Raw genomic sequence first — 111,144 nt, forward strand, 5'->3', positions numbered from 1 at the left:
GTGCCCGGTCCTGCGACCGGGCACGGGGCACGCCCCGTCTTCTGGGTGCTTTCCCTCAGGCTCGCGGGCCGCCTGCCGATCGGTTCGCCGACACGTGTCGGCGGTCCAGGGCGGCGAAGCAGTGCCGTTGGTGGGTAGTGGCGGGGCGGAGGGTTTCGGGTCGTGCTTCCCAGGGGCGTCCGCCGGGGCGTTGGAGGAGTGCCACGGGGTGGTGGTGGCGGTGGTAGCGGTCGATGACGCGTCCGGTGGTGCCCTTGGTGGGGTCGTAGACGAGCGTGCCGATGGGGGCGGGTTCGTCGGCGTGGGTGTCGGCGTCGGGTGGGGCGGGGTTCACATGCCTTCCGTGGCGACGAGGACGGCGACCACCATCAGCGACCCCCAGGTCATCAACGCGATGATGCCGCCCCACAGGGCCCCGTCCGCCGTCACCCGGTACCGCCGCCGACCACCACGGCGCGCTCGACTCCGACCGCTCATCCCCGGTCCGCCCGGACGTTCGCCAGGTGCCGGATCGTCAACGCCTCCGCGATGATCTCCGCCGCCCGACCGTTGCACCACCCCAAGTACACCAGCGGAGGCCGTGCCCCGTCTTCCAGCACCGACAACCCCGGCAACTCGATCCGCGCCTGCTTCGCCGCAGCGGACAGCAACTCGACGGCCAGATCCGCCGCCCAGTCACCCCCGGGCGGAGGCGGGGCGCCACGGTCGCCCGACCGAATCTCGGCCAACGACGGACGCGGCGGGTTGGACGGTTCGGACGGCTCTTGCGGTTGGGGTGACTGGGGTTCTTGGGGCTGAAGGTTTGGCTGTTGCATGAGATTCCTCGTGTGGGTTACGTCTGTCAACTACGCGCCTTTTGGCGGGTGTTGTGTGGCTTCAACGTTGCCGGGGAAGCGGCGTACCGTGCAACAGTGCACCGTGGGATTGGCACCAAAAGAGGTGCGAACAGCCTTTCGTCAGCGCACGGTGCGTGACGGGTCATGTACCGTGCACGACTTTTTGGGAGGGTCGAATGGGCAGGGGAGAAACCACCGTCGCGCGGCGACAACTCGGCCGGAACCTCCGTCAGCTCCGCCAAGCAGCGGGGATGACGAAGCGGGAGGCCGCCGATCGCCTGGAATGGTCAGAGTCGAAGATCTGGCGGATCGAAGGGGGCAAAGCTCCGCTCCGGTCCATGGACGTACAGAACATGTGCAGCGTGTACGGCGCTGACGAGGCGGCGGCAGGCTTGATGGAGCTGGCGCAGGAGTCGAAGGCGCGCGCCTGGTGGCACAGTTACGGCGTCCCCGGCTTCGACGTGTACGCCAGCCTGGAGGAAGCCGCCTGGCAGATCGACACGTACGAAAGCGGTCTGGTGCCGGGGCTGCTCCAGACGCCTGATTACGTCCGTGCCATCGCGCGCTGCCACTACCCCAACCTGACTGACGAAGAGGTGGAGACCCGCGTCGACATCAGAATGGCACGGCAGAGGATCCTGACCCGGACGGATGGGGCACCCAGGGTTCGGGTCGCCCTGGACGAAGCCGCGCTGCTTCGTCCCGTCGGCAGCCCTGCGGTGATGGCGGCGCAGATCGGGCATCTGGTCTACGTGGCAGGTGTCCGACGGGCATCGATCCGGGTGGTCCCGTTGTCGGTGGGCGTTCACCCCGGAGTCCTCGCGGGACCATTCGTGATGATGGGCTTTCCTCCCGGAGTTGGAGGAGAGCCCACCACGGTCTACGGCGATACGCTGACCAGCGGGTACTACCTTGACAAGGGCGCCGAAGTTGAACAGTACGGTGCTGCCTTTGCAAGTATCTGGTCCAAGGCACTTGACGAGGACGCGAGTAGTCGCGTCCTTGCTGAGGCAGCGAGGAGCTATCAAGAGACATGAGCACCATAGGACAGGACTGGACGAAGTCGTCGTACAGCAACGGGAACACGCACAACTGCGTGGAGGTGCGCGGTCTCTGCGGCACCGTCCAGTTCCGCGACAGCAAGTGCGCCGATTCGGGGCCGGCCGTGTCCGTGTCCGTTCCGGGCTGGTCCGCATTCGTGGCCGGCCTCCAGCACGACCGCGCGTAGCCCGGAAGCACGCGGACCGCTCCCGTCCGATCGAGCGCCGGACGGGGGCGCGGTGCCCGATGGCCCCGCAGGGCACCACCTCAGGAGTCGTCGCCGACCTGGGAAGAGCTGACGTGGGCTCAGGCGCCGCCTCACGTCCGGGACCTCAACACGTCGACCTCGCAGCCCGGCGCGAAGGGGTCGAAGCCGTGGTCGACCAGCCAGCGAACGGCCAGCAGGCTCCGCAGGGACCACCACGCGTGGATCACGTCGAGGTCGACCTCGGTGCCGTAGCCGGCGATGACGTCGTCGAGGTGCTCCTCGTGTCCGAGCGTGAAGGCGGCGAGGTCGTACAGGGCGTCGCCCCGGCCCGCCTCGGACCAGTCGATGACGCCCGTGACCTCGTCGCCGTCGAGGAAGACGTGGGCGATCTGGAGGTCGCCGTGGGTGAAGGCCGGAGTCCACGGCCGGAGCGCGGCCTCGGCGACCCGGCGGTTGCGGGTGACCAGGTCGGCGGGCAGCACGCCGTTCGCCACGAGCGCCGCGCACTCGTCGTCGAGTTCCGTCGCCAGCGCCAGGACGTCGCGGCCGGCTCGGCCCGGCCACGGCGGAGGCGGCGCCTCGTGCAGCGTCCTGATGACGGCGCCCGCCGCGGCCCACGCCGTCGACGCTCCGGTCGACGGCCCGCCGAGGCGCCCGAGCGTCGTTCCCGGGAGCGCGGCGATCGCGAGCACGGGCGGTTCGCGCCACAGGACCTCCGGGGTCGGCACCGGCGCGAGGGACATCGCCTCGACCTCGGCGTCGACGCGGGCCTGATCGGCGTCCACCTTCAGGAACACGTCCCCCACGCGAAGGGTCACCCGCTCGGAATGGGCCACCACGACCTGTACCTCGTCCATGGGCGACCAGTGTTCCGGGAAGGAGCGCCGAGGTCGCCGGGTTTTCGCGGGCGCTACCGCGCCCGACCCGCACCCCGGTGCGGCTCGTCGTTCAGTCCACCACCGCGCGACCGATCAGGGTCCCGATGTGGCCCCGTGTCGGGGCCGCCAGCTCGTACACCTCCGCTTCCCGGAACCCGGCCTTGAGGAGGAGCCCCTTCCACTTCCGGGGCGTGTAGCTGTAGCGGTACGTGTACATCGCCTTGCCCGCGAATCCCCCCTTGTACATCCCCTGCGGCCCGTACGCGCCGGGAATGGCCGGGGGGTGGGAGAAGACGAGCACGCCGCCCGGATTCAGTCGGTCGGCGACCAGGGGGAGCAGCCTGGCCGGGTCGGTGAACCAGACCGCGCCGAACATCGAGTACACGGCGTCGTAGGTCTCCGTGCTCTCGGCGAGGTGAGAGAGGACGTCCGCACAGGCGAACCGGACCCCCAAGGGTCCCCACCGCTCCGTGGTGTTCGCCACCATGACGGGCGACATGTCGACGCCGGTCGCCTTGACGCCCTGCTGGGCGAGGTATGCCAGCGCGCGCCCGGTCCCGCAGCCGACTTCGAGGACGGACTCCGGTGAGCCGAGCAGCTCCGGGCCCGGCCCGTGCCCGGCGTACTGCGTCCAGCGGAAGACGGGGTCCGACCCGAACACGTCCTTCCGGGTGCTCTCGGCATAGGTGTTCCAGAGTTCGCGTTCGCTGTCGAGGTCGTGCTGTGCGGGCAACGGAGTGTCCTTCGTGTCTGGTCGGGGTGTGCAGGTTGCCCCTGCCCTCCGGAAGGAGGGGCAGGGGCAAGGAGAATCGGGCCGGTTCAGTGGCTGTCGGGGACCTGTCGTCGCACGGCGAGCAGTCCGACGCGTCGACGTCCCACAACTCGTCGTCGACCGCGAACCCGGCCGCGCGGATGAATTCGGCCGTGCGCGCGACCACGCCGTCACGGCGTCGCTCGATCAGCGGGGCGTGGTGCTTGTACCGGCCGCCGTTGTGCGCGTCGCACAGGGCGAAGTACAGAGGGGTGTCGAGGATCAGTTGGTGGACTCCGATGTCCACGGTGTACCCGACACCCATGTCGGTGCCGGGGTTCTCCATCGCGGTGACGACGTACGCGATGCCCTGCCCCAGGACGCGCTCCGCGAGGCTGCGTACGGACACGCTGTCGCGGAGGAGGAGGCGAACCTCGCGCTCCCACAGATCGGCCACGCCCGTGTCCGTCACGAGGTGGGGCACACGCTCCTCCAAGGCGTTGAGGATGGTGCGAGGATCACGGGTCCTCGTCTGAACCGCTGTGCTCATGGTGCAAGACCTCCTGCTGTGTGGAGTAGTGCACGGCACGGGTACGGGCCTGGTCGACCGGTCGGGAATCCTGGACAGACTTCGGTCATCCCACTGGCCTTCAAAATCAATCGGCCCGTTGAAATGCCATCTTCCCCAAAAATGACGGGCTTGGTGAAATCATGCGCGTTCCGGAATAAAGATCACCGCCGGAATGCTCGTGCCCATTGGGTCAGCAGCCCCCTGGCCTCGTCGCCGTAGACGGCTCGTGACTGGTACCCGTCGAAACGATCGAGGAGTGAGCGGACGTCCCTGGGGTCTCTGAACACGGCTGCGCCCAAGTCTGTCTCAATGGTCGCCAATCGGTCGTCGTACACCGTGAACGTGCTGAGTGGAGTGCTACTGAAATTCACGCCCAGCGGCAGCAGCCCGATCTCGATGTTCACCTGATGGGAAAGGAGGGTCAAGCGGTCAATCTGCATGGCCATGGAAGGAGGGGGGAGGAGTGGGTACTTGACCGCCTGTTCGGTGAGGATGAACGTGAAGTTCTTGGCGTGATCGAGTAACACGGCCTGCCGTTCGAGTTTCATGGCAACGGCCTTGGCCTGCTGTGCGGGTGGTGTGTTGGAGATGCTCGCCGTGATGTATTCCGGGATTGCCAACAGTCCGGTGGTCATGGAGAGGAGGAAGTGCCGGAAGTCCGTTGTGGATGCTTCGATCCCTGCCAGTTCCCACTGCTTCTTTTCCAGCCCCTTGCGATGGAGGGTTCTCCGACCCTGCCATTCGGTCTGAGAGATGCGAGCCAGGGCCGTGGCCTCGGCCGTGACGGTCGGAGGCGCTCCCAGAGCCTTCAGGATCTGCTCGACATCCACGAGGGACGGGCGGATCTTGTTGCCCTCGATACGGCTGATCTTGGACTGCGACATGTTGCAACGTGCGGCTAGCCGGGCTCCTGAGAGCCCGGCTTGCTTGCGAAGGCGTTGGAGCATGGCAGCCAGTTCCATCCGGGACTGGTCGAGCCGTTCAGGCTGGATGGCCACCGTCGACGTACTCCTCGAAGGGCACCGACTCTGCGACGGCGATGCGTTGGTACTCGACGAAGGCGGAGACGTCGCCCTCGAAGACCGTGCGGTTGATCTGTGTCCCGTCCGCCTCGTAGTTCATGAGGACCACCTCCGACCGGTCGAACATCCAGAAGTCCTGGACTCCCTCCAGGGGATTCGGTCGGCCGGTCACGTCCAGGATGCGGATGTCGTCTCCCGCTCCGACGTGTACCCCGTAGTAGCGGCTGAACTCGAACTCCAGGTAACTGGAGAGGGGTTGCGTCACGATGTGAACGCGGCCGTTGTACTTCCCCTCGACCCGCTGGCGTGAGACGCGCTCGGTGTACGGGGAAGCGGTGTAGGGAGCCAGCGATCGGCCCTCGCGGAAGGCGGCGAGGTCCTCGGCTTCCTGCGGTACGAGGTATTGCGGGAGGGTTTCGAGTCGCCAGGCTTCGTGCCTGATCGCCGCGAACCGGTTGCTCCATTCCTCACCATCCAAGAGCACGGACGGCCTCCCTCAACGTCTCCTCCGGTATCTCCACGAGCCCTTCACCCCGGGGAGCGTCGTACGCGTGGGACACGTTGCCTTGGACCAGGAACGAACCGGTCGGCGTCCGGTAGACGTTCGGGCAGTCCTCTCCTCCGCACGTACCGGTTCCGTTGCCGGTGAGCCGAATCAGTTCTGCGCGAGCCATGATGGAACTCCCTCGTGACCGGTGCGGGCTGGAGTTTGACGCCCCCGACCGTAGGGGCATGCCGTCACGGGCGTCCACGTCGGAGGATGACTATGCGCGTTGTGGCATAAACCCGGGGGACCGGGGAGTACGAAGACGAGGGTGAAGGCAGGCTTCGTGTTGTCCTTCGGCGCACCCGTCGCGGCGGCCCTCCTCCTGATGGTGCTGGTCCAGGTCGGCGGGCAGTGGTTCGACGGCCGGCGCCGTCCGGCAGCGACCCGGCCTGCTGCCCCGGGCTCGGGGTGAGCCCGGTGGTGGCACCGTCGCACGGTCCCGTCCACGGGTGAAGCGCGGTCGGCCCGGCGCGGCCGTGCGCATCGGACGGAGGAGCCCGCTCGACGGGACGGGGGGCGGGTCATCGGGTTCAGCGGTACGACGGCGTGCGGGGAACCCGGGGCGGCCCGGCGACCCGGTCGCTCAGCCGCACGACCCTGATGTCGATCTGACCGTGTCCGTCCTCCCAGCCGACCACCGGCCGGCACCCCTCGTCCTGGAGGCCGCCCGTCGTGGCGTCGTCGAGGAGGGGCATCAACCCTTCCTCGCCGTCGGTGCAGAAGTACCCGAGGTGGGCGCGGAGTCGGGGGTGGTCGATGGCGGCCAGCTCCTCCTGCCACTCCTCGTCGGGTTCCACCTCGAAGGGGAGGAGTTGCTCGGGTGCGTGCCCGGTGTCGAGGGCCGCCCGTAGGGCGTCGAGGAGCGTGCCGTCCGAGACCAGCCGGGGGAAGAACACCGTCCAGGCGCCGGCGAGGGCGGGATCGGCGAGGTCGACGCCGTACCGTTCCACCAGCGGGGCGAGGTCGGCACCGCGGACGAGGCCCCGGCCGAAGCACACGGTGTCGACGGCGTCGGCGAAGTCACGGGGCAGCACCGTCGTTCCCTCCCCGGACGTCGAGAAGTCGAAGACCGACCCGCCGGCGTCGAAGGTCGGGAACCGGTCGGACTCGTCGAACAGGGGACAGTCCCACACCACCGGCTGGCCGCCGCGCAGGGCGGCGGGACGCACCCAGGCGGGGTCCCGTGCGAACCCGGTCTCGTACATCAGGTTGCCGTTGACCGAGGCGGCGTACACCGCGTCGGGGTCGTACTCCTCCAGGGGGCGGCCCAGCAACACGGCGAAGGCGTCGGAGAGTTGCCGGCTCCAGTCACCCTCCGACGACCGTTGGGCCTCGGGAGGAGCCGGAGGGACCGTGGTGGCCGGGGAGTTCGGGGGACCGGCGGGTTCAGGTGTCATGGCGGCACCGTAGTTCCCGCCTCCGACACCGCCCGCCCGCCCCGGCGACGGACACGAGCGGTCCTTCGACGGAACGACGGAGCGGACCGGTGGGGCGGTTGGTTCACCACCGTCCGCGGTAGCCACTTTTTTGTGGGTACTTGGCGGTGCCGGGCGACGGGCCGATCCTGGTGGTGGAAGCGGTTCCACCACCACCAGGATCCGGGGAAGGGGCGATGCGTCAGGGGGCGTCCGGCCGGGTGTCGGTGAGCTGCTCCAGGCGACGGTGGCCCCAGTCGGAGAGGGGGGCCAGGGCCTCGGAGAGGTCCCGGCCGAAGGCGGTCAGGGAGTAGAGGGTCTTCAGCGGCAGGACGTCGTGCACCTCGCGGTGCACCAGTCCGTCGGCCTCCATGTCGCGGAGCGCCTGGGTCAGCACCTTCTCGCTGAGCCCCGGCAGCCGCCGGCGCAGCTCGCCCGGGCGGCAGGGGCCTGACTCCAGCAGCCAGAGCAGGCTCGTCTTCCACTTGCCGTCGATCACGGCGATCGCGGCGGTCACCCCGCAGACGTTCGGGTCCTGGGCGCGCTTGCGCGTCATCTTCACCCCGTTCCATCAATCCATTCCCACGAGATTCCCACGGAGTTGCGTCATGTCCCCGTACACCGAACAGTCTGACGCCACCGTCACCGTTCTCGGCCTGGGGCCGATGGGGCGGGCCCTGGCGGAGGCGTTCCTGAAGGCCGGTCTGCGCACCACGGTCTGGAACCGGACGCCGGGCCGGGACCGGGAGTTGGTCGCGAAGGGCGCGTTCGGCGCCCGGTCGGCGGAGGAGGCGGTCGCCGCGAGCGACCTCACCGTGGTCTGCGTGCTGGACTACGACGCGGCGGACGGCATCCTGCGACGCCGGGAGGTCGCCGAGGCGCTCCGGGGGCGCACGCTGGTCAACCTGACCGCGGACACCCCGGACCGGGCCCGGGACACCGCCGGCTGGGCGAGCGGTCACGGCATCCGCTACCTGGACGGCGCGATCATGACGCCGACGACGACCATCGGCACCCCCGCCGCGGTGTTCATCCACAGCGGCCCCCGGGACCTCTACCAGGAGCACCGGCCCGTCCTGGAGGTGTTGGGCGGCACCCACACCCACCTCGGCGAGCCGATCGGCCGGGCGGCGGCGTTCGACATCGCGCTGCTCGACGTCTTCTGGACGGCCATGGCGGGGTACGCCCACGCCGTGGCGGTGGCACGGGCGGAAGGGATCACGGCGCGGGAACTGGCGCCGTTCGCCAAGGGCATCGGCGACATCCTCCCGCCGTTCTTCGAGGAACTCGCACCGGACATGGACAACGGGACGACCTCCGGCGAGGGCAACCCGCTCACCTCGGCGGCCTCGTCCATGGCGCACGTCATCCACACCTCCGAGGCGCACGGCATCGACGCCGGCGTGATGCGCGCGGCGGAGGGCCTGGCCCGCCGGGCCATCGGACGGGGCCACGACGCCGACGGGTTCGTCGGGGTCGCCGCGCTGCTCAGCCGGCGTTGAGGGCGCGCGACAGGGGCGGGGTCGAGGGCACCCCCGCCCCCGTCGCCCGAGGTCGGAGCGCGGGGCGGCAGCCGGACCCGATCGTTCATCGATCACGAGCCGACCCGCCCCATGAGGAATATTCTGGGAGAAAAGGGGAACGGAGGGGGGCCGCCACAGTAGAGGTGAGTGTCATGCGTGTCATGCTCCGGGCCACCCTGGACACCGAGAAGGGCAACGAGCTGCTGCGCAGCGGCAAGATGCCGCACATGATCCAGCAGACGATGGATCACCTGAAGCCCGAGGCAGCCTACTTCCTGCCGCTCGGCGGCAAGCGGACCTGCTTGCTGGTGATGGACTTGGCCGACAGCTCCGACCTGGTGCCGGCTGGGGAGCCGTTCTTCGTGGAGATGGACGCCGAGGTCGAGGTGCTGCCGGTGATGAACGCCGAGGACCTCCAGCGCGGACTGGGCAAGCTCGGCTGATCCACCCGTCGCCTCCGACCCGTCAGCCGTCCCCGAGCCCGTCCAGCTCCCGGTCCGGGTCCCGGTCGATCCGCTCCAGCGCCGCCGACAGCAGCTCCAGGGCCCGCGCGGTGGCGGCGAACTCCGGCTCGCCGAGTTCCTCGGCGAGCCGCTGCGCGAGGCGGGCGTGGGGCGGGCCGATCCGTTCGACCGCGGCCCGGCCCGCCGCGGTGGGTCGCAGCAACTTGGCCCGCCGGTGCGCCGGGTTGGGGTCGTAGGCGGCGAGGCCCCCGGCGACCAGGGCGTCCGCGGTGCGCTGGACGCTCTGCCGGGTGATCCCCATGGCCCGGGCGATGCCGGCGACCGGTAGCGGTTCCCGCAACACGGCACCCAGCACCTGCCAGCGGGTCGCGGACAACCCGGCCGGGGCGGCCAGCGCCTCCGAGACGGCGAGGAACTGGCCGTTCAACCGGAACACCCCGAGCGCGGTGGCGCTCAACAGGTCCTGCCGGGCGCGCCCCTCGTCGGCGCCGGGCTCACTCGCGCCGGCCTCACTCATCGCCGTCCGCCGCGGCCAGCACCTCGTACGCGGCCGGGTCCGAGTCGTGGAACAGCCGGTACCAGGCGTCCAGCAGTTCGCCCTCGAAGACCCCGAGCAGGCCCAGCACCTCCCGGGCGAAGGCGACCGGCTCGGTGGGGCCGGCGGTGACCAGGCCGCGGTCGGTGACCGCGTCCGTCTCCACGTACCGCGCCGCGCCCCGGTAGCCGGTGGCCGCGAGGTAGGGGGCCGCCGCGCTGGTGTGGGCGCGCTCGTCCAGCAGCCCGGCGCGGGCGAGGCCCGCGGTGGCCCCGCAGATCGCGGCGACCGGGACGCCGGCGTCGAGGAAGGCGCGGGCCTTCTCGGCGAAGGGCGCGAGGTCGTCCCCGGTGTCCCACCGGTCGGCGCCCACCAGGATCAGCAGCGAGGCGTCCTCGGGGGCGAGTTCGTCAAGGGCGAGGTCGGGGGTGACCCGCAGTCCGCCGATGCTGGTCACCGGGGCGCGGGTCGGGCCGACGGTGCGGACCCGGTAGCCGCCGCGGGCGAGGAAGGCGGTGGTGTGGCCGGTCTCCCAGTCGGCGAAGGTGTCGTAGACGGTGAGGTGCACGGGAGCGGCTTCGGGGGCGGGGGAGCCGGGCATGACGATCTCCTGACTGCAATGACTGCAATGGGCGTGGTGGGTGAGCGTGATGGCGGGCCGTGCTGCCCGGCGGCGAACCGCCCCGCGGCAACCGCCCGGCTCATGACAGCACCCTGTCATCATGACAGGGTGCTGTCAATAACTGCCCCCGGAAGCCGCCCACCCCTGGACGAACTGTCCGCCCCGCACCCCCAGAGCCGTACAGCCCGCCGATACCGCCCCGCCCCGGCGGCCGCCTACGCTCGGTGACCATGAGCCCTCAGACGACCGGCACCCCCGAGGCCCCGACGCCGCAGCCGCCGACGCCGCAGCCGCCGACGACCCGGCAGCCGCAGCCCGACCCGGCGACCGGCGCCGCGGTGAAGGCCGCCGACCGCGCGCACGTCTTCCACTCCTGGTCCGCCCAGGAACTCATCGACCCGCTCGCCGTCGCGGGCGCCCGGGGCGCCCACTTCTGGGACTACGAGGGCAACCGCTACCTCGACTTCACCAGCGGGCTCGTCTTCACCAACATCGGCTACCAGCACCCCCGGGTGGTCGCCGCGATCCAGGAACAGGCCGCCAAGCTCACCACCTTCGCGCCGGCCTTCGCCGTCGAGGCCCGCTCCGAGGCCGCCCGGCTGATCGCCGAGCGCACCCCCGGCGACCTGAACAAGGTCTTCTTCACCAACGGCGGCGCCGAGGCCGTCGAGAACGCCGTCCGGATGGCCCGGCTGCACACCGGCCGCCCCAAGGTGCTCTCCGCCTACCGCTCGTACCACGGCGCCACCGCCGCGGCCATCAACCTCACCGGCGACCCCCGCCGCTGGCCCTCCGACAGCGGCTCGGCAGGCGTCGTCCACTTCTGGGCGCCCTTCCTCTACCGCTCCCCGTTCTACGCCGAGACCGAGGAGCAGGAACGGGACCGGGCGCTCGCCCACCTCGCCGACACCCTCGCCTTCGAGGGCCCGGGCACCGTTGCCGCCGTGGTGCTGGAGACGGTCCCCGGCACCGCCGGCATCATGCCCCCGCCGCCCGGCTACCTCGCCGGGGTCCGCGCCCTGTGCGACGAACACGGCGTGGTGCTGATCCTCGACGAGGTCATGGCCGGCTTCGGTCGCACCGGGGCCTGGTTCGCCGCCGACCACTACGAGGTCGTGCCCGACCTGCTGACCTTCGCCAAGGGCGTCAACAGCGGGTACGTCCCGCTCGGCGGGGTGGCGATCTCCCCCGAGATCGCCGAAACCTTCGCCCGCCGCCCTTACCCCGGCGGTCTCACCTACTCCGGCCACCCGCTGGCCTGCGCCGCCGCCGTCGCCACCATCGAGACGATGGCGGACGAGGACGTCATCGGGCAGGCCGAGCGCCTGGGACGGGAGGTGCTCGGCCCTGGCCTCGCCGAACTCGCCGCCCGCCACCCCAGCGTCGGCGAGGTGCGCGGCCTCGGCGCCTTCTGGGCGCTCGAACTCGTCCGGGACCGCGAGACCCGCGAACCGCTCGTCCCCTACAACGCGACCGGCGGTGCCAACGCCCCGATGGCCGCCTTCGCCGCCGAGGCCAAGCGCCACGGGCTCTGGCCGTTCGTCAACATGAACCGGACCCACGTCGTCCCGCCCTGCAACCTCACCGCCGAGGAGGCCGCCGAGGGCCTCGCCGCCCTGGACGCCGCACTGTCAGTGGCCGACGAGCACACCGTGTGACCCCGGGCGGGATTCCCGGGCCGTCACGAAGGGGTCCGACGGCCCGGGGACCGCGTAGGGTGTTCCTCCGCCCGTAGCGGCGATTTCGCCACTGCCACGCGGGGGAGGGACGCGTTTCATGTCCGGAAGCGGTAGCGCAGACGGCAGCAGAGGACACGGGGGGACCGGCACGGCCCCCGCCGTGACCCGGAGCACGCTGCGCCAGCAGATCGCGGACGCCCTGCGGGACGAGGTGCTGGCCGGGCGCCTCCAACCGGGTCAGGAGTTCACCGTCAAGGAGATCGCCGAACAGTACGGCGTCTCCGCGACCCCCGTGCGCGAGGCCCTGGTGGACCTCTCCGCGCAGGGGCTCCTGGACGCCGTCCAACACCGCGGGTTCGAGGTCCGCGCGTACTCCTTCGCGGACTTCCGCGGCATGGTCGAGGCCCGCGCCCTGGTCACCGACGCCCTCTTCAGCGGACTCACCGGCACCGCCTGGAACGCCGACGTCGAGGAGGCGCTGAACACCGTGCGCCGGCGCGGGGAGGAAGCGCAACGGGCCGCCCTCGCCGGCGACCTCAACGTCCTCATCGGCTACGACCTGCGGTTCTGGCGCGAACTCGGGGCGATCTTCGGCAATCCGTACCTCACCGACTTCCTGCACCGGCTGCGCGTGCAGTCCTGGAGCTGCGCGGTGCCGCTGCTGCGCCGTCAGCCGAGCCTCGCGGGCCGGCTGTGGTCCGCGCACACCGAACTCGTCGACGCCCTCGCCCGTCGCGATCCGGCCACCGCCCGATCGGTGTTCGCCGCCTACAACACGCACGCGTTGGAGCTGATCCGAGGGCTGGACGCCACCGTGCCGTCCGACTGACGAGGTGGGTCCCGACGACCGGGCGCCAAGCCGCCGCGGGCGCATTACCCTTCGGTGCACCGGGGTGCGCGGTGGCCCCGGTTCCGCCCGTCCGCCGGACTTCTGCAAGGAGTGCCCACCCTTGGCCTGTGACCTCTGGCTGGTCCCGCTCGTCGATGTGCTCTGTCACAGCCCCGACAATCCCTTCGCCGAGGAACTCGCGCTCTACGACCGGACGTTGGCCGAGTCCGGCCTACCGCCGGTCCCCGTCTACGCCTATATGCCGGGGCTCTCCGGGGACGTCGCCCCGGTGGCCGGATTCGACTACGACGCCCTGCACTTCCTGCGCCGGGCGTACCTGCTCCAGCTCTGCGGACTGACCGTCACCCCGGTGGACGCGCTGGGCGGGGACTACGAGCAGTTGCTGGAGATGTTCGAGGCGACGGCCAAGCAGTCGCACCTGGTCTGGCACTACGACCACGCCGGCGCCTACGTCCCGCTGGACTTCCCCGCCCCGCTCTCCAACGACGAACTCCTCGCCGGAGGGGGCCCGTTGGGTTCCTCGCACGGGCTGCTGCGGGAGCTGGAGTACGTCGCCCCGGCCATCGGCATCGACCCGCGCAACCCGCCGCTGGCCCCCCTGCCGCCGGCCGGCCCCACCACCCTGGAGGAGCCGGCCGCCCCGATCCCGCTCGACGGCGGCCCCTACGCCCGCGAGCGCCACGTCTGGCTCGGCCTGCACGCCGCCGCCACCCGGAGCCTCGCCCAGGGCTCGATGATCATCTTCAGCTGACGTTCCGTCCCCGGGCGGGCGCGGGCGGCGCCCGCCCGGGGACGGAACGTCAGCGCGGCTCCGGCGGGCGTTGCCGGGGCATGTTGGGCCGGGGCGCGGTCGCCGGGTGGGCCAGGGCGAACCGCGGGGGCACCAGGTCCGGGCGGGTGCCGGGGCCGGCCCCCGCACACCCCACCTGGAGGCCCAGCGGGGCGGGGCCGCCGCGGAACTCCACCATCCAGTCGGCGGTCTCGACCCGCACCAGCTCCAACACGTCGTCGGAGAACCGCCGCAGCACCCCCAGGCACCGTTCGACGGCCTCCGAGGCGGTGCCCTCCGCCGGCCCCAGCACCTCCCGCACGCACTCGGACGCCCAGTCGAACTGGAGCACCTGCAACCTGCGCTGCACCGCCTGCGCGGTGGCGACGTCCCGCATCCAGCCGGAGGTCAGCCCGAAGAAGCGGTCGCACCCCAGGCAGGCGACGGCGAGCAGCAGCGCCAGGTACCCCCAGCGGGCGAGACCGCCCCCGGGGACGAGCGGCAGCACCACCCCGATCAGCGCCAGCGCGGCGGCCCCGCCCCGCAGCACCCGGGCGCACCGGCGCTTCCACACCCGGTCGGCCAGGTACCACTCGGCCATGTCCAGCGCCCCGCGCTCCACCCACTGGTACAGCTCGTCGAGGCGTTCGGTGGGATCGGCCCAGTCGCCCAGCGGCAGCGGCCGTCCCACCAGGTCGCCCGGCCGGAGGCCCCTGCCTCCGTCACGGTCGTCCGGGGTGTTCCCCTCGGACGCCCCTTCGGGCTGCATCTCCGGCTGAGTCACCCGGCACTCCCCTTGTTCCCTCGTGCGTTCCGTCGGTCGCGGTCGGTCGGTGGTGCGGCGGTGCGGCCTCGCGAAGGGGCGGCCGGCCGGGCTCCGGCCCGGACACCGGATCGCTCATCCGTTCGCGGGGTGCGGACGGCCGTTCAGGGCCATGCACTCCGTTCCGTATGCACACTGTGACCGTACGTGACGTGGCGGGTGGGCGTCGGGGTGCTCCGGACGCCCGGTGCGCCCCGGCGCGCCGCGCCCGGCCCGGCCGCGGGCAGCAGGTAGCCGGTCACGCGCCCGGGGGCCCGGCGCGGGCGCCCGGCGCCGGTGCTGCCGTGTCACTCGAAAGAGTGCTGGGGCGAGCGGCCCCCGGAGCACGTAGGCTCGTGCCAGGCGGGCAAGCCCGCCGACCGTACTGTCGTCCCCGTCGGCGCGCCAGGCGCCGGCAACAGGAGCTGATCGTGATTCCCGGTGGTGGCCAGCCCAACATGCAGCAGCTGCTCCAGCAGGCCCAGAAGATGCAGCAGGACCTCGCCCGGGCGCAGGAGGAGCTGGCGTCGACGGAGGTCGAGGGCCAGGCGGGCGGCGGCCTGGTCCGCGCCACGGTGAACGGCTCCGGCGAGCTGCGCGGTCTGGTGATCGACCCGAAGGCCGTCGACCCGGAGGACACCGAGACCCTCGCGGACCTGGTGCTGGCCGCGGTCCAGGCGGCGAACGAGAACGCCCAGCGGCTCCAGCAGGAGAAGCTCGGTCCGCTGGCGCAGGGGCTCGGCGGCGGCTCGATCCCGGGCCTGCCCTTCTGATCCACCCCCACGGGAGGAGGTCCCGCACCCGAACGGGAACGGCAGGGGTCCCCGTACTTCTGCGGCGGCCCGCGGGCAACTACGGTGGCGTCCGTAGCACCACCCGGGGAACCGGGGGCCGCTCCCGGCCTCCCGTTCACCACCGACCGCACGGCCCCGGCCGAAGACCGGGCCCGCTGGAAAGGCTGATCCGTTGTACGAAGGCGTGGTCCAGGACCTCATCGACGAACTGGGCAGGTTGCCCGGCGTCGGGCCCAAGAGCGCGCAGCGGATCGCCTTCCACGTCCTCCAGGCCGAGCCGACGGACGTGCGCCGGCTCGCCCAGGCGCTGATGGAGGTGAAGGCGAAGGTCCGCTTCTGCGCGGTCTGCGGCAACGTGGCGCAGGAGGAGCGGTGCGGCATCTGCCGCGACCCGCGTCGGGACCCGGCCGTCATCTGCGTGGTGGAGGAGCCGAAGGACGTCGTCGCGATCGAACGGACGAGGGAGTTCCGCGGGCGTTACCACGTCCTGGGCGGGGCGATCAGTCCGATCGAGGGCGTCGGCCCCGACGACCTGCGCATCCGCGAACTGCTGGCCCGGCTCGCGGACGGGTCGGTCACCGAGCTGATCCTGGCGACCGATCCCAATCTGGAGGGCGAGGCCACCGCCACCTACCTGGCGCGCATGATCAAGCCCATGGGACTGCGGGTCACCCGGCTGGCCAGCGGCCTGCCGGTGGGCGGCGACCTGGAATATGCGGACGAGGTGACCCTGGGCCGCGCCTTCGAGGGGAGAAGACTCCTAGATGTCTGATGTGACGCTGCACTCCACGACGCAGGATCCCGACGACTTCGCCGTCCAGGTCTCCGACCAGATCGCCAGTTTCCTGGTGGCGGTCACCGAGGTCGCCAAGGGCGACGAGCCGGACTCGGCGGTGCCGTTCCTCCTCCTGGAGGTCTCCCAACTGCTGCTGGCCGGCGGCCGGCTCGGGGCGCACGAGGACATCGTCCCCGAGGAGCGGTACGAGCCCGACCTCGGCGACGAGCCCGACGTGGACGAGCTGCGGCAGCGGCTGGCGGTGCTGCTGGAGCCGGTCGACGTGTACTCGGAGGTCTTCGACCCGTACGAGCCGCGCAAGGCCCCGGTGCCCTGCCGCATCTCCGACGACCTCGCGGACGTGATGGCGGACCTGCGGCACGGGATGGCCCACTACCGGGCCGGGCGCACCACCGAGGCGCTGTGGTGGTGGCAGTTCTCGTACTTCTCCAACTGGGGCTCCACCGCCTCCGGCGCGCTGCGGGCGCTCCAGTCGCTGGTGGCCCACGTGCGGCTGAACCAGCCGCTCCAGGAACTCGACGGGCTGGACACCGATCAGGACCTCGGGGACGAGGTGCTCGCCGAGGAGGCGGGCCGGGTGATGACCGAGGAGATCGCGGAGCCGCTGGGCCTGCGCAGCCCCCGCTGATCGGGGGGTGCCGGTCCTTTCGTCGTCCCTTGTGGGGTTTCCTCCCCGCGCGGGGGCGGTCGGGGGTGTGAGGCCGCCCACTTCGGGCGTGCGGCGCCGGTCGGCTGGGCAGGTGACGCGGTGATCACTTTGTGGTCACCCCGTCTCAGGATGCGACCCCTTCGGGGCGATTCCACCCCGATCGTTAGACTGTCCTGACCCCCCAACTGACCGATCCGGTCGCCGCAAGGTGGGCAAACCGGACCGAGCGAGGAGCGTACGCAAGTGGGCCTTGTCGTGCAGAAGTACGGAGGCTCCTCCGTAGCCGATGCCGAAGGCATCAAGCGCGTCGCCAAGCGGATCGTCGAGGCCAAGCAGAACGGCAACCAGGTGGTTGTCGTGGTCTCCGCGATGGGCGACACGACGGACGAGCTGATCGATCTCGCCGAGCAGGTGTCACCGATGCCCGTCGGGCGCGAGTTCGACATGCTGCTGACCGCGGGAGAGCGGATCTCCATGGCCCTGCTGGCGATGGCGATCAAAAACCTGGGCCACGAGGCCCAGTCGTTCACCGGCAGTCAGGCCGGCGTCATCACCGACTCCGTCCACAACAAAGCCCGCATCATCGATGTCACTCCCGGTCGCATCCGGACCGCGCTGGACGAGGGCAACATCGCCATCGTCGCCGGCTTCCAGGGCGTCTCCGCGGACAAGAAGGACATCACCACGCTCGGTCGCGGCGGCTCGGACACCACGGCCGTGGCGCTCGCCGCCGCCCTGGACGCCGAGGTCTGCGAGATCTACACCGACGTGGACGGCGTCTTCACCGCCGACCCGCGCGTGGTGAAGAAGGCCCGCAAGATCGACCGGATCTCCTTCGAGGACATGCTGGAGCTGGCCAGCTCGGGCTCGAAGGTGCTGCTCCACCGCTGTGTGGAGTACGCCCGCCGTTACAACATCCCGATCCACGTCCGTTCGTCCTTCTCCGGACTCCAAGGCACCTGGGTCAGCAACGAACCACACCCCGGTAAGGGAGAGCGCAAGGTGGAGCAGGCCATCATCTCCGGTGTCGCGCACGACACCTCCGAGGCCAAGATCACGGTCGTCGGGGTCCCTGACAAGCCGGGCGAGGCCGCCTCGATCTTCCGGGCGATCGCCGATGCCGAGATCAACATCGACATGATCGTGCAGAACGTCTCGGCCGCCTCGACCGGGCTCACGGACATCTCCTTCACCCTCCCCAAGGCGGAGGGTCGCAAGGCGATCGACGCCCTGGAGTCCGCCCGCAACGGCGTCGGCTTCGAGTCGCTGCGCTACGACGACCAGGTCGCCAAGATCTCCCTGGTCGGCGCCGGCATGAAGACCAACCCGGGCGTCACGGCCGCCTTCTTCGAGGCGCTCAGCAACGCCGGGGTGAACATCGAGCTGATCTCGACCTCCGAGATCCGCATCTCGGTGGTCACCCGCGCCGACGACGTCAAGGAAGCCGTCCAGGCCGTGCACACGGCCTTCGGCCTCGACTCCGACTCCGACGAGGCCGTCGTCTACGGAGGCACCGGGCGATGACCGCCCGCCCGACGCTCGCGGTCGTGGGAGCGACCGGGGTCGTCGGCTCGGTCATGCTCCAGCTCCTGTCCCAGCACGCGGACATCTGGGGCGAGATCCGTCTGATCGCCTCGCCGCGCTCGGCCGGCCGCCGGCTGGTCGTGCGCGGCGTGGAGGTCGAGGTGGTGGCGCTCACCGAGGAGGCGCTCGACGGGGTCGACATCGCCATGTTCGACGTCCCCGACGAGGTCGCCGCCCGGTGGGCGCCGATCGCCGTCGCCAAGGGCGCCGTCGTCGTCGACAACTCGGCGGCCTTCCGGATGGACCCGGACGTGCCGCTGGTCGTCCCCGAGGTCAATGCGCACGCCGTGCGCATCCGCCCGCGCGGCATCGTCGCCACCCCCAACTGCACCACCCTGTCGATGATCGTCGCGATCGGTGCGCTGCACGCCGAGTTCGGGCTGCGCGAACTGGTCGTCTCCGCCTTCCAGGCGGTCAGCGGCGCCGGTCAGGCCGGCGTCGACATCCTGCGCGAGCAACTCGCCCTGGTCGCCGGCACCGAACTGGGCACCGCCCCGGGCGACGTCCGCCGTGCGGTCGGCGACCGCACCGGGCCCTTCCCCGAACCGGTCGCCCTCAACGTCGTCCCGTGGGCCGGCACCGTCCGGGACGGGGGCTGGTCCTCGGAGGAGATGAAGGTCCGGGACGAGTCCCGCAAGATCCTCGACCTGCCCGACCTCAGGATCACCGCGACCTGCGTCCGCGTCCCCGTGGTCACCACCCACGCCCTGACCGTGCACGCCCGCTTCCAGGACGAGGTCACCGTGGACCGGGCCCGCGAGGTCCTCGCCACCGCGCCCGGGGTGGTCCTCTTCGACGACCCGGAGGCCGGCGAGTTCCCCACCCCCGTCGACGCCGTGGGCACCGACCCCACCTGGGTCGGCCGGGTCCGCCGCCACCTCGACGACCCCACCGCCCTGGAACTCTTCGTCTGCGGCGACAACCTCCGCAAGGGCGCCGCCCTCAACACCACCCAACTCGCCGAACTCATCGCCCGGCCCGGAGCCTGATCCCGAAGGGGCCGCGAGTAACCCGTCGAAACGCCGCACCGGGCGGCAGAGGTCACAACTCGCCCAAGCCGCCCCAGCCGGAGAAAATCCCTGGTGGCCAAGGCCGAATTCATTTGTAGGATCACCGTAAGTCTCACAGGGACACCCAGGGCGCCACGGGCCCGTTCTCGCGGCCCTCCCGTGCGCTGCAACCGAACGGACCGCGGCCCGCGTCTTCCCCCACGCCCTTGCGGGGCGTGCTGGAACGGCCTGCCAGGGGTGCGCGGGGGGCGCGGACACCATCGGGGCGAGGGAAGAGCTGGTACGCATGTGGGCGGATGACGCCGGGCCGGGCAGAGCGCCCGGAACCACCGGAACCACTCGGGAGTCCATCGCGTACAACCCTGGGCCCGGGGAACGTGTCCAACTGGCGTGGCAGAGGTACTCGACTTCCCGAAGGTCCAGGTGCGCGGCAGCGCCCTGCGTCCGCCCCGACGGCCCCGCGCGGCCGTCGCGCCCGGCGGCATGCCGGTGATCGCCCCCGTGCCCGCTACCCGACCCACGTCGGTGCCGACCCCGCGCCAGGGCGCGGAGGACGTACCGGCGGAGGGCACCACCGTCGACCACCTCACCGAGACCTACCGGGCGCACTACCGCTCGCTGCTCGGCCTCGCGGCGCTCCTCCTCGACGACACCGCCTCCTGCGAGGACGTCGTCCAGGAGGCGTTCATCCGGGTGCACTCCGCACGCAAACGCGTCCGGGACCCCGAGAAGACCCTCGCCTACCTGCGGCAGACGGTCGTGAACCTCTCCCGTTCCGCGCTGCGCCGCCGCATCCTCGGCCTCAAGCTGCTCTCCAAGCCGATGCCGGACATGGCGAGCGCCGAGGAGGGCGCCTACGACCAACTGGAGCGGGACGCCCTGATCCAGGCGATGAAGGGCCTCCAGCGCCGACAGCGCGAGGTCCTCGTGCTGCGGTACTTCGCCGACATGACCGAAGCGCAGGTCGCGGAGACCCTCGGGGTCTCCCTCGGCTCCGTGAAGGCGTACGGCTCGCGGGGCATAGCCGCCCTACGGGTGGCGATGGGAGCCAAGAAGTGAGCCGCGGGGGCACCCCCACGCCCGGCAGCGGCTCCGCCCCGGAGCCCCGCCCCGGAGCCGACCGCGCCCCGAAGAACGAGCGAGACGCTGGGAACACTCCTGTGAACGACTCTCCCCCCACCGGGCCCGACGACGGCTCGACGTCGCACCGCACCGACCGCACGGGCACCCCCGCGGCCCCGCCGGCCGAGGAGCCCGCCGACCTCCCGGTCAACGAGGCCGACGAGGCCGAGGACCCCGAGGAACCGGCGCCGGCCCCCGCCGCCGACCTCGACCTCGACCTCGACCTCCACCGGCTCCTGCACCGCAGCGTCGACGCCCTCGAACCCGCCGACGGCGCCCTGGAACGCCTGCGGCACGCCGTCCCCGCCCGCCGGGCCCGCAAGCGGCAGGCCCTGGTGGGGGTCGCCGCGGCGGCCGTCCTGGTGGGCACCGCGATCCCCGCGCTGGTCCACGTGGCGGACGCACCGGGTTCCACCGACACCACGGTGTCGCACGTGGGCCACGGCGAGCAGACACGTGGCACCGCCCCCGCGGAGCGGCAGAGCGGCGCACCCTCCCGGAAGGCCGCCCCCAAGCCGTCCGACGCCCCGAGCCGCCCCGCCAAGGGCGAGGGGAAGGGCAGCACCGAGAAGCCCGTCAAGGGCGGCGGCGGCACCTCCGGCGGCGGCGGGGACCGCCCCGGCTCCACCGGCGGCGGGGGCGACCGACCCTCCGGCAGCGGCCCGATCGCCCCCGGCTCGGGTCCGGTCTTCGACAACGCCACCTCGCCCCGGTGCGGCCCCACCGACCTGGGCTCGGCCGCGGCCAGCCTCGGCGCGCCCGGCGCGGACGGCTCGGTCCAGGGCACCTTCCGGGTCGCCAACGTCTCCGCCGGCAACTGCACGGTCGACGGCGGCGGCAGCGTGGACGCCGTCGCCCAGGGCTCCGCCGACCCGGCCCAGGTCGCCTCGCTCACCCACACCACCGGTGACGCCGCGAGCGGAATGCTGCCGGCCCCCTCCGAGGAGCCGGCGCAGTTGATCCTGGAACCGGGCGCGGCGTACGAGGTGCACTTCGCCTGGGTGCCGTCCGCGTCCTGTCCCGGCGGGGGCGGCACCGAGGGCCCCTCGCCCGACCCGTCCGCCTCCGCCGGGGAGACCACCGGCACCGGCAGCGGGGAGTTCGACTCGGGCACCGGGACCGTCACCCAACTCGGCGGCCAGGAGGGCCTGCCGAGCGACGGCAGCGTGGCGGTGTCGCACACCGCGGACCCGGGTGCGCCCTCGACCTCGACGACGATCCCGAACGCCTGCGCCGGGACCGTGTACTACACGGGCGCCTTGCCCGCCTCCTGATCGACCGGCCGCGTCCCGGAGCCCTCCACGGGGGCCTCCGGGTCGGGGCCGGCCGCGGGGGCCAGCCCGAGTTCGACGTCCCGTGCCGCCTCGACCTCGCGGCGCAGCAACCGGAACCACATGAACAGCACGAAGCCGGAGAACACGAACCACTCGCCGGTGTAGCCGAGGTTCTGGAACGCCTTCAGGTCCAGCCCGGTGTTCTGCGGGGCCGCCGCCGGCACCGCGGTCATCTCCCCGTCGGCCGGGTCCAAGGTCACCCAGGCGCTCTGGACCTCGTACGGCACGAGGTTCACCAGGGTCGCCGCGCTGATCATCCCGACCTGCCCGGGCGGCAGCCCGCCCGCGGTGCGGGCCCCGTCGCTGCCCGGGCTCTCCGAGCCCTGGAGCGCACCGGTGACGGTCACCTCGCCGGCGGGCGGTGCGGGCACCCCGGCCGGGTCGGCGGCACCGGGGCGCCAGCCGCGGACCACCGGCAGCGCCGGTCCGTCCTCGATGCGCAGCATGCCCAGGACGTAGTGCCCCTGCTTCCCGTCGAGGGTGCGGTCGGGCACCAGGAACTGCTCGGCGTACCGGCCGGTGGCGCTCACCCGCTCGCCGGACGTCTCCTTGGTGACCGGCAGCAGTTCGGCCAGCGGCCGGGCCTCGGCCCGGTCGTCCGCGCCGGTCCGCTCGGTGGCCGAGCGGTGGTCGTCGACCCGGTCCTCGAACCGCCCCAGCTGCCAGGAGCCCATGAACAGGCAGAACGGGATCGCCAGCACGACGAAGACGTTGATGCCCCACCAGCGCGGAGTCAGCAGAAAGCGGTACACGCCCCCACGGTACGGGTCCCCGGCCGCCGCCCGGGTACGGGGGTCGCCTCCCCGGCCGGCCGTGACCGGCCGGGGAGGGACCGGGCCGTCAGGCCCCCGGCCCGTCCAGGTGCCTGCGGGCGAACTCCAGTTCCAGCCGCACCTGCTTGACCCGCTCGTCCACCACCAGGGACCCGTGCCCGGCGTCGTAGCGGTACACCTCGTGGACGGCGTCCCGGGCCCGGAGCCGGTCGACGTAGTTGTCGATCTGCCGGATCGGGCAGCGCGGGTCGTTGACGCCGGCGGAGACGTACACCGGCGCCTTCACCGCGTCCACGTAGCTGAGCGGCGAGGAGGCCGCGAACCGTTCCGGGACCTCTTCCGGGGAGCCTCCCAGCAGGGTCCGGTCCATCGCCTTCAGCGCCTCCATCTCGTCCTGGTAGGCGGCGACGTAGTCCGCGACCGGCACCGCGGCGATGCCCACCGCCCAGGCGGCCGGCTGGGTGCCCAGCCCCAGCAGCGTCAGGTAGCCGCCCCAGGAGCCGCCGGTCAGGACCAGCCGCCCCGGGTCGGCGAGCCCCGAGGACACCGCCCACTCCCGGACCGCCGCGATGTCCTCCAGCTCGATCAGCCCGACCCGGTGCTTCAGCGCGTCGGTCCACTCCCGCCCGTAACCGGTGGAGCCCCGGTAGTTGATCCGGACCACCGCGTACCCGTGGTCCACCCAGGCCGCCGGGCCCGCCGCGAAGGAGTCGCTGTCGTGCCAGGTCGGCCCGCCGTGGACGTCGAACACCGTGGGCAGCGGTCCGCTCGCCCCGGCGGGCCGCTGCACCAGTGCGTGGATGCGGCCCCCGGGGCCCTCCACCCACACGTCCTCCACCGGCACCGACGCCGGCGCCCGCAGCCCCGGCGGGTCGAGCACCACCGCGCCCGAGGTGGAGCGCACCACGGGCGGCTCGGCCGCCGAGGACCACAGGTACTCGACGCTGCCGTCCGGCCGGGCGGTCGCCCCGGAGACCGTGCCGCGCGGGGTGTCGATCCGCTCCAGCGCCCCGGTGCCCAGGTCGTACCGCCACAGGTCGCTGCGCGCCTCGAAGTCGTGCACCACCAGCAGCGCGGAACCGTCCGGGTACCACTCGGCGGAGACGTCCCCCGGCAGGTCGAGCGCCAGGTCCCGCTCCTCGCCCGAGGCCACGTCCCACACCATCGGCTCCCAGCGCCCCCGCCGCTGGTGCCCGACGAGCAGCCGGGCGTCCCCGGCGACCGGCGCGAACCCGAGCACCTCCAGGCCCAGCTCCACCGTGCCGCCGGCGGTGTCGTCCAGCTCCGCGACGGTCGACCCGTCCGGTCGGACCACCCGCAGCGCGGAGTGCATCGCGTCCCCGTGCTCGGTGTGCTCCACGGCGATCAGCGCGCCGTCGTGGGACAGGTCCCCGACCCCGGCGGACTGCCGGTGCCGGTACACCTCCACCGGCGCCCCGTCCCCGTGCACCACGTGGATCGTCGACCCCTCCTCGTCGGTGGACCGGCCCACCACGACCGGCCCGCCGGCGCGGCCGATCGCCAGGCCCGCCGGATACCCGGGGGCCAGCCCCGGCACCGCCGGCTCGTCCGGCCCGGTCCGTCCCGCCGGCTGTCCGGCGAACGGCTGGCGCCGCCAGATCCCGAACTCGTCGCCGTCCGTGTCGTCGAACCACCAGATCCACGCGCCGTCCGGGGACAGCGCCCCGTCCGTGGTCCCGTTGGCCCGCTCGGTCACCTTGCGCTGCGCCCCGGAGTCCCGGTCCCAGGCGTACAGCTCGTACGTCCCCGTCGCGTTCGACACGAACAGCGCCCGCTGCGGCGCGTCCTCGGCCCACCCCGGCAACGAGACCCGAGCCGCACGGAACCGCTTCTCCCAGTCGGGCATCGCCCCTGCATCAGTCATGGACCCATTCTGCGCGGCCCGGGCGCCCCGCCCGGACGCGGTCGGCCCGTCGGCTCCGGGGCCCCGGCGCGCGTGCCGGCCCACAGCACCAGCCCCAGGAGGCTGAACGCGGCGCCCAGCGCGCACACGGCGCCCCAGCCGGCCGCCGCGTACAGGGCGGTCGCGGCGACGGCCCCGGTGCCGCTGCCGACCGCGTAGAAGACCATGTAGCCGCCGATCACCCGGCTGCCCGCGTCGGGGTGCCGGGCGTAGATCAGCGTCTGGTTGGTGACGTGGACGGCCTGGACGGCGAGGTCGAGGAGGACCACCCCGAGGACCAGGGCCCAGAGCGAGCCGGGGGTGAGGGCCAGCGGCAGCCAGGAGACCAGGAGCAGCGCCAGGGCGGCGCCGGTGGTGGGCCGGGAGAGTCCGCGGTCGCTCAGCCGGCCCGCCCCGCTCGCGGCCAGGGCGCCCACGACGCCGATCAGCCCCAGCGCCCCGATCGCGCTGTGGGACAGGGAGTGCGGGGCCCGGCCGAGCGGCAGCGCGACGCTGCTCCACAGGGTGCTGAAGGCGGCGAAGACCAGCAGGCCGAACAGGGCCCGCTGGCGCAGCACCCGGTCCCGTGCGAACAGGGTGACCGTGGACCGCAGCAGCCGACCGTAGCGCGGGGGCGTCGGCGGAGCGCCGCCGCTGCGCGGCAGCACCCGGTGCAGCACCAGGGCGAGCAGTGCGGTGAGCACCGCCGAGGCGAGGTAGACGGAGCGCCAGCCCGCGAGGTCGGCCAGGAGCCCGGCGACGGTGCGGGCGAGCAGGATGCCGATGACGACGCCGGCGGTGACCTGGCCGACGACCCGGCCGCGTCCGGCGGGCGGGGCCAGCGAGGCCGCGAAGGCCACCAGCGTCTGGGTGACGACGGCGAGGGACCCCAGTACGGCGGTGGCGGCGAGCAGGACCGCCGCCGTGGGGGCGGCGGCCACCGCGGCCAGCGCCGCCACCAGGAGCAGCAGTTGGGCCACGACGAGCCGTCTGCGGTCGGTCACGTCGCCCAGCGGCACGAGGAGCAGGAGCCCCAGTGCGTACCCGACGTGGGTGAGGGTGACGGTGGAGCCGACGAGGGCCGGGCTCATGCCGAGGTCGTGGCCGATGGTCACCAGGAGCGGCTGGGCGAAGTAGACGTTGGCCACCGCGGCGCCGCAGGCGACGGCGAACAGGAGGACGACCCCGCGGGTCAGGACGTAGGCGGGCCGGTCCCCGCTCGGGCGACCGCTCTCCGGCGCCACGGTCCCGTCGTCGACGGACACGGGCAGCACTCCCCCCGGTTCTGGTTTCATCTTGCTACCAGGAGGGACGGTAACCCCTACTGGTAGCATGTTGCAACCAACTTCGAGGAGGCGGCACCGTGGTGACCAGGACGCGCTTCGACGACAGCGAATGCCCCGTGGCCCGGTCGGTGGACGCGATCGGGGACTGGTGGTCCCTGCTGATCGTGCGGGACGCCTTCGACGGGAGCCGGCGCTTCGGGGAGTTCCAGCGCGGCCTCGGCGTGGCCAAGAACATCCTCGCCGCGCGGCTGCGCACCCTGGTCGCCGGAGGCGTCCTCGCCTCCGTCCCCGCCTCGGACGGCAGCGCCTACCGCGAGTACGTGCTGACGCCGAAGGGCCGGGCGCTCTTCCCCGTCGTCGTGGCCCTGCGCCAGTGGGGCGAGCAGCACTCCTTCGACCCCGACGAACCCCGCTCCCGGTTGGTCGACCGCAGCCGGGGCGAGCCCCTGCGCCCGCTGGAGGTGCTCGCCGCGGACGGCCGCCGGCTGGCCCCCGAGGACACCACCGTCCTCAAGCTCCCCACCCGCTGAACCGGGCCGGCGCCCTCAGCGGGCGCCGCCCCCGCGCCGCGGCCAGTCCAGCAGCCGGGCGCCGATCACCGCGGTCTGGAGGGTGTACCGCTGCACCGGGTCCGCCGGGTCCGCGCCGGTCAGCCGGTGGATGCGGGCCAGCCGGTAGGTCAGCGCCCGGACGCTCAACGACAGCCGGCGCGCCGCCTCGGCGGTGACGCACCCGGCGTCGAAGTACGCGGTCAGGGTCTCCAACAGCGGCCCGGCCCCGCCCCGGGCCTGCTCCAGGGGGCCCAGCGTGTGGTGCACCAGCTCGGTCATGGCCTGCCGGTCCCGGGTCAGCACCGGGAACACCAGCAGGTCGGCGGCGCGCAGCACCGGCCCTTCGAGGTCCAGCCGCTCGGCCAGGTCGAGGACGTTCAGCGCCTCCTCGTAGGAGTGCACCACTCCGCCCACCCCCTGCTTCGGCCGGCCCACCGCGACCCGGGACCCCCCGGTGGCCGCGTACGCCTGCTTGGCGAAGTGGGTGAGGACCCCCTCGCCGTCGTCCCGGTCGCCGGGGGCCACGCAGACCAACAGCCCCTCCTTGGTGGTGACCAGCACGCTGCGGTTCCCGAACCGGGCCAGCAGCGCCTGTTCGACCCGCCGGGGCACCGCGTCCCCCTCCTCGTAGGCGGTCGGCCCGGCGGCCACCGCCACCGCGTGCGCGGAGGAGAACCGCAGCCCGAATCGTTCCGCCCGGGCGGCGAGCCGCCCCACGTCGCTGCGCCCGTACAGCAGGTCGTCGACGAACTCCCGCCGGGCCGCCGCCTCCTGCCGGACGGCCACCCGCTGGGCCCGTTCGTACCCCTCGGCGACCGCGTCCACGGCCTGCTCGACGGCGGCCAGGACCCGGTCGGGGGAGCCGGCGGCGGGCCAGTGGGTGCGGGTGGCCGCGAGGTGCGCGGCGATCAACGGCCGGATCGGGTGGCCGCCCTCGGCGGCCAGTTCCCCGAGGACGCGCCGGGCGGTCAGCTCCTCGCGGGTCAGCCGTCGCCCCGTCGCGGCGACCTCGGCGAGCGCCCGCGCGTAGTCGTCGAGGTCGAGCCGGGGGCCGGCGGCGCCGTCGCCCGGGCCCTCGATGCGCTCGACGGGCGGCGGCGTCCCGGTCGTGGTCGTCATCGGTGGCCCCCCTGCGTCGTCCGGTCGTCCCTTTCACGGTAGACGCCCCGGGCCGCGGCGCCGCCCGCCGGCCCCGGGGGCGGTCCGGGCAACGCGAAGGGGCCGACCGGTGGACGGTCGGCCCCTTCGTGACCCGGGCGGGGTGCGTCAGCTGTTGCCGGCGCCGTTGCCGGACAGGATCGGGATGTCCTCCAGGATGTGCGACAGCGGCTCGTCGCCCTTGATCTGCGAGGAGTTCTCGACGCACTGCTGGTTCTGCGGGGAGGACAGGACGTTGACGTCCTGGACGGTGATCGGGATGAGGCCGATCAGCGAGCCCGCGTTGACCTTGGCCGGCAGCCCCACGCACGGCTTGTTCAGGGAGCCCTGGATCAGCGCGAACTGCGGGCTCCAGTTGCCGTGGGTGGCGGAGTTGCCGTACGCCTGGGTGGCGCCGTTGCCGTTGACGGTGGTGGCGCCACCGTCGTTGCCGATCGCCATGGCGGGGGCGGCGGCAGCCGTTACTCCGGCGACGGAGGCGGCGACGGCCGCGGCTGCCCACAGCTTCTTCATGATTCTCACCCTTTCGAGAGCGGGCCCCTGGTCGTGGAGCCGCGTGGTGATCAACTGCGTGTTCGACCCCGGGGTTGCGGCAGATGACCCGAATGGCGGAGCGCCCGGGGCCAGTGGGGGCGCTGCCCATGTCACGGACGCCGGTCCGTGCGTTGGTACGGGCATGACTGACGCACAGGACGGACCGGACCGCCGGCCGGACCTCCCGGGTCGACGGAGCGGCGGGGACCGACGGAACGGGGACGGCGAACGGCGCGGACCGGGGCACTGGCGACGACAGGGGCTCATCCCGGTGAGCCGCCGGGCGCCCGACACCGGCCCCGGACGCCCGCGCACCGGGCGCACGGGACCGGAGCGCTCACCCGGTGGGCCCGAGCCGGAGTACGCCCGGCTCGCCCGGCTGTGGCGGCATGCGGGACGCACGGTGCCGGGGCGCCCCGATCCGGAGTGGGAGTCCCTGGTACGCCGGAACATCTGGCCGCCGTGAGCGCGCCGGCGCACGCGGTCGCCCGGCGGCCGGAACGCGGAACGGGCCGCCGTGTGACCACGGCGGCCCGTTCGCCGCGGTGTTCCGGGACGGGCCCGGAACACCGCGCGGTGGTGCGGGAACTCAGTTGTTGCCGACGCCGTTGCCCGAGAGCACCGGGATGTTGCTGAGCAGGTGCGACAGCGGCTCGTCGCCCTTGACCTGCGAGGAGTTCTCGACGCACTGCTGGTTCTGCGGGGAGGACAGGACGTTGACGTCCTGGACGGTGATCGGGATGAGGCCGATCAGCGAGCCCGCGTTGACCTTGGCCGGCAGCCCGATGCAGGGCTTGTTGAGCGAGCCCTGGATCAGCGCGAACTGCGGGCTCCAGTTGCCGTGGGTGGCGGAGTTGCCGTACGCCTGGGTGGCGGCGTTGCCGTTGACGGTGGTGGTGCCGGCGTCGTTGCCGATCGCCATGGCGGGGGCGGCGGCAGCGGCCGAGGCGCCGATGACGGAGGCGGAGACGGCCGCGGCGGCCATGACCTTCTTGAACACGGGATTCCCCTTCGTACTTCGCTTGAGCTGTGCGTCGTGTTTCGCTGTGTCGCCTTCCGGGGAACCCGCGGGGAGCGGCCCTGCGGAAGGCGCCGGTCCCGTGGCGCTCTGCCCGTCCCGGAGCGCTCTGCCCAACTCCCCCCGCACCCCTTGGTTGCTGCGCTTCACCCCGATGGATTAACCGGGCGGCGCGGGGGCGACGTCGGCACCCGGAACGTCCGCCTTCTTCAGCCGGACCGGGCGGTTCGGCCGGCGGTGCAGGTGCAGGAACGCCAGCCGGGCCAGGGTGTCCCGACGGGACTCCCGGGCGGTCGTCGGGCGGCCGTGTCCCTCCGGGCCCCCACGGGCTCCCGAGCCGTCCTCGGCCAGCAGCTCCGCCTCGTCCGCCGCGATCCGCCAGCTCAGCCGGCCCACCGCGGTGTCGACGTGCACGGTCCGCCCGCCGGTCGCGTCGGGCGGACCGATCCGTCCGGCGTGCAGCCGCGACACGTACGCGACGAGCGCGGCCCGTTCCTCGTGCAGCCCGGCGAGTCGCTCGTGCACGACGGCGAGCCGCTCCACCAGGCGCAGCTCCCGCTCCGACCAGCCCCCCGGGGCCCGGTCGGGCCCGGGGGGGTCGGGAGGGTCGGCGGGTTCGACGCGTGCACGGTGCGCGCCGGCGGGAGGCCGGACCTGCGTGCGGCTCATGCGTTCCACGGCATCACGGATTCCTTTCAGCGCCGACCGCGGGCGGAATTCCACCCGGTGCGCACCGCAACAGAACGGGCCGAAAGGATAATCAGACGTCCATCCGCCGGAGCACGTGACGCGCGGATTTTCGATTTCCGTCGTCAATCCGTGGCGCGTCCCGATCCGGCCGATCCGTTGCGCTGACCGGGTGACCCGAGCCGACCGGGTGAAGACCCGCAACTATTTGGGCGGGCCGCAGTTGTCCAGCAGGCACCAGCAACCTGGTCAGAAAAGGAATTCGCATGCTCAAGAAGGTCATGGCCGCGGCCGGTGTCGCTGCCTCCGTGGTCGGCGTCACCGCCGCCGCTGCCGTCCCCGCCATGGCGATCGGCAACGACGGTGGCGCCACCACCGTCAACGGCAACGGCTCGACCCAGGCGTACGGCAACTCCAAGACCCACGGCGACGGCAGCCCGCAGTTCGGCGCGGTCCAGGGTTCGCTGAACAAGCTCTGCCTCGGCGTTCCGGTCAAGGCCAACCTGGGCTCGCTCATCGGCGCCATCCCGATCACGGCGCAGGACATCAACGTCCTGTCCTCCCCGCAGAACCAGCAGTGCGCCGAGAACTCCTCGCAGATCAAGGGCGACGAGCCGCTGTCCCACATCCTCAGCGACATCCCGGTGCTCTCCGGCAACGGCGTCGGCAACAACTGACCGGCGCCGGCCACGAGGCCGTCGCACGGACCGTGCGGACCCGGGTCCCCCGACCCGCCCGAGAGGGCGGGGGACCCGCACCGTACGGCCCGGACACCGGACGCCGCCCGGGCGCCGACCGCTCGTGCGGAATCCCGGCCTCCCGCTTCCGGAAACCCGTACCCGGATTCCCGGGTCCGGATTTCCGGCCGCGGGAGCCCCCACCTCTCGACGATCCACCCGCACCCCGTGGTGCGGGCGGTTCGGGTTGTTCGGGTGAATACCGGCGGAAAGAGCGGCGTTCTCGGTTTCCTCGCCCCTCCGTGGTCGTTTGACAGGCCACCGGTCATGGCGCGGGCTGCCGACGATGGGCCCGCTCGGTTTCCACCGACACTTCGGCCTGACCGCAGAGAAGGGAAGAATTCGTGAAGCTCAAGAAGACGGCGGCCGTGGTCGCCGGCCTCCTGCTGGCCCTCGGGGCCGCCTCCCCGGCGGTCGCCGACTCGACCGCCAACGGTGCCGCGATCGGTTCGCCGGGCGTCCTGTCCGGCAACGTGGTCCAGGTGCCGATCAACATCCCGGTCAACATCTGCGGCAACAGCGTCAACATCCTCGCGCTGCTGAACCCGACCGCCGGCAACGTCTGCGTCAACGCCTGACGCGGACCGCACCCCCCGCGGTAGGGCCCGCTCCCCTCGGGGACCCGGGCCGTCCGCCGGCCCCCGACCCGTCCCCGGACGGGGAGGGGGCCGGCGCCCCCCTTTTTCCCGGGCGCACCGCGCCCACCCCTCCCGCACCTTCGGCGAACAGGAGACTCCTTCCATGCGACAGGCCCTCAGCAAGGGCGTGCTCACGGCAGCGGCCGCAACGAGCATCCTGTCCCTGCCAGGAGGACACGCCCTCGCCGCCGACGCGGACGCGGCGGCGGTCGGCTCACCCGGCGTCGTCTCCGGCAACACCGTCTCGGCGCCGATCACGGTGCCCGTGAACGTGAGCGGCAACAGCGTGAACGGCGCCTCCCTGCTGAACCCGACGTTCGGCAACAGCGCCACCAACACCACCGGCCCCGCCACCTCCCAGGCCGGCCCCGACGGGGCCCCGCACCCGGGCGCCGTCGACCACCCGCCCGGTCCCCCCTACGACCCGCAGGCCCCCGGCGGCCCGGGTGCCCCGACCCAGTCGGCTCCGGCCCGGCAGTCGGCTCCGGCACCGTCCGGGGCGCAGGCCGGGCCCGCGAAGTCCGCGCCGGGCGGCAAGCACGCGGCGCCCAAGAAGACCGGCCCCAAGCACGCCGCGGCGAAGGCCAAGTCCGGCAAGCACGCCAAGTCGGCCAAGCACGCCGCGCCCGCCGGCCGGCCGGCGCACCGGGCCGAGGCCGCGCGCACCACGCAACTCGCCGGCGGCAGCACCGCCTCGGGCGTCGCCGCGGGCTCGCCGGGCGTGCTGTCGGGGAACCTCGGCCAGGTCCCGGTGAGCGTGCCGGTCAACCTCTGCGGCAACACGGTCAACGTCATCGCGCTGCTGAACCCGGTGTTCGGCACCGTCTGCGCCAACCCCGCCGGGCCCGTGGACCTCCCGCCCCGGGTGACCGTGCCGCCGCAGCGCCCCGCCGAGCCCCCGGTGCAGGTGACCCCGCCGCGCCCGTCCACCCAGACCCAGCCCCCGCGCACGCCCCAGGCGCCCGAGCGCACCGCACCCCCGCGCATCGTGCCCGCGCACGAACACCGCGCCACGCCCCCCGCGCTCGCCGCGACCGGTGCCGAGAGCACCCTCGGCATCGCCGCCGCCTCCGCCGCCCTGCTCTTCGGCGGCGGGGTGCTGTACCGGCGCGCGGCCCGCGCCGCCCGCCGCTGACCCCGACCCCCGCAGCACCCGGAGCCCGGGCCCCCGACCACCGCGGTCGGGGGCCCGGGCTCCGTCCCGGTGGGCTCAGCCCGGACCCGCGCCGGTCGCCGCGGGCGACGGGGACGGCGCCGGCCCGCCCGGCGCCGGCACCACCGGCGGCGGTACGGGCTCCCCCTCCCCGGTCCGCTGCCGCAGGTGCCGGCAGACGCCCCGGACCAGCCGGTCCGCGGTGTACCCGGAGCCGTACACGAACCGCATCGCCGGGCCGTACGTCGACGCCGTGACCAGCCCGGCCAGGAACAGCCCCGGCCACGAGGAGGTGAAGTCCCGGCCGAGCTCCGGGGCGCCGTCCGCGCCCACCGCGAGCGCGGTGCGCAGCTCCGGGGCGAGCACCTGCAACCGGTCGCGGGTCGCCGCGAAGCCCGTCGCGGCGATCACGTGGTCGGTCAACAGCGGCTCCACCGCCCCGGCGGGGCCCCGCACCGCCAACCGCACCCGTCCGGAGTCCGTCACGCCGGCGTGCACCGCCTCGTGGCCCAGCAGGACCTCCAGAGCGCCCTCCACGCGGTCCCGCAGCCACCAGGCCCCGGCCGGGCCCAGCGCGGTCCTGACGACCCGGGCCCGGGTGGCCTCCGGCAGCCGCCGGAACACCCCCGGCAACTCGCTGTAGGACCAATTGCGCCACCCGGGGCCCAGCCCGCTGTGCGGCGCGCGCACCGCCTGCCACCAGGGCCGTTCCCAGGCCGGCGGCAGCCCGTTCCAGTCCAGGGCGCCGGCCCGGGCGAGCAGCCGGACCCGGGTGCCCTGTTCGGCGAGCAGGGCCGCGGTCTCCAGGGCCGCCTGGCCCGCGCCGACCACCGTCACGTCCCGGTCCCGGAAGGCGCCGAGGTCGGCGTGGTGACTGCTGTGGCTGACGTGCTCGGGGCCGAGGACGGTCAGCGGACCGGGCACGTCCACGAAGGGCAGCACCCCCACGGCGAGGGCGAGCGCCCGCGCGCGCACCGGCTCACCGTCCTCGGTGACCGCCTCGAAGCCGCCCGGGCAGGCGGTGACGGTCCGGATCGTCCGCTGGTCCACCGCGGGCACCGCACGGTCGGCGAACCACAGTCCGTACTCCGCGAAGGTGCGCACCGGCAGCGGCACGCCGTGTCGGGTGGGGAAGCCCCGGGCCGTGCCGTAGGCGTCCAGCCCGTAGCGCCGGCCGGGGTCGGAGAGGTGGGAGGCCCAGGGCTCCGACTTCAGGAACATGCCGGCGGGCATCTGGTCCCGCCAGGCGGACATCGGGCGGCCGAAGACCCGGAGGTCCAATCCGGCCGCCGCGGCGTGCGCGGCGATCGACAGGCCGTACGGGCCCGCTCCCACCACCAGGAGGTCGTCCATCAGCGGCTGCTCGCTTTCTCGTGTGCTGCGTCGGTCGTCGGAGGCGGTGGGGGCGCCGGGGACACGGCGGGGGCGCGGCCCGGGCGGGGCAGCCGGGCGGCCAGCCGGCGCACGGCGTGCCGCGGCCACAGCAGGGCCAGCGCCCGGGCCGGGCCGGGGTCGTCCCGGGCGCACCACGCGAGTTCGGCGGGCCCGGAGCGCAGCGGGGCGGTCAGCGCGGCCAGCGGCGCGTGGTTCTCCACCACGAAGCGCCGGCCGGGCAGCGGGGCCGCGTCGGGCAGCGGACGCCCGGTCAGGTCCAGGTGCAGGGCGCGCACCACGTCGATGCCGCGGCCGTCCGCGAAGAGCCGGAACTGGGCGCCGGGCCGGGGGTTGAAGTCCAGCAGGTGGTACGCGTCGCGGGCCGGGTCGTGGCGGAAGTCGAGGTCGAGGACGCCCCGGTAGCCGAGGGTCCGCACCAGTTCCCGGGCGGCGGTGTGGAGCCGGGGGTTGGGCACCCAGCGGCCGACCGCGGTCGCGCCGGCGCGCGGGGGCCACGCGCGCCGTTTGCACCCGGAGCCGCCCCCGTGCAGGGCGCCGTTCCGGTCGGCGTACCCGTGGAAGAACCAGTCCCGGCCCGGTCCCGGGGCCAGGTAGGTCTGGAGCAGCAGCGGGCTTCCCGCCTCGGCCGAACGCCGGTACAGGGCGGCGGCCTCGGCGGCGGAGCGCAGCAGCAGGGTGGAGCGCAGCCCGCTGCCGCCGGGCACCAACCAGGGGCGGCTCCACTTGGCGACGACGGGCAGCCCGAGCCGTTCGGCGGCCGCGCCGGCCTCGGCCGCGTTCCCCGGGAGGACGGTCCGCGGGTGCGGGATGCCGAGCGCCCGGCAGACCTCCGCCAACCGGGCCTTGTCCGCGACCCGTTCGGCCAGCGCCCCGGGGCGGCCCGGCAGCAGGTACGGCCCGGTGAGCTCCCGGTGCGCCCGGCTGACGGCGATCGCCCCGGCGTCGTCCAGGGGGATCAGGACGGCGGGGCGGGCGAGCGCGGCGGCGACCCGGCGGAGCACCGCGGTGACGGCGGCCGGGTCCGCGTCGGGCGGCGGGGGCCGGTGGGTGCGGTGCAGGTACCGGGAGTGCGGCACGGGGCTCGCCGCGCAGTCCGCGACGACGTGCACCTCCGCGCCGGCCCGCCCCAACGAGCGCACGGCACCGAGCGTGCCGTGGTGGAACGGGTTCCGGTCCAGGCGCAGCAGCACGGCGGGAACGCGCGGGTCCAGTATCGACACGGGAATGCCGCCACCTTTCACTCACCCAAGCGGGCGGACGGGTGCGGGAACGGGACGGGCCCCGTTCGGGTGCACGAGGAAGAGGAATACGAGGGAGTCGTGTGTTCGGCTCGAAGGCTTCTCAAGGCGGGGGCGAGGAAGGCCGAAAAGGCGAGGAGAGAGATTTCCCTAGGAGTGGTGCATGGTCTTGCAGCAACGTCCGCCCGTCCGCCGTCGGACGTCCCGCGGGCGGTGTCCTTCCGCCGGTCCCCCCGGTGCTTCCGTTCGTGCCGGTGCCACCGGATTCCGGGCGCCCCGGTCGTGCGGTCCCCGCGGTGCGTTCGGGGCCTTGCGGGCCCTGCTCGCGCTGGTGCTGATCGGTGCGGCGGCGCTCGGTGCGGCGGTGTCCGCACCGGGCACGGCGCGCGCCGCGGACCCGGCCGCGGTGGACGGCGAACGGCCCGCGTTCGGCGCCTACCTCGACTACGGGCCGCGCGGAGTGGCCCGGATGGCGGAGCTGAGCCAGTGGCTGGGCGGCGCCGAACTGCGCGTCGGCCACACCTACCTGCCGGGCGACAGCTGGGCGGGTATCGCGGGCGACGTGGAGTTCCTGGCCGACTGGGCGGGGTGGAAGCACTCCGGGCCCGACCGGCTGTTCGTGCTCAACGTGCCGATGTCGGCCCGCAACGAGCAGCGGCTCAGCGACTTCCAGGTCCGTTCCGACCTGTGGCGCGGCGCCATCGGCTGGAACGACCTGCACTTCCGGCTGCTCGCCCAGCGCCTGGTGGACCTCGGGCTCCGGGACGCGGTCCTGGTGCTCGGCTGGGAGATGAACGGGACGACGTACGGGCACCGCTGCGGACCCGATCCGGTGCTGTGGAAGAGGTACTGGAAGAGGATCGTCACCACCATGCGCTCCGTACCGGGTCAGGAGTTCCGTTTCGATTTCGCGCCGAGCCGAGGGAAGGACGCCATCGGTTGGACCGCGTGTTATCCGGGGGATGACGTGGTCGACATCATCGGAATGGATTCGTACGACCAGCCGAGTGGAATCACCTTCGACGAGCAGGTGACCGAACCGTACGGACTCCAGCACCACGTGGAGTTCGCCCGGGCTCACGGCAAGCCTATTTCCTATCCGGAGTGGGGGCTGTTCCGAAACGGCGACAACGCCGAATACATGCGCCGCATGCTCCAGTGGATGGAACGGCACCGGCCCGTTTACCACACGATCACGGACTACTGTCCGCACGGAGTGTGGCAGTGCGCCACCAACCCGCGGGCCGCGGCGGTCTACCGGGAGCTGATGTCGGAGGCCCTGCCGCAGCCGCCGGAGCCGGTGCCGGCCCCGCCGGTGGTCGAGCCGCCCGCCCCGGAGCCGCCGGCACCGCCCGCCGAACTCCCCGCCGAGCCCCGGCCCGCCGAGCCCCCCGCGCAGCCGGAGCCGACCTGCACGGAGGTGGACCTCGGGCCCTGGCTGGGGCAGTGGATGGAGGAGCCGATGTGCGTTCCCGGGGTCCCGGACGACCTGGGGGGCTTGGGGGACGTGGGGAGTCTGGGGAACGCCGGGGACCCGGGTGGCGTCGGGGGTGCTGGGGGCGTGCGGGACCTGGTCGATCCGGCGCGGTGGGGCCTCGGCACGGCGTAGCGACCGGGCGCCCTCCGGTGGCCCGGGGGACGCCCACAGGCGCCGGCGTGCGGCGGGCCCGTCACGGCCCGCCGCACGCATGTGCGCCCCCTCCCTGGTCCGACGGGGGCGGGGTGGTGCGGGCGGCGGTGCGCGCCCGGCGGACGTGCCGTGCCCGCCGGAGCAGGTCGCGCGCCCCGGCGTCGCCGAGGGCGAGGACGAGCAGGGGCAGTGCCCGCCGCCGGGCCAGGAGCAGCCGCCGGTTGGTGACCACCGCGGGCTTCCAGTGGTGCTTGTAGGGTTCGTCGCCGCGCAACAGGCTCAGCACCCCGCCCCGGGCCGCGGCGCCGTCCCGGGTCGCCAGCCGTGCGCCGGAGCGCAGCAACATGGTCGCCACGTCCACCTTCCCGGCCCGTAGCCGCGGATGCGCCCCGTACAGATAGGCGCCGGTGAGGCCGGGGGCGAGGAGCGTGAGGTCCACGGCGACGGTGGTGCCCGCGGTGTCCCGGGCGTCCCCGGAGGCCGTGGGGCCCGTGGGGTCCGTAGTGGGGGAGGTGCGGTCGGGCAGCCGGAACTCGGTGACCACCGCGTGTCCCGAGCGCACCATGGCCACCACCGCGCGCTCCAGGTGCGCGGCGAACCGGGGCCGCAGGTGTTCGCCCGTCACCTTGCGGTCCTGCCACTGGAGCCGGTGCAGCGCGAGCAGGGTGCGCAGGGCGCGCGGAACCTCGTCGATGGGGACCTCACGGCCGTGCACCCCGAGCGCGTCGAGCTTGCGGAGCTTGGCGCGGACCCGCTGGGCGCGGGGGCGGGCCAGCCGGGCGACCAGGTCCTCCAGGGCGAGGGCCGGCAGTTCCAGGCACGGCGTGTCGGCGAGCCCGCGCCGTGGTCCGGGCCAGAGCGCGTACACCCGCTCCGCGGCGGCGCCCGGGCGGACCTCGCGCAGGTCCACCAGCGCGCCGCGGCCCGCCGCGGCGATCCCGGCCGCGAGGGCCCGGGCGGCCGGCTCCGCCCGGGCGTCGTCGAGGAGCACGTCCGCGTGGTCGCTGAGCGGCCCGCCGAGCGGGACCAGCGTCGGCCACGGCCGGTGCACCAGGGTCAACGGGGCCGCCGCCACCAGGCGCCCGGCCTCCCGCACCAGGACCACCCGCAGCCGCCCGGGCCGTCCGTACGAGCGCCACCAGGAGTGCAGCCAGGCGTGGTGCTGGAACGGGGTGGCCGTCCGGCAGCGGGCGAACAACGCGGCCCACTCCGGGGCGAGCGCGGCGAAGGCGGCCGGATCGCGGCACACCTCGACGACCGGGACCGCCGGGTCCCCGCCCGGGGACCGGGGCGGGGACCCGAGGCGTGCCGGCGCCGACACGGAGGGCGCGGGGGTCACCGCTGGAGGTCCGCCGCGGGCGCCGGAGCGGGGACGGGCGCCGGCGCGGAAGGCTCCGGTGCGCGCCGGCGCGGGCGGGTCAGGAGCGCCAACACGCCGAGCAGCCCGCCGGCGCTCCCCCCGACCAGGGCGGTGGTGACCGGGCCGGCCGAACTGGGCGTGACGGGGCGCAAGGCCCGGGAGAACTGGAGCAGTTGGACCCGGGTGCGGTCCTCGTTCCGGTTGGCGTTGAGGGTCAGCGCCCGGGAGACGGCGTTGGCGATGTCGGCGGCCCGCGCCGGGCGCCCGGCGGTCGCGGAGATCGCGACCATCGGGGCGTCCGGAGAGGTCTCCGCCCGTACCCGGGAGCGCAGTTCGGCGACCGGGAGCCGGGCGGCGACCTGGGCGTCGCCGAGGACGGCGAGTTGGGTGGCGACCCGGCCGTACGCCTGGGCGAAGCCGAGCGCGGTCGCCGGGTCGGACTTCTCGGTCGGTACGGCGATGACGTAGCTGGTGGCCGTGTACTCGGCGGGCCGCAGCACGCCGTAGGCGCCGCCGGCCGTGGCGCCGGCGAGGGCGCAGCCGGGCAGCAGCAGCCAGACGGGCAGCCGCCGCAGTCGGGCGAACCGGCGGGCGGGGGCGCCCTCGTGGGTGTCGGTCATCGGGTTCTCCGGTGTGGGTGCGGGCGGCCGGGGGAGGACCGGGCCGGGCGGAAGGGGGGCGGGGGCGGGTGGTGGCGGCGGTGCGGGTGCGGTGGTGCGGGGTCAGGAACGGACGACGGAGGCGTACACCCCGGCGAGGCGTTCGGCGCTGCGGCCGATGGCGTAGTGGGCGACCGCCGGCGGTACGGTCCGTTCCCGTGGTCCCGCCTCCCGCAGCCGGCCGAGCGCCGCGGCGAAGGAGGCGGCCCCGGGGGCGAGGCGTTCGGCGTCACCGGCCGCGCCGGGCGGGAGGTCGTCCAGGGCGGGGCAGTCGACGTAGCGCACCGGCAGGCCGGCGGCGAGCGCCTCCAGGACGGCGAGGCCGAACGCCTCCTGGGGTGAGGGGGAGGCCAGGACGTCCATCGCGGAGAGCAGCGCGGGCAGTGCGGGGACCTCCGCCGGAGCGGTGCCGGACGCCTCGGACGCGCCGGAGCCGCCGGGGAGTGCGGGAGGTGCGAGAGGGCGCGCTTCACCGGTGAGTACCACCCGGTCGGCGACCCCCGCCCGGCGCGCGGTGCGGCGCAGTGTGGTGGTCTCCGGGCCGGCGCCGACGACGAGCAGCCGGACGTCCCGGGGCAGGGCGCGGAGCGCGGTGACGAGCTGGTCGAAGCGTTTGCCCCGCACCAGCCGACCCACCGCGCCGACCACGAAGGAGTCGGGGGGCAGCCCGTAGCGGGCCCGGACCCGGTGCCGGGCCGCCGGGTCGTAGCGCAGTGCCTCGGGGTCGATGCCGTTGGGGACGACGTGGATGCGCTGGCGCGGCACGCCCCAGCGGCGCAGCCGTTCGGCGACCGTGGGGGAGACCGCGACGGTGGCGTGCCCGAGCCGTTCGCCGGCGAGGTACAGGGCGCGGACCCCGGGGGTGAGGGGACGCCCCTCCATCTGCCCGTCGCCGAGGGAGTGCTCGGTGGCGACGACGGCGTGCACGCCGGCGATCCGGGCGGCGATCCGACCGTAGAGGCAGGCCCGGTACAGATGGGTGTGGACGAGGTCGTAGCCGCCGGCGCGGATGTGCGCCACCAGCCGGGGCAGGGCCCGCAGGTCGCGGTTGCCGGTCATGCCGAGGTGGGTGACGCGGATGCCGTCCGCGGTGAGCGCGTCGGCGACCGGGCCCGGGTTGGTGAGGGTCACCACGTCGCAGGTGATGGGGAGGTGACGGAGCATCAGGCGGAGTTGCTGTTCCGCTCCGCCGACCCCGAGGCCGGTGATGATGTGCAGCGCCTTCACGAGGACTCCGGTCGAACGGTGGTGGTCGCGGTGCCGGTGGCCCCGGCCCGTGGGGCGGCGGGGCGGCGGGCGGCGGTCCCGAACGGGACCCCGGGTCTTCTGCCCCGCACCGGCGTGCGCGCGGGCGCATCGGCCGTCAGCGGGGCGCCCGGAGCCCGGACCGTCCGGCCCGGCATCGGGCGGCGCCAGGGGCTGAGGAGCCGCTTCGCCTCCCAGCGCGCGCCGGTGTCCTGCTGCCCGATGTGCACCCGGGGCAGGGCGAGGTCGCCGGCGAGCGCACCGGGGGCGATGGCACAGCCGTAGCGGTAGCCGGCGGCGCCCACGGCGGCGACCACCCGGGCGTCCACGGTGCCGTACGGGTAGCAGAAGCCGAGCACCTCGGCGCCGGTCAACTCCTCCAGCCGACGCCGGCTGTCCCGGGTCTCGACGCGCAGCACGGCGTCGTCGACGCGGGTCAGATCGAGGTGGGTGAGGCCGTGGGAACCGATCTCGACCCCGGCCGCCGCGGCGGCCCGCACCCCCTCGGCGGTGAGCAGCGGCTTGCGGACGCCGAGCGGGTCCCAGGCGTTGTCGCCGCCGAGCCGGCCGGGCAGGACGAACAGGGTCGCCCCGCAGCCGTGGCGGCGCAGGACGGGCAGCGCGTGGTCGAGGAAATCGGCGTATCCGTCGTCGAAGGTCAGCGCGACCAGTCCGCGGGCCCGACCGCGGGCCCGTGCCGCCATCAACTCCCGCATGCTCACCGCGCGCGATCCGCGCCGGCGCAACCGTCCCAGTTGGTCGTCGAGGCGCTCGGGGGTGACCGTGATGCGGTACGGGTCGTCGCCGACGCGGGTCACCGAGTGGTACATGGCGATCCACTCCGGCGCACGCGCGGGGCGCATCGCGTCGAGGCGGTCCAGCAGGGTGCGGGGGGCGGCCCGGGTGGCCGCACCGGGGGCCACCGGGGCCTGGGCGGACGAGGCGGTCGACGGGGGCGGGGGCGTGGGGGTGCGGCGAGGCAGACGGGTACGGGGGGCGGTGCCGGAACGGTGCCGGTCAGCGCGCATCGGTGCCCTTTCGGTCGGGGGAACGGTGGGGGGCGCCCGGGGCCCTGCCGGGTCCCGGGCCGTCAACGGAGCCGGTGGGCGTCGCCGGCGCGGTGGTCGGTGCACGGTCCGGGGTGCGGTCCGGTCCGGCGGGCTCGTTGCGGCCGTCGTGTCCGCGCCCCGGCAGGCCCCCCAGCGCCCGGAGCACCAACAGGAACACCACGAGCACGGTCAACGAGGTCGCCAGCACGGTGCAGAGGGCACCGTGGACCCCGTCGCCGAGCGCCGTCGTGCGCGCCCGCTCGACCCGGGCCGCGCAGAGGACGCCCGCGCCGGTCGCGCAGCCGGCGGCGGCCGCGGCCCGGGCCAGTTGGCGGGTGACCCGGTCCAGCCGGAGCGGTACCGTGCGCCGCTTGGTGCCGCACAGCAGCAGCACCGCGCCCAGGGTGATCCCGGCCGCGTTCGCGGCGGCGATGCCGCGCACCCCGAAGGGGCCGACGGCCAGGGCGCCGAGCACGGCGGTCACCCCGACCCCGAGGGCCATCGAGAGCAGCGGGTACCAGGTGGGCCGACGGGCCGAGAAGTACGAGCGGACCAGCGCGCCGACCAGGGCGTGGCCCAGCAGCCCGAGGGCGTACACGCGCATCACCCCCGCCGTGGCGGTGGTGTCCTCGGCGGTGAACGCGCCGCGCTGGAAGAGGAGTTCGACCAGGGGGGCGGCGGTCGCGACGATCGCGGCCGTCCCGCACAGGACCACCGCGGACACCAGCCCCAGGTCCCGTTCGACCCGGCGCCGCGCGGCGTCCGTGTCACCACCGGCCAGGGCCCGTGCCACTGCGGGGAAGGTGACCGTGCACACCATCAGCGACAGCACCATCGGCATCTGCGCCACCTTCTGGGCGTAGTTCAGGTGCGAGATCGCCCCGGCCGGCAGCGAGGAGCCGAGGAAGCGCTCGATCAGCACCTGCGACTGGCGGCACGCGCCGAACAGCAGCACCGAGGCGATGAGCGCGCCCCCCGCGCCCCCCGCGCCCCCCGCGAGCCGCGCACGCGTCGCGGGCCGCGCAGCCCCGGGTGCCGTGCCCGGGGCCGCCCCGGGTGCGCCCGGGGCGGAGTCGGAACCGCGGAGCCGGCGCCAGAGGGCGGGGGCCTGCACGGCGACCATCAGACAGCCGCCGACCGCCACTCCCACCGCTGCCGACCGCACGCCCCAGCGGCCGCCGAGGACGAACATCGCGGTGATGATCCCGGTGTTGTACGCCAGGTAGATGGTGGCGGGCACGAAGAACCGGCCGTGCGCGCGCAGCGCGGCCCCGCAGTAGCCGCAGAGCCCGAAGGAGAGCAGGCAGGTCGCGGTGAGCCGGGTGCAGTCCACGGCGAGGTCCGGGTCCGGCAACCCGGGCGCCAGGAGGTCCACCACCAGCGGGGCGGCGACCACGGCGACCACGGCGACCACCGCGAGCGCGAGCGCGAGCCGGGGCAGGGTGGTGCGCACCAGCGCTCTCACCGGGTCGGCGCCGGCGGACCCGCCCCGCGTGCGGTGCACCAGCGCGGCGCTGAACGCCGGCACCAGCACCAGGGCCATGCCGTCCTCGATGAGGAGGGTGGAAGCGAACTCCGGAACCGTCCAGGCCACCAGGAACGCGTCGGTGGCACCGTCGGCGCCGAACAGGTGGGCGAGGGTCTGGTCCCGGACCAGTCCCAGCAGCGCCCCCGCCGCGGTGAGCGCCCCGGTCACCAGGGCCGTCCGGGCGAGGAACCGTCCCTCACCGGCCCGGCCCGCCCCTTCCGACCGGCCCGCCCCCTCCGACCGGCCGGCCGGTGCCGCCGGGTCGGTGGGCCGAGCCGGCGTGTCCGCGGGCGCGCGGGGCGCCGGGGCAGCGCTCGGCGCGGGATGCCGTGCGCCGGAGGCTTCGGCCGCCGCCGGGCGGGCTGCCTCCCGGGCCGGGCTCACCGGGCGTCCGCCCCGAGCGCCCACCGGGCGGCCACCCCGAGGCCCACCGCGGTCAGCACCGTGGCGGGGCCGCCGATGTCCGCGTACCCGAAGTCGACCAGCTGCCACACCAGCACCCCGCAGGCGAGCAGCCCGCAGTCGGTGCCGGGGTCGAGCCGGTCCGGTCCGCGCGGCCCGGCCCGCTCCCGCCGGCGCGCCGCGCGCAGCCGGCGCACCGCGAGCACCAGCAGCGCCGCCCACCCGCCGGCGAGGGCGAGCAGTCCGAGCAGTCCCTGTTCGCTCAGCACCAGCAGGTACATGTTGTGCGGGGACAACAGGGGTTGGCGCTGGTAGCCGACACCGGCGCCGGCCGTGTCGCTCCCGGAGGACAGGGCGAGCGAGGCATGGCCGTCCCGGTGGGCGGGGAAGTTCTTCAACCCCACCCCGGCGATCGGCCGCTCCTGCCACATGCCGAGGGCCGCCGCCCACATCGCGTACCGGTCGGTGACCGACTGGTCGGGCGCCGCGGCGACCCGGGTGATGCTCCCCAACCGCTCCTGGAGCAGCGCGGTGCCCACCCCGACCCCGCCCACCAGCACGATCGCGGCGGCGGTCAGCACGGCGAACCCGGCGAGCGCCCGGCGCACGCCGGTGAGGAGCAGCTGTGCGGTCACTGCGACGGCCGTGGCGATCCACGCCCCCCGGCTGAACGACAGTGCGAGGGGCACCAGCAGTGCCACCGCGCACACCAGTGCGCCGCCCCGCCGGACCACCTCCCCGTGCCCGCGCCGCGCGTCCCCGGGGCGTCCGGTGCCGAGGGCGAGCCCGACCGCGCAGACCACCCCGTACGAGACGACGCTGGCCATGCCCATCACATCGGTCGGGCCGAAGGTGCCCACCGCGCGGATGTCCGCCCCCATGTACGAGGCGCCCGTCCCGGTGGCGTACTGGTGCACGCCGATCCCGCCCTGCACCAGGGCCAGGGCGACGAACCCCCACGCGACCAGGCGAAGTTCGGCCCGGCTCCGCACCAACAGCAGCACGGCCACCGGGACCAGCACGAACACCTGGAGGTAACGGCCGAGCCCGCTGGCACCGGTCGCGGCGTCGACGGCGCCGGTGGCCGCGACGGCGATCCCGACGACCGGCAGCCCGAAGACGACCGCGGCGGTCCGGTGCAGGGGGCGCCCGCCCCGACGCACCGCCCCGACCACCGCGAGCACCACCAGCACCCCGGACATCACGTCCGCGACGGTCCCGCCGCCGTGGTCCGTGCCGCCCGGCCCGGTGACGGGGAGGGCGAGCAGGGCCAGCAACAGGAGTACCGGAAGCACCGGCGCGCCCCGCCCGAACAGGGCGGGCGCCCCGCCCGTGCCGCTCGGCGCGAACGGCGCTCGCGCCCGCTCGGCGGGCCCCTCGGAGCGCCCGGCGCACACCGTGCCGGGCGTGGTGGGAACGGAATCGGGCACCGGTCAACCCCCCGTGGGTCGGATGAGGACGGCGGCCGTGCGCAGCAGGATGCAGACGTCCTGCCACAGCGACCAGGTGTCGATGTAGGCGTTGTCGAAGCGGGCCCGGTCCTCGATCGAGGTGTCCCCGCGCAACCCCTCCACCTGGGCCAGCCCGGTGATTCCGGACGGCATCCGGTGGCGGTCCGCGTAGCCGTCGTAGGTCCGGGAGAACTGGCCGACGAAGTAGGGCCGTTCGGGGCGCGGCCCGACCAGGCTCATGTCGCCGCGGAACACGTTCCACAGCTGGGGGAGCTCGTCCAGCGAGGTGCGGCGCAGGAACCGGCAGGGCGTGCTGATCCGGCCGTCGTCGGCGACGTTCCACCGGGTGGCCGCCTCGCGCGGGTCGGCGGGGCGCAGGGTGCGGAACTTCAGCAGGGTGAACGGGCGCCCGCCGCGGCCGATCCGCTCCTGCCGGAACAGCACCCCGGGGCCGTCGACGAGCCGGATGACCGTTGCGCACAGGGCCAGCACCGGTGCGGCCAGCAGCAGCAGGAGCCCGGACAGGGCCATGTCCAGGGCCCGCTTGCGGATCGGGGTGCGCCGGGGCCCGTGCGGTGCGAGCGGGGCGTGCGGGAACCCGGCGAGCCGGGGCGCACGCCGGCCCACCGGGCTCGGGCCGGCCGGTGCCGGGTCGAGGTGCCAGAGGTCCCGGCCGTATCCGGTGAGCATGCGCAGCAGCGGGGCCTGACCGCGCAGCGCCTCGGACCCGGTCACCAGGACGTGTCGCACTCCGTGCTGGACGAGGGCCCGCCGGACGTCGTCGACGGTGTGCAGGGCGGGCGGTCCGGCCGCGTCCGGTGCGGGGACCGGCGGTCCCGGGGGCAGCGGCCCGGCGGCGACGGTGCCGACCGGGCGCACCCCGCACCGGGGGTGCCGCAGCAGCGCCGCCGCCACCCGGCGCACGGCACGGGCGTCCCCGATGACGAGGACGGGGTGCGGCTGGCGTGCGAGCCCTGCACGCCGGCGTGCATAGACCACGGCCCGCCCCGCGCAGGAGACCAGGGCATGCGTCGCGCAGCCGAGTGCCAGGGTGCCCGGCGGCAGGCCGTGAGCGGGCACGAGTGCGGCCAGGACCGTGCCGAACACCGTCCAGGCGACGGCGGTGCGCAGCCACACCCCCGGTGCCTCGGCCAGTGCCCCGGGCACGGTCAGCGTCGGTCCGCGCCGGGCGGCCCGGGCGTGCCAACCGCCCACCCCGGCCGCCAGCGCCACCACCCACAGCGGTCCGCGCTGTTCCGCGGCGAGGGCCAGCGCGCCGAGCAGACCCGCCGTCACGTCGACCACCAGCAGCAGTCCGTCCCGGCGGGGCCGGGCCCGCCGCGGTCCCACCGGACCGGGGGGCCCTCCGCCGGAGGGCCGGCGGGGCGCCAGGACCGAGACGGTCTTCGGCGCGCGGGGCGGCCGGGGCGCGGCGAGCGCCCGGGGCGGAGCGGACCGCCCGGCGGTGGCGAACCCTCCGGTGGTCGCGAACCGGCCCGTGGCGCTCGGCCGTCCGGCCGCCGCGGCGGGTTCGGGGGGCATCGGCCCGGTGGAGGCGTGACGTCCCGTCCGCGGTTGCCCCAGGGGCGGAGGAACGATGCTTTCCGCGGTCACGAGGTGATGGACTCCCTGCACTGGGTGCGCTCCGTGCCGAGCAGCCCGCGGTACACGGCCGCGACGGCTTCGGCGGAGTGCCGCACATCGTGGGTGGTGAGGACGTGCCGGCGTCCCGCACGGCCGAGCGCCGCGCGCCGGTCCGCGTCGAGCAGCAGTCCGACCGTCGCGCGCGCCAGCGCACCGGGGTCCTCGGCGGGCACCAGGCAGTGCGGGGCGTGACCGGGCGGCAGGCTCTCCCGTGCGCCGTCCACCTCGGTGAGCAGCACCGGGCGCGCGCAGGCCAGCGCCTCCAGCGGGGCCAGGGCCATGCCCTCCCAACGGGAGGGCAGGACGACCAGGTCGGCGGCCCGGTACCAGGGGCGGGGGTCGTTCACGGCCCCCGCGAAGAGCACCTGCGCGGGCGCGGCGGCCCGCAGCGCGGCCCCCGCCGGCCCGTCCCCCACCAGGACCAACCGGGCCCCGGGAACGGCCCGGAGGACCTCCGGCCAGGCCCGGAGCAGCAGGTCCTGCCCCTTCTGGTGGCACAGCCGGGCGACGCAGACCACGAGCGGAACGTCCGGGGGGACGTCCGCGAGCGCGGGGAGCGCACGGCGCACCTCCCGGGCGCTGTGGGGTGCGGGCGCCGCGCCGGCGGAGACGGGCGCGGCGCCCGCACCCCGGACGGGAGCGTCCTCCTCCGCGGGGCGGTGGCGGAGGGTGTCCACCCCGTTGGGCACCACGACCCACCGGCCCCGCACCCCGGCCGCCGCGCCCCGCCGGCGTTCCGCCTCGCTGACGCAGACGATCCGGTGCGCCCAGCGCGCCCCGTACCGCTCCCACCGCAGGCTCAGGGCGCCCAGCGGTCCGTCGACGGCCTCGAAGGACCAGGCGTGCGGCTGGAACACGGTCGGCGTCCGCCCCCGCACCGCGAGCCGGGCCACCAGCCCGGCCTTGGCGCTGTGCGCATGCACCAGATCGGGCCGCACCGCGCGCAACACCCGTGCCAGGGAGCGCACTTCGCCGGCCAGCCCGGGGCCGGGGGAACGGGTGGCGGCCCATTCCAGATGGCTGGCGCCGGCCCGGACCGCCGCCGCGGCCAGCGGGCCGCCGGCCGGGCAGGCCACCGCGGTGCGCACCGCGTTCGGTCCCGAGGCGTGGGCCTGCACCAGGTCGGTGACCACCCGGGCCACGCCGCCCGCCACCGGCTGGACCACGTGCAGCACCAGCGGGGGCCGTCCCCCGCCGGGGCGGGCCCGCTCAGCGGGCATCGGCGTCGGTGTCGACCGCGGCGAACAGGACCCCGGCCCAGGCCACGTCCTTCTCCGCGGTCAGCCGCAGGTCGAGCCGTCCGCCGCCGGCGGAGACCGCCTTGCCGAGGTCGAACACGTCCGAGTCGTAGCCGAGGGTGCCCGCGTACGAGGGGTCCCGCTCGCTCTGCGCGCCGGGTTCGCCCACGGTCGAGTTGAGCACGTCCCCGTCCGGGTTGCGGGTGTCCGTCAGCGCGGTGCCGGCCCGCCGGCCCACCGAGACGGTCAGGGCGTCCCCGGTGGTCCCGGCGTCGCCGTTGTACGCCACGAACCCGACCGTGCCCCCGCCGCCGGCCGGCACGGTCGCCCCGTCCAGCCGGACCGCGGCCTCGTGGCGCCCTTCGCCGAGGTACGCGAAGCCGTCCCACAGGGCGAGTTGGCGCAGCGGCTCGCTCTGCTTCTCGTAGGCGACGACCAGCGTCCAGCCCCCCCAGGCCCCGGCCCCGGAGTCGCCCATCGCCACGTTCACCTGTCCGACCGTCCACGCGCCGGAGCCGCCGGCGCGCACCTGGGCGGTCACGTCCGCGGACGCCTGGTACGCGTCCGCGCCGCCCGCGGTGCGGTGGCCGACCACGCTGTCGGCGAGGACCTGCTTGTACCTGCCCTCGGGTTCGGCGAGCAGCACCCGGTCGTTGTCGCGCGACGGCTTCTGCTCGCCGACCCGCAGGTTGCCGCCCCAGTACAGCCGGGCGTACGAGACCTTCGCCCCGCTGGGCACGCGCAGTTCGGCGCGGCTGGAGTTGTAGGTGTTGTCGTCGGTGTCGACGTCCGCGTAGAACATGTCGAAGCCGTCGTTGGTGGCGGTCTTCCGGCCCGCGCGGGCGTCCGCGCAGGACACCGGAGTCCCGTCGGTCGTGGTGGAGGACTCGTCGGCGCGGCAGGTGATCGACACGTTCGCGGCGCGGGTGATGCCGCCGTGCTGCACCGCGTGGAACCGCTGGGCGAACGGCACCCGCTCGGCCTCCTCGGCGTAGGAGCCGCGGGCCGGCGAGGCGGGCGGGGCGGTGGGCACCGAAGCGGGCAGCGCCGGCACGGGGACCCCCTCGCCGTGGTCGGTGGGCGCCGCGCCGTGGACGAGCGGGGCGCCGGCGAGGCCGCCCGCCGTGGCCAGGACGCAGAGGGAAAGGACACCCGCCGTCATCCGGGGCGGGCCGAGTCGTCGCAGAACGGAAGCGAAGGAATTGCGCATGACCGGGATTGCCCTTTCGGGAGACAAATCAGTGGAAACCCGTCGGGGGGAGTATGACCATCGCACTTCATGAGCGTGTGATGCTCGCGGGCGATTCGGCCGAGCTGTCGAAGGCGGCCACTCTAATCGCCGAGCCTATTTGCTGCTCATACCGCGGAAATCCGTGTGTCGGACGAATGGATATCGAGAACGCGTTCGGCACCCCTTCGGGTGGCGGAATCCGAACCGGCCCGGAGATCACCCCTTCGGGTGCGGAACCCGGGGCGGTGTCGGGCGTTGGTCCATGGGCCGGGCGGCCCGCCCGGTGCGTCACCCAACGACCTAGGAGCAGTACTTCTCATGTCGCGTACCGCGAAGGCCCTCGTCCTGTCCACCGTCGCCGCCGCGGCCGTCGCCGGCTCCGCAGGCATCGCCAGCGCCAGCGCCGGTGCCCAGGGCGCCGCCGTGGGGTCCCCCGGTGTGCTCTCGGGCAACGTCGTCCAGGTGCCGGTCCACATCCCGGTGAACGTCTGTGGCAACACCATCGACGTGGTCGGCATCCTGAACCCCGCGTTCGGCAACACCTGCGTCAACGGCTGACGTTCCGACGCTCCACGAGCCGCCCGCCCCGCACCGGGGGCGGGCGGCTCGTCCGTGTCCGGAGGGTGACCCGAACGGTCACCGCACGGTTGCGACCCGGTGCGGGGGATTCGACGGTGGGGGAGTTCCAGCCCCCCAGGAAAGGGAATCCTCATGCGCGCTCTCCTCGCGCGACGCCTCGGGACCACCGCACTCTGCGCCGGCCTCCTCGTCGGCGCCGCCGCCCCCGCCTCCGCCTCGCCCGCGGCGGACGCCTCCGACCGGGCGGCACCGAGCAGTCAGGTGCCCGACAACGACAAGGACACCGCCGCGGGTGCCCTCCAGGGTGCCGTGGACGCGCTGGTCGCAGCGGCCCTGGCCGGTGACGACGCCGGGTTCGTCAGCCAGGTGACGACCCTCGCCGAACGGGCCGCCGGGCAGCTGCTCGACGGCCTGCCGCAAGGCGACTCCGTCCCGTCGGTCCCCGGCACCGGAACCGTCCCGTCGGTCCCGGGCGCTCCCACCGTCCCGTCGGTCCCGGGCGCTCCCACCGTCCCCGGGGCGCCGACCGTGCCGACGATCCCCGGCGTGCCGACGATCCCGGGGTTCCCGACGGTCCCCGGCGCCTCGACGCTGCCCATCACCCCGCTGATCCCGGCGGCCCCGGCCGTCGCCGCGCCGGACTGACCTGCGGCACCCGGTCCGCCGGGGTCGGCCCGCTCCGGGTCGACCCCGGCGGCCTTTCCGCGCTCGCGCGCCGGGACGGAACGCGCCCGGGGCGCGCTCCGGGCGCACCGCGGGAATTCCCGAGGGAATACGGGAAAGGGGTGCCGGACGCGCCGTCCCGGAGCTTCGGTTGCGGGGGCGCGGAGATCCCCCGAAGAGAGGGGATTATTTTTCATACAAGAATACCTACGAAGGGATTTTCGGCTCCGCGCGTCCCGGCGCTCCGGCGGACCGAAACCCCTTCGGGTGGGGGTTGTGGAGAATCCGCGCGCCGGGGGTTTCCGGGGCGGACGGAGGTCGTTAGTCAACGCAGTAGTACGCCTTCCCACCGGTGGCCCACAGGTCGCCGAAGAAAGGAACACGATGAAGCCCCTCAAGGCTGCCGCCGTCGTCGCCGGATCCTTCGCCCTGGTCGGCGCCGCCGCACCCGCGTTCGCCGCCGACCCGATGCCCACCAGCCTGAACGGTGCCCTGGAGGCGTTCACCAGCCAGTCCACCTTCGATGCGCGGGCCCTGCACACCAATGCGATCGACACGGAGAAGGAGGGCACCCTCATGAACAACGTGCAGAACACCGCGGACCGGTTGAACGCGCGCGGTCCCCAGGCCGGATCGCTGCTCGGCGGACTTCCGGTCGGCAAGTAGCCCCCGGCGGTCCGCGCGGCGGTGTGCGTCCCGCCCGCCGGCGCGCGGACCCGCCCCGCGCCCCGTACCGCGCTCCCGCGCTCGGTCGACCACGGGTGATCCCGTGCCCGCGTCGCTCGGACGAGTGACACGAACGTCCTGGTGCGCTCCGTATGTCGCTACGGTGCGGTGGTGACCTCAACCCCCACCGAAAAGCGCCCCTTCCACCCCGCTGAACTCGGCACCCTCGCCGTGATGGCCTGGAGCGGGGAACACCCCGACGAACAGGGCGACGTGGCCTTCCTGCTCGCCTACCCGCTCGGTGACGGCCCCGGCGGCGCCGAGGGCTCGTCGGCCGCCGTCCGCGCCCTGCTGGAGAACACCGGACTGCCCGTCGGCGGCCCCGTGGTGGACGCCACGACCCGCCCCAGCTTCCCCGTCTCCCTCCTCGTCGAGGCCGGGCAGGCCGTCGTCAACATGCCGCACCTCAGCGCCCAGTGCCTCGTTCCCCCGGAGTGGCTCGCCGCGGTCCGGGACCGCGGTCACGCGTACTTCCTCTTCGCCACCCGCCCCTGGCCCCAGGGCGCGCCCGGCGTGCAGATGAGCCAGGAGACCCTGTCCGCCTTCGCCGGCGACATGGACATGCTCGCCGGGGCCGCCCACTGCCTGCTCCCCGCCCGCAGCCTGCGGAGCTGACCGGCCGGTCCGCCCGCGATCCGCCGCCCGGACGCCGGGCGGGCGGCGACGTCGGCTGTAGGCCGCTTGCCGCGCGGGGCGTGCCCTGGCGCGCGCCCCGCGCGTTGGGCAGGGCGAGTCGTCGACCCGACCGGGAGGTCACCGTGCGAGGGACCCGCCGCGCCCTGCTGAGGACGCTGTTCGCCGTCGCCGTCGCGGGAGGCACCGCCGCGGCGCTCACCCCCGTCCTCACCGCGGACCGCGAGCACCGCTCCCGCGCCCCGGGCAACCCCGGGGCGCCCCGCGGCGAGGTGCTGTTCGACGAGACCTACCGGGGCCGCCGCCTCCAGGGCCGGCGCACCGCGGGCGCGGCCGGGGGCCACGCCCGGGGCGCCGCCCCGACCGCCGTCGAGGTCACCGTGGACGGACGGCCCCTGGCCCTGATGCGCCGCGCGGACGGCGGGTACCTCACGATGGTCGACCACTACGTCTCGTACCCGACCCCCCTGGCGGCGACCCGGGCCGCGGTGGACGAACTCGGACCGGCCCGCCTGGCCGCCTCGCCCGCGGTGCACGGCGCCTGACCGGAAGACCCGAACGGGAGAGGAGAACACCGGTGGTCCCCACCCGCAAGAACGTGACGAAGCTGACCGGGGCGGAGCGCAGGCGCTTCGTGGACGCGGTCCTCGCCCTCAAGCGCAAGGGCCGCTACGACGAGTTCGTCCGCGTGCACATCGACTACTACGTGTCCGACGGCGACCACCGGCGCCGGGTCGCCCACATGGCCCCCTCGTTCCTGCCCTGGCACCGCAAGTTCCTGCTGGAGTTCGAACGCGCGCTCCAGCAGGAGGCGCCCGGGGTCACCGTTCCGTACTGGGACTGGACGGCGGCGCGCTCGCCGGTCGCCCCGCCCTGGACGGACGACCTCCTCGGCGGGACCGGACGGGGCCGTGACCGCCGGGTGGACACCGGACCGTTCGCCCGCGCCAACGGCTGGGTGGTGCGGGCGAACGTCACCGACGACGACTTCCTGGTGCGGGACCTGGGACGGCCTGCGGACCCCTTCGCACTGCCGTCTGAGGCCGAACTCGACGCGGCCATGCGGGAGTCGACGTACGACGAGGAGCCGTGGGACTCCACGGTGACCTCCGGATTCCGCAACGGGCTGGAGGGCTGGACCGGCTCCCGGTTCGGGAACGACCGCTGGCGCAACCACAACCGGGTGCACCGCTGGGTCGGCGGCACCATGCTCGGCGGGGCCTCCGTCAACGACCCGGTGTTCTGGCTGCACCACTCCTTCGTCGACCTGCTGTGGTCGCGGTGGCGCCGGGCCCACCCGGAGGGCGCCTACCAGCCGGCCGAGCCGCCCGGGTTCGGCTCGCTCCAGCGCGGGCGGATCGTGGCGCGCGGCGAACCGATGCCGCCGTGGAACGTCACCCCGGCCTCGATGGAGGGTCACGGCCGGCTCTACCGCTACGCGTGAGGGCGCGCCGGGCACGCACGCCCGGCGCGCCCTCACGCCGAAAGCCCCCGGCAGGCCGAGGAGCTGCCGGGGGCTTCGACGACGGGACCTCGGTCGCCGTGCGCGGTGGTGGTGCTCAGTAGCCGTAGCCGACCGGGCCGCCGCCGTTGACGCAGGTGTTGCCGAACGCGGGGTTCAGGATGCCGATCACGTCGATGGTGTTGCCACAGACGTTCACCGGGACGTTCAGGGGGATCTGCACGATGTTGCCGGACAGGACGCCCGGCGACCCGACGGCCCCGGCGGCGGCGTTCGAGTCGGCGGCGGCCAGACCCGCGCCGCTGAGCATCACGGCGCCCGTACCAACGGCCACGGCGACCGTCTTCGCGATGCGAGACATCACGTACTCCTTCGGTTGGGTGGTGCGGTGGTTCGCGCGAGCGCCGGGGGTTGTGGCGCCGCACGCCCCCTTCAACGGCGTGGGACGGCCCGGGTCACGGTTTGTCAGCCCTTGTCCCGGGGAAGAGCGGCCGTCTGCCGGCACCGGGTAGGGTGAGGGGAGCGTCGCGTGCCGGTGGCAGACCGTGCCAGGCATGGAGGCGCCGAACCGAAGGAGGCCGACGATGCGTTCGTCGCACCCTTCGTCCTCGCGTGACTGAGCGCGAGACGACCAGGCTCGTCGCCTGGAGCCGAGAACTCCGCCGAGTGCACCACCGGCTGCGGGAAGCGCTGGACCTGACCCGTGCCGCCCTCGCCGAGGGCACCACCGGTGACGCCGCAACCCGTGAACTGCTGCTGTACTGCCACGGCTTCTGCACCGCCCTCAACGGCCACCACCAGGGCGAGGACCGCACCCTGTTCCCGGCCGTCGCGGCGGCGCACCCGCACCTGCGGCCGGTGCTGCGCGCGCTGGAACAGGACCACTCCATGATCGCCCACTTGCTCGGCGGCCTCCAGGCCGCCGTGGAGCGGGCCGCACCGCCCGAGGAACTCGACCAGCACCTCGAAGGCGTCGCCGCGCTCATGGAGAACCACTTCCGCTACGAGGAGCGGCAACTGCTCACCGTGCTGGAGGCCCTGGAGCTGGACGCCCGGCCGGAGGAGGTGCTGGGCCCGCTGTGAACCCGACCTGAGCACCGTCCGCCCGGGGCGGGGCCGCGGGTTCACCGGGCGACGAGGGTGACCTCGGTGGCCTTCACCCCGGTGAACACGGCGGTCCCGTCGCGCAGCCCCAGCTCCGCGGCGGCGGCCGGGGTGATCTCGGCGATCAGGTCGGGCGCCCCGGCGGAGGTCACCAGGACCCGCAGCCGTCCGCCCACCGCGGTGAGTTCGCGGACCGTGCCCGGCCACACGTTGCGGGGGCTGCCCGCCGGGCGCTCCCGGTACAGGGCCACGGCCTGCGGGGCGATCACGGCCAGTGCGTCGGTGCCCGGCGGCAGCGGCTCGGCGGCGACCACCCGGGCGCCCCCCTCGGTGCGCAGGCCGTCCGCGGTGGCGGTGCCGGGCCAGGCGTTGGCGCCCAGCATCCGGGCCACCCACGGGGAACGGGGGTGCCGGGCCACCTCGGCGGGCGAGGCGTCCTGCACCAACCGGCCGTCCACCAGCACCACCACCCGGTCGGCCAGGGACACCGCCTCCACCGGGTCGTGGGTGACGATCAGACAGACGCCGTCGAAGGCGTCCAGATGGCGGCGGAGGACGTGCCGGACCCGGCCGCGGGTCGTCTGGTCCAGCGCGGCCAGCGGCTCGTCCAGGAGCAGCAACCGGGGGCGCGCGGCCAGGGCGCGGGCCAGCGCCACGCGCCCCGCCTGACCGCCGGAGAGCTGGGTCGGCCTGCGGTGGGCGAGGTGGCCCACCCCCAGTCGGTCCAGCCACTCCTGCGCCGCGCGCAGCGCCTCGGCGCGCGGCACGCCGTGCGCGCGGGGTCCGTACGCGGTGTTGGCGAGGGCGGACAGATGCGGGAACAACGCCGGCTCCTGCGGCACCCAGGCGGTGTCGCGGCGGTGCGGGGGCGCGTCGGCGAGGTCCGCGCCGCCGAGCAGGAGACGGGCGGCGGTGGCCTGGGTGGGCAGTCCCAGCAGGGCGCGCAGCAGGGTCGTCTTGCCGGCGCCGTTGGGGCCCACGACGGCCAGGGTGGTGCCGCCGGGGGCGGCCAGCACCAGGTCGGTGAAGCCGGTGAGGCGGGCGTCCAGGGCGGCTGCGACCGGCTCCCGGCGCCTCCCCGCCCCAAGGGCGCCAGGCGGCTGGGTCCCGTGCGCCGGCGCGTCACCGCCGCCGGCCTCCCCCGCGCCCTCGGGGTCCGCGGGCGTGCGCTCCGAGCGCACGCGCCGGGCGCGGGCGTCCCGCGCGGGGACGGCGCCCGTCCACCGGCCGCGCAGCGCGACCAGGACGGCCAGGGCGACGAGGAGCAGCAGCAGGGACACCGAGGTCGCCGCCCCGGGGTCGTTCTGGAGCAGCAGGTAGACCTGGAGCGGCAGGGTCTGGGTGGTGCCCGGCAGATTGCCCGCGAAGGTGATCGTGGCTCCGAACTCGCCGAGCGCCCGGGCCCAGGTCAGTGCGGCGCCGGCGGCCAGCCCTGGGGCGACCATCGGCAGGGTGACCGTGCGGAACACCCGCCACGGGCCGGCGCCCAGCGAGGCGGCGGCCTCCTCGTAGCGGGTGTGCAGCGCCGCGAGGGTGCCCTCCAGGCTGATCACCAGGAACGGCATCGACACGAACGCCGCCGCGACCACCGCGCCGGCGGTGTGGAACGGCAGCACGATCCCGAACCAGTCCTCCAGCCACGGCCCGAGCAGCCCGCGGCGCCCGAAGCCGAGCAGCAGGGCGACCCCGCCGACGGTCGGCGGCAGCACCATCGGCAGCAGCACCAGCGACCGGACCAGTGCCTTCCCCCGGAACGGGACCCGGGCCAGCAGCCAGGCGAGCGGCACCCCCAGCAGCAGCGACAGCCCCAGTGCGCACGAGGAGACCACCAGCGAGAGCTTCAACGCGGTGAGCGACTCGGGTGCGGTCAGATGGGCGCCCAGCTCGTGCCACGGGGTGCGGGCGAGCACCCCGAGCAGCGGGACCAGCAGGAAGGCCACGGCGAGCAGCGCCGGCAGCGCCAGCACCCACGGCACCCGGCCGCCGGCGCCCGGGACCCGTCCCCGCCCGCGCGGCCGGTTCGTCCCGGCGGGAGGGACGGGTCGGGGCAGCGGGTCGGGTCGGGCCGGCGGGTCGGGTCGGGTCACGGCTGCTGGAAGCCCGCGTCCCGCAGGATCTTCTGCGCGGCCGGGGAGGACAGCCACTCCACGAACGCCTGTGCGGCGGGGGTGTCGGAGGAGTCCTTCAGCACGGCCGCCGGGTACTGGGCGACGGCGTTCTGCGCGTCCGGGATGGCGACCGCGTCGACCTCGTCGGGCGCGGTGGCGGCGTCCGTCTCGTAGACGATGCCCGCGTCGGCCTCGCCGAGTTCCACCTTGCTGAGCACGGCGCGCACGTTCGGTTCCTCGGAGACCGGCTGCACGGCGACCTCCTGCCCGTCGAGGACCTGCCGGCTGTAGCGGCCCACCGGCACCTCCGGAGCGGCGAGCACCACCTTCAGCTTCGGGTCGGCGAGGTCCTTCAGCCCGTCGACGCGCTCGGGGTTGCCCTCGGGCACGGCGATGACCAGGCGGTTCTTCGCGATGACGGTCGGGGTGCCGGTGTCCGCGCGCAGCCCGTCCATGGTCGTGGTGTCGGCGGTGACGATCGCGTCGGCGGGGGCGCCCTGGCGGACCTGGGCGGCGAGTTCCTGGGAGCCGGCGAAGGAGAAGGTGAGGGCGACCCCGGGGTGGGTCCTCTCGTACGTGCTCTCCACCGTCTTGAAGACGTCCGTGAGGGAGGCGGCGGCGAGCACGGTGAGCTTCGCGGAGGTCGCGGGGCCCTTGCCGCTCGCCGTGCCCGGGGCGTCCGCGGCGGGCTCGTCCTCGCTGCCGCAGGCGGTGAGCAGGGGCACCAGCAGGGCGGCGGCGGTCACGGCGAGCGCCCCGTTGCGCGCCAGGGCGCGCCGGGGGCGGAGGTGCGGGGCGCGTACGGCGCGGAACATCGGGACTCCTCGGATGCGGTCAGGAACGTTCAGGGTTGTGCGGGTCCGTGCGGGGTGCGTTCAGGCACGGTCGATGTGGACGTTGGTGGACTTGACCCGGGCGGTGGCCCGGGCGCCGACCTCCAGACCCAGTTCCTCGACCGCTTCCCGGGTCACCAGGGACACCAGCCGGTGCGGGCCCGCCTGGATCTCGACCTGGGCGGCCACGTCCCCGAGCTTCACGGCCGTGACGATCCCGGGGAACGCGTTGCGGACGGAGGTGTGCGGCGCCTCCTCCTCGTCCCCGGCGCCCTGTGCGGCCAGCTCGACGGAGAACGCGGCGAGGTCCCTGCCGTCGACCATCCGCCGCCCGGCGTCGTCGCGGTGCGTGGCGACCCGCCCGGCGTCGGCCCAGCGGCGGGCGGTGTCGGGGCTGACGCCCAGGAGACGGGCGGCCTGCCCGATGGTGTACGACGGCATGTGCGCCACGGTAAGGAGCATCGGGGCGCAGATGCAACCTGATCGGGTGATAGTGGCTGGTGTGTGCGGTGTCCGGCCGGGTGGGCCGCGGCCCGTCGGCTCAGGCGTCCGGGGGCGCCGAAGCCCGGGGCCGGTCGCCGGCGTGCGCCCGGCGCGTGCCGAACTCCACCTCGGCGGCGGGCAGCACGCGGCTGGTGCGGCCCGGGAAGCGGATGGTGCGGAAGATCGCGTTGTGGTGGCGGATCGAGGCGGCCGCCGCCGCGAAGGCGGCGGTGTCCTCGTCGCGGACCGAGGTGGTGTGTCCGTCCGAGACGAGCAGCAGGTCGTAGCCGAGGGCGAGGGCCCGGCGGGCGGTGCTGTCCACGCAGAACTCGGTGGCGAAGCCGGTGACGACGACCTCCGTGACGCCCCGCTCGCGCAGCACCCGGTCGAGGCCGGTGTCCAGGAACCCGTCCGGGCTGGACTTCGGCAGCACCAGGTCCGGGTCGCGGGGGCCCAACTCCGCTGCGATGCGCCAGCCTTCGGTGCCCGGCACCAGTTCCTCGTCCCGTTGTTGGAGGAACACGACGGGAGCCCCCGCGGCGCGGGCCCGCCCGCACAGTCCGGCGACGGCCCCGACCGTTCCGGCGGCCCGGTGGGCGATGTCGACCAGGGTGTTCTGTAGGTCGATCACGAGGAGGGCGGGAACGCGCGGTGCGGGTGCGGGTGGCATGGGGGCACGGTAGCGGGGGCGGCCGGGGCCGTCCTCCGGTTTCCGTCCCGTCGGGAGGCGCACCCGGGTAACCGCAGGTGCCCTCCGCTAAGTTGGGTGGGGAGGTTCGTGACGAACGGCCACGGGGGGACGGCCGGGCGCCCCGGTGCCGGCCCGCCCGGGAGCGTCAGTGCCGGCCGGTACCGTGCGGCGACCCGCGCGAACCCGTGCGGCAGTACGCGAAGGAGCGGCCCCGTGACATCCGAGACGGACCCGACGACCGACCCGACGACCGATCCGACTCCCGGTCCGGCGGCCGATCCGGGCGCCGACCCCGGCGGCTGGGACGCCGCGCTCACGGCGGCCTTCGGGATACTGCTCGGCGGGGCGCCGACCGTTGAGCCCGGTGCCGGCTACGGGGTGTACTACGGCTCGGACTCCGTCAACGAGTTCCTGTTCCCGAACACCTGGGCCACCCCCGACGCGTTGACGGCCGGCGAGCCGAGGCGACTGCTGGCCGAGGAGGGCGAGTACCCGTTCTCCCCGAGCGCGTGGTGGTTCGACCCGAGCCGGTCGGTGTTCTGCTTCGACCCCGACCTCCTGGACGGAACGGGGCCGTGGGCCGAAGGCGGTCACCAGGGCCCCCGGCCGTTCGACGACGCCTTCGTCGCCGACGTGCGGACCGTCGCCCGGGTCGATGAGGACAGCGGTCTGGTGATGCTGCACGGCTCGGAGTTGGGCCCCCTCCTCGCCCGCCACCGGGTCGACCTGGCCGGCGGGGAATCCGAGCAGCTGAACGGCTGGCTGAGCGTGGTGCTGCGCGTCGCGACCGACGGCACCCTCACCGATGCGATGCGGGCCGCCACGTTCACCGAACACGGCCCCGCACACCTGGTGTCGGTCGACGACATGACGTACGCCCGCGCCGCCGGCGAGCCCTGGGAGAAGAAGCTGAGCGCGGTCACCCATCCCGCACTCCGCGACCACCTCCGCATGCTCTGCCTCAGCGAACGGGACGCCCGCACCGAGGGCGGCTTCCGCTGCGGAGCCGACGCCTGGCCGGAGACCGACCTGGAAGCGCTCGGCCACTCCCTCGTCGCGGGCTGGGGGTTCGGCGAGTCCCAGGCCGGTACGGCGGTGGTGCGCCTGCCGGGTGCGCCGGCCGCGCATCCCTGACCCGGGGCACCGGACCCCGGAGCAGGACCGGGGGATTGCCCCAGGACGGGTCCACGGGCTGGCCGGATGGTGCCCGCCGGTGACCGCACCTAGCGTCGGAACCGACGGTCGCCGGTGATCCCCTGGGAGCAGCATGCGCACGAACGGCCCTTTCCTCAGCAGGCGTTCCGGGCTGGCGGGAGCGGCGGCGACGGCGGTGACGCTCGTGACCGCCGCGGCCGGTCCCGCCGCCCCGCTGCCCCGGTCCGGCGGCGCCCTCCAGGCCGATGTCGACGCGATCCGGGCCACCGGCACCACGGGCGTGCTGGCGGAGGTGCGGTCACCCCGCGGTCGGACCGTCGCCCGGGCCGGGGTGGCGGACCTGGAGCACGACGGACCGGTGCCCTGGAACGCCTACTACCGGATCGGCAGCGACACCAAGACGTACACCGCTGCCCTGGTCCTCCAACTCGTGGCGGAGGGACGACTGCGCCTCACCGACACCGTCGAACGGTGGCTTCCGGGCGTGGTCCGGGGCAACGGGAACGACGGCTCCAGGATCACGGTCGCCAATCTGCTGCGCCAGACCAGCGGCCTCAACGACTACCTGTCGTCCTCGGAGGGCTCCCCGTTCACCCCCGACGCCTACCGCCGGAACCGATTCCGCCCGGGGGCCCCGCATGAGCAGGTGACGGCCGCCCTGAGCAGGCCACCGCTCTGGACGCCGGACGCCACGGACCCCGCGGAGGAACGGCGTTGGGGGTACTCCAACACCAACTACGTCCTGGCCGGCATGATCGTGGAACGGGTGACGGGCAACCCCTGGGCGCACGAGGTCCACGAGCGGATCATCCTTCCGCTCGGGCTGCGCAACACCCTCGTCCCCGGCACTTCGTCCCATGTCCCGCGGCCCACCGCGGTGGCCTACACCCAGTTCCCCGGCACCACCGGCCTGACGGACACCACCGTCGCGACGGCGGGCGGCGCGGACGGCGGAATCATCAGTACGCCGCACGACGTGACGGTCTTCCTCCGCGCCCTGCTGAGCGGCCGGCTGCTGGCTCCGGCCCAGATCGCGGCCTTGAAACGGACGGTCCCGGCCCCCGACTTCGGCCCGCCGGGCACGGCTTACGGCCTGGGGCTCGCCCGGCGTCCGGGCAGGGGCGGTGCCGACGTGTGGTTCCACGGCGGTACGCACCTGGGCGTGGTCTCGGAGACGGGGGTGACATCGGACGGTGCCACCGCGGTCGCCGCCGCCCTGTTCACCCTGCCCACCGAACCGGGCCGGGCGGACGCCCAGTCCCGGGCGGCTCGGCGGCTGGTCGACCGGGCACTGGGGTAGAGCGGCCGGGACCGGGGTGCCCACCGGCGCCCCCCGGCATACGGCTCCCGGGACCACGTCCGTCCCGCCGCAGGTTCCCCGTCCGCGCGGGCGCCGCTTCGCCAGAGGCCCCGGTGAACCGAAGGGCCGCGAGGGCCGGTGCGGCAGGCGGGCCGGACGGCGACGGGGTCGGGCCCGGGTGGAGGCTCAGTCGACGAGGGTGCCGGCGGTGCGGAGCGGCAGGCCGGCGCGGACCCGCCGCTTCAGCTCGCGGAAGTCGCGGAAGCCGTCCAGGAAGGCGATCGGGGCGCCGTCGCCGTCGTGGTCGTCGAACACGCGCAGCAGGTCGCGGTCGACGTGTTCCAGCAGGCGGGGGTCGTCCAGGGCGATCGCGGTGGGCGGGGTGGCGATCTCCAGGCGCGGGCGACCGAGCACCGCGTCCGCGTGGAGCGCGCCGCCGATGACGAAGTGGTGTTCCTCGCCGTAGAAGAGCCGGGTGCGGACGTCGCCGCCGATGTGGGCGCCGCAGTCGTTGTAGTCGCCGATGAGCCGGTCGGTGCTCAGGTCGCCGTGGACCTCCAACCACCCGGCGGTCACGACGTCGCGCGCCCGCATGTCGCCGGTCACCAGCAGGAAGGACTCGGGGTCGTCGCCGTCGCCGTAGGCACCGTCGACGAGGAGATCGCCCAGCACGACCAGGAGGTGGATCCGCTCCCGGGTCAGGTCGAGGTCGCCGGGTACGTGCAGGTCGCCCTCGACCAGGCGCATGTCGCCGGTGGAGTCCTCGATCTCGTCGAGCGCCGCGGTCAGCCGCCGGGTCTGGTACGCGCTGCGGAACCTGCCGATGGCCGCGAGGACCTCGGCGGGGGAGACCTGACCCAGCCGGTAGCTGCGAGCGTGGTCGATCACGACGGGGACACCAGGGGCTCGTTGCCGGTCGAGGACGGGCGCGGGCGGTGCTCGGCCAGCCAGACCCGGGCGTACGCGACGGAGTCGGCCAGGGAGAACAGTCGGGCCCGGGCCGCCCCCACCGTGCCCCGTACCACCGGGCGTTCCCGTTCGAAGGCCGCGCCCAGCTCGTCGAAGCCGTCATCGGTGATCGAGGTGTCCCGCACGGTGTGCCAACTGCGGCCCTGCGTGGTCATGATGGCGAAGGAGTTGTCGACCCGAGGGGCGGGAATCCGGTACTCCGCCAGGTGGAACGCCGTACAGGACGCGAAGTCCGCGCCCAGCAGCAGGACCCGTGCCCCGACCCCTTCCAGCCGGGCGAGCGGGCTGCGTTCACCGAGCCGGCAGTCCAGTGCGTGGTCGTCCACGATCGCGGCGGCGCCCGGGCCCACGGCCGCGAACGAGGTCTGCGGGTGCGCGCTGCGGACGGCTCCCGGCCAGGTGCGGACGGTCTCCGGGATCGCACCCACCCCGCGGGTGGGCGTGGTGCGCGGGTCGTAGGGCGGCATCGACGCCCGGATGTCCGCCCACCACGCCTCGGGCACGGGCGGATCGCTCCACTCCGCCGGATCCGAGTTGTCGCCGGAATGCGTGGGCACCACCAGGGTTCCGCGGTCGCCCAGGGCGTCGAGCAGGGCCGTGACGACGGTGCCGGAACCACCGCACACCCAGCCGAGCGAGCTGAGGGAGGAGTGCAAGAGGAGGGTCTCACCGGGGCGTAGGCCCAGGTCACGCAGTTCGGAGGCGAGTGAATCGTGCGTGCACAGCGGTCCGGCCGGAGGCTTCGTCGACATGACTGGCGAGTGTGCACGGTTCGAGGGCCGTGCACCACCGGATTCCCCGACCAGGCCCGGCCGGGATCGCCCCGCTGCCCGCCCGGCGTTCCGTTCGGGATCGGCAATGACAGGAGTCAGTATCGACATCTGCCACTTGGTGACTGGGGAGGAGCATGTGTTGCATCGAGTGACGCATGATTGCGATCGCTCACTGACCGTGTCGAACCGTGCTCGGTGCGTGTGCTACGTTCCCGCTCCACCCGAACACATAGATGACCCCGGCGGTGCTGGAACACCCCGGGGCCCGGCACTAGGAGCTAACCCTCCCCATGCACGTCCATCGTAGCGCCCACGCAAGCAATTTCACCGTGTTGCCCAACTGCGTGTTGCAGAACCGGCAGTTGTCCTACACTGCCCGCGGCCTGCTCGCGGACCTCCTCTCCCGCCCCGACGGCCGGTGCGAGGACGGCCGACAGATGGCCGACACCAGCCCCCAGGGGCGCGGCGCGATCCGCAAGGCCCTGAAGGAGCTGACCGACGCCGGCTTCTACCGTGTCGAGAAGATCCGCCTGCCGGACGGCACCCTGCGCACCGAGACCCACGTCTACGACACCCCGCAGCGCGTGGTGGCGCCGGGTGTCACCCGTCCGGCTTCCGGTGGACGGGGCACTGGCGGCGTAGGCGCCCTAATAAAGAACCGGTACAAAGAACCCTCCCTCCCCGCCGCGCAGTTCGTCGAGCCGCAGGCGAAGGCGAGAGGGTGGCGGGAGGCGGAGCGCCCCGAGGACACCGGCGAACCACCGCCTCTGCCGTCCCCACCTCGGCCTCCGTCGCCACCCCCACCCCCACCTCCACCTCCACCTCCGCCCCCGCCTCCGTCCCCGCCTCGGCCTCCGTTGCCGGCGACGGCACCGGCGGCGGACGGGCGGGTCGGCGAAGCGGTCGCCGTGCTGCTCCGGGTGATCCGTCCCGAGCCGCGCCTGCGCCTCGGCGAGGCGGAAGCGGTGGAGCTGGCGCCGCTGGTCACCCGGTGGCTGGAGCGCGGCAGCACCCCCGACGACCTGGCACGGGCCCTGCTGCCGGGCCTGCCCGCGCCGGTGCACTCCCCGGTCGCGGTGCTCCGGAACCGCCTGGAACGCAAGATGCCGCCCGTCCCGGCCCCCGTGCCGCCCGTGGGGGCCCGGTACGCCGAGTGCACCGAGTGCCGTGACCCGGTGCCCCGCCCCGGCCTCTGCCGCGCCTGCGCCGGCCTCGGCGGACCTGCGGACGCCGCCGGGGCCGGGGTGGCGGTGGCCCGGCTCGGTGCTGCGCGGGCCCGGGAGGTGATGCGCGCGGCCAGGGCCGCGGTACGGCTCGGCCCGGTCGCGCCGGCCGTCGGGTGATCCGTGCGGCGGCCGACGTCCCACGGACACGGCAGCGGGGCGACACCCGGGCCCTCGGTGGCTTCCTGGCCGCCGAGGCGGGGCGCCCGTGCCGTTCTGCCGGCGGTGAAACGCGTCCCGGCCGGGCCCGACGATCACTACCGTCCCGTTCCATGACGACGATCACCACGCGCCCGGTCGAGTACCCGGCCGACGGTCTGACGATGGTGGGGCACCTGGCGCTCCCGGCCGGTACCGGCCGCCGGCCCGCCGTGCTGCTCGGCCCGGAGGGCACGGGGCTCGGCGACGTCGAGCGCCGCCGGGCCGACGCCCTCGCCGAACTGGGGTACGTGGCGCTCGCCTTCGACCTCCACGGCGGGCGCTATCTGAGCAACCCCGAGGAGATGCTGGCCCGTTGTCTGCCCCTGCTCGACGACCCGGACCGGATGCGGGGCATCGGCCACGCGGCGCTCGACGTGCTGCGCGCCGAACCGCGGACCGACCCCGACCGGATCGCCGGCATCGGCTACGGCACCGGTGGCGCGATCGTGCTGGAACTCGGGCGCGCGGGCGTGGACCTGCGGGCGATCGGGACCGTCAACGCAACGACCACCGGCCGACCGGGCGAAGCGGCGCGCATCCGATGCCCGGTGTGGGCCGGGGTCGGGTCGGAGGACCCGATCATGCCGCCCGCCCAACGGGAGGCGTTCACGGCCGAGATGCAGGGCGCGGGCGTGGACTGGCGCCTCGTGGTCTACGGGGGCGCCTTGCACGCCTTCCACCATCCGACGGTCGACCACCCCGTGGTCCCCGGCGTCGGCTACCACCCACGGCATGCGCAGCGGGCCTGGCACGACGTCCTCGGGCTGCTCGCCGAGTGCCTGCCCGTGACGGAGTGATCGGGACGGACCGACCGGAACGCTAGGTGTGGGCGGCGGGCGCCGATCCTTCCTGTTCCGGGCCCTCTGCGTCGGGTGTGCTCCGGCTGGCCAACCGTTCGTACCGCTGTCTGGCGGCTTGCGGGGTGCCCAGCCCGAGGCCGAAGGCGATCTCCTGCCAGGTCATGCCGCGACCGCGGGCCATCTGGAGGAGCCCGGTTTCCAGTTCGTCCATCTCCCCGCGGACCAGTGGCAGCAGGCTCAACGCGGCGGTGATGTCGGCGGGGTCCACCTCCGGCTCGTCGTCGTGGAGTTGGGCGGCTCCGCTGAGCAGGAAGGACACCAACCTGACGGCTTCGTGCGGCCCGATGACCGAGGGGTGGACCTGGCGGGTGCGTTGCTCCTCGGTCGTCGCGTGGCGCTCGGCGATGCGGAACAGGGAGGCGTGGACGCGGCGTGCTCGGGCCTGTTCGGGATGTGGTGGCGCGAAGGGATCGGTGTGGTCCTGGGCATGAGTCGACGACATGGCGCAAGGGTGAACCAGCCCATGAATCGTTGTCAACACATTGACTTAAACGGTTTGTTCAATCGTCGTGGGCGAACGGCTCGATCTCCCCCGCGAAGACGATGACCTGGTCGATGAGGCTCCGTCGCAGATGGACGACGTCCGTTCCGGCCAGGCGGGGGCCTCCGTCAGGAGTGGTGAAGACCCACTGGTACCGAGCCCATTCGTCGGGCATGTCCACCGCCGAGCAGCGCACCATCGTGCCGGTCCCCGCCGGGTGGCGCCGGATGTCCAGCACGAACCGCTCGACCGCCGCGATTCCTTCGCTGCGGCCCAAGGGTCCCCAGAAGACCACGTCTGAGGTCAGGGCCTGGGAGAGCAGAGCAGTCACATAGCTGTCGTCCGAGGCGTTGAACGCGGAGATGAACGTGTCGATCGCGGAGCATGCGGTTTCTTCCTGCATGCCCCAGTCATACCAGCCGCTTCGCGTGCGCTCGTCCCACGAGCCGCCTTCCGATCACGGTGAACCGTCCCGGTCGCAGCCCCGGCGGAGGGCGCCCCTGGCCGCGGTGATGTGTGCGCGGGCGTCGGCGCCGTACACGGCCGAGGCGGACAGCTGCATGAACGCCTGTGCGTACATGGTGATTTCGGATGCCTGGGTGATCGTGAGGTAACCCGAGACCAACTCGACGTTGACCTGTTCGGTGTCGTAGATCCAGAAGCCCTCGACCGGCATCCGGGAACGGTCGGGGGCGGTCGTCAGACGCGGGGCAGGGGGCGGTCGGGGGCGTCGAGCCAGGTGGTCTCTCCGGTCTCCGTCACGGTGACGCCGAACCGGGTGGGGTCGGGGCGTCCGTTCCGGGTCCACCAGTGGTGGGCGGCGGTCAGCTCGTCCCAGAGCCTGCGGGGGCCCGCCTGGTGGACGGTGGTGCTGCCCCTGCTCGTCCCGTCGACGAGCACGGCCGCCGCCCAGGACCGGTCGGTCAGGCCGTAGAGCCAGGCGCTGACGGCGGAGCCGCGGCGGTCCGTGAGCAGGGTGCAGTCGGGCACGAGCAGGCCGGCGACGCAGGCGAAGGGATGGTGCGCCCGGTCGTCGGCGCCGAGGTCGGCCGCGGTCAGGGTGGTGGTTCCGTCGGTCGCGTCACCGGGGAACCCGTCGGGGAGGTAGGCGGCCTGGTCCACGCGGTGGCGTTGGGACCGGACCTTCATGAACTCCACCGGCGTGGACAGGCGCCCGCTCGCCGAGGCGCCGTCCTCGCTCACCACGAGGCGGACGAGCCGGTCGGCGTTGCCGTACGACTGGCTCCGGGGCGCGAGGACCAGACCGCCGGGAACGGTCTGTGCCACCCAGGCGTACGGGACCGCGCGCACGCCGACCGTGGCGACGATCCGGTCGTACGGCGCCCGCGGCGGATGGCCGAGGAGCCCGTCCCCGGTCACCACCAGGGGGTGCAGGCCGATGCGGTGCAGGCGTTCCCGGGCCGCGTCGGCGAGGTGCGCGTCGACCTCGACGGAGACCACCCGGTCGGCGCCGAGGCGGTGGGCCAGCAGCCCGGCGTTCCAGCCGCCGCCGGTCCCGATCTCCAGCACCCGGTGCCCGGGGCGGACGTCCAGGTCGGACAGCATGGACGCGACCAGGCTCGGCATGGAGACGGACGAGGTGGGGACCCGGCCCGGGGCACTGCCCCGGTGGTCGCCGTCGTCCCACTGCACGGTGACGGGGTCGTCGGAGTCGGCACACCGGTACCAGGCGTCGGCGTCGGTGGCCCGGTCGACGGCCCGGCTGGTGCGCGACTCCATGTCGTAGGGCCACACCCGGTCGGGGAGGAAGGCGGCCCGGTCGACCGCCTCGAAGGCCGGGACCCAGTCGGGCGTCAGGACGCCCCGGTCCCGGAGTCGCCGGATCAGCTCCGATCGGGTCGGTCGCTGCGGTGCGTGGGTCACTTTTCGGGCTGCCCGGGCAGTCCGCCGCCACCGCCTTCGCTTCCCGAACCGTCCCCGGGACCGTTGCCGTCCTCGCCGGTCATCAACCTGGTGTCCATCTCGCTCTCCTCGTGCTGTGTGTGCGGGTGGTGTGGCGGCCCCGTTCGTCCGTGACGGGGGGAGCGACGGACGAACGGGACGGGTCGCGGGGCTCCGCGGTGGGGCGCTGCCGCGACATGTCCACCCTGCCCGTCGTGCGGGGCTTCCGCAGTGCTCGGGCAGTGCCGGGAACGTGCTGGAACATGGTCGGGGCCGCGACCCGGTTGGGTCACGGCCCCTTGGTGCGGCGCGAGTTCAGTGGGTGGACGACCCGTTCGTCGTCCAGTGGACGAGGTGCGTCCAGGCGGTGCGGGACGCACGGACCACCGGTCCGTCACTCCCCGCCCGTGCGCGCTTGCTGTCCCGTACGGCCACCTCGCCGCGGTGGTTCGGGGACCACTCGACGCAGTTGCCGGCGTTCGATCCGCTGTGGGACGAGTGGTGCCAGGTGGTGGGTTCAGGCGCGGAAACTGCCATCCTTGACTCCCGTCACGAACGTTGCCCAGGCGGTGTGGCTCGCTATCAGTGCGGGGGCGGCGGGGGTCTTGGTGTCACCCACCGGGACGAAGTCGGGGATACCGGGGGCGATTTCGATGCAGTCCCCGCCGTTGTGCCCGCTGTAGCTGCTCTTGCGCCATGTCGTGTCGAGGCCGTGCTTGACCATGATGCCCGTGTCCTTCCAGTACCTCGCTGATCAGCGCTGCGGACTCCAGAGCCGAAAGAGCGTCCGCCCTCAGCACATCATAGAGCTGTAGGTGCTGGGCAAATACGGTCGGGTCCTTGCTGAAGTGACCGCGATCCAGGGATTCGGAGTAGACCCATCGCTTGTCGTCCGGAAGCGTGATCAGTGACATTGAGGTGTTGGGTCGGAGGATGCCGGGTTGGCTTGACGGGGCCACCTGGATACGGATGTTGGGCAGTTCGCCGACCTGCAACAGGTGAGCGCACTGCTCCCGCATGACTTCCGAGTTCCCCACCACGTTCCTCAGGCAGCTCTCGTCCAGCACCGCGATCAGTAGGGGACCGTCAGTCATCAAGAATCTGTGCTGCCGACTCATCCGGGCGCGCACGGGCTCGTCTACGTGAGCCTCGTCGTACACCTGGGAGAACAGCGCATGTGCGTAGCACTCGGTCTGGAGAAGGCCCGGGATGAATTGAGTCTGGTACAGGCGCACAGCCAACGCGATGGCGTCCATCTCCACTCGCTGCTTGAACCAGTCCGGGTGCTCGACGGACGGGTACCAGTCCACCTGGCTCCAGAGGTCTATCAAGATGGTTCCGGTGCCCAGGAGTTCATCGCACTTCCGTACGAAGGTGTCCTGCGGGACCCGAGTTGCTGACTCGACGCGGGTGACGAGGGTGCGGTCGCACGGGATGTCGGCGGCCAGTCCCTCCTGCGTGTAGCCCGCGGCCTTGCGCAGATGGCGGAGCACCGCTCCGAACATCTGGGCCGTCGTGATGGTCCCGATCCCGCCCGTGGCGATGGGTTGGCTCACTGGGCGCCCCTTCCGTGACATGGATCGTGTGGAACATGTGCAGCGTTGAACTTCGTTGCTCCGATGCGCAACGCTGTGGGCACGAACAGTAATTGAATATCCGCCGGGGGAGGGCGGGTTCGGCCCATGGAGTAGGCATGGTTAAGCAAGTGGAAACTGACAGCGCCGGATTGTTTAGCGGAGCTGTTGTGTTCGATTCCATTCGGCAGAAGGTGGGGGTGTACCAGACGGAGTCCGGCCCCTATGCGCTGCTGCGGCCGATCGGCGGCGGTCGCGAATGGGAGGCAGACGTCTCGCAGTTGAGGCCCCCGACCGATCGGGAGCGGCTGAGCGCCGGACTGCGCGCGGCCAACGAGCGCTCGGCGCGCTGGAGCGGGACGGGGGCGCCGCAGCAACTGCGCCGGGTGTTCCGCTACGTACCGTTCACCTTCCCCCAGGACCCGGCGACGGAGCCGGCCTATGCGGCCCGCTGCGTCTCGGGCGAAGCCGCGTGCTGCGGCGCGGAGTCGGGGCCCTGCGAGCACCCGGCGCAGGTGGAGGACTGGTTGTTGCTGCACGCGCAGAAGACCCGGCACCTCTGGTACCAGCGGACGTTCACGGACTGGACGGTGCTGGTGCGCTCGGAGGAGGTGCCGGGCCGATGACCCGGACGGCGACGAGGCGACGGCACGCCCGGCGGGCGCGCGGGGACTGCCCTGCGCGGCACGTCTGCCGACACCGTGCGCGGGCGCGGGTCTCCCTGGACGGGGCCTTCTGGGGAGGCGTCCTCACGTTCTCCTCAGTGGCCGGGCTCCTGGCGGTGATCGTGGTGACGGTGTTCCAGGGGGCGACGGCCTGACCCGGTTCCGTCCCCGGGTGCGCGGTGGACGCGCAGGTGCGGCTGGTGCGCCGTGAGTCTCCGGCGTACACCGCGGCCGGCCAGTGGTTCACCGCTCCCCCTTCCGGTCGTGGTCCTGCCCGTGTGAGCGCGGTGGGTTCGGCTGCTGCCCGAGAGGCGGTCCGAGCCCGTTGACCGGCGCACGAGGCATTCGTCCGGCTGGGCCGTATGGCCCGTGTCAACGTCCGGCTCCCGGGCGTCAGCGTGGCGTCAGGGGACGTCCTGCGGGGCCTGGCGCCGGGCATACGGTCAACGCACGGCCCCCGGGTCCCGCCGCGTGGTGGGGGCCCGGGGTGCCGGCCACCGCGGCAGCCCTGCCGAACCCCGCGCCCCCACGGAGGAACCCATGGTCGAAGGTCCCCGTACCGCTGTCCGCACCCGCGCCGAGCGGGCGACGGAGGGCGTGAACTGCGCCGAAGAGCCCGAGCCGCCCGATACCGGGGCGTGCGCGGGCGCGCCCTCCGGCCCCGGCCCGCGTGACGGCGGCCGGGACGGCGCGGAGCGGGACGGCGGTGGCGCTCCCCGGGCGCTGTTCGTGCCGGCGCGCACCGGCCCCGGGGGGTGCACGGCCCGGCTCTTCCGCACGCCGCTGGGCGAGCGGACGGCCGTGGGGTTCACCTCGGCGGCCCGGCTGGTCGAGGTCCTCGGCCCGGGGACGGCGTACGTGCGGCTCGCCGTGCCCGCGCTGCGCGCGCTGGTCACCCCGGTGGGCGTGCGCCGGCTCACCGTCGATCCGGTGCTGGTGGCCCGTCCCGTCGGCCCGGCCACGGGGCCCGGGCCGACGGGCGGCCGTTCCGTACTGCTGTCGGCCTCCGGAGGAGGAGGTGCGCGATGACCGAGACGACCACGGTCGGTTCCGCGGCGGCGCCGGACGGGCCCCGCGGGTCCGACGAGCTGTCGGTGTGGCCGGCCTCCACCGGACGCCTCCCGCACGGTGAGATCAGCGTGGGCGGAGTGGCGTTGACCGAGGTGGCGGAACGGTTCGGCACCCCCGCGTACGTCCTCGACGAGGGCGAGGTGCGCGAGCGCTGCCGCACCTACCGGGCGGCGTTCCCCGAGGACCGGGCGGAGGTGGTGTACGCGGCCAAGGCGTTCCTGTGCCGGGCGCTGGTCCACTGGGTGCGGGAGGAGGGCCTCGGGCTCGACGTGTGTTCCGCAGGCGAGCTGGAACTCGCCGTCACCAGCGGCTTCCCCGCCGAGCGCATCGTGCTGCACGGCAACGCCAAGAGTCCGCGCGACCTGGACGCCGCACTCCGGCTGGGCGTGGGGCGCATCGTCATCGACAGCGCCTCCGAGGTGGCCCGGCTGGCCGCCGCGGTGCCCCCGTGCGAGACCCAACGGGTGATGGTGCGGGTGCTCCCCGGGATCGTCGCGGGCGGGCACGAGAAGGTCCGCACCGGGGGCGAGGACCAGAAGTTCGGCCTCTCCCTCACCGACGGTTCGGCCCAGCACGCCGTCGCCCGCATCCTCGACCAACCCCAACTCCGGCTGACCGGGCTGCACATGCACCTCGGCTCGCAGATCACCACCGTGAAGCCCTACCTCGCGGCGGTGCGCCGGATCGTCGGGATGATGGCCCAACTGCGCAGCCAACACGGTCTGGTGCTGCGCGAGTTGGACATCGGCGGCGGGCACGGCATCGCCTACCGGCCCGGTGAGGCGGCGATGGACCTCACCACCCTCGCCCGCAAGGTCCGCGCCGAACTGGTCAGCGGCTGCGCCGCCGCCGGGATCGGGGTGCCCCGGCTGATCGTCGAACCGGGACGGGCCATCGTCGGGCCCGCCGGAGTGGCGCTGTACCGGGTGCTCGCGGTGAAGCACACCGGCAACCGGCACTTCGTGGCCGTGGACGGCGGGATGAGCGACAATCCGCGCCCCGCGCTGTACGGGGTGCGGTACGCGCCCCGTCTGATCGGCCGGTCCTCGCGGGCCGAGTCGGTGCCGGTCACGGTGGTGGGCCGGCACTGCGAGGCGGGCGACGTGCTCGCCGCCGACGCGGCCCTGCCCGCGGACGTCCGCCCCGGCGACCTGCTCGCGGTGCCCGTCGCCGGCGCCTACCACCTGTCGATGGCGTCGGCGTACAACCTGGTCGGCCGGCCGCCCGTGGTCGCCGTCCGGGACGGCCGGGCGCGACTGCTGGTGCGGCGCGAGTCGCTGGAGGACCTGTTCGGCCGGGACGTGGGCACCTGAGCCCCGGCCGGGCGACCGGAGACCACCCGTCCGTCCCCGCCCGGGGTGCGGGCGATGCGAACACCCGGGGCGCGTGGGGCGCCACCGGGTGGCTGCGGACCGTCCGTCCGGGCGTGGGGCCCGGACGGACGGCGCCGCGACGGGCGTGCGAGGGGCGGGCGGCCCGGGCCGCGGTCCCGCCGTCCGGGGCCGTCCGCCCGCGCGGACGGGTGAACGGACCGCCGCCGGTCGGCCGGACCGGGGTCGCCGCGGGCGACGGGTCCCGGGCGATCCGCGAGTCTTCACCGCACCGGAACGGCGGTCGCCCCGGTGACGAGGAAGGACGGTCCGCCGATGAAGTTGGTCCTCCAGGAGTTCCTGTCGTTGGACGGGGTGTCGCAGGGGCCCGGGTCGCCGGAGGAGGACACCAGCGACGGGTTCACCCGGGGCGGCTGGCTGGTGCCGCACCTCGACGACGCGTTCCTGCGGATCGTGACGGGCTGGACCCTGGGGGCGGGCGCCTTCCTGTTCGGCCGCCGCACCTACGAGAACTTCGCCCGTGACTGGCCGGCGATGGACGACCCCGACGACCCGGTCGCCTCCCGGCTCAACGGCCTGCCGAAGTACGTGGCCACGCAGACGCTGACGACGGCCGGTTGGGAACCGACCACCATCCTCTCCGGGGACGTCGCCGCCCGGGTGGCCGCGGTGAAGGAGCAACCGGGCGGCGAACTCCAGATCCACGGCAGCGCCCGCCTCGGCGCCTCGCTGCTGGCCGAGGGACTGGTCGACGAGGTGCGGTTGATGGTCGCCCCGGTGGTCGTCGGCAGCGGACGCAGGCTCTTCCCGCAGGACGGCGCCCAGGCCGGACTGCGCCTGCTGGGCAGCGAGACCACGCCGAGCGGGGTCGTGGCCCAGGTGTACGAGCCGACCGGACGGCCCCGTTACGGCACCTACCGGGGCGGGGCGCACTCCTGAGGGAGGGGCGAGGTCGGTTCCGGGGACGACCCTCCCGGGGGCCTCTGCACCGCTCGCTGACCCAACCGGCCGCCGGGGACGTCGGCTGTCATCCCCCGGCCCGTCGCCCGCCCCGCGGGGCGTCGGCGCCGGAGGAGGGGGCGAGGACGAGGAGCGGTACGTGCCGCACCACCCGACTGCCGGTGATACCGGGGTAGTTGACCACCCGGGCCCAGGCCGCCTGCTGCTCCGGGGTGAGTTCCGGTTCGACGGCGGGTTCCTCCGCCGGCTGCCCGTCGACGGGGTCCGCGGGGTCGGCCGGGGCGCCTTCGAAGGCCGCGCGGTGGGCTTCCTCGCTCTCCCACTCCGCGAGGTTGAGGACCTCGGTGCCGTCCGCCGAGGTGTGGAAGTGCGCGGCGATCACCCCGGTACGGTCGTAGGGGTCGTGGCCGGTGGCGGCGAACATGCCGTCGGTCCAGTCGCGTTGGCGGTCCGGGTCCGCTCCGTCGAAGGTGACCGTCACGACCACCAGGCACCCCGCCGTACGGTCCTCGCCCTCGGCGCGCGGGCCGGTGCGGTAGCGGTGGTACGCACCGTGGGCGAGTCGCTCGGCGACGGGGGCGGCGGTGCGGACGGCCTCCTCGTAGGGCCCGGGACCGGTCGTCGCGGCGGTGTCGTCCGGCCAGCGCGCGTAGTGCAACAACGTGCTGCCGTCCGCTGCCGCGCAGACGGCGTACGCCGGCGGACGTCGTTCCTCGGGCTGGGCCCGCCACGCCCGGTCGACCGCCGTGAGGACGCGGGGGGTCGTCGCGGCATCGGTGCTCCAGACGGTGACGGTGACCGTGCCCGACAGGGTCAGGTCCGGGAGCGCGACGGGGTGGGGACGGTACGGCATGCGGGGGCCTCCTCTGCGGTCGAACGGCCCAGCCTGGTGCAGCAGTCGGGGTGCCGGCCACGGAATATCCGGCGTGCGCGCCGGCGCGGAACGGCTCCTCCGCGGGCGGCGCAGGGGATTCAGCCAGGGGCTCCGTCGAGGGGGCGGCCCGGGCGGACGTTCCACCGGGCGGCCCGGCCGGTGAGCTCCACCGCGGAGAGCGGCTCCACGTCCAGCCGCCAGAAGGACCGTCCGGGCAGGTCCAGGGCGTGCACCAGGGCGGCGCGGACGACGTCCGGTTCGACCACGGCGACCACCCGGCCGCCCCGCGTGGTCAGCCCGTCCAGCCAGCCGCCCACCCGGAGGCGCAGCGCGGGCAGGGACTCGCCGCCGTGCGGCGTGCCCGAGGGGTCGGCGAGCCATGCGGCCAGGGCGGCGGGTTCCTCGGCGGTGACCTCCGCGAGGGTGCGCCCGCGCCAGCGCCCCACGTCCAGGGGCTCCGGCGCGGACGCCGGCGCATCCGGCTCCGCGCCCCGTCCCGCGCCCCGTCCCGCGCCCGGCTCCGTCCCGGCGCGCAGTGCGCGGGCCGTCTCGGTGCAGCGCCCGGTGGGGGAGCGGTACCAGCGGGCGGCGGTGGGGAGCGCGGGTCCGGCCCGCAGGGCGCGGGCGAGGGCCGGCGGGTCGAGCGGGCCGTCCCCGCCGAACCTGGTCTCCCGCAGGTCCCGCCCGGCGGCGGGGGCCACCAGGGTCACTCGGGTGGTCGACATTCCGTCAGTCCTCCTCCTGCACAGGGCTGGGGAAACCTCCTCGCCCGGTCGGCGGGCGCGGGGGCGCCGTACCAGGTCACGGCCCCCTTCCCCGCTCGCACGGTACGCGGTACCTTCACGTCGCGTTCGAGACGTCACCGTGCGGTACCGGCCGAACGGGCCGGTGTCCGCCGGCGCCGCCGGCGCACGCCGAACAGCACCACCGCGCCCCACAGCCGTACCGGGCACCACGGTTCCACCCGCTGGACAACTTCATCACGTCAACGACGAGGGCACGACGGAAGCCGGTGGGAATCCGGCACGGTCGCGCCACTGTGAGCCCGTCCGCGCTCCCCGGAGCCCGCGGTACGAGCGGAGTCAGACCCGCGGCCCTCGTCCCGTGCACCACCGAACCGGGACGCGAGTTCCCCAGGAGGTCCTGCCATGGCGCAGTCCGTCGCCAGACCGACAGCCGCATCCACCACCACGCCCCCCGCCGGCGTCCCCGTCAAGCTCCCGCTCGGGCAACTCGCCCCCTGGGCGGTGTTCACCGGCGCCCTCGTCCTGGTGCTGCTCTACTTCGTCGGCGCCGAACAGGGCGCCGTCGCCCTGGTCTCGGGGGAGGGCGTCCACGAGTGGGTGCACGACGCCCGCCACCTGCTCGGCTACCCCTGCCACTGAGGGGACCGGGCCGCAACCGTGAACTCCCACACCGTCAGACGCCTGCTGGTGCGCGGCATGCTCGCGGGCCTCGCCGCGGGCGCGCTCGCCCTGCTCGTCGCGTACTTCCTGGGCGAGCCGCAGGTGGACGCCGCCATCGCCTACGAGGACGCCCACGCCGCCGGCCACGACCACGGGGCGGGCGAGGAGCCCCTGGTCAGCCGGGAGCTCCAGGCCACCGGCGGGCTCGCCACCGGCATCCTGGTGTACGGGGTCGCCTTCGGCGGGCTCGTCGCCCTCGCGCACTGCTTCGCCCTCGGCCGGATCGGCCGGTTCACCCCGCGGGCCACGGCCCTGCTGCTCTCCCTGGGCGGGCTGGTCGCCGTGTACGTCGTCCCGTTCCTCAAGTACCCGGCCAATCCGCCCGCGGTGGGCGCCGACGACAGCGTCGGCCGGCGCACCACGCTCTACCTGCTGATGCTGGTGCTGAGCGTGCTCCTCGCGGTGGGTGCGGTGATCCTGGGGCGGCGGCTGGCGCCCCGGCTCGGCACCTGGCACGCGACCGTGGCGGCGGGCGCCTGCTGGGTGCTCGCGGTCGGGCTGGCGCTCGCGTTCCTGCCGTCCGTCGAGGAGATGCCGGCGGACTTCCCGGCGACGGTGGTGTGGGAGTTCCGGCTGGCCGCGCTCGCCGTCCAGGCCACCCTGTGGACCGCGTTCGGCCTGCTCTTCGGGGAGCTCGCCGAACGGGTCCTGGCCCCCGACCGCCGGGCCGCCGCCCCGGCACCGGTCGGCTCCGGGTGAGGTGAGCGGCCCGCCGGGCGCAAGCCCCACGGGGCCCGCGGGCCGCGCGCTGCTCCGTGCGCCGGGGGCGGGCGTCAGGCGCTCTCCCCGGCGGGGGCCGGCCCCCGCCGCAGGGTGACGCCCACCAACATCCCCAGGGCGATCGCCACCATCAGCGCCACCATGCCGGCGATGTCGTGGAGGCCCTGCACCGGGTGCCCGCCCACCCACGCCTCCAGGCCGCGCAGGCCGTGCGAGCCGGGCGTGAGCACGAAGAACGCCCCCAGGTACAGCACGTACGCCGGGGGCGTGCGCTGCCGCGCGCCCAGGCCCACCGCGGTGAACGCCATCACCGCCGCCGCGAGGAAGGTCCCCGCCAGCGTGCCGAAGCCGCGCACCGCCAGCAGCTGCACCCCGTAGGTGCCCAACACCAGCAGCAGCGCCCACGGCAGGTCCCCCCGCCGCATCCCGAACACCAGCTGCACCCCGACCGCGAACACCGCCCACCCCAGCCAGCCGGCCACCGGGCCGAAGTCGGGCGCCACCGGCACGTCGAAGATCTCCCGCTGGTCGATGCCCAGCGCCGCCGCCGCCAGCACCGGCCCGAAGGCCAGCGTCACCAGGGCCACCGCCGACTGGGCCAGCCGGGCCGCCCCGGCGGTCAGCCGCCCGGCGGCCACCTCCAGGACGGCCATGGTGATGGCGTCGCCCGGGATGAACAGGAACAGCACCGGCACCATCAGCTGGATCGTCCCGCCGCTCACCCACCCCGCCCGCTCGACCCCCAGCACCAGCACCCCCACCAGCACCGAACACAACAGCGGAGCCACCCGCCCGGAGGCGCCCCGGGCCCGCACCGCCTCCATCACCAGCCCCACCACCACCCCGAGCACCCCGGTGATCCACACCTGCTGCCAGGTCGGCTGGATCGACATCCCGAACCCCACCGAGAACAGCACCGTCCCCGTCACCCGCGCCCACCCCCGGTACGGCGCCGGCGAGGCCGCGATCGCCTCCAGCCGTCGCCGGGCCTCGGCGACCGGCAGCCGCCCCGCCGTCACCTCCCGCAGCCACGGCTTCAACGCGCTCACCCGGTCGAGCTGCGGCACCTCCGGCGGCCGGGCCACCACCCGGCTCCGCCCGCCGACGCCCACCACCGCCGACTCGGCCCCCACCGACACCTCGGCCCGCGCCCCGTAGGCCGCCGCGACCGCCCGCAACCGCCGCTCGCTGCCCAGGGTCCCCTCGTACCCGCCGGCCACCAGCAGCTCCGCGAGCCGCGTCACCAGGTCGAGCACCTCGTCCCCGGACCCGCCGGCGGGCACGGGACCGTCCCCGCTGCCCTCCGGTGCCGGCTGCCCGCCCATGGGGTCAGTGTGCGGGCCGCCCGGGAGGTCGGCACGGCGTACGGGGCCGTCGGCGTGGTCGGGACGACCCCGCGACCCGCGGTCACGGCCGGGGCGCCGATCGGCCGGGAACGCACCGCCCGGCGTCCGCCGAGCACCTAGGGTGGGCCGCATGGTCGAGGAGACGCGGAACAGCCTGGACGGACGCGCGCACGTGGTCGTGCAAGCCGGACGCATCGGGGAGCTCCACCAACACCTGTCCGGCACGGAACCGTCGGCCTCCGCCGTGCCCTTCCAACTCCCGCCCGTCCGCGTCCGGTTCGAGAACCGCCACGAGGAGCGGGAACGCATCGCCCGCGCGGTGGAGGACCACCCGGAGCACGGGGGACCCCTGCTCGTCGCCCTCACCGGCATCGGCGGCATCGGGAAGACGGCGCTCGGTTTCCACGTGGCCCGCGGCCTCACCGACCGGTACCCGGACGGGGTGCTCTACGTCGACCTGGACGAGCTGCGCCGGGACGGGGTCGTGGAGGTCTCGGACGCGGTCGGGGAACTCCTGGTCGGCCTCGGCGTCTCGACCGAGTGGCTGGAGCGGTCCCTCGGCGGACGCAGCAAGCAACTGTGGAGCAGGACCCGGGACAAGCGACTCATCCTGGTCGTCGACAACGCGCGCTTCGGCACCGAGGTGGTCCCGCTCCTGCCGTCCTCGGACCACAGCCTGGTGATCGTCACCAGCCAGCACGCCCTGTACGACCTCGACGGCACCGCCGCCCTGGAGGTTGCGGTGGGCCCGCTGGCCGTGGACGACGCGGTGCGGCTGCTGGGCAACCTGGTGGACGATCCGCGGCTCGCCGCGGAACCCGCCGCGGCGAGCGAGCTGGTGCAGGGGTGCGGCGGACTGCCGGCCGCGCTCCAGGTGGCCGGCGAGTGGGTGCGCAGGCACCGCCGGCGCAGCCTGTCCCGCCTGGTCGCGGAGCTGACCGCGGAACTCGACCGGAAGGGCGTTCCCGTGGTGGAGGTCGTCTGGGACGCCGGCTACGCCGGGCTCTCCCCCGAGGCGGCCCGCCTCTACCGGCTGCTGCCCCAACTCCCCGGCCGCCGCAGCGACGAGGCGTCCGCCGCCGCCCTGGTCGGCACCGACCCCGAGGCAGCCGGGGACGCCCTGGAGGAACTGGAGTCCGCGGGGCTGCTGGAACCCCTCGCCGAGGGCTGGCGCCTGCACGACCTGCTGCGCGGGCACGCCGAGCGCCGGGCCCGGCAGGAGGACCCGGACGGCACCGAACGGGCCGCCGCCCGCCGGGCCCTGATCGGCTGGTACCGGCGCCAGGCGGCCCGCGCGGACGCGCTGGCCGCCGGCCCCCGGATGACCTTCGCGGCCCTGCCCGGGGCCGTCGCCCCCGGCGGCCCCGACCTCGCGTTCGCCGGCAAGCCCGAGGCGCTGCGCTGGCTGGACGCCCAGCGGCACGCGCTGTACGGGTGCGTCCGGCTGGCCCTGGAGGACGGCCTGTACGAGGACGCCTGGGCGCTGTGCGAACCCTTGTGGACGCACTTCCTGGACCACCCGCACCACGCGGACGCCATCGACGCGTTCCAAGCCGGGGCGGCCGCCGCGGACCGGGCCGAGCACCTGCCGGCCATGGTGCGGATGAGGTGCCAGCTGGCCCGCCCGCTGTGGGAACGGGGACGGTACGAGGAGGCCGCCGAGCACCTGCACCGGGCCCTCAACGCGGCCGGCTCGCTGGGCGACGCCCCCGCCGAACGCAGACTGGGCGCCTCGACGGTGGAGTTCCGGGGCCTGCTCAAGGCCGAGACCGGGGACTGGGCCGGCGCCGCCGCCGACTTCGAGGCGTCCCGGGCCGTCCACGAGGAGATCGGCAACGCGTACGGGGTGCTGCTCCAGACCTATCTGCTGGGGCGGACCGCGCTGCGCGGCGGGCGGCACGCGGAGGCGGTCGTCCTGCTGCGGGAGGCCCACGCCATGGCACTGGGGCAGGAACGCGAGCGGATGGGGGCCCGGGCCGGGTTCGAACTGGGCCGCGCCCTGCGGTTGACGGGCCGGCTCGACGAGGCCCGTCCGCTGGTCGGCGCGGCGCTCGACGGGGCCCGCCGACGGGGCTCCGGCACCGACGAGGTGCGCGTCCTGGAGGAGCTCGCGGAGCTGGCCGAGGCCCGCGGCGACGCCGATGCGGCCGGGGTCCACCGGGCGCAGGCCCGGCGCATCGCCACCGCCGGCGGACGGGTCCCCGACGGGGGTCAGAGCACGTAGTCGAGGTCGTCCGGCTCGGCGGGCACCAGGTGCACGCGGACGGAGAGCGGCCCGGTGTCGCACCACAGGGACCCGGGCGGGGTCCCCGCCGTGCCGGGGCCCAGCCAGGCGTGCACCGCGGAGGCCACCGCCGCCGGATCGGCGTGGGCGACGCGGCCCGCCGCGCGGTGGGGCTCCACCCGCAGGCTGAACGTTCCCGCGGTACGGCTCCGGAGCAGGGCCCGCCCGGGCGTCAGCACCGCGACCGCCGTCCGGCACCCCGGCGACTCGGCCAGGGCGTGCGCCGTCCACCCCTCCGCCGTCCACGCGGGGGTGCCGGTGCCCGCCGCGGCGTCCCGGGCGCGGCGCCACACCACCGCCGCGCTCTGCGCCGACCGGGGGTCGGCGAAGGGCAGTTCGGCCGCCAGGTGGTGCACCGGCCGGTCGGTGTGCACGGGGAAGCGCGCGACGGCGACCCGGTCACCGGCGACCCCGGTCCGCACCGCGAAGGCCCGCGGGGTGCGGGGCTGCGTGCCGGGCCGGGGGAAGGGGCGCGCCTCCAGCGGGCCGGCCGGCGGGGGCAGCCGCAGCAGCCGGTAGAGGTGCCGGCGCAGCAGCGGCAGGGCCTGCCCGGGCCGGGCGAAGGCGTCCGCGGCGCGGGCGCGGGTGTCCACCGCGCGGGCCGCCCGGAGGACGTCCGGCAGGTCCGCCGCCGAGGAGAACCGGGGGGCCGCGGCCAGCAACCGCGCCATCGGGCTGTCGGCCAGCAGCTCGCGCCCCCCGTCGTAGGCGCCGACCACCGGCCGGCCGAGCGCCGCCGCGTAGAGCGCGGTGGAACCGTGGTCGCTGACGACCGCGTCCGCCGCGACCAGCAGCGCGGCCCACTCCTCGTGCGGCCGGGCCAGGACCAGGCCCGCGCCGAGCGCCGGCGCCAACCAGCGCGACAGGTCGAACCGGCCCGTCCCGCTGTGCTCGTTGGGGTGCAGGACCAGGGCGACCTGGAAGGAGTCGTACGGCAGCGACGCGCACAGCTCGGCCGGCAAGCCGGGGCGCCGGGCCAACAGCGACTCGGGCCCCCAGGTGGAGGTGAGGACCACCAGGGTCCGCGCCCCGGTGCCCAGCGCCTCCCGGTACGGCCCCCGGCGGGGGGCCGAGGCCAACAGCCGGTCCACGGTCGGATCGCCGACCACCGCGGCCCGACGCGCCGTCACCGGGCAGTGCCGTGCCAGCCGGGACACCTGCTCCTCGTGCGCCAGCGCGTGCAGGTCCGCCCAGGGCGCGCCCCGGGCCAGCAGGTAGTGCGGGTCCAGCCCGGAGGGGACGTCGGCCGAGCCCTCGTCGGCGACCGTCTTGTTGAAGCCCGCCCCGTGCGGCAACAGCGCCCGCGGCCCGGACAACCGCCGCAACCCGCCCTTGGGGCTCGCGGCCAGCACCAGGTCGTGCCGGCGCCGGACGGCGTCCTCCCAGGCGAGGGCGCGGGCCCCGGCCCGCTCCAGCGCCGCCAGGGCCTCCACGTCGAAGTCCGAGCCGGGCACCAGGGTGAACCGGGTGACCACCCGGCTGTCCCCGTCGAAGGCGGGCAGCACGTCCAGGAGCCGGTGCAGGGCCCCCGCGGACCGCACCGCGACCAGTACGGTCCGTCGCCCCGCGGCCGCGGGGCCGTCCGCGCCGGGTGGGGCGGCCGGGAGCGGGACACGGGCGGAAGCCTGGCGCGGCATGGCCCCGATCGTAGCGGCCGACCCGCTCCGCGGACCCGGCCCGCGGCCCGGAAGGGGCGGCCCCGCGGGCGGTGTTGGCCCGCCCCCCGGCCCGGCCGACGTTGTCAGGGGGCGGACCGCTCGGCCAGGTCCGCCACCAGCAGGTCGAGGGTGGCCTCCTCGTGGACGGCGACCCCGAGCGCGGTCATCGCCGGGGCCAGCTCCGGGTCCCAGTCCGCCCCGACCGGGCTGCCGTCCAGCGGCAGTCGGGGGACGCCGCGGGCCCGGCCCTCCGCGACCAGCCGCGCGTACTCCTCGGCGCCCATCCGCCACGGCCGGGCCCCGTAGCGGCGGATGATCCGGTTGGCCAGCGCGATCCCCGGCCAGTCGAAGTCGCCGTGGTAGGCGAAGCGGCAGCCGGCGGCGGCGAGCGCGTCGAGCAGGGTGAGGACCACGGTGGCGGCACTGCCCGAGGTGCACACCAACGGTCCGGCGCAGGACGCGTCCGCCGCGGCGGCCACCACCCGCGGGTTCTCGCAGATCCGGACGACGGTCCCGGCGGGCAGGTCCGGCCGCAGGTCGAGCAGGTCCCGCAGGGTCAGATGGGTCTCGGCGTGGTGGGCGGCCCGCTCCCGCAGGGCCCGCTCCCGCCACCCGTCACCGGTGGGCCGCAGCCCGTACGTCAGCACCGTGCTGGACACCTCGTCCGGGGTGACCGAGACCAGCCGCCACAGCGCGCGGCGGCCCGCCGCGTCCTCGGGCAGCTCGACGCCGTGGGCCAGGGCGAGACCGCGCTGCACCAGCCGGGCCAGCCAGGTGCCGTCGTCCAGGCCGTGCGCCGAACCGGTCGCGGCCGCGGCGAGTTCGCCGCGGCCCCGGGGGCCGGTGCGCTGCGGACCGAGCACTTCCCCGAGCACCCGCACCGCCTGCCCGAGGGTGCGCACCGCCGCACCCTGCGCCACCCCCTTGGGCACCCCGGCCCGGCGCAGCGCCTCGCACCACCGTCCGGTCCACTCCTGCCCGGCGAGCGGGGAGGCGTCGAGGGCGGCGTCCAGCGCGGACCACACCTGCCGGCGGCGCGCCGCCTCGTCCTCGCGGGCCGCGCGGCGGTCCACCAGGGGAGGGCCCAACTCCTCCAGCACCCCCCGGAGCCCGACCCCGGCGGCCGACTCGCGCAGCCGGGCGTCGAGCACGTCGAGCCGCACCGTCACGGCGGCGCCCGTGAGGGGCCGGCCCAGCAGCAGGGACAGGTCGTTGCGTTCCAGGGCGCTCGGCGCGGCCAACCGGAGCGAACCGGCGGGCCGTACGCCGTTGCCCTCCAACCGGGCGCGGGCCGCCGCCCAGAGCCGGGCCAGCCCCGGACCCGCCAACCAGGTGCGGGTGGCCGCCGGCAGGCCGCTCACGACGACACCAGGCGCCGGTGCCGCCCGTTCCAGGTGTAGTGCAGCGTGGCCACCCCGCGCACATGGGGATCGCGCAGGCACTCGTAGACGTGCAGCGACGGGACCCCGGCCCAGTTGCCCATCAGCCGCTCGCTGGTGAGGACGAAGTCGAGGTCCAGGTCGACCAGGATGCGCCCCAGCCGGCCGTGGGTGGGCTCGTCGACCTTGGCGAAGGCGTCGTCCAACAGGATCAGCCGCGGCGCGTGCGGGGCCGACTCGGCGAGGCTGGTGAAGTGCGCGGCCGCGGCGGCGAAGAGCACCAGGTACGAGAGCACCCGCTGCTCCCCCTGGCTGAGCCCGGTGCGGCCGGTCAGCTTCCGTCGACGCCCCGGGGCCGCGTCCTCGACCACGAAGGTGTGGAACCGGAACCAGGCCCGGTAGTCCAGCGCGGTCCGCAGGTGGGCCGTGTAGCCGGCCGAGGGGTCGGCGCGGCGGGCGTCCTCGATGCGGCGTTGCAGCACCTCCCGCAGCCGTTCGGTCTGCTCGCGGGTGCGCAGGCCGGAGTGGCCGCGCAGCAGTTCCACGGCCGCCCGCACGTCGGCGTCCACGTCCTCGTCGAGCTTCCACAGCAGCTCCACGCCGAGGCCGTGCGAGGTCCGCACCGTCTTCAGGGTGTCGTTGAGGGCCGTGACCAGCCGGGTCGCCGTGACGACCTGCGTGGCGAGGTGGTCGCCGAGTTCGCCGGTCAGGAACCGTTGGAACACCTCGCTCTCCCGCTCGGTGAGCCGCCCCCGCGCCTGCGCGGACTCGACGGCGATCCGCTCCCCGACGACCGCCACGTCATGGGAACCGTGGTCGTCGAGGAGCCGGCACACCTTGATGCCGTCGCGCTCCTCCAACTGCGCGTCGTAGCCGCCCGCCAACCGGTCGCGCAGCACCGTGTGCCGCTTGAGCAGCGCGTCGTCCGACACCCGCTCCGTCGACCGGCCCACCGCCCGCGCCACCGCCTCGGCCAGCGCGCGCAGCGCACGCAGCCGGTCGCGGACGACCGCCCCCGGGTCGTCCGCCAGGTGCTCGGGCAGCGCGGACCGCGCCAGCCCCGCCCCCTTGACGACCTCCGGACGGTTGACGGCGCCGCGCAGGGCGTGACCGGTGTCGATGACCGCGGCCTCCTGCTGCGCCAACTCCTCCCGCAGGCCCCGCTCCGCCTCCTCGGCGCGTACCCGCCGGTCCCGGAGGTCGTCGTGGGTGCGCTCCGCGGCCGGCACGGCGGCGGCGCTGCTCGCGATGCGCTCCTCCACCTCCCGTTCGCGGGCCAGGACCTCCTCCTCGGAGGCGCCGATCGCCCCCTCCCGGGTGCGCAGGTCCTGTTGCGCGGTGCGCAGCCCGTCCAGGCGGAGCCGGTAGTCCCGCTCCGCCGTCAGCCGCGCCTCGCGGGCCCGTGCGTACCGTCCGTCGTCCGCCCGGCTGCCGTCGAGCCGTCCGACGGTGCCGGCGACCGCCCGGCACACCTGACCGGTGCCGCTGAGCAGGGTCGCCAGTGCGGTGCCCACCTGCTCCAGGGCGGCGGCGTCGGTGGGCAGGTCATGGGCGGTGGCGGTGGCGTCCGCCTCGGAGCGCGCCGAGACGGCGGCCGCGCGGGCCGTCTCGGCCGCCCGGGCCGCCCGGGCCGCCTTGGCGGTCAGCTCCCGCAGGGCCGCCTCGTCGGCGGCGGCCCGGCTCCAGGCGTCCGCGAGGCCCCGGGCCGGCGGGAAGGCCCGCTCGGCGAGCGCCAGCGCCCGCCGGACGGAGTCCGCCGCGGCGAGTTCGGTGCGGGCCGCGGCCGACCGCCGTTCCGCCTCGGCGAGGCGCGCGGCCGTCTCGGCGAGGGCCCGCCGCCGGGTCTCGGCGCGGACGCTCGCCCCCACGTACTCGGCGACGTCCTTGCGGTGGCGGCCGCTCAGGGCGCCCAGCCGCCAACTCCCGTCGACGTGCACCGCACTGGCGGCCCCGCCCTCCTCCCCGGCCGGGACGAGCGCCACCCCGGTCAACAGCCGCTCCACCTGCTCGGCGGTGATGCCGCAGGCGAACCGCGGGGCGGCCGGCCGCAGGGCCGCGGCCAGGGTCGCCACCCCCGGCGGCACGGGGCCCGCCCCGAGGAGGGTGTCCCGGGTGCCGGGGTCGAGGGGGACCCCGTCCGCACCGACCCAGGCGTCGAGGATGCCGCTCGCCTCCAACGCCGCCTCCAACCCGGCGCGTTCGGCGGGCGTCAGGTGCTCCGCGAAGTCCACCAGCCGGTAGAAGGGCTCCCCCCGGGCCGGGTCGCGCTCGGCGGCGCGGTGGTGCGGGGGCACCGGCTCCGGGTCGGTGCGCTCCTCCTGCTCCCGCTTCTCCCGCGACAGCCGCCCGACCTCCGCGTCCAGCCGGCCGACGTCGAGCGCCCGCGCGTCCCGGTGCCGGGTGAGGTGCTCCGCGTACGGCTCCAGCACCGCCCGCGCCGAGCGCTGGGCACGGGCGTCCGCATCGGCCGGCAACACCCCGTCGGAGGGGGCGTCGCCGTCCTCCCGGGCCACCTCGGCGAGGACGGCGTCCAGCGGGGGACAGTCGGGCCCCGCCGCGGACCGGGTGTGCGCCACCCACGCGGCGACCTCCCCGGCGTACCCCCGGCTCGCCCCGGCGACCCGCTCGCGGCTCGCTTCGAGACGCCCGGCGGCCTCCTCCGCCTCGCCCTCCAGCCGCTCCCGGTCCGCATCGGCGCCCGCCGCCGAGGCCCGGGCCCGCTCGGCCCGCGCGGCGAGGGCGGCCACCTCCCGCAGGGCCCGGGCCCGGTTCCGCACCACGGACCCGGCGTCCTCCAACTGCTTCTGCCAGGCCCGCAGTCCGGCCTCCGCGGTGCCCGCGTCCACCCGCACCACCGGCCCGTGCCGCACCGTCGACGCCGCCCCGTCCGGCCCGAGGAGCTCCACCGAGCTCGCCGCGGAACGGGCCGTGCGCGGCAGCGCCACCGCATCGCCCAGGTGCCCGGCGGGCAGCCCCGCCCGCTCCGCCAGGGACAGCAACTCCCGGTGCTCGGTGCCCAGCTCGATCAGCCGGCCCCCGAGGTCATCGACGCCCTCGGCCAGCCGCCGCGCCGCGTCCTCCTCCGCGTCGTGGGCGCTGCGCAGGGCGGTGAACGCGGTCACCGCCGTGGTGCGCAGGGCCTCCACCGTGCCGCGGCGCTCGGAGAGTTCGCGCAGGCTGCGGTAGGCGTGGCTGGCGTGCAGGGCGGCCAGGGCGGTGCGGGCGGCCCGTTCCTCCTCGCGGAGCCCCGCCAGCACGGCCCGCGCCTCCTCCTCCCGCTGGTGCAGCTCGCCGGTGCGCTGGGCGGCGTCCCCGGCCGCCCGGCGGCGCACCGAGAGGGCGTCCAACTCCCCGCTCACCTTCCGGGCCGAGGCGCGCAGCACCCCGGCCAGGTAGCCGCGGTAGTCGGTGAGGAAGGTGCGCAGCGCCTCGTCGGTGCGCTCCAGGCGGCCCAGCTCCTCCCGCACCGCGTCCAGGTCGTGGAGGTTGCGCGCCACCCGCTCGACCACCTCCTCGTCGAGGCCGGGCAGCGTCTCGCTCAGCAGCACGGCCAGACCGCCGTGCTCGATGCGGTCCCCGACCGTGGGGCGCCGCAGCCGGTGCAGCAACTGGGTCAGGTTGCGGTAGCGGGTGGCGTCGGCGATGCCGAAGAGGTCCCGCGCCACCCGGGCCCGGTGGGCGACCGGGCGCTCGGTCGCGTTCTCGGCGCCCACCACCTCCTTCAGCCGGTCGACGGGCAGCGGCTTGCCCGCCTCGACCAGGTCCAGCCCCGCGCCGACCCGCAGCGGGGTGACGAAGAAGGTCGGCACCGCCCGCTGCGTCGACCGCGAGGCGCGCACGGCGGCGCCCACCGTCAGGTACCGGGGGTCGCCCTCCTCGGTCGTCCCGCGGAACTCCACCCACAGGTAGCCGAGGCGGTTGGTCTGCTCGAACCCGTCCAACATCAGCCAGGCCAGCGTCGTCCGCCCGGTGCCGGTCGCGTCCAGCGCCCGCGCGTCGCCGTCCAACAGGTAGGGCAGCAGCATCTCCAGGGCCTTGGACTTGCCCGCGCCGTTCTTGCCGCGCAACAACAGCCGACCGTCGCCGAAGGCGAACTCCTGGCCGTCGTACTGCCAGACGTTCTGGATGCCGGCGCGGTGCAGACGGAAGCGACCGCCCGCCGGCGTCGACGGGTTCCCCGGTCGCGGCGACGGGACGGGGCCACGGGCATCGGCGGTCATATCGGCAACTCCTGCTGTACGTCGTGGTCCTCGCGGTGCGCGCCACCGGAGCGCACGGTGACGCGGGCGGCGTACCGGGCGGCGGCGGCCAGCAGCACCCAGCCCCCGCCGCCCGGCCGGGCCCCGCGGACGTCCGTCACCTGCCGCCCCGGCGGCAACTCCTCGTACCCCTCCGGCACCCCGTGGCCCTCCGCGCGCACCGGCCCGGCGGGGGCCAGCAGCCGCATCCGCGCCAGCAGCCCCAGCACGGCGTCCCGCAGGGCGCCCGGGTCCTCCAGGTAGCCGCGCTGCCAGCCGCTGCGCCCGCCGTACTCGGCGACCAGCCCGGCCAGCACCTCGTCCACCAGCCCGTCCGGCACGGCCACGCCGACGACGAGGGTCCCGCCGGTCGACGCCGTCCCGGAACCGGTGGGCCGGAGCCGCTCCACCAGCCGTTCCAGCAACAGCAGCGCGGCCTGGGCGACGGTTCCGGTACCGGGGAACCGGAGGTCCGTCAGCTCGTCCTCCGGGTCGACCAGGGCCACCCCCTCGGCGCGGATCTCCGTCTCCAGACCCAGCAGTTCGAAGAACGCCTGGGCCTCCCGGCGCTGACGGGTGCGGAGCCAGTCGCGCTCCGCGTCGGTCAGCTCGTCGAGGTGGACGACGGGCGTCTCGACCAGCATCCGGCGCACATAGGTGCGGGCACCGCCGAAGCCCGGGTCCGCCGCCCGGCGGACCAGATCGGCGCCGTCCCGGGACTGGGCGAGCGGCCCGGCCACGATGGCGCGGGCCAACTCCCGGTCCACCGTGATCAACGCCTCGCCCTCGGTCTCCTGCGCGAGGGCGCTCACCCGGCCGTGCGTCTCCACCAGCACGCCCCACTCCACCAACTGGCGCAGCGCCGCGACCAGCGTCCGCTTCCCGGCCGCCCGACCCGTCTCCTCCAGCTCGACCTCCGCATCGGCCGCCGCGGCCCGCACGTCCGCGACCAGCTGCGACAACAGCATCTGCTCGGGCGCGGTCACCAGGACCGACAGCGCCAGGGCGAGGCAGGCGTAGGTGCGCGGGGTGAAGGGCGTGCCGGTGGACCGCAGCAGCTGGTGCCCCGCCCGCGGCCCCAGCCCGGCCTTGAACAGCCGCGCGTAGGAGCTGTCGACCACCAGGCGGTAGCCGAGCACCTGCTGGAACCGCTTGCGCAGCCACTCGGCGTGCCGGCGGACCAAGGGGAACACGTCGGCGTGCGGACCGCTCGACGAGACCAGCGGATGGGACAGCAACAACCGTGCGGCGGACCGGCGTTCGGCCGCCACCGCCACGTCGTGGGCCGAGGGGATCGTCATGACGCACCCGCCCCCACCGGTGCACCCGGTTCGGCCGGGTTGATCGGCCCCTCCGGTCCGGCCGTCCGGTCGACGGTCAACTCCAGGTCGTCCAGGAGCAGATCGCCGTCCGCCGCCCGCAACAACGTCCGGGCGCCCGCCGTCCGGTGCACGGCGAGCCGGACGCCCAGGTCGGCGTCCTCGCTCCGCGCCGCCTCCAGCCCGAACCCGGCCGCCCCCTCGGCCCGTCGCCCGAGCCGTGCGTTCCCGAGCGCGGTGGCCAACAGCTCCAACAGCAGGTCCAGCGCCGCCGAGGTCAACCGCACCTCCTCGAACCGGCCCGAGGCGCTGCACAGTTCGTCCGCCGCCGCCCGCCTGGCCGCCGACCGGGCCCGGGCTGCCCTCCGCAGCCGTTCCTTCTGCGCCGAGTGGTCCTCCACCGCCGCCGTCCGCCCCCGCTGCGCCCGGCTGCCCCGCTCGCGCAGCGCGACCGGGACCTCGACCACCGGTCCCGTCCACCACCCGGTGTGCGCGGGCAGCACCTCGTCGGTGGCCGGCGGCACGCCCAGGTGACGGGCGCCGTACAGGCCGAAGGCGGCCACCGCGATGTCGTGCGCGTCCTCGGGGGCGGCCCCGTCGAACCACTGCGCCAACCGCAACAGGTCCCTGCGCCGCGACATCTCCCCGGTGGCCGAGCGCAGCATCCGCTTGGCGTTGGCCAACAGCGACTGGAGCGCCCGCAGCGTGGCCTCCCGCAACTGGTCGACCTGGCTGCCCTGCCCGTCCAGATCGGTGAACCAGCCGCGCAGCCCCTCCCAGTCGGCCAGCTCCCGCCCGCGGCTGCGCTGCACCCGGCCCTCCGGACCGCCGTCCCCCTGCGGGGAGAGCCCGGTGAGCCCCTGGGCGTGCGCGTCCACCTGCGCCAGCAGCTCCGGCAGCCGCGGCCACAGTGCGTCCAGGGCCGCCGAGATCCGGGGCGCCCGGAAGGACACGTCCTCCGTGATCGCCTCCACGTAGTCCAGGAGCAGTTCCTTGAAGCCCTGGTACTCGGCGCCGTCCAGGTCGTACCGGGCGAGCACCTGCCCCAGGTAGGCGTAGAAGTCCCGCACCGAGTCGGCGAACCCGGCGAACTGCACGAACAGCGTGCTGATCCGCTCCAGCCCGTCCTGCGGGGCCACCCCACCCGGCTCCGCCGCCGCCCCGGCCAACTCCCGCAACCCCCGCTCCACCAGCGCCAACAGCTCGTTGCTCACCTCCCGGGCGGCCTCGGCCTCGGTCAGCACCCCGTCGGCGTCCCGCTGGATCCGCTCGCCCAGCCGCGACAGCTGGTACCGCGCCCGGGACCGCTGGTACTCGGTGATGCTGGACGCCCGCACCGTGTGGTTGCCGCGCAACAGGTTGCCCCAGCGCTCCAGCTGCTCCAGCCGCCCGGTCAGCGCATCGGCGTCCAGCCCGGCCCCCGCCCCGCCGGCGCCGCGCAACTTCGCCAGGACGTCCGGCACCGCCAGGTCCGCCAGCAGCGTTCCGCAGAAGACCCGCATGATGGCCAGGTACTCCAGCCGCTCCGGCGCACTGAGGTACGCGTACGCGTCCAACCGCCGGCGCTGCGCCTCGTCCTGTCCGGGCGCCGGTGGTGCACCTGCTGCGGATTCGTCCATGCCCGAGAGGTTACGTGCAGTGTCCGGACGGTGCTGCCGAGTGGCTGGAAATGCTCCGATCGCGCCGGGGCGGGGCCGGGGTTCGCCCACTCCGTCGGACCGCGCCCGGGCGGCGGCGGGGTGCCGGGTCCGGGCTCCGGTCGTTCGAACGGGGCGGCAACACGGAGACCTGCGCCGGCGCCGGATCCGCCTGACGATCAACCGGCTCCGATGCAGGCTTTGTCGAGAGGTCGCCGGCGCGCGAGGGTCGCCTTCGGCACGTGGCAGGGTTCGTGCGGATCGCCCGCGTCCCCTCTGATGCGCGGTGCATCGACCAGCGCGGGGCGTGGCGTGCTGCATGTCACGCTTCGCGATGACCTTCCGCCTCGACGCCGGTCATCCACTCAGCACGGTCTCGCCCCGTTGCCAGTGCCGTGCCCCGCACGGCCGTGCGGTGGACCCTCAGCAGCGGCATGCTGGCGGGCCCGCTGTTCCTCACGGCCAGACTCGTCCAGGGCTTCGCGCAGAGGCGTGCCGGGAGAACCTGCCGCCCGGGGAGGGGGCCGCGGGGATCGTGCTGGGCGACTTCAACATCTTGGAGCCCGACCACACGCCGCAGTACAGGTTCTTCCAGGAGTTCGAGTACGGCTTCTACCGCTGGCTCGGGGAGGGGGGACACGGACGCCTTCCGGGCCCTGCACCCGGACGCGCTCGAATACTCCTGGGTGGGCCAGTGATCCGCCGGTTGCTGGCGATCACTGCACGAGACGCGTTCTCCACCATCCGCCCATGATCAACCATCAAGAGCTCAGCACCTCACCCGCCAACCATGCACGAGCTCGTTAGCCGTCGTCACGGACGAGCTTGCTCATCTGGCCGAACTGCTCGACGCCCTCGCCGCCGAAGCCGACGAGCGGACGATCCACGAGTATCGCGCCCTCCTCCAGGAGCGTTCGAGCAGTCAGCCCGTCTGAGCTCCGCGATGACCTGCCGTGCCCTGTGCCGGGCGGGTTCGATCCGGGGGTCCTCCGGGTGGGCGTCCGGCCCGAGGATCTTCGAGGCCGCGAACAGCGTCATCAACCCTGCCGTCCCGGCTCTCGAAGTCGTGCCGCCGTTCGCTCCGTACGCGGTCGGCGAGGGCCGGGACTGAGAGGGAGGCGGCCCACGGAGTGGCGGCGTCGAGGCCCTGGGGGGGCGTTGCCCCAGTCCTCCCAGTCGGAGGGGGAGAAGACAGGCACGCTCATGTTGGCCCAGTTCAGGTCGGCGTGCGCCGGCATCCACCGTTCGACGGTCGTGTCGATCTCCTCGAGGAACACACCGCGGATCGACTCGGTGACCAGATCCTGCGTGATCGTGACGGTGCCCGGAGTGGCCACCCTCCGGCTGGTGTTCCGCGCGAGCGCGTCCAGTCCGAAGGCCCGCCACCACTCCTCGGACAGCGTGGGCTCCTCGCTCAGTACGGCGGTCCCGATAGGCTCGCCGGGAAGGAGCTCAGTCTCGTCGGCCCGGCACATCACCGGCTCGTCCGCGTCCCGCCAGACCACACACCCCTGCCACCTCGGCGGAGTGACTCCCTCCAGCCGGGCAGCGCTCTCCGTACCGTTCCATCCCTGGTCGGAGATCTTGTTGAGCGGGCGACGCTCCACCCGTACCCAGGTATCGCGATCGGCCCGGACGCCGACCGACCGGCGCTTGCGCACCACTGTGCCCGGATCCAAGCGTGTCTGAAGGGAGTGCTCGACGCGATCAAGAAGCTTGTTGGCCGGCTCGACTCGGAGGTCAACAGCGCGAACAACGGAGACCGAGTGCGTCATGCGGGTCCCGTAGCAACGCGCTGCGGTGCTACGGGGCTGCGGCTGGTGTAAGAGCTGCACCCGAGGGGGCGGATGCCTATCCGACCTCTCGAAGCACCCGTCCTTGTGCTTGGTCCGGTGGGTTCTTTCCCTTCTCCCGCCCTCTGAAGCCGAAGCGCGTAGCGCGATCATCTCCGGACGGTCGTCCCGCTGGAAGAGATATCCCGGCTCGTCGGGCACTCCGGGGCGGCTGCGATCGAGGAGATCTACCGGAGGGAGATCCACCCGGTGATCCAGACCGGAGCCGTCGTTATGGACGGGATCTTCGGCACGTTGCCGCCCCCGAGGCGGAAGTCACGCAAAAAGGTCAGGATCTACATCTTGACTGTAGATGTAGATCCTGACCTCATACGTAGCTGTCGGGGTGGCGGGATTTGAACCCACGACCTCTTCGTCCCGAAGCAACTTGGGCGGGGGTGCTGCCTTGGGCCGGCGCGAGTCTCACCTGCGCTGATGGTCCGCAGACGTTCGCGCTCGTCCGCCGTTGTGCGTGGGCGTTGTCACGCAGTTGCTGAGGTTGAACTCGTGATGTCGTGCTGCTGATCAGGCGGGTCTGATGGTCAGGCCGGTCTCGGCGAGGCACCCGTCTATGAGGTGGCTGCGGTACTGGATGTGACGTAGACCGCGTCGTATGCGCTGGACGAGGTGTTCGGGGGTGTTGAAGGCGACGTTGGAGAGCCAGCCGCGTCGCAGAAGGGACCAGATCCCTTCGACGGGGTTGAGGTCGGGTGCGTAGGGCGGCAGGTAGTGGATGGTCAGCCAGTCCTGGACTGCCGCCCATTCCCACAGGCCGGAGGCTTTGTGGACGTTGAGGTTGTCCCAGACGAGCACGACCGGGCCGCCGAGCTGCTGATGCGCGGCGATCAGCAGGTCCCGGTAGTCGCGCCAGGAGAAGCTCTTGCGTCCGTCGCGCTGACCGTCATCCCGGCGCGGCCGGTAGATCAGCCGAGACCGTTGACCGGGTTTGTAGCAGGTCAGCGCAGCGATGGATATCCGTCTGCGGGAACGGCCGCGGACTCTCACCACCGGGGTCCTGCCGCGCTGGGACCAGGTCTTCGCCTGCGGCGGCGTCATGGAGAATCCGGCTTCGTCCTCGAAGACGATCCAGGCTCCACGGGCCGCCGCGAGCCTTCCGCGCAGGGCCACACCTCCCGGGCCCACCCGGCCACCGTCTCGTCGTCCCGCTCCATCGCGCGTCGGGCTGGGACCTGGCAGGACCAGCCGTTGCGTACCAGCAGCTTCCGAACGCCTTGAATCGTGTAGGTTAGGTGGAAGCGCCGGCCGATCACCGTCTTGACCCGCGCCAGCGTCCACCGCTGGTCCTCCCAGCCGGGACCTGTCCCCGAGTGGTGGACACCTCTGAGCCCGCCCCGGCAGGGGCCGGGTAGGAGGCATCTTTTATGGTGATGAAGGTCTACTCGCCCGAGTTCAAGGCGGACGCTGTCGCGCTGTACCTGTCGGACCCGAGCCACACCTTCGAGGGCATCGGCAAGGATCTGGGGATCAGCCGGGAGACGCTGCGCAACTGGGTGCGGGCCGAGCGGGCCCGCCGAGGTGAGAGCGGCACGACGAGCACGAACACGAAGGACGTCCCGGTGAGCGAGGCCACGAGGCAGGACCTGGAGGCCGAGATCGCGGCCCTGCGAGCGGAACTGAAGAGCGTGCGCAAGGAGAACCAGAAACTGGCCACTGAACGGGACATCCTGCGCAAGGCGACGAAGTTTTCGCACAAGAGATGACCTGGTGACCAGCCGCTTCCAGTTCGTCGAGGACCACCACCGCGCCTGGGGCGTGAAGCGGCTGTGTCAGGCGCTGGAGGTCGCCCGCTCAAGCTTCTACAAATAGCGGGCCGGCCGCGCGGCCCGCGCCGCGCGCGAGCGGGCCGACGCGGCGCTTGCCGAGCGGATCCGGGCCGTGCACGCCGAGTGGGACGGCACCTACGGCCGGCCGAGGATCACCGCCGAGCTGCACGGCGACGGTGAGCGCGTGAACCACAAGCGCGTCGGACGGGTGATGCGGAAGTACGGCATCACCGGGCTGCGGCTGCGCAGGCGCCAGGTCACCACGGTGCCCGAACCGTCCGCCACACCGGTGCCCGACCTGCTGGGGCGCGACTTCACCGCGAGCGCACCAAACACGAAGTACGTCGGCGACATCACCTACCTGCCGGTGGGCGACGGCGAGTTCCTGTACTTGGCGACCGTGATCGACTGCTTCTCGCGCCGCCTGGTGGGCTGGTCGATCACCGACCACATGCGCACCTCGCTGGTCACCGACGCGCTCCGGGCAGCCACTCAGGTCCGCGGCAGCCTATCCGGCGCCGTCTTCCACAGCGATCACGGAGCCCAGTACACCTCTCATGAATTCGCCGGTGTCTGCGCCGAGTTGGGAGTGCGGCAGTCCATGGGAGCGGTCGGCACGAGCGCGGACAACGCGCTCGCCGAGTCGTTCAACGCGCCCCTCAAACGCGAGACGCTCCATGGTGCCCACCATTTCGACGGGGCCCGCGCCTGCCGCCTGACGGTCTTCCGCTGGACCACCCGCTACAACACCCGCCGACGGCCCTCGGCAAACGGACAGCGGGCACCGATCGTCTACGAACAACAGTCAGCCACCCTGACACTTGCCGCATAACGACACGAACGGGTGTCCACCCTCCAGAGACAAGGCCCCAGTGCCCGTGGGCTGGTGCTACCCGGGTGATGCCCAACACGGATGCCTCCGCACGAACATCATGTGGAGGTGCCCGTGTCCCATCCGGAGATCTACTCCAGCAGAAGCTCAACTGCATGGACCATTCTGCGGAAGGACCTGCTCCTTGTCTGCGCGGCGCTCAAATCGATCAGTGCGGAGAACTTCGCTTGATGGAGCGTCTCCTTGTAGGACTCGTTCATCATGGCTTCCAGTTGGCTCTTGGCGCCTCGCCTGGCCTCTGGGTCCGCAGGTGCCGATGCGTTGTCGTGGACTGCTGGGTGACTGCGGAGAGACTCAGCTGCCGCGAGGAACCAGGCTTCGTATTCATGGCGAGCGATCACTATTTCCACGGGGACGGCTACAAGGCCGGGCTCTGGGGCCAGCTGGCGGGCAAGCTCAACTGGGCAGCGGATGTCGCTGTCATCCCCATCCCTCAGCACGAGGACGCCGCCGCGTCCTTTGACACGCGTGGCCTGCACGCGCACAGCCTTGGCCAATTCATCAGGTTTTCGCATTTTGCCGGAGTCGAGACGGAACGGTGGGGCGACCTCTGTCCAAGTTCCACACAGCTCGATGGCGATGCGCGAGATGAGTTCGCGCACTGCTTGGACCTCGCCATGACCTTCCACGATTGGGGCCACGATTGGGGTGAGTGTCACCGGCGCACCCCCGATTTCGACTCCGCGGCGGCAGCGGGAAGTAGTTGGTCGTTTCGGAGGAGCTCTCCCGGGGTGTAGAGATGTTCCCGAAGCGCTAGCACTCCTGCTTCATCCAGCTGGCCGATCTTGGTTTCTCCGGCGATGGAACGCACGGCTCGAAGCTCGGACAAGTCGAAGTCGTGGCGATCGAGAAGATCTGGGCTGTGGCTGGTGACGATGACTTGACGGCGTTCGCTTGCATCGCGCAACGCGTCGAGGAGCACGCCTGCTGCCGCTGGGTGCAAGGCGCTCTCCGGCTCCTCGATACCGACTGTGCTGAGGGTGCTGCCTGTGCCAGCGAAGAGTGAGACGAGTACGCCGAGTGCACGTAGCGTGCCGTCGGAGACAGACTGTGCCTGAAAGCGCCAAGGGTTCTTGGCTCCTGGTACCTCCTGTGCAAACTCCAGGGTCTCCCAATTTCCCAGTTCAGAGCGGGCTACGCCATGCATGCCGGGGACGATCAGTTGCAGGTAGCTCTCGATGCGAGCTTTGTCCTCCCGGCCCCGCGTGCTGCGCTGTAGTCGGTGAAGAACGCTGGCGATGTTGGAGCCATCGCGGTGCAGGAACTCTCCTGAATCAGGTGTCTGAGGCTGCCGTATCACGTCTGGGTTGAGGCTGAAGACGCTGATGCCGGCGAGTCCGTCGTAGACAGGGCGGAAGGCCTCAAGTCCGGCAGCGGTGACCAGATACAGACGCTGCTCGCTTACTGGAGGCATGACCGGCTCGGTCTTGCTTGTCAGTACGCCATTTTCGACGCGGAACCTAGCATCGACGTGAGTTCCTTGCTCCTCTTCCGCGTCATACCAGACGGTGCAGTGCTCCCGGGAGATGCGGAAGCCGCCACCCTTGACTGCGCCGACTTCGAAGCCGTACTCGCCCTGGTAGTCCGGCCCTCGGAACTCCAGATCGATCGAGAAGTGGGTTGGATGCCCTGTCGACCTTCTGCGCACCTCGGCCACACCCCCGCGGCTTCGCAGAGCCTGGTCGAGAGAGGTCTGCAGAGACTCGGAGAGCAGTCGCAAGGCGTCGAGGAAGTTGCTCTTACCCGAACCATTCGGACCGACGAGTAGCAACAGTCTGCCCAGCTCGACGTCCGCCGCGGCGATGCTCCGGTAGTGCTTCAGCCGTACGCGAGTGAGCGAGAAGTAGTTGTCCTGCATGTGATCAGTTTGGCAGCAACATGGCGAGTCACACGCGGATTACTTGAAGCGGCCCCACCGCCGGCATGTGCCTCAACGAGGGGGCTCACGCTTCTTTGGGAGCCCCCTCGCCGACGTCGGCTCCCAAACGGCTCCCAAGGCGACCCCGGAAACCATTCAGGGGCCTGACCCGCTCTCGCGGATCAGACCCCTGACCTGGTCTTACTGGCTGTCGGGGTGGCGGGATTTGAACCCACGACCTCTTCGTCCCGAACGAAGCGCGCTGCCAAGCTGCGCCACACCCCGATGTCCCCGCGCTGCGGCGACGTCGCTTACTTTAGCCCACCGGCGGCCGGAGGCGAAATCCGCTTCCTCGGCCCCGGTGGGCCCCGTCGGCGCGGGTCAGGGGGCGGGGACCAGGGTCAGGAGGGAGACCTCCGGGGGGCAGGCGAAGCGGACGGGGGTGTAGCGGCTGGTGCCGCAGCCGGCGGAGACGTGGAGGTGGGCGGTGCGTCCGCCGGCGGTGTGGGTGGAGAGGCCCTTGACCCGGTCGGTGTCGAGGTCGCAGTTGGTGACCAGGGCGCCGTAGAACGGGATGCACAGCTGGCCGCCGTGGGTGTGGCCGGCGAGGACCAGGGGGTAGCCGTCCTCGGTGAACGCGTCGAGGGCGCGCAGGTACGGGGCGTGGACGAGGCCCATCGAGAAGTCGGCGGAGGGGTCGGGGCCGCCGGCGACCTCGGCGTAGCGGTCCCGCTTGATGTGCGGGTCGTCCAGGCCGGTGAGGCCGATGCTCACGCCGGTCGGGCCGATCGGCAGCTTGAGGGTGCCCCGGGTGTTGGTGAGGTCGAGCCAGCCGGCCTCGTCGAAGCCATCCCGCAGCCGTTCCCACGGGTTGTGGACGACGCCCACGGCGGGCGGGTTGCCGTTGAGGCCGTGCTGGCCGCGGACCTTCTCGACCAGGTACCGGCCGGGGTTGCGTAGGGTCGGGCCGTAGTAGTCGTTCGAGCCGAAGACGTAGGCGCCGGGGAACTCCAGCAGCGGGCCCAGGGCGTCCAGGACCTCGGGGACGGCCTCCGGGTCCGACAGGTTGTCGCCGGTGTTGATCACGAAGTCGGGCCGCAGGCCGGCCAGCGAGCGCAGCCACCGCTGCTTCTTGCGCTGGCCGCTCACCATGTGGATGTCCGACACCTGGAGCACCCGCAGGGGGCGCATGCCCCGGGGCAGGACGGGGACGGTCACTCGTCGGAGGCGGTACGAACGGGCTTCGAAGCCCGCCGAGTAGAGCAGACCGGCGGCGCCGACGGCCGCGATTGAGAGGGGCACTCCATAACGCGCACGCATGTCCCCATCGTGTCAGACTCGAACATCTCGTTCGCAATCGGTGTGATCATTCGGCCGCCGGTCCGGAGCGGGGGTTCCCCGGCGGGACCGCCGCCAAAACGGTGGGCGTTCCGCGGTGCACGCCTGCGACACTCTCCCCATGACCACGCTCAAGTCCAAGCTCCAGGCGGACCTCACCGCCGCGATCCGGGAACGCGACGAACTGCGCTCCGCGACGCTCCGGCTGACCCTCACCGCGATCACCAAGGAGGAGGTCGCCGGCACCCGGGCCCGCGAGCTCTCCGACGACGAGGTGCAGAAGGTGATCGCCCGCGAGGCGAAGAAGCGGCGCGAGGCCGCCGATGCCTTCGCCCAGGGCGGGCGGGCCGAGCAGGCGGAGCGGGAGCGGGCGGAGGGCGAGGTCCTCGCCGGGTACCTGCCCAAGCAGCTCACCGACGAGGAGCTGCGGGGGATCGTGGAGGAGGCCGTGGCGCAGGCCCGTGCGGAGGGCGCCGAGGGGCCCCGGGCGATGGGCCAGGTCATGAAGATCGTCAACCCCAAGGTCGCCGGGCTCGCGGAGGGCGGTCGGGTGGCCGCCCTGGTCAAGCAGCAGCTCGCCGGCTGAGCTGCGGTTCCGTCACCGAGGACGGACATCGGGGCGCTTCCCCCACCTCTCCGGGTGGGGGAAGCGCCCCGATGTCGTGGAGCGCGGTGGTGGCGCGGGTCAGTCGCCCTCGCCCTCGCCGCCGCCGAGCGCGCCGGGCCTGCCGCCGGGGTTGCCCGGGAGGCCACCGGGGGTGCCGCCGGGACCGCCCGGGTTGCCGGTGTTGCCGCCGCTCGGGTTGCCGGGGCCGCCCGGTCGGCCGTCACCGGTGCCGCCGAGGAGTCCGCCGATCAGTCCGGTGTCCGGTCGGCCGTCCTCGCGGTCGCCGTCCCCGTCCCCGTCGCCGTCCTCCTCGCCCTCGGGCTTGGGCTTGGGGGCGTCGGGGATGTTCACCAGCTTGAAGCCGGGTGCCGGCTTGTCGGCGAGGGCGCCGCCCATCGCGTCGCGCCAGATGGGGCCGGGGACCTGACCGCCGAAGACCTTGTCGTGGTACCGGCCGCCGATGGTGATGTTGACCATCCGCTGCTCGTGGGCCGGGTCGCCGACCCAGACCGCGCCGGCCGCGTTCGGCGTGTACCCGACGAACCAGGCCGCGTAGCGGAAGTCCGTGGTACCGGTCTTGCCCGCGCTGGGGCGGGAGCCGAGGCCGGCCTCCTGGCCGGTGCCGTCCTCGACCACGCCCTTCAGCAGGGTGTTGACGGTGTCGGCGGTGCGCTCGGACATCGCCCGGGAGCACGTGGTCTTGGGCACCGGGAGGGACTTCTTCTCCGCGTTGGTGATCGACTGGATGGCCACCGGGGTGCAGTAGGTGCCGCGGGCCGCGAAGGTGGCGTAGCCGCTCGCCATGGCCAGCGGGGACACCTCCTGGGTGCCCAGGGCGATCGACGGGGCCTGGGCCATCTTGCCGCCGTCCGCCCGCTGGACGCCCATCTGCCGGGCGAGGGTGGTCACCGGGCAGATGCCGATGTCGCTGATCAGCTCGACGTAGTAGGTGTTGACCGACTTCGCGGTCGCCTCCTTCATGTCGTACGGGCCGACCTCGGCCTCGTTCTCGTTCTCCAGGTCCTCCTTGGACAGGTTCACCCAGTTCTTGCCGCCGCAGGTGGCCACCGGGCTGGGGTAGTCCATCTGGTAGGGAGAGTCGTAGACCTTGGTGGGCGGCGTGCCGTTCTCTATGGCCGCCGCGGCGACGATCGGCTTGAACGTCGACCCGGGCTGGAAGCCGGCGCCGCCGCCCATGTCCTTGTCGACCGAGAGGTTCAGCACGGTCTCGCCCTTGCCCAGGCCGTACGGGCGGGACTGGCCCATGGCGAGGATCTTGCCGGTGCCGGGCTCCACGATCGTCATGGCCGTGGCGACCTTGTCGCTCTGGTAGACGTGCTTCTTGATCGAGTCCTGTACGGACTCCTGCGCCTTGGGGTCCATGGTGGTGCGGATGGTGAGGCCGCCCCGGTTCCAGATCTTCGCCCGGTCGGCCTTGGTCTTGCCGAAGGTGGGGTCGGTGAGGAAGACGTTGCGCACGTAGTCGCAGAAGAAGCCGCCGCCGTTGACGGCGGTGATGCAGCCGTTCTGCGGGCGCTTCACCTTGAGGCCCAGCCCCTTGGCCTTGGCCCGGTCGGCCTCCGCCTGGCTGATCTCCCCGACCTCGGCCATCCGCTGGAGCACGACGTTGCGGCGCTTGGTGGCCTCCGCCTCGTCGTTGATCGGGTCGTACCGGCTGGGGGACTGGACGATGCCGGCGAGCAGGGCGGCCTGGGCGACGTCCAGGTCCTTGGCCGGGACGGAGAAGTAGCGCTGGGCGGCGGCCTCGACGCCGTACGCCTGCTGCCCGAAGAACGTGATGTTCAGGTAGTTCTCCAGGATGCGCTTCTTGCCCAGCTCCTCCTCGACCTGGATCGCGTACTTCAGCTCGCGGACCTTGCGGCCGACGGTCTGCTGGGTGGCCTGGGCGACCTTCGTCGGGTCGTCGCCGGCCTCCTCGACGAAGACGTTCTTCACGTACTGCTGGGTGAGGGTGGAGGCGCCCTGGGCCACGCCGCCGCTCTGGGCGTTCTCGTTCAGCGCGCGCAGGATGCCCTTGGCGTCGATCGCCCCGTGCTCGTAGAAGCGGGAGTCCTCGATCGCGATGATCGCCTTCTGCATGTGCGGCGAGATGTCCTTCAGCGGGACCACCGTGCGGTCGCGCGAGTAGACGGTCGCCAGGTGGCCGCCGCCGGCGTCCAGGATCGTGGTGCGCTGGCTGAGCGGGGGCCGCTTCAGGTTCGCGGGGATCTCGTCGAACCCCTCGACCGAGCCCTTGGCCGCGAGGCCCACCACTCCCGCGGCGGGCAGCGCGATTCCGGCCAGCACCACTCCGGCGAGCACGCTGACACCGAGGAACTTGGCGGCCTGTTGCGTGGGAGACAGTCCACCGCCCGAGCGCTTGTTTGGCATGGGGGCAGCCTAATCCGTAGTGATGAGCATTCCGTAGGAGCGGGGGGTCCTCGGAGCGTTCGCGTACCGGACCGTGACGTCCCGGGCGGAGCGGCCCGGCCCGGCCCGGCTCGCGGGGGCCGCGCCCGGGCCCGTGCCGGTGCGGCGGGGCGCCGCCGCGGGCCCCGGCGGGAGTCGGTTGCCGGGGCCGGCGGCGGCTCCGTGCGGGTGACGGGACGGTGGCGCGATGACGCCGGACGGCGCCTGGCGATTCGCCGGACAGGCCCACATGCCTTGGCCTAAGCTTCTTACTACTGTCACGGCAGCGCGGCCGGACGCCCCACCCCACGGATGGTCAGGAACCCCCTGCCGTCGCGGAGTTGTTCCGCGGTGCGGAGGTGGTCGCGGGAAGTGCCGGGCAGTCCAGCGGCGCCGGCCCGGGTCCGTCGACCGAATCCGCCGCCCGTGTCCTGCGGTGTCCGAGTTGGCCTACGTCATTCGTCCTGCTTCGCGGCCTGCATCACGTATGTCGCGGCGTCACTCCGTTGGGTGATCTGCCGCGTACGCATAGTCCGTTCGGGCCATTCAAGATTGGGCCCGAAGGGGGTGTTGCGCTGTGCCAGCCTTCCGTAACGTCCTCAACTGGCGGCGGTGCATATGCCGCTGCCGCCGTGGGGGAGCCTCGAATTCGGGAGAGGACGGCGCCAGTATGGGCTGGGTAACCGACTGGAGTGCGCAGGCGGCCTGTCGCACTACCGATCCGGACGAACTATTCGTACAAGGAGCAGCGCAGAACAGGGCCAAGGCGGTCTGCACCGGGTGTCCGGTGCGCACGGAGTGCCTGGCGGACGCGCTGGACAACCGCGTCGAGTTCGGCGTCTGGGGTGGCATGACCGAGCGGGAGCGCCGTGCGTTGTTGCGCAGGCGGCCGACGGTCACGTCCTGGCGCAGACTGCTGGAGACCGCGCGCACGGAGTACGAACGCGGGGTGGGGCTGTTGCCCGTGCACCTCGACGACGTGCACCTCGATGAGGTGGAGGCGGTGCGCGAGATGGGCGAAGCGCCCGTGCCGTACGAGAGTTACGCGGCCGTCGGGTAGACCGCTCCCGGGGAGCCGGGTGCTCGCACGGGCCGGACGCAGGGGTCCGTGAGGACGGATCGCCGGTCCGGGTGTCACTCGTTCGAATGACGTCGTCATGGGTGTCGCTCCGTCAACACATGGACGTGCAGCGGCGATCCGTGCTAGGGCGTTCCGAGTGCGGTGGCGTCGGTTGCGCGATGGTGGCCGGTGACGCCTTGCGCACGGGCGTGAACCGACCGTGCCTGCACCGGAACTGTCGGGGCGTGAGGCCCGAACGGGGACGTCCTGCACAGGAGGACGCCGTCCCCGGGTGCGGGGTTGCTCCGGCCCGGCGCATTCATCCGTCCGGACGCACGGCTGGGCCCCCGTCGTTCCCCGTTGCCTCAGTCCCGCGGTGGCCGGGTGCCGGCGGCGGGTGTCGTTCCCCCGCCGTCGTCCTGGGCGCCGGCGGCGGCCAGCCGTGCGCCGATGTCGCGCAGGCCCGAGAGGTCGTGCACGTCGCCCGGCAGCGCGGCCACCTCGGCGACCGGCACCTCCGGGTGGAGCGCGGTGAACCGGTCGCGGGTGCGCTGCTCGCGGGCGAGCAGCCGCATGCGTTCGGCGTGCAGGCGTAGCAGGCCGACGGCGAGACGGTCGGATCCGTGCGGGCCGGTCGGCTCCGGCCGCGCGGGGGGCTGGAGGCGCGCGGCACGCGGGCTGGGGGAGCCGGGGAGCTCGGGGGACGCCTCGGGAGCATCGTCGCTCCGCAGTCCAGTCTTCCCGCCCTCCTGATCGACAATGCCGGGCCCGGCAAGATTTTCTTTGCCCGCCCGCTGCCCGTCGCCCCGCCCGGCCCCGGACAGGGTTTCCGCCGCGGCCAGTGCCCGTTCCGCGGAGAGGTGGGCCGCCTCGCTGCCGTGCACCCGGTTGAGGACCAGGCCGGCGAGCGGCATGCGGTCGGCGGCCAGCCGCTCGACGAAGTACGCCGCCTCGCGCAGGGCGTCCTGCTCCGGGGCCGCCACCACGAGGAACGCCGTACCGGGTGCCTGGAGCAGCCGGTAGGTGGCGTCGGCCCGGGTGCGGAAGCCGCCGAACATGGTGTCCATGGCGGTGACGAAGGTCTGCACGTCCCGCAGCAGTTGACCGCCGAGCAGCTTGCCGAGGGCGCCGGTCATCATCGACATCCCGACGTTCAGGAACTTCATCCCGGCCCGGCCGCCGACCTTCGCCGGGGCCATCAGCACCCGGATGAGCTTGCCGTCCAGGAAGGAGCCGAGCCGCCCCGGTGCGTCCAGGAAGTCCAGCGCCGACCGGGACGGCGGGGTGTCCACGACGATCAGGTCCCACTCGTCCCGTGCGCGGAGCTGCCCCAGCTTCTCCATCGCCATGTACTCCTGCGTGCCCGCGAAACCGGCCGACAGGGACTGGTAGAAGGGGTTCGCCAGGATGGCCGCGGCCCGTTCGGGATCGGCGTGCGCCTCGACTATCTCGTCGAAGGTGCGCTTCATGTCCAGCATCATCGCGTGCAGTTCGCCGCCCGCCGCCTCGTCCACGCCCTTCACCCGGCGCGGGACGTTGTCGAGCGCGTCGATGCCCATGGACTGCGCCAGTCGGCGGGCCGGGTCGATGGTGAGGACGACGACCCGGCGGCCCCGCTCGGCGGCCCGCAGCCCGATCGCGGCCGCCGTCGTCGTCTTGCCCACGCCGCCGGCTCCGCAACACACCACGATGCGGGTGCGCGGATCGTCGAGCAGGGGGTCCACGGCGAGGACGCCCCCCTCGCGTCCGGCGGAGGGGCGGTCCCGGTCCGGCTGCCCCGCGGTCGGCGTCATGCGGCGTCCTGCCCCCTCAGCTCCGCGGCGAGCCGGTGCAGGCCCGCCAGGTCCACGCCCTCGGTGAGCAGCGGGAGTTCCCGCAGCGGGAGGCCGGTGTCGGTCAGTACGGCCCGCTGGGCGTGCTCCAGGGCGTGCCGTTCGGCGTACTCGGCGGCCTGGGCCAGCAGCGGGTCGACCAGCCGCTCGGCCCGGCCGCCCCGGCGGGCGCCGCCCAGCCCGGCCGCGGACAGGGCGGCGGCGACCCGGGCGCGCGCGATGCCGGGCCCCTGCCCGCGCACCCGGGCCAGGGAGTCCTCGTCCAACAGCTGCGGGCGGGTCATGTTCATGATGATGCGGCCCACGGGCAGTCGGGCTGCCCGCAGCTCGGCGATGCCGTCGACGGTCTCCTGCACCGGCATCTCCTCCAGCAGCGTCACCAGGTGCACCGCGGTCTGCGGGGACTTCAGCACCCGCATCACGGCCTGCGCCTGGTGGTGCACCGGGCCGATCCGCGCCAGCCCGGCGACCTCGTCGTTGACGTTGAGGAACCGGGTGATCCGACCGGTGGGCGGCGCGTCCATCACCACGTGGTCGTAGACGAACCGGCCCGCCCCGTCCTTGCGGCGGACCGCCTCGCACGCCTTGCCGGTGAGCAGGACGTCGCGCAGGCCGGGGGCGATGGTGGTGGCGAAGTCGACCGCGCCCAGCTTCTTCAGGGCGCGTCCCGCGCCCCCGAGCTTGTAGAACATCTGGAGGTAGTCCAGCAGGGCCAGCTCCGGATCGATGGCCAGCGCGTACACCTCGCCCCCGCCGGGGGCCACCGCGATCCGCCGCTCCTCGTAGGGCAGCGGCTCCGTCTCGAAGAGCTGGGCGATGCCCTGCCGCCCCTCGACCTCCACCAGGAGGGTGCGCTTGCCCTCGGTGGCGAGGGCCAGCGCCCACGCCGCGGCGACCGTGGTCTTGCCGGTACCGCCCTTGCCGCTGACGACCTGGAACCTGCTCACACGGCGAGCCTAACCACTGGCTCCCCGGGCTACGCAGGAGGCCGCCCTCCACAGCGGATACAGTCGCCGCATGACCAAGAAGTGGGAATACGCGACCGTGCCGCTGCTCGTCCACGCGACCAAGCAGATCCTCGACAACTGGGGTCAGGACGGCTGGGAGCTGGTGCAGGTCGTGCCGGGCCCGAACCCGGAGCAGTTGGTGGCCTACCTGAAGCGCGAGAAGTCCGAGTGAGCGGGGCCGTCGAGGCACGGCTGGCCGCGCTGGGGCTGGCGCTGCCGCAGGTCGCCGCACCGCTGGCCGCCTACCAGCCCGCGGTGCGCACCGGTGCGCACGTCTACACCGCCGGCCAGTTGCCGTTGGTGGACGGCACCCTGCCGCTGACCGGCAAGGTGGGGGCCGAGGTCACCGCCGAGGAGGCCAAGGACCTGGCCCGCACCTGCGCCCTGAACGCGCTGGCCGCGGTGAAGTCGGTGGCCGGGGACCTGGACCGGGTCGCCCGGGTGGTCAAGGTGGTCGGGTTCGTGGCCTCCGCCGCGGACTTCACCGGTCAGCCCGGGGTGCTCAACGGCGCGAGCGAACTGCTGGGCGAGGTCTTCGGCGACAAGGGCGTGCACGCCCGCAGCGCGGTCGGCGTCGCGGTGCTGCCCTTGGACGCCCCGGTCGAGGTCGAGGTCCTGGTCGAGCTGACCGACGACTGACGCCCGGGACGTCCCTCCGACCCTCCGCGCACGGCCGCCCGGCCCGCGCCGGGGATCGGGGGGACGCGGGCGGGCGACGGCGCAGCGGGAACTCCCCCGCCCCGCCGCGCGTTTCGGGTACGGGCGGTGAGCGGCCCGTGCCCGTCGGGGGTACGGAGCGGAGCACCCGGCGGTGGGGCCGCCGGGTCGGGGAAGCGGGGGTGCGCGTTCCATGGCCATGGTGGGCCTGTTCTGGATCGTCGAGGGCGATGTGTACGTGGGCGCGAAGCCGTCCGGGGAGTCGCCCGGGGTGCGGCTGACCTCCGAGGGCGTGCTGGCCCTCGGCCACGGGCAGGCCGGGCTCTACCCGTGGGAGGACGTCGGCGCCCTGACGGTGGTGGACGTCCCGGTGAAGTCCCTGAAGCGGCAGGTCGGCGCGGTCGCCGACATGGCCCTGGGCACGGTGCTGGCCTTCGGCGTCGGCAGCGGCGGCGGGGACGACGCCCCGCCGTTGATGACGGTGCGGCTGGCGGCCTTTGGGGACGAACGGGAGCTGGGCGCCTACGCCGCCGCGGCCGTGGGCTACACCGCGACGGAGGTCGAGCTGTCCCGCGCCGTCCTGGCCCGTCTCACCGAGGGCGCCGCGACGATGTCGACGACGCTCGCGGAGATGTCCCGCTGGGGCCGTGCCCGGGAGGGCGGCTCGCCCCGGGCGGGCGAGCGCGAGGCACTGCTGCGGGGATGGGCCGACCGGTAGGGCGTGCCCGCGGGCACCGCCCCCTCGAACATCCGCGCCGCGGCGGATAGCCTCCGGCCATGGCGAACGGGCAGTGGTACCCACCCGAGTGGCCGGATCGCATCCGCGCCCTGGCCGACGGCACCCTCGTGGTCGCCCCGCCACGGCGGGCCGCCACCGTGATGCTGTTGCGGGACGCCCCGGACGGTCCCGAGGTGCACCTGTTGCGCCGCCGCACCTCGATGGCCTTCGCCGGGGGCGCGTACGCGTACCCCGGGGGCGGCGTCGACGACCGCGACCACGACCGTGCGCTGCGCTGGGCCGGCCCTCCGCGCGCCTGGTGGGCGTCCCGGCTGGGGGTCGACGAGGCCACCGCGCAGGCGATCGTGTGCGCAGCCGTCCGGGAGACCTTCGAGGAGGCCGGGGTGCTGCTCGCCGGACCCGGCCCGGACACGGTGGTCGCCGACACCACCGGTGCGGCCTGGGAGGCCGAACGGGCCGCCCTGGTGGCCCGGGAGACCTCGTTCGCGGCGTTCCTGGACCGGCACGGCCTGGTGCTGCGCGCGGACCTGCTGGGCGCCTGGGCGCGTTGGATCACGCCCGAGTTCGAGCCGCGCCGCTACGACACCTGGTTCTTCGTCGCCGTGCTCCCCGCCGGCCAGCGCACCCGTGCGGTGTCCACGGAGGCCGACCGCACGGTGTGGACCGCGCCCGCCCGGGCCGCCGCCGGGTACGACCGGGGCGAGCTGACGATGATGCCGCCGACCATCGCGACCCTGCGCCGCCTGACCGGGTTCCGCACCGCCGGCGCCGCCCTGGCCGCCGCCCCCGCGCAGGACCTGACCCCGGTGCTGGCCCGGGCCCGGCTGGAGGGCGACCGGGTGCTGCTGACCTGGCCGGGGCACGAGGAGTTCGCCAAGACGGTGCCCGCCCACGGCGCCGGCGGGACCGAGGAGGCACGATGACCGCGGCCGACGCGCTGCCCGGCCAGCCGCGCGGCGCGGTGGTCTCCGGCCCCGCCACCGCCCGGGCGGTGAACGTCCTGGCGCCGAACCCCTCGGCGATGACCCTGGACGGCACCAACACCTGGATCGTCGCCGAACCGGACTCCCCGCTCGCGGTGGTGATCGACCCCGGGCCGCTGGACGAGGCGCACCTGCGCGCGGTGCGCGCGACGGCCGAGCGGGCCGGCAAGCGGATCGCGCTGACCCTGCTGACCCACGGCCATCCCGACCACGCCGAGGGCGCCGGCCGGTTCGCCGCACTGACCGGCACCCCGGTGCGCGCCCTCGACCCCGCGCTACGGCTGGGCGACGAGGGGCTGGCCGCCGGGGACGTGATCACCACCGGCGGGCTGGAGCTGAGGGTGGTGCCCACCCCGGGGCACACCGCGGACTCGCTCTGCTTCCACCTCCCGGCGGACCGGGCGGTGCTCACCGGGGACACCGTCCTCGGCCGGGGCACCACGGTGGTCGCCCACCCGGACGGCCGCCTCGGCGACTACCTGGACTCGCTGCGCCGGCTGCGGTCGCTGACGGTCGACGACGGGGTGCGCACGGTCCTGCCGGGGCACGGGCCGGTGCTGGAGGACGCCCAGGGCGCCATGGAGTTCTACCTGGCGCACCGCGCCCACCGGCTCGCCCAGGTGGAGACGGCGGTCGAGGCCGGCTTCCGCACCCCGGCCGAGGTCGTCGCCCGGGTGTACGCGGACGTGGACCGCTCGCTGTGGCCGGCGGCGGAACTGTCGGTACGGGCCCAGCTGGCGTACCTGGGCGAGCACGGGCTCATCCCGTAGCCCGTCCCGCACGCACGCGTGCCGGACGGTCCACCCGGACCGTCCGGCACGCGTGCGTGCGGGTGCGTCAGCGCGAGCGCTTGGCGAGGCGCTCCACGTCCAGCAGGATCACCGCGCGGGCCTCCAGGCGCAGCCAGCCCCGCCCGGCGAAGTCGGCCAGCGCCTTGTTGACCGTCTCGCGGGAGGCGCCGACGAGCTGGGCCAGTTCCTCCTGGGTGAGGTCGTGCACCACGTGGATGCCCTCCTCCGACTGCACGCCGAAGCGGCGCGACAGGTCCAGCAGGGCGCGGGCCACCCGGCCGGGCACATCGGAGAAGACCAGGTCGGACATCTGGTCGTTGGTCTTGCGCAGTCGGCGGGCGACCGCGCGCAGCAGGGCGGCGGCCACCTCGGGGCGGGCCTTCAGCCAGGGCTGGAGGTCGCCGTGGCCGAGGCCGAGCAGCTTGACCTCGGTCAGCGCGGTGGCGGTGGCGGTGCGGGGGCCCGGGTCGAACAGCGACAGCTCGCCGATCAACTCGCCGGGGCCGAGCACGGCCAGCATGTTCTCGCGGCCGTCCGGGGACGTCCGGTGGAGCTTCACCTTGCCCTCGGTGACCACGTACAGGCGGTCCCCGGGGTCGCCCTCGTGGAAGAGGGCGTCGCCGCGCGCGAGGGTCACCTCACTCATGGAGGCGCGCAGCTCCGCGGCCTGCTCGTCATCGAGCGCCGCGAAGAGCGGGGCGCGCCGCAGAACGTCGTCCACGAGTTCTCTCCTTGTCGACCTGACTCAGGGGTCCGTGCTCCCCATCTTGCCGGACGGTCCAAACAGTGTGATCAGTCACAAGTCTGCCGTACGTACGTCCCGGGCAGTGCTCCTGGGGGCCAATTGGGCGCCGATCCTCCAGGTCCCGGGCGGGTGGTGGTGCAGGGCTTTAGGCTGGCCGGGTGTCCAAATCACCAGTGAGAGCACAGGGTAAGGAGGCTGCCCAGGTGAGGGCAGGGGATGATTCCGCTGTGGGCGAACAATCGTCCAACGGGACCGCGAAACAGACAAAACGGGCGGGCGTGGCGCGGGGGCGCACCGCCTCCACCACGCCCCGCCGCTCCGCGACGAAGGGCGCCGCGCCCCCGGCCGCGACCCGTGCGAAGCGTCCCGAATCCCGCACCGCGCTCGTCCGCCGGGCCCGCCGGATCAACCGCGAGCTGGCCGAGGTCTACCCGTACGCGCACCCCGAGCTGGACTTCGAGGACAGCTTCCAACTCCTGGTCGCCACGGTGCTCTCCGCGCAGACCACCGACCTGCGGGTCAACCAGACCACCCCCGCGCTCTTCGCCGCCTACCCCACCCCCGAGGACCTCGCCGCGGCCGACCCGGCCCAGGTGGAGGAGGTGATCCGACCGACCGGTTTCTTCCGTGCCAAGACCAAGTCGATCATCGGGCTCTCGGTCGCCCTGCGCGACGACTTCGGCGGCGAGGTGCCGGGCACCCTGGAGGAACTCGTCAGGCTCCCGGGAGTCGGCCGCAAGACCGCCTTCGTGGTCCTCGGCAACGCCTTCGGCCGGCCCGGGATCACCGTGGACACCCACTTCGGCCGGCTGGTGCGGCGCTGGAAGTGGACCGAGGAGACCGACCCCGACAAGGTCGAGGCCGCGGTCGGCGCGCTCTTCCCCAAGAGCGACTGGACCATGCTGTCCCACCGGGTCATCTTCCACGGCCGCCGCATCTGCCACGCCCGCAAGCCCGCCTGCGGCGCCTGCCCCATCGCCCCGCTCTGCCCCGCCTACGGCGAGGGCGAGACCGACCCCGACAAGGCCGCCAAGCTGCTCAAGTACGAGAAGGGCGGCCACCCCGGGCAGCGGCTTCGCCCGCCGCAGTCCTACCTCGACGCCGGCGGCCGGCCCGCCCCGCCGCTGGGCGCCGCCCCCGGGGCGGCCGGGTGAGCGCTCCCGTCCGGGGAGCGTCCGCACGGGGAGGAGAAGGCCCGGAACGATACGGGGGCGCACGCACGTTGTTGCTACGGAGACGGGGGTGCCGGGGGTGCCGATGACGTACACGGGCGGCGACAACACCGACGAGGGCGGTGGACGGGAGCCGGCGACGGTCGCGGTCGACAGCGCGGGGCTGCCCGGCTGGCTCGCCCCGGTCGCCCGGGCCGCCGAGACCGTGCGACCGCCGCAGCTCAGCCGCTTCCTGCCGCCCGCGGACGGCGGGGGCCGCCAGTCCGCCGTCCTGGTCCTCTTCGGAGAGGGCGAGCGCGGCCCCGAACTCCTGCTGATGGAGCGCGCGGGCTCGCTGCGCTCCCACGCCGGCCAGCCCGCCTTCCCCGGCGGCGTCCTCGACCCCGCCGACGGCGACCCGCAGGGCGACGGCCCGGTGCGGGCCGCGCTGCGGGAGGCGTGGGAGGAGACCGGACTCGACCCCGCCGGGGTGCAGGTCTTCGGCGTGCTGCCCAAGCTCTACATCCCCGTCAGCGGGTTCGTGGTCACCCCTGTCCTCGGTTGGTGGCGCGAGCCCAGCCCGGTCGGGGTGGTCGACCCGGCGGAGACGGCCCGGGTCTTCACGGTTCCCGTGGCGGATCTCACGGACCCCGACAAACGCGCCACCGTCGTGCACCCGATGGGGCACTCCGGGCCCGCGTTCCTCGTCGAGCGGGCCCTGGTCTGGGGGTTCACCGCCGGGGTCATCGACCGGTTGCTGCACTACGCCGGCTGGGAACGCCCCTGGGACCCCTCCCGGCACGTCCCCCTGGACTGGAGCGCGTGACACAGTGGGCGTCCGCGTGCACACGTCCCGTGGCGGGACGGGCGCGGGGGCGACGATCCGCGAGGCAAGGCGAGGCGTGAAACGGTGAATGTGCTCGACATCCTGCTGTTGGTGGCAGCCGTGTGGTTCGCCGTCGTCGGCTACCGGCAGGGCTTCGTCGTCGGCATCCTGTCGGTGATCGGCTTCCTCGGCGGGGGGCTCGTCGCCGTCTACCTGCTGCCCGTCGTCTGGGACGCCGCCACCGACGACGCCGAGGTCGGCACCACCGCGGCCGTCGTCGCGGTGGTGGTCGTCATCGTCTGCGCCTCCGTCGGCCAGGCGTTCACCACCCACCTCGGCAACCGGCTGCGCCGCCACATCACCTGGTCACCGGCGCGCGCCCTGGACGCCACCGGCGGCGCCCTGGTCAACGTGGTGGCGATGCTGCTGGTGGCCTGGCTGATCGGCTCGGCGCTCGCCGGCACCACCCTGCCGACGGTGGGCAAGGAGGTCCGCAGCTCCAAGGTCCTCCTCGGGGTCTCCCGGGCACTGCCCGACCAGGCCGACACCTGGTTCGCCGACTTCTCCTCGGTGCTCGCGCAGAACGGCTTCCCCCAGGTGTTCAGCCCCTTCGCCAACGAGCCGATCCAGGAGGTCAGGCCGCCCGATCCGGAGCTCGCCCGGAGCGCGGTCGCCACCCACGCCAAGCGCTCCATCGTGAAGGTCCTGGGCACCGCGCAGAGCTGCAACAAGGTCCTCGAAGGCACCGGTTTCGTCTTCGCCGAGCGGCGGGTCATGACCAACGCCCACGTGGTCGGCGGGGTCGAGGAGCCCACCGTGCAGATAGGGGGCGAGGGACGGCTGTACGACGCCAAGGTCGTGCTCTACGACTGGGAACGGGACATCGCCGTCCTCGACGTGCCCGACCTGAAGGCGCCCGCCCTCCAGTTCGTCACCGACCGCGAGGCAGAGAGCGGCTCCGGGGCCATCGTCGCCGGCTTCCCCGAGAACGGCGCGTACGACGTGCGGCCCGCCCGGGTGCGCGGCCGGATCACCGCCAACGGCCCCGACATCTACCACCGGGGCACCGTCCGACGGGACGTCTACTCGCTGTACGCGACCGTGCGCCAGGGCAACTCCGGCGGCCCCCTGCTGACCCCGGACGGGCGGGTGTACGGGGTCATCTTCGCGAAGTCGCTGGACGACCCGGACACGGGGTACGCGCTCACCGCGGACGAGGTCCGCGAGGACGTCCGACTGGGCCGCAGCGCCGCTCAGCAGGTGGACAGCCAGAGCTGCGCGCTGTAGCGCCCCGAGGGGGCGTCAGTTGCGCGGATGGCGCAGCCGGGCGGAGACCCAGCGCGCGCGCCGGCGCAGGATGCGCGGGATGCCCATGGCCTCGCCGGGACTCCCGCTCGTCCGCGGTCCCGCGCCGCGCGGGCGCAGGGCCCGGCGGTCGTCGCGTGCAGCCGTGTCACTGTGGTCGTGCGTCCAGCCCATACCCGACGTGTGCCCTGCCCCCGAGCACGGTAACCGCCCTCCCGGCACCGAATCGGGCGCGTGCGCGGGGCGCGTGACCGGGCGTCGGACGGGTGTTCAGCGGTCCGGTTCGGGGTCCTTCAACCAGCCGATGAGCTCCTGGGAGAAGCCCGTCGGGTCCTCCTCGTGCGGGAAGT

General features: G+C 74.1%; 109 protein-coding genes, 1 tRNA gene and 7 pseudogenes (1 of these 117 only partly in view). 52 read left to right on the forward strand and 65 right to left on the reverse strand.

Translation table 11 applies throughout. The annotated features are described in order from the left end of the window. Nucleotides 1-55: 55 nt before the first annotated feature. Complete coding sequence (locus ABT092_RS00005) at nt 56-334, reverse strand: hypothetical protein (protein WP_351237988.1); 279 nt, start codon at nt 332-334, stop codon at nt 56-58. A gap of 139 nt (nt 335-473) precedes the next feature. Next, on the reverse strand, nt 474-728 hold the full coding sequence (locus ABT092_RS00010) for a hypothetical protein (protein WP_351237989.1): 255 nt from the start codon (nt 726-728) through the stop codon (nt 474-476). A gap of 284 nt (nt 729-1,012) precedes the next feature. On the opposite strand from ABT092_RS00010, the gene ABT092_RS00015 reads away from it, so the two are divergent. Further along, nucleotides 1,013-1,873 (forward strand): helix-turn-helix domain-containing protein, encoded by an 861-nt coding sequence (locus ABT092_RS00015; protein ID WP_351237990.1) that lies wholly within the window; start codon nt 1,013-1,015, stop codon nt 1,871-1,873. Continuing rightward, nucleotides 1,870-2,064: a DUF397 domain-containing protein gene (locus ABT092_RS00020; protein WP_351237991.1), complete on the forward strand. Its 195-nt coding sequence runs from the start codon at nt 1,870-1,872 to the stop codon at nt 2,062-2,064. The genes ABT092_RS00015 and ABT092_RS00020 overlap by 4 nt, the downstream gene beginning before the upstream one ends. A gap of 131 nt (nt 2,065-2,195) precedes the next feature. Here the strand turns inward: ABT092_RS00020 and ABT092_RS00025 are convergent, their stop codons facing one another. The 6 genes and pseudogenes from ABT092_RS00025 to ABT092_RS00050 all read right to left on the reverse strand — a co-directional run bounded on the left by ABT092_RS00025 (nt 2,196) and on the right by ABT092_RS00050 (nt 5,981). Continuing rightward, nucleotides 2,196-2,942: a phosphotransferase family protein gene (locus ABT092_RS00025; protein ID WP_351237992.1), complete on the reverse strand. Its 747-nt coding sequence runs from the start codon at nt 2,940-2,942 to the stop codon at nt 2,196-2,198. A gap of 91 nt (nt 2,943-3,033) precedes the next feature. Continuing rightward, entirely contained in the window at nt 3,034-3,696 is a 663-nt protein-coding gene (locus ABT092_RS00030; RefSeq protein ID WP_351237993.1) for a class I SAM-dependent methyltransferase, read from the reverse strand. 86 nt (nt 3,697-3,782) lie between these two features. Next, nucleotides 3,783-4,264: pseudogene (locus ABT092_RS00035) on the reverse strand (hypothetical protein). A gap of 182 nt (nt 4,265-4,446) precedes the next feature. Further along, nucleotides 4,447-5,283 carry a Scr1 family TA system antitoxin-like transcriptional regulator gene (locus ABT092_RS00040; RefSeq protein ID WP_351237994.1) on the reverse strand — a complete coding sequence of 279 codons (837 nt, stop codon included), beginning with the start codon at nt 5,281-5,283 and terminating at the stop codon, nt 4,447-4,449. Further along, a complete protein-coding gene (locus tag ABT092_RS00045) occupies nt 5,267-5,791 on the reverse strand; it encodes a DUF6879 family protein (protein WP_351237995.1) in 525 nt (174 codons plus the stop codon). The genes ABT092_RS00040 and ABT092_RS00045 overlap by 17 nt, the downstream gene beginning before the upstream one ends. Further along, nucleotides 5,775-5,981: a hypothetical protein gene (locus tag ABT092_RS00050; protein ID WP_351237996.1), complete on the reverse strand. Its 207-nt coding sequence runs from the start codon at nt 5,979-5,981 to the stop codon at nt 5,775-5,777. Before ABT092_RS00050 ends, ABT092_RS00045 begins: the two co-directional genes overlap by 17 nt. A gap of 141 nt (nt 5,982-6,122) precedes the next feature. Here ABT092_RS00050 and ABT092_RS00055 point away from each other — a divergent pair, with 141 nt between their 5' ends. Next, nucleotides 6,123-6,266, forward strand: coding sequence for a hypothetical protein (locus tag ABT092_RS00055; protein ID WP_351237997.1), 144 nt, complete (start codon nt 6,123-6,125; stop codon nt 6,264-6,266). Between the two features lie 118 nt (nt 6,267-6,384). On the opposite strand, the gene ABT092_RS00060 is transcribed toward ABT092_RS00055, so the two are convergent. Next, the gene (locus tag ABT092_RS00060) at nt 6,385-7,251 is read right to left on the reverse strand and encodes a hypothetical protein (RefSeq protein ID WP_351237998.1); all 867 of its coding nucleotides are present in this window, start codon (nt 7,249-7,251) and stop codon (nt 6,385-6,387) included. 220 nt (nt 7,252-7,471) lie between these two features. Further along, the gene (locus ABT092_RS00065) at nt 7,472-7,825 is read right to left on the reverse strand and encodes a winged helix-turn-helix transcriptional regulator (RefSeq protein WP_351237999.1); all 354 of its coding nucleotides are present in this window, start codon (nt 7,823-7,825) and stop codon (nt 7,472-7,474) included. A 52-nt stretch (nt 7,826-7,877) separates the two neighbouring features. Between ABT092_RS00065 and ABT092_RS00070 the strand changes: the two genes are divergently transcribed. Together ABT092_RS00070 and ABT092_RS00075 are read left to right on the forward strand one after the other, a co-directional pair. Then, the gene (locus tag ABT092_RS00070; protein WP_351238000.1) at nt 7,878-8,771 is read left to right on the forward strand and encodes an NAD(P)-dependent oxidoreductase; all 894 of its coding nucleotides are present in this window, start codon (nt 7,878-7,880) and stop codon (nt 8,769-8,771) included. Between the two features lie 173 nt (nt 8,772-8,944). After that, nucleotides 8,945-9,235, forward strand: coding sequence for a hypothetical protein (locus tag ABT092_RS00075; protein ID WP_351238001.1), 291 nt, complete (start codon nt 8,945-8,947; stop codon nt 9,233-9,235). 22 nt (nt 9,236-9,257) lie between these two features. Here the strand turns inward: ABT092_RS00075 and ABT092_RS00080 are convergent, their stop codons facing one another. Together ABT092_RS00080 and ABT092_RS00085 are read right to left on the reverse strand one after the other, a co-directional pair. Next, nucleotides 9,258-9,773, reverse strand: coding sequence for a MarR family winged helix-turn-helix transcriptional regulator (locus ABT092_RS00080; protein ID WP_351238002.1), 516 nt, complete (start codon nt 9,771-9,773; stop codon nt 9,258-9,260). Then, the gene (locus tag ABT092_RS00085; RefSeq protein ID WP_351238004.1) at nt 9,766-10,392 is read right to left on the reverse strand and encodes a type 1 glutamine amidotransferase family protein; all 627 of its coding nucleotides are present in this window, start codon (nt 10,390-10,392) and stop codon (nt 9,766-9,768) included. The genes ABT092_RS00080 and ABT092_RS00085 overlap by 8 nt, the downstream gene beginning before the upstream one ends. Nucleotides 10,393-10,643: 251 nt before the next feature. Between ABT092_RS00085 and ABT092_RS00090 the strand changes: the two genes are divergently transcribed. The 3 genes from ABT092_RS00090 (at nt 10,644) to ABT092_RS00100 (ending at nt 13,693) form a co-directional block, all read left to right on the forward strand. Further along, nucleotides 10,644-12,071, forward strand: a complete 1,428-nt coding sequence (locus ABT092_RS00090) for an aspartate aminotransferase family protein (protein WP_351238006.1) — start codon at nt 10,644-10,646, stop codon at nt 12,069-12,071. A 118-nt stretch (nt 12,072-12,189) separates the two neighbouring features. After that, complete coding sequence (locus ABT092_RS00095; protein ID WP_351238008.1) at nt 12,190-12,921, forward strand: GntR family transcriptional regulator; 732 nt, start codon at nt 12,190-12,192, stop codon at nt 12,919-12,921. 121 nt (nt 12,922-13,042) lie between these two features. Next, complete coding sequence (locus tag ABT092_RS00100) at nt 13,043-13,693, forward strand: putative DNA-mimic protein (protein ID WP_351238010.1); 651 nt, start codon at nt 13,043-13,045, stop codon at nt 13,691-13,693. A 49-nt stretch (nt 13,694-13,742) separates the two neighbouring features. Here ABT092_RS00100 and ABT092_RS00105 read toward each other — a convergent pair whose 3' ends face one another. Next, complete coding sequence (locus ABT092_RS00105) at nt 13,743-14,495, reverse strand: SLATT domain-containing protein (RefSeq protein ID WP_351238012.1); 753 nt, start codon at nt 14,493-14,495, stop codon at nt 13,743-13,745. A gap of 449 nt (nt 14,496-14,944) precedes the next feature. Here ABT092_RS00105 and ABT092_RS00110 point away from each other — a divergent pair, with 449 nt between their 5' ends. From ABT092_RS00110 to ABT092_RS00140, 7 genes are all read left to right on the forward strand, one after another. Beyond that, on the forward strand, nt 14,945-15,286 hold the full coding sequence (locus ABT092_RS00110) for a YbaB/EbfC family nucleoid-associated protein (RefSeq protein WP_351238014.1): 342 nt from the start codon (nt 14,945-14,947) through the stop codon (nt 15,284-15,286). A gap of 193 nt (nt 15,287-15,479) precedes the next feature. Next, nucleotides 15,480-16,079 (forward strand): recombination mediator RecR, encoded by a 600-nt coding sequence (recR, locus tag ABT092_RS00115; RefSeq protein WP_351238016.1) that lies wholly within the window; start codon nt 15,480-15,482, stop codon nt 16,077-16,079. After that, nucleotides 16,072-16,731 carry a DUF5063 domain-containing protein gene (locus tag ABT092_RS00120; protein WP_351238018.1) on the forward strand — a complete coding sequence of 220 codons (660 nt, stop codon included), beginning with the start codon at nt 16,072-16,074 and terminating at the stop codon, nt 16,729-16,731. The genes recR and ABT092_RS00120 overlap by 8 nt, the downstream gene beginning before the upstream one ends. 264 nt (nt 16,732-16,995) lie before the next feature. Further along, complete coding sequence (locus ABT092_RS00125; RefSeq protein ID WP_351238020.1) at nt 16,996-18,276, forward strand: aspartate kinase; 1,281 nt, start codon at nt 16,996-16,998, stop codon at nt 18,274-18,276. Then, nucleotides 18,273-19,325 (forward strand): aspartate-semialdehyde dehydrogenase, encoded by a 1,053-nt coding sequence (locus ABT092_RS00130; RefSeq protein WP_351238022.1) that lies wholly within the window; start codon nt 18,273-18,275, stop codon nt 19,323-19,325. The genes ABT092_RS00125 and ABT092_RS00130 overlap by 4 nt, the downstream gene beginning before the upstream one ends. 411 nt (nt 19,326-19,736) lie before the next feature. Next, the gene (locus ABT092_RS00135) at nt 19,737-20,405 is read left to right on the forward strand and encodes a SigE family RNA polymerase sigma factor (protein ID WP_351238024.1); all 669 of its coding nucleotides are present in this window, start codon (nt 19,737-19,739) and stop codon (nt 20,403-20,405) included. A 101-nt stretch (nt 20,406-20,506) separates the two neighbouring features. Further along, entirely contained in the window at nt 20,507-21,742 is a 1,236-nt protein-coding gene (locus ABT092_RS00140; RefSeq protein WP_351238025.1) for a hypothetical protein, read from the forward strand. Here the strand turns inward: ABT092_RS00140 and ABT092_RS00145 are convergent. From ABT092_RS00145 to ABT092_RS00155, 3 genes are all read right to left on the reverse strand, one after another. Further along, nucleotides 21,715-22,554, reverse strand: coding sequence for an SURF1 family protein (locus tag ABT092_RS00145; protein ID WP_351238027.1), 840 nt, complete (start codon nt 22,552-22,554; stop codon nt 21,715-21,717). The two genes, ABT092_RS00140 and ABT092_RS00145, sit on opposite strands and share 28 nt — an antisense overlap. 88 nt (nt 22,555-22,642) lie before the next feature. Further along, nucleotides 22,643-24,460 carry an alpha/beta hydrolase family protein gene (locus ABT092_RS00150; protein ID WP_502968357.1) on the reverse strand — a complete coding sequence of 606 codons (1,818 nt, stop codon included), beginning with the start codon at nt 24,458-24,460 and terminating at the stop codon, nt 22,643-22,645. Next, nucleotides 24,457-25,743, reverse strand: coding sequence for an MFS transporter (locus ABT092_RS00155; protein WP_351238029.1), 1,287 nt, complete (start codon nt 25,741-25,743; stop codon nt 24,457-24,459). The genes ABT092_RS00150 and ABT092_RS00155 overlap by 4 nt, the downstream gene beginning before the upstream one ends. A gap of 98 nt (nt 25,744-25,841) precedes the next feature. Here ABT092_RS00155 and ABT092_RS00160 point away from each other — a divergent pair, with 98 nt between their 5' ends. Continuing rightward, nucleotides 25,842-26,294 (forward strand): winged helix-turn-helix transcriptional regulator, encoded by a 453-nt coding sequence (locus tag ABT092_RS00160; protein ID WP_351238031.1) that lies wholly within the window; start codon nt 25,842-25,844, stop codon nt 26,292-26,294. 15 nt (nt 26,295-26,309) lie between these two features. Here the strand turns inward: ABT092_RS00160 and ABT092_RS00165 are convergent, their stop codons facing one another. Continuing rightward, on the reverse strand, nt 26,310-27,434 hold the full coding sequence (locus ABT092_RS00165; protein ID WP_351238033.1) for a PucR family transcriptional regulator: 1,125 nt from the start codon (nt 27,432-27,434) through the stop codon (nt 26,310-26,312). A 147-nt stretch (nt 27,435-27,581) separates the two neighbouring features. Then, complete coding sequence (locus ABT092_RS00170; RefSeq protein ID WP_445402375.1) at nt 27,582-27,986, reverse strand: rodlin; 405 nt, start codon at nt 27,984-27,986, stop codon at nt 27,582-27,584. Between the two features lie 163 nt (nt 27,987-28,149). On the opposite strand from ABT092_RS00170, the gene ABT092_RS00175 reads away from it, so the two are divergent. Then, nucleotides 28,150-28,473: a hypothetical protein gene (locus tag ABT092_RS00175; protein WP_351238035.1), complete on the forward strand. Its 324-nt coding sequence runs from the start codon at nt 28,150-28,152 to the stop codon at nt 28,471-28,473. Between the two features lie 123 nt (nt 28,474-28,596). Here the strand turns inward: ABT092_RS00175 and ABT092_RS00180 are convergent, their stop codons facing one another. Continuing rightward, a complete protein-coding gene (locus tag ABT092_RS00180; protein WP_351238037.1) occupies nt 28,597-29,007 on the reverse strand; it encodes a rodlin in 411 nt (136 codons plus the stop codon). Nucleotides 29,008-29,184: 177 nt separating this feature from the next. Further along, nucleotides 29,185-29,694 carry a hypothetical protein gene (locus tag ABT092_RS00185; RefSeq protein WP_351238039.1) on the reverse strand — a complete coding sequence of 170 codons (510 nt, stop codon included), beginning with the start codon at nt 29,692-29,694 and terminating at the stop codon, nt 29,185-29,187. Nucleotides 29,695-29,978: 284 nt separating this feature from the next. On the opposite strand from ABT092_RS00185, the gene ABT092_RS00190 reads away from it, so the two are divergent. The 3 genes from ABT092_RS00190 to ABT092_RS00200 all read left to right on the forward strand — a co-directional run bounded on the left by ABT092_RS00190 (nt 29,979) and on the right by ABT092_RS00200 (nt 32,222). Further along, nucleotides 29,979-30,389 carry a rodlin gene (locus tag ABT092_RS00190; RefSeq protein ID WP_351238041.1) on the forward strand — a complete coding sequence of 137 codons (411 nt, stop codon included), beginning with the start codon at nt 29,979-29,981 and terminating at the stop codon, nt 30,387-30,389. 404 nt (nt 30,390-30,793) lie between these two features. Continuing rightward, entirely contained in the window at nt 30,794-31,027 is a 234-nt protein-coding gene (locus tag ABT092_RS00195; protein WP_351238043.1) for a chaplin, read from the forward strand. A gap of 163 nt (nt 31,028-31,190) precedes the next feature. After that, entirely contained in the window at nt 31,191-32,222 is a 1,032-nt protein-coding gene (locus ABT092_RS00200) for a chaplin (RefSeq protein WP_351238045.1), read from the forward strand. Between the two features lie 75 nt (nt 32,223-32,297). On the opposite strand, the gene ABT092_RS00205 is transcribed toward ABT092_RS00200, so the two are convergent. Both ABT092_RS00205 and ABT092_RS00210 read right to left on the reverse strand, forming a co-directional pair. Continuing rightward, nucleotides 32,298-33,593, reverse strand: a complete 1,296-nt coding sequence (locus ABT092_RS00205; protein ID WP_351238047.1) for an NAD(P)-binding domain-containing protein — start codon at nt 33,591-33,593, stop codon at nt 32,298-32,300. Beyond that, nucleotides 33,593-34,855: a carboxylate--amine ligase gene (locus tag ABT092_RS00210; protein WP_351238049.1), complete on the reverse strand. Its 1,263-nt coding sequence runs from the start codon at nt 34,853-34,855 to the stop codon at nt 33,593-33,595. The genes ABT092_RS00205 and ABT092_RS00210 overlap by 1 nt, the downstream gene beginning before the upstream one ends. 328 nt (nt 34,856-35,183) lie before the next feature. Between ABT092_RS00210 and ABT092_RS00215 the strand changes: the two genes are divergently transcribed. Continuing rightward, a complete protein-coding gene (locus ABT092_RS00215; protein ID WP_351238051.1) occupies nt 35,184-36,482 on the forward strand; it encodes a glycoside hydrolase family 26 protein in 1,299 nt (432 codons plus the stop codon). Between the two features lie 61 nt (nt 36,483-36,543). Here the strand turns inward: ABT092_RS00215 and ABT092_RS00220 are convergent, their stop codons facing one another. The 9 genes and pseudogenes from ABT092_RS00220 to ABT092_RS00260 form a co-directional block, all read right to left on the reverse strand. Then, nucleotides 36,544-37,752: a GNAT family N-acetyltransferase gene (locus ABT092_RS00220; RefSeq protein ID WP_351238400.1), complete on the reverse strand. Its 1,209-nt coding sequence runs from the start codon at nt 37,750-37,752 to the stop codon at nt 36,544-36,546. Nucleotides 37,753-37,838: 86 nt separating this feature from the next. After that, nucleotides 37,839-38,483, reverse strand: coding sequence for a YveK family protein (locus ABT092_RS00225; RefSeq protein WP_351238053.1), 645 nt, complete (start codon nt 38,481-38,483; stop codon nt 37,839-37,841). 102 nt (nt 38,484-38,585) lie between these two features. After that, nucleotides 38,586-39,749 (reverse strand): glycosyltransferase, encoded by a 1,164-nt coding sequence (locus ABT092_RS00230; RefSeq protein ID WP_351238055.1) that lies wholly within the window; start codon nt 39,747-39,749, stop codon nt 38,586-38,588. 167 nt (nt 39,750-39,916) lie between these two features. Next, nucleotides 39,917-40,630, reverse strand: a pseudogene (locus tag ABT092_RS00235) (polysaccharide deacetylase family protein); the annotation flags it as partial. Nucleotides 40,631-40,784: 154 nt separating this feature from the next. Then, nucleotides 40,785-42,728, reverse strand: coding sequence for a lipid II flippase MurJ (locus ABT092_RS00240; protein ID WP_502968358.1), 1,944 nt, complete (start codon nt 42,726-42,728; stop codon nt 40,785-40,787). Next, the gene (locus ABT092_RS00245) at nt 42,725-44,062 is read right to left on the reverse strand and encodes an O-antigen ligase family protein (protein ID WP_351238402.1); all 1,338 of its coding nucleotides are present in this window, start codon (nt 44,060-44,062) and stop codon (nt 42,725-42,727) included. The genes ABT092_RS00240 and ABT092_RS00245 overlap by 4 nt, the downstream gene beginning before the upstream one ends. 117 nt (nt 44,063-44,179) lie before the next feature. Further along, a complete protein-coding gene (locus ABT092_RS00250) occupies nt 44,180-45,739 on the reverse strand; it encodes an exopolysaccharide biosynthesis polyprenyl glycosylphosphotransferase (RefSeq protein ID WP_351238059.1) in 1,560 nt (519 codons plus the stop codon). 68 nt (nt 45,740-45,807) lie between these two features. Then, nucleotides 45,808-47,061, reverse strand: a complete 1,254-nt coding sequence (locus ABT092_RS00255) for a glycosyltransferase (protein WP_351238061.1) — start codon at nt 47,059-47,061, stop codon at nt 45,808-45,810. After that, nucleotides 47,051-48,289 carry a DUF3344 domain-containing protein gene (locus ABT092_RS00260; protein WP_351238063.1) on the reverse strand — a complete coding sequence of 413 codons (1,239 nt, stop codon included), beginning with the start codon at nt 48,287-48,289 and terminating at the stop codon, nt 47,051-47,053. Before ABT092_RS00260 ends, ABT092_RS00255 begins: the two co-directional genes overlap by 11 nt. Nucleotides 48,290-48,628: 339 nt before the next feature. Here ABT092_RS00260 and ABT092_RS00265 point away from each other — a divergent pair, with 339 nt between their 5' ends. The 6 genes from ABT092_RS00265 to ABT092_RS00290 all read left to right on the forward strand — a co-directional run bounded on the left by ABT092_RS00265 (nt 48,629) and on the right by ABT092_RS00290 (nt 52,355). Further along, nucleotides 48,629-48,868 carry a chaplin gene (locus tag ABT092_RS00265; protein ID WP_351238065.1) on the forward strand — a complete coding sequence of 80 codons (240 nt, stop codon included), beginning with the start codon at nt 48,629-48,631 and terminating at the stop codon, nt 48,866-48,868. Between the two features lie 153 nt (nt 48,869-49,021). After that, the gene (locus ABT092_RS00270) at nt 49,022-49,534 is read left to right on the forward strand and encodes a hypothetical protein (protein ID WP_351238067.1); all 513 of its coding nucleotides are present in this window, start codon (nt 49,022-49,024) and stop codon (nt 49,532-49,534) included. Between the two features lie 402 nt (nt 49,535-49,936). Further along, complete coding sequence (locus ABT092_RS00275) at nt 49,937-50,218, forward strand: hypothetical protein (RefSeq protein ID WP_351238069.1); 282 nt, start codon at nt 49,937-49,939, stop codon at nt 50,216-50,218. 171 nt (nt 50,219-50,389) lie between these two features. Continuing rightward, a complete protein-coding gene (locus ABT092_RS00280; protein ID WP_351238071.1) occupies nt 50,390-50,893 on the forward strand; it encodes a DUF5949 family protein in 504 nt (167 codons plus the stop codon). A gap of 143 nt (nt 50,894-51,036) precedes the next feature. Then, nucleotides 51,037-51,456, forward strand: coding sequence for a tyrosinase family oxidase copper chaperone (locus ABT092_RS00285; protein ID WP_351238073.1), 420 nt, complete (start codon nt 51,037-51,039; stop codon nt 51,454-51,456). A 32-nt stretch (nt 51,457-51,488) separates the two neighbouring features. Further along, nucleotides 51,489-52,355 carry a tyrosinase family protein gene (locus tag ABT092_RS00290; RefSeq protein WP_351238075.1) on the forward strand — a complete coding sequence of 289 codons (867 nt, stop codon included), beginning with the start codon at nt 51,489-51,491 and terminating at the stop codon, nt 52,353-52,355. Nucleotides 52,356-52,470: 115 nt separating this feature from the next. Here the strand turns inward: ABT092_RS00290 and ABT092_RS00295 are convergent, their stop codons facing one another. Continuing rightward, a complete protein-coding gene (locus tag ABT092_RS00295; RefSeq protein WP_351238077.1) occupies nt 52,471-52,734 on the reverse strand; it encodes a chaplin in 264 nt (87 codons plus the stop codon). Nucleotides 52,735-52,985: 251 nt separating this feature from the next. Here ABT092_RS00295 and ABT092_RS00300 point away from each other — a divergent pair, with 251 nt between their 5' ends. Then, nucleotides 52,986-53,456, forward strand: coding sequence for a hemerythrin domain-containing protein (locus ABT092_RS00300; RefSeq protein WP_351238079.1), 471 nt, complete (start codon nt 52,986-52,988; stop codon nt 53,454-53,456). Between the two features lie 41 nt (nt 53,457-53,497). Here ABT092_RS00300 and ABT092_RS00305 read toward each other — a convergent pair whose 3' ends face one another. The 4 genes from ABT092_RS00305 to ABT092_RS00320 form a co-directional block, all read right to left on the reverse strand. Then, nucleotides 53,498-55,444, reverse strand: a complete 1,947-nt coding sequence (locus tag ABT092_RS00305; RefSeq protein WP_351238081.1) for an ABC transporter permease — start codon at nt 55,442-55,444, stop codon at nt 53,498-53,500. A gap of 116 nt (nt 55,445-55,560) precedes the next feature. Continuing rightward, on the reverse strand, nt 55,561-56,400 hold the full coding sequence (gene modA, locus ABT092_RS00310; protein WP_351238083.1) for a molybdate ABC transporter substrate-binding protein: 840 nt from the start codon (nt 56,398-56,400) through the stop codon (nt 55,561-55,563). A gap of 60 nt (nt 56,401-56,460) precedes the next feature. Continuing rightward, the gene (locus tag ABT092_RS00315; RefSeq protein WP_351238085.1) at nt 56,461-56,859 is read right to left on the reverse strand and encodes a TOBE domain-containing protein; all 399 of its coding nucleotides are present in this window, start codon (nt 56,857-56,859) and stop codon (nt 56,461-56,463) included. A gap of 100 nt (nt 56,860-56,959) precedes the next feature. Then, nucleotides 56,960-57,571, reverse strand: a complete 612-nt coding sequence (locus ABT092_RS00320; RefSeq protein ID WP_351238087.1) for a cysteine hydrolase family protein — start codon at nt 57,569-57,571, stop codon at nt 56,960-56,962. Nucleotides 57,572-57,805: 234 nt separating this feature from the next. On the opposite strand from ABT092_RS00320, the gene ABT092_RS00325 reads away from it, so the two are divergent. After that, nucleotides 57,806-58,726, forward strand: a complete 921-nt coding sequence (locus tag ABT092_RS00325; protein WP_351238089.1) for a hypothetical protein — start codon at nt 57,806-57,808, stop codon at nt 58,724-58,726. A gap of 133 nt (nt 58,727-58,859) precedes the next feature. Next, nucleotides 58,860-60,047: a serine hydrolase domain-containing protein gene (locus ABT092_RS00330; RefSeq protein WP_351238091.1), complete on the forward strand. Its 1,188-nt coding sequence runs from the start codon at nt 58,860-58,862 to the stop codon at nt 60,045-60,047. A gap of 186 nt (nt 60,048-60,233) precedes the next feature. On the opposite strand, the gene ABT092_RS00335 is transcribed toward ABT092_RS00330, so the two are convergent. Together ABT092_RS00335 and ABT092_RS00340 are read right to left on the reverse strand one after the other, a co-directional pair. Continuing rightward, nucleotides 60,234-60,935 (reverse strand): hypothetical protein, encoded by a 702-nt coding sequence (locus ABT092_RS00335; protein WP_351238093.1) that lies wholly within the window; start codon nt 60,933-60,935, stop codon nt 60,234-60,236. Next, nucleotides 60,932-61,768, reverse strand: a complete 837-nt coding sequence (locus ABT092_RS00340) for an AAC(3) family N-acetyltransferase (protein ID WP_351238095.1) — start codon at nt 61,766-61,768, stop codon at nt 60,932-60,934. The genes ABT092_RS00335 and ABT092_RS00340 overlap by 4 nt, the downstream gene beginning before the upstream one ends. Nucleotides 61,769-62,118: 350 nt before the next feature. Here ABT092_RS00340 and ABT092_RS00345 point away from each other — a divergent pair, with 350 nt between their 5' ends. Next, nucleotides 62,119-63,132 (forward strand): hypothetical protein, encoded by a 1,014-nt coding sequence (locus ABT092_RS00345; protein WP_351238097.1) that lies wholly within the window; start codon nt 62,119-62,121, stop codon nt 63,130-63,132. Between the two features lie 152 nt (nt 63,133-63,284). Continuing rightward, nucleotides 63,285-64,010, forward strand: a complete 726-nt coding sequence (locus ABT092_RS00350; RefSeq protein ID WP_351238099.1) for a dienelactone hydrolase family protein — start codon at nt 63,285-63,287, stop codon at nt 64,008-64,010. A gap of 22 nt (nt 64,011-64,032) precedes the next feature. Here the strand turns inward: ABT092_RS00350 and ABT092_RS00355 are convergent, their stop codons facing one another. The 7 genes and pseudogenes from ABT092_RS00355 to ABT092_RS00385 all read right to left on the reverse strand — a co-directional run bounded on the left by ABT092_RS00355 (nt 64,033) and on the right by ABT092_RS00385 (nt 67,961). Beyond that, nucleotides 64,033-64,515, reverse strand: a complete 483-nt coding sequence (locus ABT092_RS00355; protein WP_351238101.1) for a DNA-binding protein — start codon at nt 64,513-64,515, stop codon at nt 64,033-64,035. 58 nt (nt 64,516-64,573) lie between these two features. Continuing rightward, on the reverse strand, nt 64,574-64,957 hold the full coding sequence (locus ABT092_RS00360) for a nuclear transport factor 2 family protein (protein WP_351238103.1): 384 nt from the start codon (nt 64,955-64,957) through the stop codon (nt 64,574-64,576). Nucleotides 64,958-65,011: 54 nt separating this feature from the next. Then, a pseudogene (locus ABT092_RS00365) lies at nt 65,012-65,248 on the reverse strand (hypothetical protein); the annotation flags it as partial. A 5-nt stretch (nt 65,249-65,253) separates the two neighbouring features. Further along, the gene (locus ABT092_RS00370) at nt 65,254-66,438 is read right to left on the reverse strand and encodes an rRNA adenine N-6-methyltransferase family protein (RefSeq protein ID WP_351238105.1); all 1,185 of its coding nucleotides are present in this window, start codon (nt 66,436-66,438) and stop codon (nt 65,254-65,256) included. Between the two features lie 333 nt (nt 66,439-66,771). Continuing rightward, the gene (locus ABT092_RS00375) at nt 66,772-66,993 is read right to left on the reverse strand and encodes a DUF397 domain-containing protein (protein ID WP_351238107.1); all 222 of its coding nucleotides are present in this window, start codon (nt 66,991-66,993) and stop codon (nt 66,772-66,774) included. Beyond that, nucleotides 66,974-67,111: a DUF397 domain-containing protein gene (locus tag ABT092_RS00380; protein WP_351238404.1), complete on the reverse strand. Its 138-nt coding sequence runs from the start codon at nt 67,109-67,111 to the stop codon at nt 66,974-66,976. The genes ABT092_RS00375 and ABT092_RS00380 overlap by 20 nt, the downstream gene beginning before the upstream one ends. Beyond that, nucleotides 67,068-67,961 carry a helix-turn-helix domain-containing protein gene (locus ABT092_RS00385; protein ID WP_351238406.1) on the reverse strand — a complete coding sequence of 298 codons (894 nt, stop codon included), beginning with the start codon at nt 67,959-67,961 and terminating at the stop codon, nt 67,068-67,070. The genes ABT092_RS00380 and ABT092_RS00385 overlap by 44 nt, the downstream gene beginning before the upstream one ends. Nucleotides 67,962-68,200: 239 nt before the next feature. On the opposite strand from ABT092_RS00385, the gene ABT092_RS00390 reads away from it, so the two are divergent. The 5 genes from ABT092_RS00390 (at nt 68,201) to ABT092_RS00410 (ending at nt 72,036) form a co-directional block, all read left to right on the forward strand. Then, on the forward strand, nt 68,201-68,656 hold the full coding sequence (locus ABT092_RS00390) for a DUF7848 domain-containing protein (protein WP_351238109.1): 456 nt from the start codon (nt 68,201-68,203) through the stop codon (nt 68,654-68,656). Beyond that, nucleotides 68,653-68,850: a hypothetical protein gene (locus ABT092_RS00395; protein WP_351238111.1), complete on the forward strand. Its 198-nt coding sequence runs from the start codon at nt 68,653-68,655 to the stop codon at nt 68,848-68,850. Before ABT092_RS00390 ends, ABT092_RS00395 begins: the two co-directional genes overlap by 4 nt. A gap of 385 nt (nt 68,851-69,235) precedes the next feature. Further along, on the forward strand, nt 69,236-69,724 hold the full coding sequence (locus ABT092_RS30980) for an SAV_915 family protein (protein WP_445402305.1): 489 nt from the start codon (nt 69,236-69,238) through the stop codon (nt 69,722-69,724). Continuing rightward, nucleotides 69,721-71,079 carry a diaminopimelate decarboxylase gene (gene lysA, locus ABT092_RS00405; RefSeq protein ID WP_351238113.1) on the forward strand — a complete coding sequence of 453 codons (1,359 nt, stop codon included), beginning with the start codon at nt 69,721-69,723 and terminating at the stop codon, nt 71,077-71,079. Before ABT092_RS30980 ends, lysA begins: the two co-directional genes overlap by 4 nt. Nucleotides 71,080-71,412: 333 nt before the next feature. After that, nucleotides 71,413-72,036, forward strand: coding sequence for a dihydrofolate reductase family protein (locus ABT092_RS00410; protein WP_351238115.1), 624 nt, complete (start codon nt 71,413-71,415; stop codon nt 72,034-72,036). An 88-nt stretch (nt 72,037-72,124) separates the two neighbouring features. Here the strand turns inward: ABT092_RS00410 and ABT092_RS00415 are convergent, their stop codons facing one another. After that, nucleotides 72,125-72,910, reverse strand: a complete 786-nt coding sequence (locus ABT092_RS00415) for an antibiotic biosynthesis monooxygenase (RefSeq protein ID WP_351238116.1) — start codon at nt 72,908-72,910, stop codon at nt 72,125-72,127. A gap of 119 nt (nt 72,911-73,029) precedes the next feature. Further along, the gene (locus tag ABT092_RS00420) at nt 73,030-73,656 is read right to left on the reverse strand and encodes a histidine phosphatase family protein (RefSeq protein WP_351238118.1); all 627 of its coding nucleotides are present in this window, start codon (nt 73,654-73,656) and stop codon (nt 73,030-73,032) included. 423 nt (nt 73,657-74,079) lie between these two features. Between ABT092_RS00420 and ABT092_RS00425 the strand changes: the two genes are divergently transcribed. Further along, nucleotides 74,080-74,316 carry a CbtB domain-containing protein gene (locus tag ABT092_RS00425; RefSeq protein ID WP_351238120.1) on the forward strand — a complete coding sequence of 79 codons (237 nt, stop codon included), beginning with the start codon at nt 74,080-74,082 and terminating at the stop codon, nt 74,314-74,316. A gap of 18 nt (nt 74,317-74,334) precedes the next feature. Continuing rightward, nucleotides 74,335-75,096 (forward strand): CbtA family protein, encoded by a 762-nt coding sequence (locus ABT092_RS00430; RefSeq protein ID WP_351238122.1) that lies wholly within the window; start codon nt 74,335-74,337, stop codon nt 75,094-75,096. A gap of 74 nt (nt 75,097-75,170) precedes the next feature. Here the strand turns inward: ABT092_RS00430 and ABT092_RS00435 are convergent, their stop codons facing one another. Then, nucleotides 75,171-76,442: a threonine/serine exporter family protein gene (locus ABT092_RS00435; protein ID WP_351238124.1), complete on the reverse strand. Its 1,272-nt coding sequence runs from the start codon at nt 76,440-76,442 to the stop codon at nt 75,171-75,173. Nucleotides 76,443-76,593: 151 nt separating this feature from the next. Between ABT092_RS00435 and ABT092_RS00440 the strand changes: the two genes are divergently transcribed. Continuing rightward, on the forward strand, nt 76,594-78,687 hold the full coding sequence (locus tag ABT092_RS00440; RefSeq protein ID WP_351238126.1) for an NB-ARC domain-containing protein: 2,094 nt from the start codon (nt 76,594-76,596) through the stop codon (nt 78,685-78,687). On the opposite strand, the gene ABT092_RS00445 is transcribed toward ABT092_RS00440, so the two are convergent. The 6 genes and pseudogenes from ABT092_RS00445 to ABT092_RS00470 form a co-directional block, all read right to left on the reverse strand. Then, nucleotides 78,675-80,384, reverse strand: a complete 1,710-nt coding sequence (locus ABT092_RS00445; RefSeq protein WP_351238128.1) for a translation initiation factor 2 — start codon at nt 80,382-80,384, stop codon at nt 78,675-78,677. The genes ABT092_RS00440 and ABT092_RS00445 overlap by 13 nt on opposite strands. 104 nt (nt 80,385-80,488) lie before the next feature. Beyond that, entirely contained in the window at nt 80,489-81,766 is a 1,278-nt protein-coding gene (locus ABT092_RS00450; RefSeq protein ID WP_351238130.1) for a TIGR02679 family protein, read from the reverse strand. Next, a complete protein-coding gene (locus ABT092_RS00455; RefSeq protein WP_351238132.1) occupies nt 81,763-86,004 on the reverse strand; it encodes a TIGR02680 family protein in 4,242 nt (1,413 codons plus the stop codon). The genes ABT092_RS00450 and ABT092_RS00455 overlap by 4 nt, the downstream gene beginning before the upstream one ends. Further along, the gene (locus ABT092_RS00460) at nt 86,001-87,323 is read right to left on the reverse strand and encodes a TIGR02678 family protein (protein WP_351238133.1); all 1,323 of its coding nucleotides are present in this window, start codon (nt 87,321-87,323) and stop codon (nt 86,001-86,003) included. The genes ABT092_RS00455 and ABT092_RS00460 overlap by 4 nt, the downstream gene beginning before the upstream one ends. Further along, nucleotides 87,320-88,960: a TIGR02677 family protein gene (locus ABT092_RS00465; protein WP_351238135.1), complete on the reverse strand. Its 1,641-nt coding sequence runs from the start codon at nt 88,958-88,960 to the stop codon at nt 87,320-87,322. Before ABT092_RS00465 ends, ABT092_RS00460 begins: the two co-directional genes overlap by 4 nt. Nucleotides 88,961-89,908: 948 nt before the next feature. Further along, nucleotides 89,909-90,753: pseudogene (locus ABT092_RS00470) on the reverse strand (hypothetical protein); the annotation flags it as partial. Between the two features lie 183 nt (nt 90,754-90,936). On the opposite strand from ABT092_RS00470, the pseudogene ABT092_RS00475 reads away from it, so the two are divergent. Then, nucleotides 90,937-91,080, forward strand: a pseudogene (locus ABT092_RS00475) (site-specific integrase); the annotation flags it as partial. 255 nt (nt 91,081-91,335) lie between these two features. Here the strand turns inward: ABT092_RS00475 and ABT092_RS00480 are convergent. Continuing rightward, nucleotides 91,336-92,123, reverse strand: a pseudogene (locus ABT092_RS00480) (IS630 family transposase); the annotation flags it as partial. 69 nt (nt 92,124-92,192) lie between these two features. Between ABT092_RS00480 and ABT092_RS00490 the strand changes: the two are divergent. After that, nucleotides 92,193-93,426 (forward strand): annotated as a pseudogene (locus ABT092_RS00490) (IS3 family transposase). A gap of 131 nt (nt 93,427-93,557) precedes the next feature. Here ABT092_RS00490 and ABT092_RS00495 read toward each other — a convergent pair. The 4 genes from ABT092_RS00495 to ABT092_RS00510 form a co-directional block, all read right to left on the reverse strand. Next, nucleotides 93,558-94,145: a DUF4276 family protein gene (locus ABT092_RS00495; protein ID WP_351238139.1), complete on the reverse strand. Its 588-nt coding sequence runs from the start codon at nt 94,143-94,145 to the stop codon at nt 93,558-93,560. Continuing rightward, entirely contained in the window at nt 94,142-95,344 is a 1,203-nt protein-coding gene (locus tag ABT092_RS00500) for an AAA family ATPase (protein ID WP_351238141.1), read from the reverse strand. Before ABT092_RS00500 ends, ABT092_RS00495 begins: the two co-directional genes overlap by 4 nt. 211 nt (nt 95,345-95,555) lie before the next feature. Further along, a tRNA-Pro gene (locus ABT092_RS00505) sits at nt 95,556-95,629 on the reverse strand. Between the two features lie 96 nt (nt 95,630-95,725). Beyond that, entirely contained in the window at nt 95,726-96,664 is a 939-nt protein-coding gene (locus ABT092_RS00510) for a metallophosphoesterase (protein WP_351238143.1), read from the reverse strand. A 139-nt stretch (nt 96,665-96,803) separates the two neighbouring features. On the opposite strand from ABT092_RS00510, the gene ABT092_RS00515 reads away from it, so the two are divergent. Continuing rightward, nucleotides 96,804-97,268, forward strand: coding sequence for a GatB/YqeY domain-containing protein (locus ABT092_RS00515; protein ID WP_351238145.1), 465 nt, complete (start codon nt 96,804-96,806; stop codon nt 97,266-97,268). Nucleotides 97,269-97,367: 99 nt separating this feature from the next. Here the strand turns inward: ABT092_RS00515 and ABT092_RS00520 are convergent, their stop codons facing one another. Continuing rightward, entirely contained in the window at nt 97,368-99,680 is a 2,313-nt protein-coding gene (locus ABT092_RS00520; protein ID WP_351238147.1) for a transglycosylase domain-containing protein, read from the reverse strand. Between the two features lie 688 nt (nt 99,681-100,368). On the opposite strand from ABT092_RS00520, the gene ABT092_RS00525 reads away from it, so the two are divergent. Further along, nucleotides 100,369-100,758 (forward strand): WhiB family transcriptional regulator, encoded by a 390-nt coding sequence (locus ABT092_RS00525; protein ID WP_351238149.1) that lies wholly within the window; start codon nt 100,369-100,371, stop codon nt 100,756-100,758. A 365-nt stretch (nt 100,759-101,123) separates the two neighbouring features. On the opposite strand, the gene bagB is transcribed toward ABT092_RS00525, so the two are convergent. Together bagB and bagA are read right to left on the reverse strand one after the other, a co-directional pair. After that, the gene (gene bagB / locus ABT092_RS00530) at nt 101,124-102,551 is read right to left on the reverse strand and encodes an ATPase BagB (RefSeq protein ID WP_351238151.1); all 1,428 of its coding nucleotides are present in this window, start codon (nt 102,549-102,551) and stop codon (nt 101,124-101,126) included. Further along, nucleotides 102,548-103,537, reverse strand: a complete 990-nt coding sequence (gene bagA / locus ABT092_RS00535; protein WP_351238153.1) for an ATPase BagA — start codon at nt 103,535-103,537, stop codon at nt 102,548-102,550. The genes bagB and bagA overlap by 4 nt, the downstream gene beginning before the upstream one ends. A gap of 70 nt (nt 103,538-103,607) precedes the next feature. Here bagA and sp36 point away from each other — a divergent pair, with 70 nt between their 5' ends. From sp36 to ABT092_RS00560, 5 genes are all read left to right on the forward strand, one after another. Continuing rightward, entirely contained in the window at nt 103,608-103,769 is a 162-nt protein-coding gene (sp36, locus tag ABT092_RS00540; RefSeq protein WP_351238155.1) for a Sp36 family protein, read from the forward strand. Beyond that, entirely contained in the window at nt 103,766-104,236 is a 471-nt protein-coding gene (locus ABT092_RS00545) for a RidA family protein (protein ID WP_351238157.1), read from the forward strand. The genes sp36 and ABT092_RS00545 overlap by 4 nt, the downstream gene beginning before the upstream one ends. A 211-nt stretch (nt 104,237-104,447) precedes the next feature. Then, complete coding sequence (locus ABT092_RS00550; protein WP_351238159.1) at nt 104,448-104,972, forward strand: hypothetical protein; 525 nt, start codon at nt 104,448-104,450, stop codon at nt 104,970-104,972. Between the two features lie 59 nt (nt 104,973-105,031). After that, a complete protein-coding gene (locus ABT092_RS00555; RefSeq protein ID WP_351238160.1) occupies nt 105,032-105,916 on the forward strand; it encodes an NUDIX hydrolase in 885 nt (294 codons plus the stop codon). Next, complete coding sequence (locus ABT092_RS00560) at nt 105,913-106,746, forward strand: MBL fold metallo-hydrolase (protein ID WP_351238162.1); 834 nt, start codon at nt 105,913-105,915, stop codon at nt 106,744-106,746. The genes ABT092_RS00555 and ABT092_RS00560 overlap by 4 nt, the downstream gene beginning before the upstream one ends. Before the next feature lie 67 nt (nt 106,747-106,813). On the opposite strand, the gene ABT092_RS00565 is transcribed toward ABT092_RS00560, so the two are convergent. Then, nucleotides 106,814-107,488 carry a Crp/Fnr family transcriptional regulator gene (locus tag ABT092_RS00565; protein WP_351238164.1) on the reverse strand — a complete coding sequence of 225 codons (675 nt, stop codon included), beginning with the start codon at nt 107,486-107,488 and terminating at the stop codon, nt 106,814-106,816. Nucleotides 107,489-107,790: 302 nt separating this feature from the next. Between ABT092_RS00565 and nth the strand changes: the two genes are divergently transcribed. From nth to ABT092_RS00580, 3 genes are all read left to right on the forward strand, one after another. After that, nucleotides 107,791-108,666 (forward strand): endonuclease III, encoded by an 876-nt coding sequence (gene nth / locus ABT092_RS00570; RefSeq protein WP_502968367.1) that lies wholly within the window; start codon nt 107,791-107,793, stop codon nt 108,664-108,666. A 103-nt stretch (nt 108,667-108,769) separates the two neighbouring features. Then, a complete protein-coding gene (locus ABT092_RS00575; protein WP_351238168.1) occupies nt 108,770-109,489 on the forward strand; it encodes an NUDIX hydrolase in 720 nt (239 codons plus the stop codon). Nucleotides 109,490-109,573: 84 nt separating this feature from the next. After that, on the forward strand, nt 109,574-110,776 hold the full coding sequence (locus ABT092_RS00580; RefSeq protein ID WP_351238170.1) for a MarP family serine protease: 1,203 nt from the start codon (nt 109,574-109,576) through the stop codon (nt 110,774-110,776). A gap of 15 nt (nt 110,777-110,791) precedes the next feature. Here the strand turns inward: ABT092_RS00580 and ABT092_RS00585 are convergent, their stop codons facing one another. Both ABT092_RS00585 and ABT092_RS00590 read right to left on the reverse strand, forming a co-directional pair. After that, entirely contained in the window at nt 110,792-110,968 is a 177-nt protein-coding gene (locus ABT092_RS00585; RefSeq protein ID WP_351238172.1) for a hypothetical protein, read from the reverse strand. Between the two features lie 96 nt (nt 110,969-111,064). Then, nucleotides 111,065-111,144: the 3' end of an alpha/beta fold hydrolase gene (locus ABT092_RS00590; RefSeq protein ID WP_351238174.1), read on the reverse strand. Its footprint extends 865 nt past the window's final position; only the last 80 of its 945 coding nucleotides appear in the window; its start codon lies off the right edge, out of view; the stop codon is at nt 111,065-111,067.

This window comes from Streptomyces sp. NPDC002490 (assembly GCF_040296045.1).
Taxonomy (GTDB): Bacteria; Actinomycetota; Actinomycetes; order Streptomycetales; family Streptomycetaceae; genus Streptomyces.

Excerpts from the sequence above, each read along its gene's own strand:
- ABT092_RS00015 (WP_351237990.1), top strand. The coding sequence starts at position 1,013 with ATGGGCAGGGGAGAAACCACCGTCGCGCGGCGACAACTCGGCCGGAAC.
- ABT092_RS00020 (WP_351237991.1), top strand. The coding sequence starts at position 1,870 with ATGAGCACCATAGGACAGGACTGGACGAAGTCGTCGTACAGCAACGGG.
- ABT092_RS00025 (WP_351237992.1), bottom strand. The coding sequence starts at position 2,942 with ATGGACGAGGTACAGGTCGTGGTGGCCCATTCCGAGCGGGTGACCCTT.
- ABT092_RS00050 (WP_351237996.1), bottom strand. The coding sequence starts at position 5,981 with ATGGCTCGCGCAGAACTGATTCGGCTCACCGGCAACGGAACCGGTACG.
- ABT092_RS00060 (WP_351237998.1), bottom strand. The coding sequence starts at position 7,251 with ATGACACCTGAACCCGCCGGTCCCCCGAACTCCCCGGCCACCACGGTC.
- ABT092_RS00065 (WP_351237999.1), bottom strand. The coding sequence starts at position 7,825 with ATGACGCGCAAGCGCGCCCAGGACCCGAACGTCTGCGGGGTGACCGCC.
- ABT092_RS00070 (WP_351238000.1), top strand. The coding sequence starts at position 7,878 with ATGTCCCCGTACACCGAACAGTCTGACGCCACCGTCACCGTTCTCGGC.
- ABT092_RS00075 (WP_351238001.1), top strand. The coding sequence starts at position 8,945 with ATGCGTGTCATGCTCCGGGCCACCCTGGACACCGAGAAGGGCAACGAG.
- ABT092_RS00080 (WP_351238002.1), bottom strand. The coding sequence starts at position 9,773 with ATGAGTGAGGCCGGCGCGAGTGAGCCCGGCGCCGACGAGGGGCGCGCC.
- ABT092_RS00085 (WP_351238004.1), bottom strand. The coding sequence starts at position 10,392 with ATGCCCGGCTCCCCCGCCCCCGAAGCCGCTCCCGTGCACCTCACCGTC.
- ABT092_RS00090 (WP_351238006.1), top strand. The coding sequence starts at position 10,644 with ATGAGCCCTCAGACGACCGGCACCCCCGAGGCCCCGACGCCGCAGCCG.
- ABT092_RS00095 (WP_351238008.1), top strand. The coding sequence starts at position 12,190 with ATGTCCGGAAGCGGTAGCGCAGACGGCAGCAGAGGACACGGGGGGACC.
- ABT092_RS00120 (WP_351238018.1), top strand. The coding sequence starts at position 16,072 with ATGTCTGATGTGACGCTGCACTCCACGACGCAGGATCCCGACGACTTC.
- ABT092_RS00130 (WP_351238022.1), top strand. The coding sequence starts at position 18,273 with ATGACCGCCCGCCCGACGCTCGCGGTCGTGGGAGCGACCGGGGTCGTC.
- ABT092_RS00150 (WP_502968357.1), bottom strand. The coding sequence starts at position 24,460 with ATGACTGATGCAGGGGCGATGCCCGACTGGGAGAAGCGGTTCCGTGCG.
- ABT092_RS00165 (WP_351238033.1), bottom strand. The coding sequence starts at position 27,434 with ATGACGACCACGACCGGGACGCCGCCGCCCGTCGAGCGCATCGAGGGC.
- ABT092_RS00170 (WP_445402375.1), bottom strand. The coding sequence starts at position 27,986 with ATGAAGAAGCTGTGGGCAGCCGCGGCCGTCGCCGCCTCCGTCGCCGGA.
- ABT092_RS00175 (WP_351238035.1), top strand. The coding sequence starts at position 28,150 with ATGACTGACGCACAGGACGGACCGGACCGCCGGCCGGACCTCCCGGGT.
- ABT092_RS00185 (WP_351238039.1), bottom strand. The coding sequence starts at position 29,694 with ATGAGCCGCACGCAGGTCCGGCCTCCCGCCGGCGCGCACCGTGCACGC.
- ABT092_RS00190 (WP_351238041.1), top strand. The coding sequence starts at position 29,979 with ATGCTCAAGAAGGTCATGGCCGCGGCCGGTGTCGCTGCCTCCGTGGTC.
- ABT092_RS00200 (WP_351238045.1), top strand. The coding sequence starts at position 31,191 with ATGCGACAGGCCCTCAGCAAGGGCGTGCTCACGGCAGCGGCCGCAACG.
- ABT092_RS00205 (WP_351238047.1), bottom strand. The coding sequence starts at position 33,593 with ATGGACGACCTCCTGGTGGTGGGAGCGGGCCCGTACGGCCTGTCGATC.
- ABT092_RS00225 (WP_351238053.1), bottom strand. The coding sequence starts at position 38,483 with ATGACCGACACCCACGAGGGCGCCCCCGCCCGCCGGTTCGCCCGACTG.
- ABT092_RS00250 (WP_351238059.1), bottom strand. The coding sequence starts at position 45,739 with ATGCCCCCCGAACCCGCCGCGGCGGCCGGACGGCCGAGCGCCACGGGC.
- ABT092_RS00255 (WP_351238061.1), bottom strand. The coding sequence starts at position 47,061 with ATGCCCGCTGAGCGGGCCCGCCCCGGCGGGGGACGGCCCCCGCTGGTG.
- ABT092_RS00260 (WP_351238063.1), bottom strand. The coding sequence starts at position 48,289 with ATGCGCAATTCCTTCGCTTCCGTTCTGCGACGACTCGGCCCGCCCCGG.
- ABT092_RS00265 (WP_351238065.1), top strand. The coding sequence starts at position 48,629 with ATGTCGCGTACCGCGAAGGCCCTCGTCCTGTCCACCGTCGCCGCCGCG.
- ABT092_RS00270 (WP_351238067.1), top strand. The coding sequence starts at position 49,022 with ATGCGCGCTCTCCTCGCGCGACGCCTCGGGACCACCGCACTCTGCGCC.
- ABT092_RS00275 (WP_351238069.1), top strand. The coding sequence starts at position 49,937 with ATGAAGCCCCTCAAGGCTGCCGCCGTCGTCGCCGGATCCTTCGCCCTG.
- ABT092_RS00295 (WP_351238077.1), bottom strand. The coding sequence starts at position 52,734 with ATGTCTCGCATCGCGAAGACGGTCGCCGTGGCCGTTGGTACGGGCGCC.
- modA (WP_351238083.1), bottom strand. The coding sequence starts at position 56,400 with ATGTTCCGCGCCGTACGCGCCCCGCACCTCCGCCCCCGGCGCGCCCTG.
- ABT092_RS00315 (WP_351238085.1), bottom strand. The coding sequence starts at position 56,859 with ATGCCGTCGTACACCATCGGGCAGGCCGCCCGTCTCCTGGGCGTCAGC.
- ABT092_RS00320 (WP_351238087.1), bottom strand. The coding sequence starts at position 57,571 with ATGCCACCCGCACCCGCACCGCGCGTTCCCGCCCTCCTCGTGATCGAC.
- ABT092_RS00330 (WP_351238091.1), top strand. The coding sequence starts at position 58,860 with ATGCGCACGAACGGCCCTTTCCTCAGCAGGCGTTCCGGGCTGGCGGGA.
- ABT092_RS00340 (WP_351238095.1), bottom strand. The coding sequence starts at position 61,768 with ATGTCGACGAAGCCTCCGGCCGGACCGCTGTGCACGCACGATTCACTC.
- ABT092_RS00350 (WP_351238099.1), top strand. The coding sequence starts at position 63,285 with ATGACGACGATCACCACGCGCCCGGTCGAGTACCCGGCCGACGGTCTG.
- ABT092_RS00355 (WP_351238101.1), bottom strand. The coding sequence starts at position 64,515 with ATGTCGTCGACTCATGCCCAGGACCACACCGATCCCTTCGCGCCACCA.
- ABT092_RS00360 (WP_351238103.1), bottom strand. The coding sequence starts at position 64,957 with ATGCAGGAAGAAACCGCATGCTCCGCGATCGACACGTTCATCTCCGCG.
- ABT092_RS00375 (WP_351238107.1), bottom strand. The coding sequence starts at position 66,993 with ATGGCAGTTTCCGCGCCTGAACCCACCACCTGGCACCACTCGTCCCAC.
- ABT092_RS00385 (WP_351238406.1), bottom strand. The coding sequence starts at position 67,961 with ATGTTCGGAGCGGTGCTCCGCCATCTGCGCAAGGCCGCGGGCTACACG.
- ABT092_RS00395 (WP_351238111.1), top strand. The coding sequence starts at position 68,653 with ATGACCCGGACGGCGACGAGGCGACGGCACGCCCGGCGGGCGCGCGGG.
- ABT092_RS30980 (WP_445402305.1), top strand. The coding sequence starts at position 69,236 with ATGGTCGAAGGTCCCCGTACCGCTGTCCGCACCCGCGCCGAGCGGGCG.
- lysA (WP_351238113.1), top strand. The coding sequence starts at position 69,721 with ATGACCGAGACGACCACGGTCGGTTCCGCGGCGGCGCCGGACGGGCCC.
- ABT092_RS00410 (WP_351238115.1), top strand. The coding sequence starts at position 71,413 with ATGAAGTTGGTCCTCCAGGAGTTCCTGTCGTTGGACGGGGTGTCGCAG.
- ABT092_RS00415 (WP_351238116.1), bottom strand. The coding sequence starts at position 72,910 with ATGCCGTACCGTCCCCACCCCGTCGCGCTCCCGGACCTGACCCTGTCG.
- ABT092_RS00420 (WP_351238118.1), bottom strand. The coding sequence starts at position 73,656 with ATGTCGACCACCCGAGTGACCCTGGTGGCCCCCGCCGCCGGGCGGGAC.
- ABT092_RS00425 (WP_351238120.1), top strand. The coding sequence starts at position 74,080 with ATGGCGCAGTCCGTCGCCAGACCGACAGCCGCATCCACCACCACGCCC.
- ABT092_RS00435 (WP_351238124.1), bottom strand. The coding sequence starts at position 76,442 with ATGGGCGGGCAGCCGGCACCGGAGGGCAGCGGGGACGGTCCCGTGCCC.
- ABT092_RS00440 (WP_351238126.1), top strand. The coding sequence starts at position 76,594 with ATGGTCGAGGAGACGCGGAACAGCCTGGACGGACGCGCGCACGTGGTC.
- ABT092_RS00445 (WP_351238128.1), bottom strand. The coding sequence starts at position 80,384 with ATGCCGCGCCAGGCTTCCGCCCGTGTCCCGCTCCCGGCCGCCCCACCC.
- ABT092_RS00455 (WP_351238132.1), bottom strand. The coding sequence starts at position 86,004 with ATGACCGCCGATGCCCGTGGCCCCGTCCCGTCGCCGCGACCGGGGAAC.
- ABT092_RS00460 (WP_351238133.1), bottom strand. The coding sequence starts at position 87,323 with ATGACGATCCCCTCGGCCCACGACGTGGCGGTGGCGGCCGAACGCCGG.
- ABT092_RS00465 (WP_351238135.1), bottom strand. The coding sequence starts at position 88,960 with ATGGACGAATCCGCAGCAGGTGCACCACCGGCGCCCGGACAGGACGAG.
- ABT092_RS00500 (WP_351238141.1), bottom strand. The coding sequence starts at position 95,344 with ATGCAGGACAACTACTTCTCGCTCACTCGCGTACGGCTGAAGCACTAC.
- ABT092_RS00510 (WP_351238143.1), bottom strand. The coding sequence starts at position 96,664 with ATGCGTGCGCGTTATGGAGTGCCCCTCTCAATCGCGGCCGTCGGCGCC.
- ABT092_RS00515 (WP_351238145.1), top strand. The coding sequence starts at position 96,804 with ATGACCACGCTCAAGTCCAAGCTCCAGGCGGACCTCACCGCCGCGATC.
- ABT092_RS00520 (WP_351238147.1), bottom strand. The coding sequence starts at position 99,680 with ATGCCAAACAAGCGCTCGGGCGGTGGACTGTCTCCCACGCAACAGGCC.
- ABT092_RS00525 (WP_351238149.1), top strand. The coding sequence starts at position 100,369 with ATGGGCTGGGTAACCGACTGGAGTGCGCAGGCGGCCTGTCGCACTACC.
- bagB (WP_351238151.1), bottom strand. The coding sequence starts at position 102,551 with ATGACGCCGACCGCGGGGCAGCCGGACCGGGACCGCCCCTCCGCCGGA.
- sp36 (WP_351238155.1), top strand. The coding sequence starts at position 103,608 with ATGACCAAGAAGTGGGAATACGCGACCGTGCCGCTGCTCGTCCACGCG.
- ABT092_RS00550 (WP_351238159.1), top strand. The coding sequence starts at position 104,448 with ATGGCCATGGTGGGCCTGTTCTGGATCGTCGAGGGCGATGTGTACGTG.
- ABT092_RS00555 (WP_351238160.1), top strand. The coding sequence starts at position 105,032 with ATGGCGAACGGGCAGTGGTACCCACCCGAGTGGCCGGATCGCATCCGC.
- ABT092_RS00560 (WP_351238162.1), top strand. The coding sequence starts at position 105,913 with ATGACCGCGGCCGACGCGCTGCCCGGCCAGCCGCGCGGCGCGGTGGTC.
- ABT092_RS00575 (WP_351238168.1), top strand. The coding sequence starts at position 108,770 with ATGACGTACACGGGCGGCGACAACACCGACGAGGGCGGTGGACGGGAG.
- ABT092_RS00585 (WP_351238172.1), bottom strand. The coding sequence starts at position 110,968 with ATGGGCTGGACGCACGACCACAGTGACACGGCTGCACGCGACGACCGC.